The sequence below is a fragment of the Streptomyces sp. NPDC087859 genome, from assembly GCF_044742595.1.
Lineage (GTDB): Bacteria > Actinomycetota > Actinomycetes > Streptomycetales > Streptomycetaceae > Streptomyces > Streptomyces canus_F.
The window spans coordinates 330167-444716 of record NZ_JBIUUU010000003.1; the positions used below are offsets into that span (position 1 = coordinate 330167).

98 protein-coding genes, 3 tRNA genes and 1 pseudogene (2 of these 102 cut by a window edge) are annotated in these 114550 nt (G+C 70.8%); 57 read left to right on the forward strand and 45 right to left on the reverse strand.

Going from position 1 to position 114550, the window contains the following annotated elements; genetic code table 11:
• On the forward strand, window positions 1-691 hold the 3' portion of the coding sequence (locus tag ACIOHP_RS08910; protein ID WP_401884769.1) for a serine hydrolase domain-containing protein. It extends 461 nt beyond the left edge of the window; only the last 691 of its 1152 coding nucleotides appear in the window; the start codon falls outside the window, past its left edge; the stop codon is at window positions 689-691.
• 68 nt (window positions 692-759) lie between these two features.
• Here the strand turns inward: ACIOHP_RS08910 and ACIOHP_RS08915 are convergent, their stop codons facing one another.
• Together ACIOHP_RS08915 and ACIOHP_RS08920 are read right to left on the reverse strand one after the other, a co-directional pair.
• Window positions 760-1179: an organic hydroperoxide resistance protein gene (locus tag ACIOHP_RS08915; RefSeq protein ID WP_361540241.1), complete on the reverse strand. Its 420-nt coding sequence runs from the start codon at window positions 1177-1179 to the stop codon at window positions 760-762.
• 95 nt (window positions 1180-1274) lie between these two features.
• Window positions 1275-2273, reverse strand: coding sequence for an NADP-dependent oxidoreductase (locus tag ACIOHP_RS08920; RefSeq protein WP_401884771.1), 999 nt, complete (start codon window positions 2271-2273; stop codon window positions 1275-1277).
• 89 nt (window positions 2274-2362) lie between these two features.
• Between ACIOHP_RS08920 and ACIOHP_RS08925 the strand changes: the two genes are divergently transcribed.
• Entirely contained in the window at window positions 2363-2800 is a 438-nt protein-coding gene (locus ACIOHP_RS08925) for a MarR family winged helix-turn-helix transcriptional regulator (RefSeq protein ID WP_307031395.1), read from the forward strand.
• A 558-nt stretch (window positions 2801-3358) separates the two neighbouring features.
• Here the strand turns inward: ACIOHP_RS08925 and ACIOHP_RS08930 are convergent.
• The 6 genes from ACIOHP_RS08930 to ACIOHP_RS08955 form a co-directional block, all read right to left on the reverse strand.
• Window positions 3359-4264, reverse strand: a complete 906-nt coding sequence (locus ACIOHP_RS08930) for a hypothetical protein (protein ID WP_401884777.1) — start codon at window positions 4262-4264, stop codon at window positions 3359-3361.
• A 167-nt stretch (window positions 4265-4431) separates the two neighbouring features.
• Entirely contained in the window at window positions 4432-5454 is a 1023-nt protein-coding gene (yjfF, locus tag ACIOHP_RS08935) for a galactofuranose ABC transporter, permease protein YjfF (RefSeq protein WP_266892969.1), read from the reverse strand.
• On the reverse strand, window positions 5454-6539 hold the full coding sequence (locus ACIOHP_RS08940; RefSeq protein ID WP_361540256.1) for an ABC transporter permease: 1086 nt from the start codon (window positions 6537-6539) through the stop codon (window positions 5454-5456). The genes yjfF and ACIOHP_RS08940 overlap by 1 nt, the downstream gene beginning before the upstream one ends.
• Window positions 6536-8074 (reverse strand): sugar ABC transporter ATP-binding protein, encoded by a 1539-nt coding sequence (locus tag ACIOHP_RS08945; RefSeq protein ID WP_361540259.1) that lies wholly within the window; start codon window positions 8072-8074, stop codon window positions 6536-6538. The genes ACIOHP_RS08940 and ACIOHP_RS08945 overlap by 4 nt, the downstream gene beginning before the upstream one ends.
• 611 nt (window positions 8075-8685) lie before the next feature.
• Window positions 8686-9693 carry an ABC transporter substrate-binding protein gene (locus ACIOHP_RS08950; RefSeq protein WP_361540262.1) on the reverse strand — a complete coding sequence of 336 codons (1008 nt, stop codon included), beginning with the start codon at window positions 9691-9693 and terminating at the stop codon, window positions 8686-8688.
• 143 nt (window positions 9694-9836) lie between these two features.
• Window positions 9837-10856, reverse strand: coding sequence for a LacI family DNA-binding transcriptional regulator (locus ACIOHP_RS08955; RefSeq protein ID WP_401884786.1), 1020 nt, complete (start codon window positions 10854-10856; stop codon window positions 9837-9839).
• Between the two features lie 340 nt (window positions 10857-11196).
• Between ACIOHP_RS08955 and ACIOHP_RS08960 the strand changes: the two genes are divergently transcribed.
• The 8 genes from ACIOHP_RS08960 to ACIOHP_RS08995 all read left to right on the forward strand — a co-directional run bounded on the left by ACIOHP_RS08960 (window position 11197) and on the right by ACIOHP_RS08995 (window position 21383).
• The gene (locus ACIOHP_RS08960; RefSeq protein WP_361540266.1) at window positions 11197-12357 is read left to right on the forward strand and encodes a mandelate racemase/muconate lactonizing enzyme family protein; all 1161 of its coding nucleotides are present in this window, start codon (window positions 11197-11199) and stop codon (window positions 12355-12357) included.
• Window positions 12354-13358 (forward strand): zinc-binding dehydrogenase, encoded by a 1005-nt coding sequence (locus tag ACIOHP_RS08965; RefSeq protein WP_401884790.1) that lies wholly within the window; start codon window positions 12354-12356, stop codon window positions 13356-13358. Before ACIOHP_RS08960 ends, ACIOHP_RS08965 begins: the two co-directional genes overlap by 4 nt.
• Before the next feature lie 117 nt (window positions 13359-13475).
• A complete protein-coding gene (locus ACIOHP_RS08970) occupies window positions 13476-14444 on the forward strand; it encodes a hypothetical protein (RefSeq protein WP_361540272.1) in 969 nt (322 codons plus the stop codon).
• 141 nt (window positions 14445-14585) lie between these two features.
• Window positions 14586-15692 (forward strand): multiple monosaccharide ABC transporter substrate-binding protein, encoded by a 1107-nt coding sequence (chvE, locus tag ACIOHP_RS08975; RefSeq protein WP_327716891.1) that lies wholly within the window; start codon window positions 14586-14588, stop codon window positions 15690-15692.
• A gap of 44 nt (window positions 15693-15736) precedes the next feature.
• A complete protein-coding gene (mmsA, locus tag ACIOHP_RS08980) occupies window positions 15737-17287 on the forward strand; it encodes a multiple monosaccharide ABC transporter ATP-binding protein (RefSeq protein WP_361540275.1) in 1551 nt (516 codons plus the stop codon).
• The gene (mmsB, locus tag ACIOHP_RS08985) at window positions 17284-18528 is read left to right on the forward strand and encodes a multiple monosaccharide ABC transporter permease (RefSeq protein ID WP_327716893.1); all 1245 of its coding nucleotides are present in this window, start codon (window positions 17284-17286) and stop codon (window positions 18526-18528) included. Before mmsA ends, mmsB begins: the two co-directional genes overlap by 4 nt.
• A 66-nt stretch (window positions 18529-18594) precedes the next feature.
• Window positions 18595-19641 carry an aldose epimerase family protein gene (locus ACIOHP_RS08990; RefSeq protein ID WP_401884798.1) on the forward strand — a complete coding sequence of 349 codons (1047 nt, stop codon included), beginning with the start codon at window positions 18595-18597 and terminating at the stop codon, window positions 19639-19641.
• Window positions 19642-19820: 179 nt separating this feature from the next.
• Entirely contained in the window at window positions 19821-21383 is a 1563-nt protein-coding gene (locus tag ACIOHP_RS08995) for a pyridoxal phosphate-dependent aminotransferase (protein ID WP_401884800.1), read from the forward strand.
• A 31-nt stretch (window positions 21384-21414) separates the two neighbouring features.
• Here the strand turns inward: ACIOHP_RS08995 and ACIOHP_RS09000 are convergent, their stop codons facing one another.
• Both ACIOHP_RS09000 and ACIOHP_RS09005 read right to left on the reverse strand, forming a co-directional pair.
• Window positions 21415-22848, reverse strand: a complete 1434-nt coding sequence (locus ACIOHP_RS09000; RefSeq protein WP_401884803.1) for a family 43 glycosylhydrolase — start codon at window positions 22846-22848, stop codon at window positions 21415-21417.
• Entirely contained in the window at window positions 22830-23801 is a 972-nt protein-coding gene (locus ACIOHP_RS09005; RefSeq protein WP_401884807.1) for an arabinan endo-1,5-alpha-L-arabinosidase, read from the reverse strand. Before ACIOHP_RS09005 ends, ACIOHP_RS09000 begins: the two co-directional genes overlap by 19 nt.
• Before the next feature lie 235 nt (window positions 23802-24036).
• Here ACIOHP_RS09005 and ACIOHP_RS09010 point away from each other — a divergent pair, with 235 nt between their 5' ends.
• On the forward strand, window positions 24037-24447 hold the full coding sequence (locus ACIOHP_RS09010) for a hypothetical protein (RefSeq protein ID WP_361540285.1): 411 nt from the start codon (window positions 24037-24039) through the stop codon (window positions 24445-24447).
• Between the two features lie 57 nt (window positions 24448-24504).
• Here the strand turns inward: ACIOHP_RS09010 and ACIOHP_RS09015 are convergent, their stop codons facing one another.
• Window positions 24505-25857: a DUF3500 domain-containing protein gene (locus ACIOHP_RS09015; protein WP_401884813.1), complete on the reverse strand. Its 1353-nt coding sequence runs from the start codon at window positions 25855-25857 to the stop codon at window positions 24505-24507.
• Window positions 25858-26038: 181 nt separating this feature from the next.
• Here ACIOHP_RS09015 and ACIOHP_RS09020 point away from each other — a divergent pair, with 181 nt between their 5' ends.
• Entirely contained in the window at window positions 26039-26806 is a 768-nt protein-coding gene (locus tag ACIOHP_RS09020) for an intradiol ring-cleavage dioxygenase (protein WP_401884815.1), read from the forward strand.
• Between the two features lie 78 nt (window positions 26807-26884).
• Here ACIOHP_RS09020 and ACIOHP_RS09025 read toward each other — a convergent pair whose 3' ends face one another.
• The gene (locus ACIOHP_RS09025; RefSeq protein ID WP_351679430.1) at window positions 26885-27535 is read right to left on the reverse strand and encodes a DUF4360 domain-containing protein; all 651 of its coding nucleotides are present in this window, start codon (window positions 27533-27535) and stop codon (window positions 26885-26887) included.
• 297 nt (window positions 27536-27832) lie between these two features.
• Here ACIOHP_RS09025 and ACIOHP_RS09030 point away from each other — a divergent pair.
• Window positions 27833-28223, forward strand: a pseudogene (locus ACIOHP_RS09030) (protocatechuate dioxygenase); the annotation flags it as partial.
• A gap of 45 nt (window positions 28224-28268) precedes the next feature.
• Here the strand turns inward: ACIOHP_RS09030 and ACIOHP_RS09035 are convergent.
• Both ACIOHP_RS09035 and ACIOHP_RS09040 read right to left on the reverse strand, forming a co-directional pair.
• Window positions 28269-29177: a sulfite exporter TauE/SafE family protein gene (locus tag ACIOHP_RS09035; RefSeq protein ID WP_401884819.1), complete on the reverse strand. Its 909-nt coding sequence runs from the start codon at window positions 29175-29177 to the stop codon at window positions 28269-28271.
• A 128-nt stretch (window positions 29178-29305) separates the two neighbouring features.
• Window positions 29306-29764, reverse strand: coding sequence for an Rrf2 family transcriptional regulator (locus tag ACIOHP_RS09040; RefSeq protein ID WP_307031341.1), 459 nt, complete (start codon window positions 29762-29764; stop codon window positions 29306-29308).
• A gap of 93 nt (window positions 29765-29857) precedes the next feature.
• Between ACIOHP_RS09040 and ACIOHP_RS09045 the strand changes: the two genes are divergently transcribed.
• Window positions 29858-32806, forward strand: a complete 2949-nt coding sequence (locus tag ACIOHP_RS09045; RefSeq protein WP_401884824.1) for a beta-galactosidase — start codon at window positions 29858-29860, stop codon at window positions 32804-32806.
• Window positions 32807-32819: 13 nt separating this feature from the next.
• On the forward strand, window positions 32820-33950 hold the full coding sequence (locus ACIOHP_RS09050; RefSeq protein WP_401884826.1) for a hypothetical protein: 1131 nt from the start codon (window positions 32820-32822) through the stop codon (window positions 33948-33950).
• Window positions 33951-33954: 4 nt separating this feature from the next.
• Here ACIOHP_RS09050 and ACIOHP_RS09055 read toward each other — a convergent pair whose 3' ends face one another.
• The 5 genes from ACIOHP_RS09055 to ACIOHP_RS09075 all read right to left on the reverse strand — a co-directional run bounded on the left by ACIOHP_RS09055 (window position 33955) and on the right by ACIOHP_RS09075 (window position 39681).
• Window positions 33955-35469, reverse strand: coding sequence for an alpha-N-arabinofuranosidase (locus ACIOHP_RS09055; RefSeq protein WP_401884829.1), 1515 nt, complete (start codon window positions 35467-35469; stop codon window positions 33955-33957).
• Window positions 35470-35574: 105 nt separating this feature from the next.
• Window positions 35575-36546, reverse strand: coding sequence for an arabinan endo-1,5-alpha-L-arabinosidase (locus tag ACIOHP_RS09060; protein ID WP_401884831.1), 972 nt, complete (start codon window positions 36544-36546; stop codon window positions 35575-35577).
• Entirely contained in the window at window positions 36543-37400 is an 858-nt protein-coding gene (locus tag ACIOHP_RS09065) for a carbohydrate ABC transporter permease (RefSeq protein ID WP_361477783.1), read from the reverse strand. Before ACIOHP_RS09065 ends, ACIOHP_RS09060 begins: the two co-directional genes overlap by 4 nt.
• On the reverse strand, window positions 37397-38335 hold the full coding sequence (locus tag ACIOHP_RS09070) for a sugar ABC transporter permease (protein WP_361540310.1): 939 nt from the start codon (window positions 38333-38335) through the stop codon (window positions 37397-37399). The genes ACIOHP_RS09065 and ACIOHP_RS09070 overlap by 4 nt, the downstream gene beginning before the upstream one ends.
• Complete coding sequence (locus ACIOHP_RS09075; protein ID WP_401884836.1) at window positions 38332-39681, reverse strand: extracellular solute-binding protein; 1350 nt, start codon at window positions 39679-39681, stop codon at window positions 38332-38334. Before ACIOHP_RS09075 ends, ACIOHP_RS09070 begins: the two co-directional genes overlap by 4 nt.
• Window positions 39682-39917: 236 nt before the next feature.
• Here ACIOHP_RS09075 and ACIOHP_RS09080 point away from each other — a divergent pair, with 236 nt between their 5' ends.
• Genes ACIOHP_RS09080 through ACIOHP_RS09090 form a run of 3 tightly spaced genes read left to right on the forward strand, consistent with a single transcriptional unit; the run spans window position 39918 to window position 43130 of the window.
• Window positions 39918-40508 carry a toxin-antitoxin system, toxin component family protein gene (locus ACIOHP_RS09080; protein ID WP_401884838.1) on the forward strand — a complete coding sequence of 197 codons (591 nt, stop codon included), beginning with the start codon at window positions 39918-39920 and terminating at the stop codon, window positions 40506-40508.
• Between the two features lie 41 nt (window positions 40509-40549).
• Entirely contained in the window at window positions 40550-41734 is a 1185-nt protein-coding gene (locus tag ACIOHP_RS09085; RefSeq protein ID WP_401885250.1) for an MAB_1171c family putative transporter, read from the forward strand.
• A complete protein-coding gene (locus ACIOHP_RS09090; protein WP_401884840.1) occupies window positions 41727-43130 on the forward strand; it encodes an NAD(P)/FAD-dependent oxidoreductase in 1404 nt (467 codons plus the stop codon). Before ACIOHP_RS09085 ends, ACIOHP_RS09090 begins: the two co-directional genes overlap by 8 nt.
• Window positions 43131-43218: 88 nt before the next feature.
• Here ACIOHP_RS09090 and ACIOHP_RS09095 read toward each other — a convergent pair whose 3' ends face one another.
• Window positions 43219-44076, reverse strand: coding sequence for an SMP-30/gluconolactonase/LRE family protein (locus ACIOHP_RS09095; protein WP_401884843.1), 858 nt, complete (start codon window positions 44074-44076; stop codon window positions 43219-43221).
• Complete coding sequence (locus ACIOHP_RS09100) at window positions 44073-44846, reverse strand: IclR family transcriptional regulator (RefSeq protein WP_401884845.1); 774 nt, start codon at window positions 44844-44846, stop codon at window positions 44073-44075. Before ACIOHP_RS09100 ends, ACIOHP_RS09095 begins: the two co-directional genes overlap by 4 nt.
• A 251-nt stretch (window positions 44847-45097) precedes the next feature.
• Here ACIOHP_RS09100 and ACIOHP_RS09105 point away from each other — a divergent pair, with 251 nt between their 5' ends.
• Both ACIOHP_RS09105 and ACIOHP_RS09110 read left to right on the forward strand, forming a co-directional pair.
• Entirely contained in the window at window positions 45098-47158 is a 2061-nt protein-coding gene (locus ACIOHP_RS09105) for a TerD family protein (RefSeq protein ID WP_401884847.1), read from the forward strand.
• 83 nt (window positions 47159-47241) lie between these two features.
• Window positions 47242-48522 (forward strand): TerD family protein, encoded by a 1281-nt coding sequence (locus tag ACIOHP_RS09110; protein ID WP_401884851.1) that lies wholly within the window; start codon window positions 47242-47244, stop codon window positions 48520-48522.
• Here ACIOHP_RS09110 and ACIOHP_RS09115 read toward each other — a convergent pair.
• Window positions 48519-49736, reverse strand: coding sequence for a helix-turn-helix domain-containing protein (locus ACIOHP_RS09115; protein ID WP_401885256.1), 1218 nt, complete (start codon window positions 49734-49736; stop codon window positions 48519-48521). The genes ACIOHP_RS09110 and ACIOHP_RS09115 overlap by 4 nt on opposite strands.
• A gap of 12 nt (window positions 49737-49748) precedes the next feature.
• On the reverse strand, window positions 49749-49901 hold the full coding sequence (locus ACIOHP_RS09120) for a hypothetical protein (protein WP_199924585.1): 153 nt from the start codon (window positions 49899-49901) through the stop codon (window positions 49749-49751).
• 173 nt (window positions 49902-50074) lie between these two features.
• Here ACIOHP_RS09120 and ACIOHP_RS09125 point away from each other — a divergent pair, with 173 nt between their 5' ends.
• The 10 genes from ACIOHP_RS09125 (at window position 50075) to ACIOHP_RS09170 (ending at window position 62004) form a co-directional block, all read left to right on the forward strand.
• A complete protein-coding gene (locus ACIOHP_RS09125) occupies window positions 50075-51052 on the forward strand; it encodes a DUF3068 domain-containing protein (RefSeq protein ID WP_401884856.1) in 978 nt (325 codons plus the stop codon).
• 198 nt (window positions 51053-51250) lie between these two features.
• Complete coding sequence (locus ACIOHP_RS09130; RefSeq protein ID WP_401884858.1) at window positions 51251-52417, forward strand: glycosyltransferase family 4 protein; 1167 nt, start codon at window positions 51251-51253, stop codon at window positions 52415-52417.
• 91 nt (window positions 52418-52508) lie between these two features.
• Entirely contained in the window at window positions 52509-53234 is a 726-nt protein-coding gene (locus ACIOHP_RS09135) for a class I SAM-dependent methyltransferase (RefSeq protein ID WP_401884861.1), read from the forward strand.
• Window positions 53231-57433 (forward strand): alpha-(1->3)-arabinofuranosyltransferase family protein, encoded by a 4203-nt coding sequence (locus ACIOHP_RS09140; protein ID WP_401885259.1) that lies wholly within the window; start codon window positions 53231-53233, stop codon window positions 57431-57433. Before ACIOHP_RS09135 ends, ACIOHP_RS09140 begins: the two co-directional genes overlap by 4 nt.
• The gene (locus ACIOHP_RS09145; RefSeq protein ID WP_401884863.1) at window positions 57430-58776 is read left to right on the forward strand and encodes a condensation protein; all 1347 of its coding nucleotides are present in this window, start codon (window positions 57430-57432) and stop codon (window positions 58774-58776) included. The genes ACIOHP_RS09140 and ACIOHP_RS09145 overlap by 4 nt, the downstream gene beginning before the upstream one ends.
• Entirely contained in the window at window positions 58773-59537 is a 765-nt protein-coding gene (locus ACIOHP_RS09150; RefSeq protein ID WP_401884865.1) for a methyltransferase domain-containing protein, read from the forward strand. The genes ACIOHP_RS09145 and ACIOHP_RS09150 overlap by 4 nt, the downstream gene beginning before the upstream one ends.
• A 23-nt stretch (window positions 59538-59560) precedes the next feature.
• A complete protein-coding gene (locus ACIOHP_RS09155) occupies window positions 59561-60469 on the forward strand; it encodes a hypothetical protein (RefSeq protein ID WP_401885262.1) in 909 nt (302 codons plus the stop codon).
• Window positions 60466-60675, forward strand: coding sequence for a Trm112 family protein (locus tag ACIOHP_RS09160; protein ID WP_351679385.1), 210 nt, complete (start codon window positions 60466-60468; stop codon window positions 60673-60675). The genes ACIOHP_RS09155 and ACIOHP_RS09160 overlap by 4 nt, the downstream gene beginning before the upstream one ends.
• Window positions 60672-61460: an FkbM family methyltransferase gene (locus tag ACIOHP_RS09165; RefSeq protein ID WP_401884869.1), complete on the forward strand. Its 789-nt coding sequence runs from the start codon at window positions 60672-60674 to the stop codon at window positions 61458-61460. The genes ACIOHP_RS09160 and ACIOHP_RS09165 overlap by 4 nt, the downstream gene beginning before the upstream one ends.
• A complete protein-coding gene (locus tag ACIOHP_RS09170) occupies window positions 61441-62004 on the forward strand; it encodes a hypothetical protein (protein WP_401884871.1) in 564 nt (187 codons plus the stop codon). Before ACIOHP_RS09165 ends, ACIOHP_RS09170 begins: the two co-directional genes overlap by 20 nt.
• A gap of 5 nt (window positions 62005-62009) precedes the next feature.
• Here the strand turns inward: ACIOHP_RS09170 and ACIOHP_RS09175 are convergent, their stop codons facing one another.
• Window positions 62010-62903 carry a RimK family alpha-L-glutamate ligase gene (locus tag ACIOHP_RS09175; RefSeq protein WP_401884874.1) on the reverse strand — a complete coding sequence of 298 codons (894 nt, stop codon included), beginning with the start codon at window positions 62901-62903 and terminating at the stop codon, window positions 62010-62012.
• Window positions 62904-63035: 132 nt separating this feature from the next.
• Here ACIOHP_RS09175 and ACIOHP_RS09180 point away from each other — a divergent pair, with 132 nt between their 5' ends.
• The 3 genes from ACIOHP_RS09180 to ACIOHP_RS09190 all read left to right on the forward strand — a co-directional run bounded on the left by ACIOHP_RS09180 (window position 63036) and on the right by ACIOHP_RS09190 (window position 66176).
• The gene (locus ACIOHP_RS09180; protein WP_401884878.1) at window positions 63036-64088 is read left to right on the forward strand and encodes a MerR family transcriptional regulator; all 1053 of its coding nucleotides are present in this window, start codon (window positions 63036-63038) and stop codon (window positions 64086-64088) included.
• Window positions 64089-64160: 72 nt separating this feature from the next.
• Window positions 64161-65027 carry an effector binding domain-containing protein gene (locus ACIOHP_RS09185; protein WP_401884881.1) on the forward strand — a complete coding sequence of 289 codons (867 nt, stop codon included), beginning with the start codon at window positions 64161-64163 and terminating at the stop codon, window positions 65025-65027.
• 504 nt (window positions 65028-65531) lie between these two features.
• Window positions 65532-66176, forward strand: a complete 645-nt coding sequence (locus ACIOHP_RS09190) for a S1 RNA-binding domain-containing protein (RefSeq protein ID WP_401884883.1) — start codon at window positions 65532-65534, stop codon at window positions 66174-66176.
• A gap of 130 nt (window positions 66177-66306) precedes the next feature.
• Here the strand turns inward: ACIOHP_RS09190 and ACIOHP_RS09195 are convergent, their stop codons facing one another.
• Window positions 66307-67020: a FadR/GntR family transcriptional regulator gene (locus tag ACIOHP_RS09195; protein WP_361477845.1), complete on the reverse strand. Its 714-nt coding sequence runs from the start codon at window positions 67018-67020 to the stop codon at window positions 66307-66309.
• A gap of 297 nt (window positions 67021-67317) precedes the next feature.
• Between ACIOHP_RS09195 and ACIOHP_RS09200 the strand changes: the two genes are divergently transcribed.
• The 5 genes from ACIOHP_RS09200 to ACIOHP_RS09220 all read left to right on the forward strand — a co-directional run bounded on the left by ACIOHP_RS09200 (window position 67318) and on the right by ACIOHP_RS09220 (window position 74433).
• The gene (locus tag ACIOHP_RS09200; protein WP_401884886.1) at window positions 67318-68739 is read left to right on the forward strand and encodes an SLC13 family permease; all 1422 of its coding nucleotides are present in this window, start codon (window positions 67318-67320) and stop codon (window positions 68737-68739) included.
• A gap of 53 nt (window positions 68740-68792) precedes the next feature.
• A complete protein-coding gene (locus tag ACIOHP_RS09205) occupies window positions 68793-70244 on the forward strand; it encodes an acyl-CoA synthetase (RefSeq protein ID WP_401884888.1) in 1452 nt (483 codons plus the stop codon).
• Window positions 70237-71733 (forward strand): carboxyl transferase domain-containing protein, encoded by a 1497-nt coding sequence (locus tag ACIOHP_RS09210; RefSeq protein ID WP_401884890.1) that lies wholly within the window; start codon window positions 70237-70239, stop codon window positions 71731-71733. The genes ACIOHP_RS09205 and ACIOHP_RS09210 overlap by 8 nt, the downstream gene beginning before the upstream one ends.
• Before the next feature lie 169 nt (window positions 71734-71902).
• The gene (locus ACIOHP_RS09215; protein WP_046263702.1) at window positions 71903-72946 is read left to right on the forward strand and encodes a rod shape-determining protein; all 1044 of its coding nucleotides are present in this window, start codon (window positions 71903-71905) and stop codon (window positions 72944-72946) included.
• A 44-nt stretch (window positions 72947-72990) separates the two neighbouring features.
• The gene (locus tag ACIOHP_RS09220) at window positions 72991-74433 is read left to right on the forward strand and encodes a GAF domain-containing protein (protein ID WP_401884892.1); all 1443 of its coding nucleotides are present in this window, start codon (window positions 72991-72993) and stop codon (window positions 74431-74433) included.
• Between the two features lie 30 nt (window positions 74434-74463).
• Here the strand turns inward: ACIOHP_RS09220 and ACIOHP_RS09225 are convergent, their stop codons facing one another.
• Both ACIOHP_RS09225 and ACIOHP_RS09230 read right to left on the reverse strand, forming a co-directional pair.
• A complete protein-coding gene (locus ACIOHP_RS09225) occupies window positions 74464-75387 on the reverse strand; it encodes an anti-sigma factor RsbA family regulatory protein (RefSeq protein WP_401884894.1) in 924 nt (307 codons plus the stop codon).
• On the reverse strand, window positions 75384-75737 hold the full coding sequence (locus tag ACIOHP_RS09230) for an STAS domain-containing protein (protein WP_401884896.1): 354 nt from the start codon (window positions 75735-75737) through the stop codon (window positions 75384-75386). Before ACIOHP_RS09230 ends, ACIOHP_RS09225 begins: the two co-directional genes overlap by 4 nt.
• A gap of 237 nt (window positions 75738-75974) precedes the next feature.
• Between ACIOHP_RS09230 and ACIOHP_RS09235 the strand changes: the two genes are divergently transcribed.
• The 3 genes from ACIOHP_RS09235 to ACIOHP_RS09245 all read left to right on the forward strand — a co-directional run bounded on the left by ACIOHP_RS09235 (window position 75975) and on the right by ACIOHP_RS09245 (window position 80240).
• The gene (locus ACIOHP_RS09235) at window positions 75975-76661 is read left to right on the forward strand and encodes an ANTAR domain-containing protein (protein ID WP_361540387.1); all 687 of its coding nucleotides are present in this window, start codon (window positions 75975-75977) and stop codon (window positions 76659-76661) included.
• Between the two features lie 70 nt (window positions 76662-76731).
• Window positions 76732-77604 carry an LLM class flavin-dependent oxidoreductase gene (locus ACIOHP_RS09240; RefSeq protein WP_401884899.1) on the forward strand — a complete coding sequence of 291 codons (873 nt, stop codon included), beginning with the start codon at window positions 76732-76734 and terminating at the stop codon, window positions 77602-77604.
• A gap of 239 nt (window positions 77605-77843) precedes the next feature.
• Window positions 77844-80240, forward strand: a complete 2397-nt coding sequence (locus tag ACIOHP_RS09245; protein ID WP_401884902.1) for a M4 family metallopeptidase — start codon at window positions 77844-77846, stop codon at window positions 80238-80240.
• Between the two features lie 56 nt (window positions 80241-80296).
• On the opposite strand, the gene ACIOHP_RS09250 is transcribed toward ACIOHP_RS09245, so the two are convergent.
• Window positions 80297-80647: a MarR family transcriptional regulator gene (locus tag ACIOHP_RS09250; protein WP_361540396.1), complete on the reverse strand. Its 351-nt coding sequence runs from the start codon at window positions 80645-80647 to the stop codon at window positions 80297-80299.
• Between the two features lie 136 nt (window positions 80648-80783).
• Here ACIOHP_RS09250 and ACIOHP_RS09255 point away from each other — a divergent pair, with 136 nt between their 5' ends.
• Window positions 80784-81488, forward strand: a complete 705-nt coding sequence (locus ACIOHP_RS09255) for an ANTAR domain-containing protein (RefSeq protein WP_401884905.1) — start codon at window positions 80784-80786, stop codon at window positions 81486-81488.
• A 63-nt stretch (window positions 81489-81551) separates the two neighbouring features.
• On the opposite strand, the gene ACIOHP_RS09260 is transcribed toward ACIOHP_RS09255, so the two are convergent.
• On the reverse strand, window positions 81552-81893 hold the full coding sequence (locus ACIOHP_RS09260) for a hypothetical protein (protein ID WP_401884908.1): 342 nt from the start codon (window positions 81891-81893) through the stop codon (window positions 81552-81554).
• Between the two features lie 186 nt (window positions 81894-82079).
• Between ACIOHP_RS09260 and ACIOHP_RS09265 the strand changes: the two genes are divergently transcribed.
• Genes ACIOHP_RS09265 through ACIOHP_RS09275 form a run of 3 tightly spaced genes read left to right on the forward strand, consistent with a single transcriptional unit; the run spans window position 82080 to window position 84587 of the window.
• Window positions 82080-82985 (forward strand): NADP-dependent oxidoreductase, encoded by a 906-nt coding sequence (locus ACIOHP_RS09265; RefSeq protein WP_401884910.1) that lies wholly within the window; start codon window positions 82080-82082, stop codon window positions 82983-82985.
• 52 nt (window positions 82986-83037) lie between these two features.
• Window positions 83038-84099 (forward strand): alkene reductase, encoded by a 1062-nt coding sequence (locus ACIOHP_RS09270; RefSeq protein WP_401884912.1) that lies wholly within the window; start codon window positions 83038-83040, stop codon window positions 84097-84099.
• Window positions 84100-84110: 11 nt separating this feature from the next.
• Window positions 84111-84587 (forward strand): MarR family winged helix-turn-helix transcriptional regulator, encoded by a 477-nt coding sequence (locus ACIOHP_RS09275; RefSeq protein ID WP_401884914.1) that lies wholly within the window; start codon window positions 84111-84113, stop codon window positions 84585-84587.
• Window positions 84588-84672: 85 nt separating this feature from the next.
• Here ACIOHP_RS09275 and ACIOHP_RS09280 read toward each other — a convergent pair.
• The 3 genes from ACIOHP_RS09280 to ACIOHP_RS09290 form a co-directional block, all read right to left on the reverse strand.
• Window positions 84673-84746 (reverse strand) — tRNA-Ile (locus ACIOHP_RS09280).
• A gap of 180 nt (window positions 84747-84926) precedes the next feature.
• Window positions 84927-84999: transfer RNA gene (locus tag ACIOHP_RS09285), tRNA-Asn, on the reverse strand.
• Window positions 85000-85005: 6 nt separating this feature from the next.
• Window positions 85006-85078, reverse strand: a tRNA-Asn gene (locus ACIOHP_RS09290).
• A gap of 135 nt (window positions 85079-85213) precedes the next feature.
• Here ACIOHP_RS09290 and ACIOHP_RS09295 point away from each other — a divergent pair.
• The 4 genes from ACIOHP_RS09295 (at window position 85214) to ACIOHP_RS09310 (ending at window position 90899) form a co-directional block, all read left to right on the forward strand.
• Window positions 85214-85519: a YtxH domain-containing protein gene (locus ACIOHP_RS09295; RefSeq protein ID WP_307030964.1), complete on the forward strand. Its 306-nt coding sequence runs from the start codon at window positions 85214-85216 to the stop codon at window positions 85517-85519.
• Between the two features lie 117 nt (window positions 85520-85636).
• Window positions 85637-87076: an FGGY-family carbohydrate kinase gene (locus ACIOHP_RS09300; RefSeq protein ID WP_307030962.1), complete on the forward strand. Its 1440-nt coding sequence runs from the start codon at window positions 85637-85639 to the stop codon at window positions 87074-87076.
• A 161-nt stretch (window positions 87077-87237) separates the two neighbouring features.
• Window positions 87238-88971 (forward strand): ABC transporter ATP-binding protein, encoded by a 1734-nt coding sequence (locus ACIOHP_RS09305; RefSeq protein ID WP_361477930.1) that lies wholly within the window; start codon window positions 87238-87240, stop codon window positions 88969-88971.
• Window positions 88971-90899 carry an ABC transporter ATP-binding protein gene (locus ACIOHP_RS09310; protein ID WP_401884917.1) on the forward strand — a complete coding sequence of 643 codons (1929 nt, stop codon included), beginning with the start codon at window positions 88971-88973 and terminating at the stop codon, window positions 90897-90899. The genes ACIOHP_RS09305 and ACIOHP_RS09310 overlap by 1 nt, the downstream gene beginning before the upstream one ends.
• Window positions 90900-91021: 122 nt before the next feature.
• Here the strand turns inward: ACIOHP_RS09310 and ACIOHP_RS09315 are convergent, their stop codons facing one another.
• The 5 genes from ACIOHP_RS09315 to ACIOHP_RS09335 all read right to left on the reverse strand — a co-directional run bounded on the left by ACIOHP_RS09315 (window position 91022) and on the right by ACIOHP_RS09335 (window position 98016).
• Window positions 91022-92317 (reverse strand): RNA polymerase sigma factor, encoded by a 1296-nt coding sequence (locus ACIOHP_RS09315; protein WP_361540419.1) that lies wholly within the window; start codon window positions 92315-92317, stop codon window positions 91022-91024.
• Between the two features lie 104 nt (window positions 92318-92421).
• Entirely contained in the window at window positions 92422-94323 is a 1902-nt protein-coding gene (gene dnaG, locus ACIOHP_RS09320) for a DNA primase (RefSeq protein ID WP_401884922.1), read from the reverse strand.
• Between the two features lie 29 nt (window positions 94324-94352).
• On the reverse strand, window positions 94353-95618 hold the full coding sequence (locus ACIOHP_RS09325; protein WP_401884926.1) for an NAD(P)/FAD-dependent oxidoreductase: 1266 nt from the start codon (window positions 95616-95618) through the stop codon (window positions 94353-94355).
• A 177-nt stretch (window positions 95619-95795) separates the two neighbouring features.
• A complete protein-coding gene (locus ACIOHP_RS09330; protein WP_401884930.1) occupies window positions 95796-97049 on the reverse strand; it encodes a deoxyguanosinetriphosphate triphosphohydrolase in 1254 nt (417 codons plus the stop codon).
• A 61-nt stretch (window positions 97050-97110) separates the two neighbouring features.
• Entirely contained in the window at window positions 97111-98016 is a 906-nt protein-coding gene (locus tag ACIOHP_RS09335; protein WP_401884933.1) for a sirohydrochlorin chelatase, read from the reverse strand.
• Window positions 98017-98232: 216 nt separating this feature from the next.
• Between ACIOHP_RS09335 and ACIOHP_RS09340 the strand changes: the two genes are divergently transcribed.
• Window positions 98233-98913, forward strand: a complete 681-nt coding sequence (locus ACIOHP_RS09340; protein WP_401885267.1) for a vancomycin high temperature exclusion protein — start codon at window positions 98233-98235, stop codon at window positions 98911-98913.
• Here ACIOHP_RS09340 and ACIOHP_RS09345 read toward each other — a convergent pair.
• From ACIOHP_RS09345 to ACIOHP_RS09355, 3 genes are read right to left on the reverse strand one after another with little or no spacing between them, the layout of a single operon-like run.
• Window positions 98900-99667, reverse strand: coding sequence for an enoyl-CoA hydratase-related protein (locus tag ACIOHP_RS09345; RefSeq protein ID WP_401884935.1), 768 nt, complete (start codon window positions 99665-99667; stop codon window positions 98900-98902). The genes ACIOHP_RS09340 and ACIOHP_RS09345 overlap by 14 nt on opposite strands.
• A gap of 31 nt (window positions 99668-99698) precedes the next feature.
• Complete coding sequence (locus tag ACIOHP_RS09350; protein WP_401884937.1) at window positions 99699-100946, reverse strand: hypothetical protein; 1248 nt, start codon at window positions 100944-100946, stop codon at window positions 99699-99701.
• Complete coding sequence (locus ACIOHP_RS09355) at window positions 100943-102490, reverse strand: amino acid adenylation domain-containing protein (RefSeq protein WP_401884939.1); 1548 nt, start codon at window positions 102488-102490, stop codon at window positions 100943-100945. Before ACIOHP_RS09355 ends, ACIOHP_RS09350 begins: the two co-directional genes overlap by 4 nt.
• Window positions 102491-102804: 314 nt before the next feature.
• On the opposite strand from ACIOHP_RS09355, the gene ACIOHP_RS09360 reads away from it, so the two are divergent.
• The gene (locus ACIOHP_RS09360) at window positions 102805-104895 is read left to right on the forward strand and encodes a molybdopterin oxidoreductase family protein (RefSeq protein WP_401884943.1); all 2091 of its coding nucleotides are present in this window, start codon (window positions 102805-102807) and stop codon (window positions 104893-104895) included.
• Between the two features lie 373 nt (window positions 104896-105268).
• Here the strand turns inward: ACIOHP_RS09360 and ACIOHP_RS09365 are convergent, their stop codons facing one another.
• Window positions 105269-105682: a gamma-glutamylcyclotransferase family protein gene (locus tag ACIOHP_RS09365; RefSeq protein ID WP_401884945.1), complete on the reverse strand. Its 414-nt coding sequence runs from the start codon at window positions 105680-105682 to the stop codon at window positions 105269-105271.
• A 148-nt stretch (window positions 105683-105830) separates the two neighbouring features.
• Here ACIOHP_RS09365 and ACIOHP_RS09370 point away from each other — a divergent pair, with 148 nt between their 5' ends.
• The gene (locus tag ACIOHP_RS09370) at window positions 105831-107492 is read left to right on the forward strand and encodes a M4 family metallopeptidase (protein ID WP_401884947.1); all 1662 of its coding nucleotides are present in this window, start codon (window positions 105831-105833) and stop codon (window positions 107490-107492) included.
• Window positions 107493-107562: 70 nt separating this feature from the next.
• Here ACIOHP_RS09370 and ACIOHP_RS09375 read toward each other — a convergent pair whose 3' ends face one another.
• Window positions 107563-108147: an NAD(P)H-dependent oxidoreductase gene (locus ACIOHP_RS09375; RefSeq protein WP_361540449.1), complete on the reverse strand. Its 585-nt coding sequence runs from the start codon at window positions 108145-108147 to the stop codon at window positions 107563-107565.
• Window positions 108148-108424: 277 nt separating this feature from the next.
• Here ACIOHP_RS09375 and ACIOHP_RS09380 point away from each other — a divergent pair, with 277 nt between their 5' ends.
• Both ACIOHP_RS09380 and ACIOHP_RS09385 read left to right on the forward strand, forming a co-directional pair.
• A complete protein-coding gene (locus ACIOHP_RS09380; protein WP_401884951.1) occupies window positions 108425-108946 on the forward strand; it encodes a hypothetical protein in 522 nt (173 codons plus the stop codon).
• Window positions 108947-109061: 115 nt separating this feature from the next.
• Window positions 109062-109688, forward strand: coding sequence for a class F sortase (locus ACIOHP_RS09385; RefSeq protein ID WP_401884955.1), 627 nt, complete (start codon window positions 109062-109064; stop codon window positions 109686-109688).
• On the opposite strand, the gene ACIOHP_RS09390 is transcribed toward ACIOHP_RS09385, so the two are convergent.
• A complete protein-coding gene (locus tag ACIOHP_RS09390) occupies window positions 109626-110018 on the reverse strand; it encodes a helix-turn-helix domain-containing protein (RefSeq protein ID WP_327716959.1) in 393 nt (130 codons plus the stop codon). The two genes, ACIOHP_RS09385 and ACIOHP_RS09390, sit on opposite strands and share 63 nt — an antisense overlap.
• A gap of 99 nt (window positions 110019-110117) precedes the next feature.
• Here ACIOHP_RS09390 and ACIOHP_RS09395 point away from each other — a divergent pair, with 99 nt between their 5' ends.
• On the forward strand, window positions 110118-111014 hold the full coding sequence (locus ACIOHP_RS09395; RefSeq protein WP_401884957.1) for an NAD(P)-dependent oxidoreductase: 897 nt from the start codon (window positions 110118-110120) through the stop codon (window positions 111012-111014).
• Window positions 111015-111168: 154 nt separating this feature from the next.
• Here ACIOHP_RS09395 and cpt read toward each other — a convergent pair whose 3' ends face one another.
• On the reverse strand, window positions 111169-111690 hold the full coding sequence (cpt, locus tag ACIOHP_RS09400; RefSeq protein ID WP_401884960.1) for a chloramphenicol phosphotransferase CPT: 522 nt from the start codon (window positions 111688-111690) through the stop codon (window positions 111169-111171).
• 14 nt (window positions 111691-111704) lie between these two features.
• Entirely contained in the window at window positions 111705-112487 is a 783-nt protein-coding gene (locus ACIOHP_RS09405) for a sulfite exporter TauE/SafE family protein (protein ID WP_401884962.1), read from the reverse strand.
• Between the two features lie 231 nt (window positions 112488-112718).
• Here ACIOHP_RS09405 and ACIOHP_RS09410 point away from each other — a divergent pair, with 231 nt between their 5' ends.
• The gene (locus ACIOHP_RS09410) at window positions 112719-113930 is read left to right on the forward strand and encodes an NAD(P)/FAD-dependent oxidoreductase (RefSeq protein ID WP_401884964.1); all 1212 of its coding nucleotides are present in this window, start codon (window positions 112719-112721) and stop codon (window positions 113928-113930) included.
• Window positions 113930-114550, forward strand: partial view of a nitrite reductase large subunit NirB gene (nirB, locus tag ACIOHP_RS09415; protein WP_401884967.1) — the beginning only. The gene runs 1986 nt beyond the window's last position; 621 of the gene's 2607 nt are visible here — the first part of the coding sequence; it begins with the start codon at window positions 113930-113932; the stop codon falls past the right edge of the window. Before ACIOHP_RS09410 ends, nirB begins: the two co-directional genes overlap by 1 nt.

Sequence of the window (114550 nt, forward strand, 5' to 3'; positions counted from 1 at the left end):
CCTGGTGATCGGCGCCCTCACCGGCGAGGTCGTACGCCGGGCGACAGGCCGTTCGATCCAGGAGCTGTGGGAGGAGCGGATCCGGGCCCCGTACGGCCTGGACTTCCACCTGGGCCTGCCCGCGGCCCTGGAACCGCGGTACCGCTCCGCGCAGCCGATGATCCCCACGCCCGTCCAGCAGGCCGAGATCGATGCCACACCCACCGGCCCGCACACCCTGGCGTCGATCGCGTTCAACACACACGTGCCGAACCCGGGTGACCTGCTGGAGTACATCAACTCCCGTACCGTGCGCGCCAAGGGCCCGGCGTCCGCGGGCGGGGTGGCGGCCGCGCGCGGGCTCGCCGGAATGTACGCGGCGGCGATCAGCGAGATAGGCGACCGGCCACCACTCCTCAAGCCGGACACGATCGCCGAGGTAGGCCAGATCCACTCCACCGGTTACGACCTGGTGGCCCGCCAGCACCGCTCCTTCGGGCTGGGCTTCCAGGCGATCGCCGACAGCCGTCACCCGTTCCTGGGCGCCGGCACGTTCGGGCACAGCGGCGCGGGCGGCTCCCAGGCCTTCGCCGACCCGTGGAGCGGCCTCGCCTACGGCTACACCCGGCGCCGGCTCGCCTTCCCGGGCGGGGCGGCACCGGAGAACGACCGGCTGGTGAAGGCGGTGCACCGCGCGGCGCTGGCGAGCTGACCGACGACAACAGCGAAGGCCGCACCCCACGTCCAGGGGTGCGGCCTCCGTCGTACGCAACGAACGGGTCAGACCAGCGTCACGCTGATGTTGCCGCGGGTCGCCTTCGAATACGGGCAGACCTGGTGGGCCTTCTCGAGGAGGGTCCTGGCGGTGTCGGCGTCGACGTTCGGGATCCGGGCCGAGATCTCGACGATGATCCCGAAGCCGTCGTCGTTCTTGCCGATGCCGACCTTCGCGGTGACCGTCGAGCCGGAGATGTCGGCCTTCTCCAGGCGGGCGACGACGCCGAGGGCGCCCTGGAAGCAGGCGCTGTAGCCGGCGGCGAACAGCTGCTCCGGATTGGTGCCCTCGCCGCTGCCGCCCATCTCCTTGGGCGGGTTCACGACGACGTCGAGCCTGCCGTCCTCGGTGGCCACCCGGCCGTCACGACCGTTCTCGGCGGTCGCGACGGCGGTGTAGAGGACGTCGGTCTGCTGGATGGACATGCGGTGTCTTCCTCCTAGGTCCGCCGCGCTCGCGCCCACGATCGACGACGGGTTTCGGAAAGAAGTTACCGCATGCCGGAAACCGACAGAAGACGTCAGACCTTGACGATCATCTTTCCGGTGTTGTCGCCGCGCAGGACGCCGAGGAAGGCCTCCAGGTTGTTCTCGATGCCCTCGACGACGGTCTCGCGGTACTTCAGCGCGCCCGAGGCGACCCAGGGCCCGACCTCCTGGACGAACTGGGACTGGAGGTCGTAGTGGTCGCTGACCAGGAAGCCCTCGATGCGGCCGCGGGTCGCGATGAGGCGGGCGAGGTTCTTCGGGCCGGCGACGGGCTCGGTGCTGTTGTAGACGGAGATCATGCCGCAGACGGCGATGCGGCCGCCCTCGTTGAGGGAGCCGATGGCGGCCTCCAGGTGGTCACCGCCGACGTTGTCGAAGTAGACGTCGACGCCCTCGGGAGCGGCGGCGCGCAGCTGCTCGCCCACCGGGCCGTTCTTGTAATTGAAGGCGGCGTCGAAGCCGTACTCCTCGACGAGGAGCTTGACCTTCTCATCGGAACCGGCCGAGCCGATGACCCGCGAGGCGCCCTTGAGCTTGGCGATCTGACCGACCTGGCTGCCGACGGCACCGGCCGCGCCGGACACGAAGACGCTGTCGCCCTCCTTGAAGACGGCGGTGCGCAGCAGGCCGGCGTAGGCGGTGAGGCCGGTCATGCCGAGGACGCCGAGGTACGTCGACAGGGGCGCGGCGTCCGGGTCGACCTTCACGGCCTGCGCGGCGTCGAACGTGGCGTACTCGCGCCAGCCGCCGAAGTGCAGGACGTGGTCGCCGACGGCTATGCCCTCCGCCTCGGAGGCGACGACCTCGCCGACCGCGCCGCCCTGCATCACCTTGCCGAGCTCGAAGGGGGCGACGTAGGACTTCGCGGCGCTCATGCGGCCGCGCATGTACGGATCGACGGACAGGTACTTGTTCCGTACGAGGACCTGCCCCTCGGCGGGCTGCCGGATCTCCGCCTCGACCAGGGCGAAGTCCTCGGTCTTGGGCCAGCCGACGGGGCGGGAGAGGAGGTGCCACTCGCGGTTGATCATGACGGAACCTTTCAGATTTACTTCAGTACCTTAAACAACCATGCTCCTGAATATTTCAGGTTGTCAAGTAATGGGAGTACGCTGGGGCCATGGCCACACCACAGAAGACCGCTCGTCCCGATGCGCTGACCCTTGAGGTCGTCGAGCTGATCGGGGACGTCGTGGCCCGTTTCTACGCGGATTTCGAGGACGCGGCGGCGGAGCACGCGCTGACCGGGGCGCAGGCTCGGCTGGTGAGTCTGCTGGCGCTGGAGCCGTTGCCGATGCGGAAGCTGGCGCACAAGTTGCGGTGCGAGCCGTCCAATGTCACCGGGATCGTGGATCGGCTGGAGTCGCGGGGGCTGGTGGAGCGGCGGCCGGATCCTGCGGATCGGCGGGTGAAGCTGGCGGCGGTGACGGAGGAAGGGCGGGCGGTGGCTCGCAGCCTTCGGGAGTCGTTGCGGTTCGCCCGGGAGCCGTTGGCGGGGTTGTCCGATGCGGAGCGGACGGTTTTCCGGGATCTGTTGCGGCGGATGCTGGGGGTTTGAGGCGGGGGGTGCGCGCCGGGCTGTTTTCGCCCCCGCCGCCCTTACCCGTTCCCATCCCCAGGGGCTGCCGCCCCTTCGACCCCGCCCCCAGGGGGCTGCGCCCCCTGGACCCCCATCGGCCCTGAAGGGGCCTCGTCCTCAAACGCCGGACGGGCTGGAAGATGCGGACCGGCGTCGAGGGGCGCAGCCGCCTTCGGGTGGGTGGGGGATCGGGACGGCAGGCCTTCGTCCTCGGACGCCCGACGGGCCGAAAGACACGGACCGGCACCGAGGGGCGCAGGCACCTGCGGGTGGGTGACGGACCGGCATGCCCCTGGAGTCGTCTCCTGTGACCCCAGGCGGGGCACCACCCGCGCCGGCGCAACGGCGAGCAGGGGACGTACCGGGGGGTGTCCGCCCGCAGCGTCGGGCGACCAACCAAGAGCACAGCCCCAGCACACAGCACCGCCCGACCGAGGACGGACACCCCCCGGTGCGGCACCGACCCCCAACCGGACCGGCATGCGCGACGCACGCCCCCACCGAAGCCGCCACGGGCCGCCGCAGGCATCCACCCGCCTAGGTGCACCACCACAGGAAGCGTTCGCACGACTGGGTCGGGGACGGGGCTGCCGTCGGGTCCGAGGTCGTCGGGTTCGACGTGGGGGTCGCGGAGGACGCCGGGGTCGTTGCCGCCGGGGCGGATGTGGTGAGGTTCGGGGCGGAGGCTCCCGCGGACTGGGTGCCCTTGTCGGGGCCCTTGGACTCCGAGGCCGAGGCCGAGGCCGACGGGGACTTCGAGGCGTCCGGTGATACCGAGGGCGGCGGGGTGGTTCCGTTCTCGTCGGTCAGCGGCTCGGCCGGCTTGCTCGCCTCCGCCTCGGCCGCGCCCTCCGCCGACTCACCCCCCGCCGCAGCGGGCGTCGACGACGAGCCGGGAGCGTCCATGCCGAGCTCCGCCAGGCTCAGACCACCGGCGGCAAGCAGGAAGCCCGCCGCGATCAGCAGGGTCCGCCGGCGCCGACGACGGTGCGCCGCCGCTTTGCGGTCACGGCGACTCGTACCACCGACGGCACCGCCCTCGTCGTCGTCCTCGAACTCGTCGGAGTCGTCGTAGCCCTCGGGCTCCTCATCGACCTCGGCAGCCCTGCCACCCCGGCCCCGCGCACGTCTTCGCGCCGCCCGACCACCACCCGCGGGCACGCCCACGGTCTCAGCCGCCTCGGCCCGCTCGTCACTCTGGTCGCCGCTCTCCGCGTCACCGCTCTCCGCGGCACCACCGCCCTCGGCCCCGTCGCCGTACGCCTCATAGGCGTCAGCGTCCGCCCCCGTGCCCGCCTGCTGCTGCATATACAGCTGTTGCGGCTGGGCGGCGGGATGCGGCTCGGCCGCCGCGTACGCGTGGAGTTGTTGAGCTGGGGTGCCGCAGCCCGGGCAGGCGAGGGCTCCGTTGAGGTGCCTTCGGCACGGGAGGCAGTAGTCCATGACGCGGGAAGATTAAGTTCCTGAGCGGCGGCGTTCCTAGAGGCTGCTGTGAAGGTTGTGTGGGGAACCAGCCATTCCGGCGCGGCGAGTTGAGGATCTTCTGCCCTCAAACCACCTGATCGCATCGAAAGCGACATCGCGCCGCAGCGGACCGGTTCCCCCTCCGCTCACGTTTCCTTACGGGTCGTCATGACGCGCTGGATCAGGATGAACGCACACAGCAGCACACCCGTGGCGATCTTCGTCCACCAGGAGCTGAGCGTGCCCTCGAACTGGATGATGCTCTTGATCAGCCCCAGGACGAGGACGCCGAACAGCGTGCCCACGACATAACCCGAACCACCCGTCAGCAGCGTGCCGCCGATGACCACCGCGGCGATCGCGTCGAGCTCCATGCCCACGGCGTGCAGCGGGTCGCCGGACTGGATGTAGAGCATGAAGAGCAGGCCCGCCAGAGCCGAGCAGAAGCCGCTCATCGTGTAGACCGCGATCTTCGTGCCGCCCAGCGGCAGGCCCATCAGCAGGGCCGACTGCTCGTTGCCGCCGATGGCGTAGATCCGGCGTCCGAAGCGGGTGTAGTGGAGCAGGTAGAACGCCCCGGCCAGGACGAGCAGGGCCACGATGGCACCGATCGACAGGTCCCCCACGCCCAGCGACACCCGCGTCTCGGCCAGACTGCTCACGGCCGAGTCGGTGATGGCGATCGACTCCTTGCTGATGACCAGGCACAGGCCCCGGAAGAGGAAGAGGCCCGCCAGCGTCACGATGAACGGCTGGATCTCGAAGTTGTGGATCACATAGCCCATGAGGAAGCCGCCGAACGCTCCCACGCCCAGCGATATGGGGATGACGACCAGCAGCGGCAGGCCCACGTCCTGCACCAGCCACGCCGTGAGCATCGTCGTGAAGCCGATCACCGAGCCCACGGACAGGTCGATGCCGCCGGACATGATGACGAAGGTGGCGCCGACGGCGGCGACCAGGAGATAGCTGTTGTCGATGAACAGGTTGAGGAACACCTGCGAGTCGCCGAAGCCGTAGTTCACATAGCGGCTCAGTCCGCCGATGTACATCGCGAGGAACAACGCCGCCGTGACCAGGACGGGCAGCCGCCGGTCACCGAGCAGGCGCGCGGCCTTGGACGGCGTACGGGTCTGCGGCGTCGTGGGGGTCTTGGTGGTCGTACTCATCACGACACCTCCATCTTGGGAGCGGAGTCGGCGGGCTCGGCGACCACGGCGGGCGCCGCCGGGGCCGCGGCCTTCGCGCGGGCGCCGAAGACCTTGGCGCGGAACTTCGGGGACTGGAGGAGGCAGACGACGATGACGACGGCGGCCTTGAAGACCAGGTTGGTCTGGGTCGGGACGCCGATCGTGTAGATCGTGGTGGTCAGGGTCTGGATGACCAGGGCTCCGACCACCGTGCCGCCGATCGAGAACCGGCCGCCCAGCAGCGAGGTGCCGCCGATCACCACGGCGAGGATCGCGTCGAGCTCGATCCACAGGCCGGCGTTGTTGCCGTCCGCGGCCGAGGTGTTGGAGCTGATCATCAGGCCCGCGATGCCCGCGCACAGGGCGCAGAAGACGTACACCATGATCTTGATACGGCGGGAGCGGATGCCGACCAGGCGGCTGGCCTCGGCGTTGCCGCCGACGGACTCGACGAGCAGGCCGAGGGCCGTGCGGCGGGTCAGCGCCACCGTGACGGCCACGACCGCAGCGACCACGAAGATGGAGAAGGGCAGGGTCAGCCAGTAGCCGCCGCCGATCAGCTTGTACGGCTCGCTGTTGATGGTGATGATCTGGCCGTCGGTGATCAGCTGGGCCACGCCCCGGCCGGCGACCATGATGATCAGCGTCGCGATGATCGGCTGGATGCCCATACGGGCGACCAGGAAGCCGTTCCAGAGGCCGCAGACGACCGCCGCTATCAGGCCCACGCCCATCGCCAGCAGCACTCCGGCCAGGGCGTCCTGGTCGGACTGGTCGCTGATGTACGAGCACGTCAGCGCGCCCGTGATGGCGACGACCGCGCCGACCGAGAGGTCGATGCCGCCGGTCGCGATGACCAGGGTCATGCCGACGGCCACCAGGATGAGGGGCGAGCCGAACAGCACGATCGAGACGAGGCTGCCGTAGAGGTGGCCGTCCGTCATACGGATGGCGAAGAAGTCGGGTGTGAAGGGGACGTTGACGAGCAGCAGGGCCACCAGGACCACGATCGGCCAGAAGAGGTTGTGGCGCGTCAGTGCTCGCCAGCGGGAGGTGGTGGTCACTGCTGTTCTCCGCTCGCGATGGTCTCGAGGATCTTGCTGGTGGTGATCTCGGGCCCGTTGGTGAGCTGCGCGACCAGCTTGCGGTCGCGCAGGACGCCGATGGTGTGGCTGAGGCGGAGGACCTCCTCCAGCTCGGCCGCGATGTAGAGCACGGACATGCCGTCCTCGGAGAGGGAGACCACCAGCTTCTGGATCTCCGTCTTGGCACCGATGTCGATGCCGCGCGTCGGCTCGTCGAGGATCAGCAGCTTCGGCTGGGTGATCAGCCAGCGGGCGAGGAGCACCTTCTGCTGGTTGCCGCCGCTCAACTGGCCCACCCGGGCCTCCGGGTTGGCGGGGCGGATGTCCAGCGCCTTGATGTACTTGGCGACCAGTTCGTCGCGCTGGGCGGTGGGGATGGGGCGGGTCCAGCCGCGGGACGCCTGGAGGGCGAGGATGATGTTCTCGCGGACCGTCAGGTCGGGGACCAGGCCCTCGGCCTTGCGGTTCTCCGAGCAGAACGCGACCCCGGCGCCGATGGCGTCGTTCGGGGCGCTCATCGCCACCTGCTTGCCGCCGATGGTGACCTTGCCGCTGTCGGGCTGGTCGGCGCCGAAGAGCAGTCTGGCCAGTTCGGTGCGGCCGGAGCCCAGCAGGCCCGCGAGGCCCACGACTTCGCCCTTCTTGATGTCCAGGTCGAAGGGGGCGATACCGCCGCTCCGGCCGAGGCCTTCCGCCTTCAGCAGCGACTCGCCGACGTCCGCGTGGAGTTGGTGGTCGTGGAGCTCCTCCAGCTGGTCCAGGGCCTTGCCGATCATCAGCTCGATCAGCCCGACCTGGTCCAGGTCGCGCACCAGGTGCTCGCCGACCAGAGTGCCGTTGCGCAGGACGGTCATGCGGTCGCAGATCTCGTAGATCTGGTCGAGGAAGTGCGAGACGAAGAGGATCGCGACGCCCTCGTCCCGCAACTGCCGCATCAAGCGGAACAGTTCGAGGACCTCGTCGCGGTCGAGGCTGGAGGTCGGTTCGTCCAGGACCAGCACCTTGGTGCCGGAGCCCGAGCCGTCGCTGTCGCCGGTGCCCACCGACCGTACGATCGCGACCAGTTGCTGCACCGCGAGGGGGTACGAGGACAGGGGTGCGGTGACGTCGATGTCGAGGCCGAGCCGGTCGACGAGTTCCGCGGCCTCCTTGCGCATGCGCTTCCACTGGATGCGGCCGGCGCGGGTGGGTTCACGGCCGATGAAGATGTTCTCCGCCACCGACAGGTTGGGGCAGAGGTTGACCTCCTGGTAGACCGTGCTGATACCGGCGTGCTGCGCCTGCAGCGGGCTGCCGATCCGCACGGTCCTGCCGTCGAGGGTGATGGTGCCTCCGTCCAGGGAGTAGACCCCCGTCAGCACCTTGATCAGGGTGGACTTCCCGGCTCCGTTCTCGCCCATCAGGGCATGGATCTCGCCGGGGAAGAGCCGGAAGTCGACGCCCGACAGAGCCCTTACCCCCGGAAACTCCTTGACTATGCCCGTCATCTCCAGGACGGGCTGCGGCTCTGCCATGGCAGCGCTCCTCTTGAACTCGTGCAATCGGTTCAGGCCCGCGGGGAGCCTCCGTGAGCCGAACCGAGCCGCGCTCGGTTCGGCGGGAGGCTCCCTGCCGGTGGTGCGGTCGGTCATCCCCGCGATCGGTCAATACCGCGGCCGGCCACTCACTACAGCGATCGATCCGGCACCGCGACCGGTCAGCACCGCCGCTCGGTCGACGCCCCAACCAGCAGGCACCACCGCTCGGTCGGCTCCGCCGGTCGGTCGGCACCCCCGGTCGGCAAGCACCGCCACTCGGTCGGCACCCCCAATCGGTCGGCACCCCCAATCGGCAAGCACCGCCGCTCGGTCGGCACCCCCAATCGGCAGGCGCTCCCGATCGGTCAGTACCGCCGGTCGGCAAGCGCCGCCAGTGGGTCGGCACCCCCGGTCGGCAAGCGCCCCCCGGTCGGTCAGTACCGCCGGTCGGCAGGCACCGCCGCTCGGTCGGCTCCGCCAGTCGGCAAGCACCGCCACTCGGTCGGCACCCCCAATCGGCAGGCGCTCCCGATCGGTCAGTACCGCCACTCGGTCGGCAGGCACCGCCGCTCGGTCGGCACCGCCAGTCGGTCGGCTCCGCCAGTCGGTCAGTACTTGCGGTCGGGGAGCGCGGCCTTGGCCTGGTCCTGCATGAAGTCGCTCTCCTTGGTCTTGATCCAGCGCTCGACCGAGCCGCCTTCGTGGACCGTCTTGACGACCTCCATCAGCTGGGGGCCGAGCAGCGGGTTGCACTCGACGATGGCGTTGATCTTGCCCTCGGACATGGCGATGAAGCCGTCCTTCACGCCGTCGACCGTGACGATGAGGATGTCCTTGCCGGGCTTCTTGCCGGCCGCCTCGATGGCCTGGATGGCGCCGATGCCCATGTCGTCGTTGTGGGCGTAGAGGACGTTGATGTCCGGGTTGGACTGCAGGAAGGCCGCCATGACCTGCTTGCCGCCGGCGCGGGTGAAGTCACCGGTCTGGCTGACGACGATCTTCCAGTCGTCGGCGTGGTCGGCGTCCATGACCTCCTTGAAGCCCTTGGCGCGCTCGATGGCGGGGGCGGCACCGGTGGTGCCCTCCAGCTGGGCGATCTTCACGTCGCCCTTGAGGCCGGCCTTCTCGATGACCTTCTCGAGGATCTTGGCGGCGCGGCGGCCCTCGTCGGTGAAGTCGGAGCCGACCAGGGTGACGTACAGGGACTCGTCGGAGGTCTCGACCGAGCGGTCGGTGAGGACCACCGGGATCTTCGCGGCCTTGGCCTCCTTGAGCACCGCGTCCCAGCCGGTGACGACCACCGGGGAGAAGGCGATGACGTCGACCTTCTGCGAGATGTAGCTGCGGATGGCGGAGATCTGGTTCTCCTGCTTCTGCTGGGCGTCGGAGAACTGCAGCTTGTAGCCCGCCTCCTTGGCCGCCGACTTCACCGAGTCGCTGTTGGCCGTGCGCCAGCCGCTCTCGGAGCCGACCTGGGAGAAGCCGAGGGTGATCGTCTTGCTGCCGCCGCTGCCGGTGGAGTCGCCGGAGCTGTCGTCCTCCTTGGCGCAGGCGGCCAGGGTGCCTGCCGCCGCGACGCCGATGGCCGCGGTGAGGAAGTTCCTTCTGTTGAGCATGTTCTTCTCCTTTGAAGAGCCGGTCCGGGGAGGACCGCTGTTACTCGCGAGGACCGACTCACTGCGTCCAGCCTGTCGATCATTATTCGAAATATCGGTCACACTGGTGTACGAATTGTGACCGTTGGTGTCGTAGGGCCGTGTCAGTCGGGAGCGGTACTGGCCCGGACGACGAGGTGGGGTTCGATGGCGACTCCGGGCACCCCTGAGGGAGCCCGCCCCTCGATGAGATCCAGCAGCAGGGCGATGCTGTGCTTGCCCACCGTCGCGAAGTCCTGCCGGACGGTGGTGAGCGGCGGAGCGAAGAACTCCGATTCCGGGATGTCGTCGAAGCCGACCACCGCGACGTCCTGGGGAGTGCGCACGCCCGCCTCACGCAGCGCCCGCAACGCCCCCAGTGCCATCTGGTCGTTGGCGACGAAGACGGCGGTGAGTCCACGGCCCACCCAGCCGGCCAGTTCCTGGCCCGCACGGTAGCCCGAAAGCGGACTCCAGTCCCCCCGCAGCGGCGTAGGCGGCTCGATGCCCGCCGCTTCGAGGGTCGCCCGCCAGCCGGTCTCCCGGTCGGCCGCCTCCTGCCAGTCCTCGGGCCCGGCGAGATGCCAGACCGTCCGGTGGCCGGCGGCCAGCAGATGACCGGTGGCCAGGCGTGCGCCCAGTTGCTGGTCCACGTTGACGCTGGGGATCTCCGCGCCGGACCCGGTACCGACCGCCACCACCGGGAAGGGGTGGCGGAGTTCGGCGAGGGCCTCGACCGCGGAGCGCTGTGGAGCGAGGGCGATGACCCCCTCCACCCCGCCCTCGCTGAGATGGTCCAGGGCCTCGGAGAGCGTCTCCACCGCCAGCCTGCGCAGACTGACCGTCGAGACGGTGTACCCGGCGGCGCGCGCCGCGTCCTCCAGTGCGAACAGGGTGCTGGCCGGTCCGTAGAGCGTGGTGTTGGAGGCGACCACGCCCAGGGTCCGGGTGCGCCGGGTGACGAGTGCCCGGGCGGAGGAGTTGCGGCGGTAGCCCATCTCCTCGATCGCACGCAGCACTCTGGCCCGTGTCTCGTCCCGGACGTTGGGGTGGTCTCCCAGCACCCGGGACACGGTCTGGTGGGACACGCCGGCGAGGCGTGCCACGTCGGCCATGGTGGGCGGCCGGAGCTGCAAGTGGTTCACGGTCGCACCCCCCTGGCGATCACTGATGAAAGCACCACCGACACGATGCTCGTACCTCCTCGGATGCCGGCAGGCATCGATCGGTGAATGCGGAGGTCATTGTGAGCGCTAACAATTCACGGCGGTCAAGAGGGCTGCAGCAGGGAAGGTGTCACGGTTGAATAACGCGCCTGGCTGGGAGAGTTGAGATGCCGGACGGATGTGCACGTCACCAAAACCGTTACGCCGTTCGACCACCCGACCCATTGACACCCCGACCACGTCGTCCTTACGGTCGGGCCAGCATTTCGAACGTGAGCCGAAATTTCGAACAAGCTGGAAAGTCTAGGGAGTAGCTGACGTGCGCATCACGGGAATCAGCACGCACGTGGTCGGGACGCCATGGCGCAACCTGACCTACGTCCAGGTGCACACCGACGAGGGACTCACCGGAGTCGGCGAGACCCGCATGCTGGGCCACACCGACGCTCTGCTCGGCTATCTGCACGAGGCAGAGGCCAACCACATTCTCGGGTCGGACCCGTTCGCTGTCGAGGACCTCGTCAAGCGGATGAAGTACGGCGACTACGGGCGGGCCGGCGAGATCGTCATGTCCGGCATCGCCGTGATCGAGATGGCCTGCTGGGACATCAAGGGCAAGGCCCTGGGCGTCCCGGTCTGGCAGTTGCTCGGCGGCAAGGTCACCGACAAGGTCAAGGCGTACGCCAACGGCTGGTACACCACGGAGCGCACCCCGGAGGCCTACCACAAGGCCGCCCAGGGGGTCATGGAGCGCGGGTACAAGGCGCTCAAGATCGACCCCTTCGGCACCGGGCACTTCGAGCTCGACCACGAGCAGAGCATGTACGCCGTCTCCCTCATCGAGGCCGTCCGGGACGCCATCGGCCCCGAGGCCGAGCTGATGCTGGAGATGCACGGCCGGTTCTCCCCCGCCACCGCCGTGCGCCTGGCCCGGGACCTCGCCCCCTTCAAGCCCGCGTGGCTGGAGGAGCCGGTGCCGCCGGAGAACCTGAAGGCGCTGGAGAAGGTCGCCGCCAAGGTCGACATGCCGGTCGCCACCGGTGAGCGGATCCACGACCGTATCGAGTTCCGCGAGCTCTTCGAGAGCCAGGCCGTGGACATCATCCAGCCCGACGTCGGCCACATCGGCGGCATCTGGGAGACCCGGAAGCTGGCCGCGACCGCCGAGACCCACTACATGCTGGTCGCGCCCCACAACGTGGGCGGGCCGGTACTGACCGCCGCCTCGCTCCAGGTCGGTTTCACCGCGCCGAACTTCAAGATCCTCGAGCACTTCAACGATTTCGCCGACGCGGACATCAAGAAGGTCGTCAAGGGCGCCCCGCAGGTCGTGGACGGCTACTTCCACCTCTCCGACGCCCCCGGCCTCGGAGTCGAGCTGGACGTCGACGCCGCCGCCGAGTTCCCGCAGCAGCAGGCCCGCTTCGACCTGTGGGCCGACGGCTGGGAGCAGCGCAAGCCGAAGGGCACCGCGCAGTGAGCACCGCCGTCGTCGTCGCGGCGCCGGGCGAGCACGAGCTCGTCGAGCACACCCCTCGCGAGCCCGCTGCCGGGGAGGCCCTGGTCCGCGTCCACGCGGTCGGCATCTGCGGCAGCGACCGCGAGGTGTACCAGGGCAACCGGCCCGAGGGGTACGTCCGTTACCCGCTCACCCCCGGCCACGAGTGGTCGGGCACGGTCGAGGCGGTGGGCTCCGGGGTTCCGGCCTCGCTGGTCGGCCGCAAGGTGGTGGGCGAGGGCTTTCGCAACTGCCAGGTCTGCGACCGCTGCCACGCGGGCGAGACCACGCTGTGCACGGCGGGCTACGAGGAGACCGGGTTCACCCAGCCCGGTGCCATGGCCACCACGCTCACGCTGCCGGCCCGGCTGCTGCACGCCCTCCCGGACGACGCCGACCTGACGGCGGCGGCACTTCTGGAGCCCGCCGCGTGCATCGCGGCCGCCGCGCTCAAGGCGAACGCGCGGCCCGGTGAGCGGGTCGCCGTGGTGGGCACGGGCACGCTCGGGATGTTCGCCGTGCAGTTCCTGAAGGCGGGTTCGCCCTCGGAGCTGCTGGTGGTCGGTACCCGCCCGGACCGTGCGGAGTTGTCGAAGAAGTTCGGCGCCACCGACTTCCGCACCCGGGACCAGGAACTGCCCGACGACTTCGACGTCGTCATCGAGACCGCAGGGTCGGCCTCCGCCGCGAACACCGCGGCCGCGCTGCTCAGGCGCGGTGGCCGGCTCGTCCTCACGGGTATCCCGGCGCCGGGTGCCGACGGCCTCGACCCGACCGATCTCGTCGTACGGCAGCTGGAGGTGCACACCGTGTTCGGGGCACCGCCGGACGCCTGGGCGCACACCGTGCGGGTCTTCGGGGCCGGGCTGCTCGATCCGCTGCCGCTCGTCACGCACGAGCTGCCGCTGGATGAGTTCGCGCAGGCCATCGACTTGGTGGGGTCCGGCGACCCGAAGGTCGGCAAGGTCCTCCTGCGACCGTGACACACCTCTGAGCCGTACGCCGGTGCGGGGTACCTGACGACTTCGTACCGGCGTACACCCAAGGCCTTCCCCAGAGCCGCGACCCTCGTCCGAAATATCGAACCTGAAGGACAGCTTGTGACCGACACCACCGCCAGCGCGGCCCGACGACCCGGTGAGCAGGCGCTCGCTGCGCTCGGCCTGAACGCGCCCGCGCACGATCCCGCCGACGCCTCCCCGCACTCCTTCCCCGGAGGCGGACGCTGGCGCACCGAAGTGCCCTCCGTGGAAGGCCCCGAGGCCCTCGCCGTGGTCCTCAAGGAGACCTCGCGGCTCGATGTGCCGGTGCACCGGGTCAGCCAGGGCAGCGGCGTGTGGATGCTCACCGACGCCGAGATCACCGAGATGGTGGAGGCGACCGCCGAGCGCGACATCGAGCTCTGCCTGTTCACCGGCCCCCGCGGCACCTGGGACATCGGCGGCTCGACCCGGACCGACTCCCGGGGCGGCGGGCTGCGTGCCCGGGGGCACGACGCGGTCGCCGGGTGTGTCGAGGACGCTGTCCGCGCCACCGAGCTGGGTGTGCAGTGCCTCCTCGTCGCCGACGAGGGCGTGCTGTGGGCGCTGCACCGGGCGCGGGTCGCCGGGATCATCCCGGCCGACACGACCCTCAAGGTGTCGGCGCTGATCGGACCGGTGAACCCGGCCGCGTACGCCGTCTACGAGAACCTCGGCGGCGACTCGATCAACGTGCCCAGCGACCTGACACTGGATCACCTCACCGAGATCCGCCGGGTGTCGGGCGCTCCCATGGACATGTACATCGAGGCCCCCGACGATCTCGGCGGCTATGTGCGGATGTACGAGGTCGCCGAGCTGATCCGGCGCGGCGCACCGCTCTATCTGAAGTTCGGCCTGTCGAAGGCCCCGGGGATCTACCCGTACGGGCATCACATGCGCGAGCTCACGCTGTCCACCGCCAAGGAAAGAGTGCGGCGCGGACGGCTCGCCCTGGACCTGCTCGCACGGCATGGAGCGGACGGCGACATGGCGCCGCTCGGCTCGCGACTGCCGGGCGCGCTCAAGCGATTCGAAACGCCTGCATAACGTTCCGGACAACGCCCCTTCACAGAAGTCCACGGAGTCACACAGACTCCGACACAACTTCTCTCGGTCGACCCGCACCACCGACAGGCGCCCGCACCGCCGGATCGCCCCATGGCCTCTAGAACATCAAGGAAGATGATCATGCTGAACCGTAGAGCCGCCCTCTCCGCCATAGCCACCTCGGCCGTCCTCGCCCTCACCCTGTCCGCCTGCGGCCAGGACAGCGAAGGGGGCAGTGCGGAGGAATCGGGCAGCGCCAAGGGCGGCACCATCGGCATCTCGATGCCGACCAAGTCCTCCGAGCGCTGGATCGCCGACGGCAAGAACGTCGTGGCGGACCTGGAGGCCAAGGGCTACAAGACCAGCCTGGTCTACGGCGAGGACGACCCGGAGAACCAGGTCTCGCAGATCGAGAACCTGATCACCAAGGGCGTCAAGGCGATCATCGTCGCGGCGATCGACAACAAGTCCCTCAACGGCGTGCTCCAGCAGGCCAAGGACGCCAACATCCCGGTCATCGCCTACGACCGCCTCATCCTCGGCACGGCCAACGTCGACTACTACGCGTCCTTCGACAACACCAAGGTCGGCGAGCTCCAGGCCAACTACATCGTCGAGAAGCTCGGTCTGAAGGAGGGCAAGGGCCCCTTCAACATCGAGCTGTTCGCCGGCTCCAACGACGACAACAACACGAAGTACTTCTTCGGCGGCGCGATGAGCGTCCTGAAGCCGTACATCGACAGCAAGAAGCTGGTCGTCCAGTCCGGCCAGACCGGCCTCACCCAGGTCACCACGCTGCGCTGGGACGGCGCCACGGCGCAGAAGCGCATGGACGACATCCTCACCAAGTCGTACTCCAGCAAGAAGGTCGACGCGGTCCTCTCGCCGTACGACGGCATCTCGATCGGCATCCTGTCGGCGCTGAAGTCCGACGGCTACGGCACCAAGGCCAAGCCGCTCCCGGTCCTCACCGGCCAGGACGCCGAGCTCGCCTCGGTGAAGTCGATCATCGCGGGCCAGCAGACGCAGACCGTCTACAAGGACACCCGTGAGCTCGCCAAGGTCGCCGGCAGCATGGTCGACGCGGTCCTGAACGGCAAGAAGCCGGAGACCAACGACACCAAGACCTACGACAACGGCTCCAAGGTCGTCCCCGCCTTCCTCCTGAAGCCGGTGAGCGTCGACAAGAGCAACTACAAGCAGGTCCTGGTCGACGGCGGCTACTACACCGAGGGCGACCTCAAGTAGTCCTGCACCGCCTGTAGACAGAACAGAGATTGGAAGGCACGACCATGGCGGGACCCGTCCTGGAAATGCGCTCGATCGTCAAGACCTTTCCCGGTGTCAAAGCGCTCTCGGACGTCACACTGACCGTCCGGCAGGGCGAGGTCCACGCCATCTGCGGTGAGAACGGCGCCGGCAAGTCCACCTTGATGAAGGTGCTCTCCGGCGTCCATCCGCACGGCACGTACGAGGGCGAGATCCTCTTCGAGGGAGAGAGCTGCGCGTTCAAGGACATCCGCGCGAGCGAGGATCGCGGCATCGTGATCATCCACCAGGAACTCGCGCTGGTGCCCTACCTCTCCCTCGCGGAGAACATCTTCCTCGGCAACGAGCACGCCAAGGGCGGGCTCATCGACTGGCGCGAGACCCTGCGGCACGCCAGTGAGCTGCTGCGCCGGGTCGGTCTGAGTGACCACCCGGAGACCCGCGTCGCCGACATCGGCGTGGGCAAGCAGCAGCTCGTGGAGATCGCCAAGGCGCTCTCGAAGAAGGTGAAGCTGCTCATCCTCGACGAGCCGACCGCGGCTCTCAACGACGAGGACAGCGGCAAACTCCTGGATCTCATCCTGGAGTTGAAGAAGCAGGGCATCACCTCGATCATCATCTCCCACAAGCTCAACGAGATCCGCAAGGTCGCCGACTCGGTGACCATCCTGCGCGACGGGCAGACGATCGAGACGCTCGACGTGAAGGCCGAGAGCACCAGCGAGGACCGGATCATCTCCGGCATGGTCGGCCGCGACCTCGACCACCGCTTCCCCGAACGCACCGCGTACAAGGGCGAGTCGGAAGAGGCCCCGGCGCTCGAGATCCGGGACTGGACCGTGCACCACCCGATCGACCAGGCGCGCAAGGTGGTCGACGACGTGTCGATCAACGTCAAGCGCGGGGAGATCGTCGGCATCGCGGGCCTGATGGGTGCGGGACGTACCGAACTCGCCATGAGCGTCTTCGGCCGCTCCTACGGCCGGCACGCGGGCGGCACCGTCCTCAAGGACGGCACGGAGATCCGTACCAAGACCGTGTCCGAGGCGGTCGGACACGGCATCGCGTACGTCACCGAGGACCGCAAGCACTACGGCCTCAACCTCATCGACACCATCAACCGCAACATCTCGCTCAGCGCGCTGGGCAAGGTGGCCAAGCGGGGGATCGTCGACGAGCACGAGGAGCGGAAGGTCGCCGAGGGCTTCCGCAAGACCATGAACATCAAGGCGCCGACCGTCTTCGAGCCGGTGGGCAAGCTGTCCGGCGGCAACCAGCAGAAGGTCGTCCTCAGCAAGTGGATCTTCGCGGGTCCCGATGTGCTGATCCTGGACGAGCCCACGCGTGGCATCGACGTGGGCGCCAAGTTCGAGATCTACACCGTCATCGACCAGCTGGCCGCCCAGGGCAAGGCGGTCGTCTTCATCTCGTCCGAGCTGCCGGAACTGCTCGGCATGTGCGACCGCATCTACACGATGGCCGCCGGCCGGCTGACCGGCGAGTTCTCTCGGGAAGAGGCCTCGCAGGAATCGTTGATGCGCCAGATGACCAAGGACAAAGAGGTAACCCGATGAGCACCGACGTGACCAAGAGCCCGGCGGTGGTCCCGCCCGGCAAGAGCGGAGGACCGTCCTCCGACAGCGGGTTGCTGCAGCTGATGCTGGACGGCCTGCGCCGCAACATGCGCCAGTACGGCATGCTGATCGCCCTCGGCCTGATCGTCGCCCTCTTCGCCGTCTGGACCGACGGCGTCCTGCTGGAGCCGCGCAACGTCTCCAACCTGGTCCTCCAGAACGCCTACGTCCTGATCCTCGCGATCGGCATGATGCTGGTCATCATCTCGGGCCACATCGACCTGTCGGTCGGCTCGTTGACGGCGTTCGTGGGCGCGTTCGCGGCCGTGCTGACCGTGCAGCACAACGTGTCGTGGCCGGTCGCGGTGGCGCTGAGCCTGGTGGTCGGCGCGGTGGCGGGCGGCATCCAGGGCTTCTTCATCGCGTATCTCGGCATACCGTCGTTCATCGTCACCCTCGCCGGCATGCTGATCTTCCGTGGCTTCACCGAGATCCTGCTGGAAGGCCAGACTCTCAGCCCGTTCCCGAGCGGCCTGGAGAAGATGGGCAACGGCTTCCTGCCGGAGACGGGCCCGGACACCAACTACCACAACATCACGCTGCTGCTCGGCCTGGTCCTGATCGTCTTCGTGGTCCTCCAGGAGATCCGGGACCGCAAGCGCCAGCAGGAGTTCGCCCTGGACGTGGTGCCGCGCAACCTCTTCCTGCTGAAGCTCGTCTCGATCGTCGCCGCGGTCCTCGTCGTGACGATGCTGCTCGCCAGCTACAAGGGCGCGCCGATCATCCTCCTCATCCTGGGCGGGCTGGTCGTCGGCTACGGCTACCTCATGCGCAACGCCGTCTTCGGCCGTCACATCTACGCGATCGGCGGCAACCTGCCGGCGGCGAAGCTGTCGGGTGTGAAGGACAAGAAGGTCGTCTTCCTCGTCTTCCTGAACATGGGCGCGCTCGCGGCCCTGGCGGGTCTGGCGATCGCCGCGCGACTGAACGCGGCCTCCCCGAAGGCGGGTCTGAACTACGAACTCGAGGCCATCGCCTCGGCGTTCATCGGCGGCGCGTCCATGAGCGGCGGTGTCGGCACCGTCCTCGGCGCGATCATCGGCGGTCTCGTCCTCGGCGTCCTGAACAACGGCATGAACCTCCTCAGCGTCGGCTCCGACTGGCAGCAGGTCATCAAGGGCATGGCCCTGCTGGCCGCGGTCGGCTTCGACGTCTGGAACAAGCGCAAGTCCGGTTCGTAGACCGGATCGACCGGATCGGGCCCCGTCGCAAGGCGGGGCCCTTCCCATGGGAGGAGACAAGCACCGGTGAAGGAACTCTTCGGCGAGCTCGCCGACGGCACCGAGATCCACCGCTGGTCGCTGGAGAACGGCGGCACCCGTCTGAAGGTCCTGTCCTACGGCGGGATCGTGCAGTCCCTGGAGGTCCCCGACCGGCACGGCCGGTACGCCGACGTCTGTCTCGGCTTCGCCCGGATCCAGGAGTACGTCGCCGCCAGCCCGTACTTCGGGGCGCTGATCGGCCGCTACGGCAACCGCATCGGCAAGGGCCGCTACACCCTGGACGGCGAGACGTACCAACTGTCCGTCGACGACGGCGAGAACAGCCTGCACGGCGGCGCCGAGGGCTTCGACCGGCGAGTGTGGGACATCGAGCCGTTCACCGACGGCACCGACATCGGACTGCGCCTGTCCTACACCTCCGCCGACGGCGAGATGGGCCACCCGGGCACGCTCCGGGTGAAGGTGACGTACACCCTCACCGGGCACGGCGACTGGCGTATCGACTACGAGGCCTCCACCGACAGGGCCACCGTCGTCAACCTCACCAGCCACGTCTACTGGAACCTCGCCGGGGCGGGCAGCGGCACGATCGAGGACCACGAGCTCCGGCTCGCCGCGTCCCGCTACACACCCACCGACCCGGGTCTGATCCCGACCGGTGAAGTCGCACCGGTCGAGGGCACCCCCTTCGACTTCCGCGAGACCAAGCCGATCGGCCGGGACCTGCGCGCCGGGCACCCGCAACTGCTCGCCGCCAAGGGCTACGACCACAACTGGGTGCTGGACAAGGGCGTCACGGCCGGGCCGGAGCCCGTCGCGACCCTCCACGAACCGTCCTCCGGGCGCACTCTGAGGATCGCCACCAGCGAGCCGGGCCTGCAGTTCTACTCGGGCAACTTCCTCGACGGCACCCTGGTCGGACCGGGCGGACGCAGCTACCGTCAGGGCGATGCGCTGTGCCTGGAGACACAGCACTATCCTGACTCCCCGAACCATCCGTCGTTCCCCTCGACCGTGCTGCGACCGGGCGAGACGTACCGCACGACGACGATTCACTCGTTCCACGCGTGACACCGTGCCACCTGTGAAACTCCTTCACAGGTGGCACACAATTTCTTACCGGTTTCTCAGCGGTTGAACAGCGCCACCGCAGCCTTCGTATGTATGGGCGGCCCGTGCTCCCCCGCGCGGGCCACCTAAAGACGACGGTCCCGGTCGTCCCCACCGGGTCCGCCCCATACGGAGGTTCCATGGCCGAGAACGTCACCTCGCTGTTCCGAGCCACCGCGGCACACAGCCCGTCGATGGCGGCGCTGACGCGGGCGGCGGGCGACGGGGCGGGCCCGATCGACTTCTGTATTCCGGTCAATCCGTATTTCCCCACACCGGGGATGTGGGACGAGATGTCCAGCCGCCTCCGCGACATCATCACGTACTACCCGAGCAGCGCCGACACCATCACGTCCGAGCTCTGCAATCTGCTCCAACTGCCGCCGCAGGCCGTGGCGATGGGCAACGGCTCGACCGAACTCATCACCTGGATCGACCACCTGCTGGTCCGTGAGTCCCTCGCCATCCCCGTCCCCACCTTCGGCCGCTGGACCGACCAGCCGATGGAGACCGGCAAGCGGGTCGACATGTTCCCGCTCCAGGAGTCCAGCGGCTTCGCCCTGGACCTCGCCCAGTACGCCGAGTTCATCCGGGCCAGGGGGACCCGCGCGGCCGTCATCTGCAACCCGAACAACCCCGACGGCGGCTTCCTGCACAAGCACGCGATCGTGCAGTTCATGGACGCGATGGCGGATCTGGACCTGATCGTCATCGACGAGAGCTTCCTGGAGTTCGCCGACGCGGAGGCGGAGCCGTCGGTGGTGCAGGAGGCCATGCTGCGCCCGAACGTCATCGTCCTGCGCTCGCTCGGCAAGAACTTCGGTCTGCACGGCATCCGCTTCGGCTACATGGTCGCCAACCCGTCGCTCGCCGGCCGGGTCCGCTCGATGCTGCCGAAGTGGAACCTCAACGCCTTCGCCGAGTACGTGGTGTTCATGCTCAAGGAGCACGGCGCCGAGTACGCGCAGAGCCTTCAGCAGGTGTACCGGGACCGGCTGGACATGTCGAGCCAGCTCGCCTCGCTGCCCGGTCTCACCGTCTACCCCTCGCAGGGCAACTTCCTCTTCGTGCGCCTCCCCGTGGGCGCCGAAGGCACCGTGGTCCGGGACCGACTGCTCACCGAGCACCGGATCCTGGTCCGCGAGTGCGGAAACAAGATCGGCTCGTCCAGCCGCTTCCTGAGACTCGTGGTGCGCCCCCAGGTGGACGTCCGTCGCCTGGTGTCCGGCCTGGAACAGGTGCTCTACGGGACCAGGAGGGGAGCCGCCGTGCCCGAGCTGGCCAACGGGACCAGCTACAGCTCGGGTACGGCGGCCGTGGACCGGCTGGTCGGCTCCACGAACGGCGCGGGGGCGCCGCTCGCTCCGCAGGTTCAGCCGATGCCGGTCGCCGCGCCGATGCCGGCTGCCGCCGCCGCGTCCTACGACCAGTCGAACGGGTACGGCACGCCGATGCCCACACCCATGCCGATGCCCGCTCCCATGCCGGCCGCCGCGCAGATGCCGGTCGCACCGGCGGCCGCGGCTCCGTCGCCGTTCGCCGCGCCTCAGGGGCCCACCCCGCCCGGGGTTCCGGCACGGGGTGGGCTCACGGCGGCGCAGGTGCGGGGGACGAACGGGCTGACGCCCGCCCCCGCGTCGGGGTGGCCCAACGCTCAGGCTCAGAGTTGGCCCAACGCGGCGGGGATGGGGCAGACCGGCTGAGTCTCGTCCGCGGGCACGTGGGGGCTGGTCGCTAGACCGGGTTGAGTTTCCACTGTTGGCAGGTGTTGCTCAGCCACGTCCACTGGCGTACGTCCGCCGCGTCCGCCGTGGAGCAGTTCGCCACGTCCGCCACCTTGCCGGTGGCCTGGTTGACGATTCTCACCCAGCTGTTGTCCGTGGCGACGAAGCGGAAGCGCTGGCAGGTGTTGTTCAGCCAGCTCCACTGGCGCAGGTCGGCGCCGTCGGCGCTGGAACAGTCGGCGGTGTCCAGGACCTTGCCGGTGGCCACGTTGACGAGGCGGCTGGTGTCGTCGCCCTGGTCCTCGATGCGCCACTTCTGGTTGTTCCCGCCACCGCAGGTGTACTGCTGGACGTTGGCTCCGTCGGCCGCCGAACTCCCGGCGACATCAAGGCACTTGCCGCTGTTGCGGTTGGTGATGGTGTACGTCGTGGAGGTGGCCGAGGGTTCGCCCGAGGGACCGGTCAGGCTGGACCCCAGCGCGACCGGCGTGCCGAGGTTGGGCGTGCCGTCGGAGTTCCAGGTGAACTTCTGCGCGCGGGTCGTACGGCCGTTGTCGCAGCCGTCGGAGGCGGAGTCGTTGGCGTGGTAGACGATCCAGTTCTCGGTGCCGTCGGGCGAGGTGAAGAAGCCGTTGTGGCCCGGGCCGTAGACGCCCGCCGAGTCGTTGCGCTGGAAGACCGGTGTGGACTTCTTCGTCCAGGAGGAGGCCGCCAGCGGATCGGAGCCCGTCAAGGTCAGCTGGCCGAGCTTGTAGTCGGGGGTCCAGCAGCCGCTGCCGGAGTAGACGAGGAAGGTCCGGCCGTTGCGCTGGAGGATCTCGGGACCCTCGTTGACCGTGCCGTTGCGCTCCCAGTCGTACGTCGGCGTCGAGACGGTGGAGAAGCCGGTGGCCAGGGTGTACGGGTTGGACATCCGGGCCGCGACGATGTTCTGCGTGCCGCCGCCGCTCGCGCTGCCGAACAGATACAGCTGGCCGTTGACGGTCGCGACCGTCGGGTCCAGCATCCAGGCGGAGTTGAGCTGGTTCCTGTAGGTGTACGGGCCCGTCGGGTCCGACCCGGCGCTCTCCAGGACATGGGTGCGCTGGGTGGGGTTGTAGTCGGAGACGTTCTGCCCGGCGACGTAGTACAGGTACCACTTGCCGTTGATGAAGTGCATCTCCGGTGCCCAGATGTTGCAGCAGCGCGAGGCGGCGTCGCCCGTCCACACCTGGATGTTGGGCGCTGTGGCGAGGCCGGCCAGGGTGGCGGACTTCCGCATGGTGATGACGTTGGTCCAACTCGTCGTCAGCAGGTAGTAGTTGCCGTTGTAGTACGAGATCCAGGGGTCGGCGCCCTTCTGCGTCTTGACCGGGTTGGCGAACGAGGCCGCGCTCGCGGAGGACTGCCCGAGTGAGAGGGCGAGGACCAGCGCGGCCAGCAGGGTCAGTAGGCGACGGGCCATCCGCTGCTCCAGTTCAGAAGGTTGATGCCGAGTTTGGGGGTGCCGTTGTCGTTGCCGTCGTAGTAGTGGTAGACGATCAGGTCACCGTCGGAGTCGCTCATGACCGACTGTCCGCCGGGGCCGATGTACCGCCCGTGGGACTCGAGGACGGGTGTCCCGCCGTTGTTCATCATCGAGACGCCGTTCTTGTCGTAGTACGGCCCGGTGACGCTGGTGGCGCGGCCGACCTTGACCTTGTACGTGGAGCCGGTGCCGGCGCAGCAGGTGTCGTACGAGGCGAAGAGGTAGTAGTAGCCGTTGCGCTTGACGATGTACGGCGCTTCGACGGCCTTGGTCCCGGTGGGGCGGGACGCGAGGGAGTAGCGGGTGGTGTTGGAGGAGAGCTGCTTCCCGGTGCCGGGGTCGATCTGGATCATCTTCAGCCCGGTCCACCAACTGCCGAACGAGAGCCACCACTTGCCGTCGCCGTCGACGAAGAGGTTCGGGTCGATGGCGTTGTAGTCGCTGGAGGTGGTGGAGGTGTAGACCGTGCCGTAGTCGGTCCAGGAGCCGGGCAGGCCGGTGGTCGAAGCGGCGAGTCCGATGGCCGACTTGTTGGACCCGAAGGTCGAGACGGCGTAGTACATCAGGTACTTGCCGCCGTGGTACGAGATGTCGGGCGCCCACGCCTCCGTGGCGTACGACGACCACCAGCCCGGCTTGGCCGTGAAGGCGTCGCTCCCGGCCGAGAAGGCGATCCGGTCGGTCGAGGTCCTGTAACCGAGCCCGCCGCCGGTGCCGTAGAGCAGGTAGCGGCCCGCCGATGTGCGGATCATCGTCGGGTCGTGGACGACGGTGGCGCCGGTGACCGTCCCGGGGTTGGGGTACGCGGAGGCGCTGCTGGGGATCAGGGCCAGCAGTAGGGCTGCGGGGAGGGCGAGGAGGGTGGTTCGGACGCGCGAGGTGCGGCTCACACGGACCTCCTTGACGGAAGGGGGGAGATCGTCCGAAATCCCGGACGACGATCGTCAATTCGGACGGACCGTAGAATCGAATCCCTTGCGCGTCAACAGCCCTGACATTCACAGGAGTTCGCAACCAAAGAGATCTTGTACGGAGATCAACCATTGGGGCATAGTCCGTTCACAGCGTGAAGTTCGCGTGAAGACCCCTCGCGCCATCCGTCTTTGCCTGCAAGGAGACCACGGCATGCCCAAGCTCAGACACCTCGCCATGTCCGCCGCCGCGGCAGCGGCCCTCGTGGTCGGTGCGGCCGGTTCGTCCTACGCCATCGACACGGCCAGCTCCAGCAACTCCTGCGGAGCCGCGTACTTCTACCCCGACGGCGACACCTTCAGGATCCTTGACGTCTGTTCGGACGGCAAAGGCGTGCGCCTCCAGTACACGAACCCCACGACGGGCACCCCGTCCACCGGCAACACCAAGATCTCCGTGGACTACACCGGCGGATACACCGGGTGGAACCTGTCCAACGCCTACGTCTACGACACCGACATGAACGAGGCCGCCTGCTTCTACTTCCGCGTCGGCCACGTCGACGACGGCGCCTTCGTCAGCGGCTCCTACGGCGGCTGGAACCTGGCCTGCGCCGCGAACTGACACACGTCGCGCCCCCGGTCCGGAGTCGGAGCGGGGGCACGCGTGCCTGAATGACCGTCAGTGGTCGTTCTCCAGATGCAACTTCAGCAGATCCACGCCGTAGTCACCGCCGTTGGGCGTGCGCACGATGGTGTGGATGTGCTCCTGGGACGGCGTACCGCCGCCCATGCCCATACCGCCGCCCGGACCGCCGCCGTCGGAACTCGCGGAGGCGCTGGGGCTCGCGGACGTGGTGTCCCCCTTGTAGAAGAGCGGAGCCTGGGCGTCGTACTCGATGAGGACGACCGGACTGTGCACCCGGTAGTAGAACGCGGAGTCGTCCTCCGTCTCACCCATCCAGAAGAAGTACGTGTCGTCCAGATACTCCTCCACCTCGGACATCTTGACCTCGGCGTGGCCCTCGTCGAGGTAGCCGACGTACACGCCGACCAGGTCCAGCAGCTTCTTGCGCTGTGCGGAGCCGAGGCCGGAGCCGGGCACACCCTCGTAGGCGAGCTTGAGGTTGTCCTGGCCCGCGCCGGCCTTCATGTCCTCGTTGCCGTTCGACTGCGAGGAGACGGCCTTGGCGCGCTGTGCGGCGGTGAGAGAGCGCACCATGGCCAGGCCGGCCTTGGTCTCCGGCCGGAAGAGGGTGATCTTCTCGCCCTTGTAGGTGGCCGTCGTCGGCTCCGAGCCCATGAAGGTGGGTGTCATCACGACCTGGTCGCCCAGGACGAAGTAGTTGATGGCGACGTGGTGGCCCTCGTACTGGAAGCCCCACGGCTTGGTGGTCGACGGGGTGCCCATGAAGGTGAAGAAGTAGTGGCCCTCGGTGAGCGTCTTCTGGTTGCCGCCGTTGGAGTCGCCCAGGAACGCGTTGAGCTTCATGATGCCGCGCGTCCGGGCGAGACCGTCGGCCGAGAGCGCCCTGCCGAGCAGCGCGTAGCCGAGGTCGCGCTGCTTCTCGGTCAGGTCGCCCATGCGGACGCCCTTGCGGTCGTAGCCGTCGACATTGCTCCACGCCGTCCATTCGTCGGCGTCGATGTCGAACGTGCAGGATGTGCGCTCCTTCGTGGAGAGGCCGTCCAGGAACGCCTGCGCCGCCTTGACCAGCGCGTCCGTGGAGACGTCCGTGGAGTGGATCGAGTACAGGTCCTCGACGACCTCTCCGTCGGTGGTGACGCCCACGACGTCCGCGTACTTGGTCTGGGAGACGCCGGGGCCCATGCCACCGCCGCCCCCTCCCCCGGGTCCGCCGGAGGGCATGCCGCCGGGGGCGGCCGAGGAACCGGAGCTCGCGGTGTCGGAGGAGCTCGAGGAACATCCGGTCATGGTCGCCATCGCGGCGACTCCGCCGGCGAGCAGCGCCTTGTTCATGAACCAGCGGCGGCTGCGTTCGGTTTCGGGGGTGCGGGGTCGGTGTCCGTGCATGAGCCCAAACTCGGTGACCGACCTGAAGCGCCGATGGGAGAAGCCTGTGAGTTCCCCGTGGGCGCCCCGGTCTCCCGCACGAAGATGCCCCAAAGCCCCTGACCGACAAGCAACTTGACGTCTCGTCACTTTGCCGAACTGACAGCCCGCCGACAGCATCCCTTTCTACGGTGCCGTGTTCATGACAGACACTTCGGAAGCAACCCCCACCCCGATCGGGCGCCGCACCGTGCTGATCGCCACCGGAGCCACGGCAGCCGCTCTCGCCGTGACCACCGCCGCGCCCGAAGCCCCCACAGCCGACGCGGCCGACACCGCCCCCGTCGCCGCCGCGGCCGTCTGCACCCTGACGAAGGAGATGACCGAAGGTCCCTACTACCTGGACGGCGCGCTCGTCCGCGCCGACATCCGCGAGGACAAGACCGGCTTCCGGCTCAACCTCGCCCTCACCGTCGTCGACGACGACACCTGCGCCGTGATCCCCAGCGCCCTCGTGGAGATCTGGCACTGCGACGCCCTCGGCGAGTACTCCGGCTACGTCGGCAACAACGGCCACAACGAGCCCGACAACGGCACCTTCCTGCGCGGCGGCGTCCTCACCGACTCCAGCGGCGTCGCCACCATCACGACCGTCTACCCCGGTTGGTACCGCGGCCGGTGCGTCCACATCCACGTCAAGGTGCACACCGGCGTCACCCTCACCTCCGACGGCTCCTTCACCGGCGGCACCGAACTCCACACCGGACAGCTCTTCTTCGACGAGACGATCACCGCGAGAGTCGGCGCGCTCTCGCCGTACTCGGCGAACACGGTCACCCGCACCACCCTCGCCCAGGACTCCATCTACGACGAAGGAGGCGCCGCCTCCGGCCTCCTGACCCTCACCGCGCTGGGGAGTTCACCGTCGGCAGGCTATACCGGGGCCCTGACCCTCGGTATCGAGCGCTGACCCCACCCCCACACCGCCACACCTCCCCGGGTCCCGCCGCCGGCGGCGGGACCCGGGGAGAGCGCTGCATCCGCCGCGCTACGACTCCGGACACTCCTTCCACGCCATGTGGTACACCGTGCTGATGTCCCCGTCCGTCGAGTCCATCGTCATGAAGCTGACCTTGCTCGCGGAGCTCGTCCCCGCGTTGACCCGAAGCTCCGTGTTGATGTTGAAGTTGCGCTGAACCCCGCAGGGCGCCCAGACCAGTTGGGCCCAGTCGGTGGTGTCGGTCGCCTGCCAGTTGTCGTTGTACGGGCCGCTGAAGGGGTGCGTCCGGGACGCCGTGTTGGGTGAGCCCTGGAAGTAGTACGACGCCCTCTGTGTGGCGCTGGCCCCCGACTGGAGGGCGGCGAAGCCCCGGTAGTCGGCGCTGGCGATGGCGTACGTGAAGCCCTGCGGGACATGGACGATCAGGTTGAGCTGACAGTTCTTGCGGAAGGCCGTCGGGTCCGAGTTGCCGCCCGCCTGGGCGAGGTAGTCGCTGTACGTCACCGTGAAGGCGGTGTTGTCCTCGGAGACGGCGACCGCGGTCGTACCGGCCGGACAGCCGGAGCCGTTCACCGTGGCGACCTTGATGACGATCTTGTCCGGCGGCGGGTCCTCGAACCCGTCGGACGGGCCCTGTGCGGGCAGTGCGGTGGTGAGCAGAGCGGCGAGCGCGCCGCCCAGCAGGAGTCCACCAGCCATGGTCTCTCCCTGAAGGGTTGGGGGGTGGTTGGTTGCACCCCGGACCGTAGGGAGGGACACACCTCGCGGTCAGGTCGAACTCCGGCCATTCACAGGTGCGCTTTTCACAGTTTCTTCACAGCGTCTGAACTCTGCGAAAATAAGAGGCCGTTGACGAATCCGTCCCCAGCTCGTTCACAGCCGCACATCAAGGAATTCTTCAGCCGGCCCTCTGACTTCGCCCGGCATGACGGGAAACCACGAGCACGACGAGGAGCAGCAGTCCGGCCGGCACCACAGGGACAAGGGCCACCGGCCTTCACCGTCGTCGACGTGGTGAACGACTGCGCCCCGCTCGCCGACGCCCTGGTCGAGATCTGGCACCATCATCTCGATCTGGCCGGGGCACTACGTCTCGCGCGCCGTGCACGTCCCTATGCGGGTGCACACGGACGTCACGCTCACCGACGACTCGTTCACCGGCGGCGAGTTCATCCACACCGGTCAGCTCTTCTTCGACCAGGACATCAGCACCGAGGTCCAGGCGGCGTCGCCGTACAGCGCGAACACCACCCGGGAGACCCTGCTGGAGAACGACGGCATCTACGACGACGGCGCCTCCTCCGGTCTGCCGACCCTGACCGCGCTGGGCTCCGGCGTGTCCGACGGCTACCGGGCGACCCTCACCGTGGGCGTCGACGGCGACTGACGGTCGGTCGCCGAGGGGCGAGCGCCGACGGCCGGAAGCCGACCCTCAGGCGCCGACGGGCTGCCGCTCGGCGTGCTCGGTCCCCGCCGCCTTCTCCTGACGGTGGGCACGGATCGAGTACGTCAGGGCGGCGGCCCACACCGCGTAGAGGACGACGTACACCACGGCGCTCACCCAACCGCTCGCGCCGATCCAGTCGCTCCTGAGCAGCGTACGGACGTTGGTGACGATGATGACGCCACCCACCGCGGAGCCCAGGACCCGCGGCGGGACCAGCCGGACCAGCCAGGCGGCGACCGGCGCGGCGACCAGACCGCCGAGCAGGAAGGCGAGGACCCAGTACCGGTCGAGGCCCTGGGAGCCGAGGGAGAGGAGAAAGCCCAGGCTCGCCGCGACGGCGACCAGGAACTCGCTGGTGTCGATCGAGCCGATCACCTTGCGCGGCTCCATCCGCCCGCTCGCCAGCAGCGCGGGCGTACCGACCGGACCCCAGCCGCCGCCCCCGGTCGCGTCGAGGAACCCGGCGACCAGGCCCAGCGGGGACAGGAACCGCTTCCGCAGCGGCTTGCCGAGATTCTCGGCGGGCAGGCCCCGGAAGGTGAAGCGGGACATGACGTACAGACCGAGACCCAGCAGGATCAGGGACATCACCGGCTCGGCGACCTCGGTCGACAACGACGACAGGACCGTCGCGCCGAGGAACGAGCCGATCGCGCCCGGGACGCCGATCCTGGCGACGACCTTCCAGTCGACGTTGCCGAAGCGCCAGTGCGAGGCGCCGGACATCAGCGTCGTACCGATCTCGGCGAGATGGACCGTCGCGGAGGCCGCGGCCGGGCTGGTGCCCAGGGCGAGGAGCAGGGTGGTGGAGGTCACGCCGTAGGCCATGCCGAGGCTGCCGTCCACGAGCTGGGCGCCCAGGCCCGCGAGGGCGAGCAGTATCAGCGTGCGCATGGGGGGAGGTCCCGTCCGTCGTTTCCTGGCTTTCCCACCGGGGAGGCAGGGATGAACGGGACGCGACGGTAGGGCGTCAAACTGAGGACAGCCTGAGACCCGGATGAGCGCACTCACAGACAGGGGCGCTACGGGTTCTCCCAGGCCGCAGGCTCCGCCGCCAGCGCCTGCACCGGCCCCGGCAGGGCGTCCGCCGCGATGTCGGCGATGGTGACGCCCTCCAGGATGCGGCGCACATTGGCGCGCAGCGCGATCCACAGGGGCAGCAGCGGCTGGGCCGAACCGGTGTAGGCGAGTTCGGTGGGGCGTTCACCTCGGACGGAGACGATGGGGCCGTCCACGGTCCGGATCACATCCGCGACCGTGATCTTCGCCGCGTCACGGGCCAGCCGGTAACCGCCGTTGCCCCCGCGCCGGCTGTCGACGACACCACCGCGCCGCAGGTCACCGAGGATGCCCTCCAGGAATTTATGCGGAATGTCCTGGGTGACGGCGATGGCCTCCGCCTTCACCGGACCGTCGCCCTGTCGTACGGCGAGCTCGAGTACCGCTCGTACCGCGTAGTCCGCCCGTGCCGAGATCCTCATGAGGGCCATTGTGAGGCGTGCCCCGCCGGGCATGGAGAATGGTCCCTCCCTCGCGTCCCGGGAAACGCAGGCACAACAGGAGGCGACGCTCGCGTGGAGCTCAGCAGACGAACCTTCAGCGCCCTGGCCGGCACGACCGCGCTCGGCCTGGCGCTGACCGGCAGTGGCGGTGCGCTGCCGTCCTCCGCCCTGCCCGGACTCGCGCCCACGGGCCCTCCACCGAGCCCGCCCACCGCCGACGGCAGCGCGCACACCGTCGGCTTCGACCGCTATTCGCTGCTGGTCGACGGGCGGCGGCTGGTCCTGTGGTCGGGCGAGATGCATCCGTTCCGGCTGCCGAGCCCGTCGCTGTGGCGGGACGTGCTGCAGAAGATGCGCGCACACGGCTACAACGCGGTGAGCGTCTACGTCGCCTGGAACCACCACTCCCCCGCGCCCGGTGAGTACGACTTCACCGGCGTCCGCGACCTGGACCTGTTCCTGCGCACGGCCGCCGAGACCGGCCTGTACGTGATCCTGCGTCCGGGCCCGTACATCAACGCCGAGGTCGACGCGGGCGGCTTCCCGGGCTGGCTGACGGCGACCGAGGGCAGGGCCCGGACCGCCGACCCCACCTATCTGTCGTACGCCGACGAGTGGTTGACGCGGGTGAACGCGATCGCCGCCCGGCACCTCTACACCAGGGGCAAGGGCACGGTCCTGCTCTACCAGATCGAGAACGCGTACGACGTCACCGGCGCGGACGGCCGCGCCTACATGTCCCACCTGTACAAGAAGGTGCGGGCGGACGGGATCGACGTACCCCTCTTCCACAACGACAAGACCCGCCAGGGGCGTTGGGTGCCCGGGTCGTTCGACACCGGTGGGGAGAAGGGGAGCTGGCTGTACGGCTTCGACGGGTATCCGGAGCCGGACGAGATCCCGCAGGACTGGGGGCGCTTCGGCACGCAGCCGGCGCGGGCCGCGAAGGCCAGCCCGAAGACCCCGGGTTTCCTCCCGGAGTTCGGCGGCGGCCGGCCCGATCCATGGGGCGGGGCGGCGTTCGACGGCAAGGGGTACGAGGAGTCGCGGCGGACCCGGGACGCGGCGTACGAGCGGCGCTTCCATCTCACCAACGTCGCCAACGGGATCACGCTGCACAACGTCTACATGACGTTCGGCGGCACCTCGTGGGGCTGGCTGCCCGCACCGCAGGTCTACACGTCGTACGACTACGGGGCGGTCCTCGACGAGGGGCGCCGGCAGACGGCGAAGCTCGCCCCGATGCACCAGCTCGGTCATCTGCTGCGGCAGGTCCCGGACTTCGCGAAGCTGGACCGGGCGAGGGGCGTGCCGTCCCCCGACGACCGGCTGAAGGTGTACCACCTGACCAACCGCGACACGGGCTCCCATGTCTACGTCGTGCGCAACGACTCCGCCGAGGACGTCTCCGTACCCCTGCCGGACGCCGGCATCGAGGTGCCGATGACCGTTCCGGCCCATGACGCCCGGCTGATCACCACCGAACTGAAGCTCGGACGGCGGACGTTGAGGTACGCGACCGCCCAGCTCGCGATGTTCGTCGCCGCCGGGCGGCAGGACATCGCCGTCTTCTCCGGCCGACACGGCGACATGGCCCAGGTCGTCCTGGAGTGCCCGGACGAGCCGACGGCGACCCGCCTGGACGCGGAACCGGCGTGGATCTACGACCGCGGCCTGCTGCGGGTGACCGCCCCGCTCGGCGTGGGCCTGCTGGCCCGCGTGAAGGTGGAGAACGGCGGCTCCGGGCGCCCGCTGCTGATCTTCTTCGCCGACGACGAGACCGCGCTGCGGCTGTGGCCGTACGAGACCCCGTCCGGGACGGTGCTGGTGTACGGCCCGTCGCTGGTGCGGTCCGTCACCCTGGAGGGCTCCACCGTGCACCTCACCGGTGACACGACCGCGGTGACCGGCCTGGAGGTGTGGGGGCCGCGCGGTATCGGCCAGGTCACCTGGAACGGGCAGCCGGTACCGACCCGGGTCAGCGCCACCAACAGCCTCATCGCCCTGAAGCCCCTGCCCGGTGTGGGCGCGGTGTCGCTGCCCGCGCTGGACAGGGGCTGGCGGCGCCGCACCGAGAACCCCGAGTCCGCGCCGGACTTCGACGACTCGGCGTGGCGACAGGCCGACAAGGAGAGCTCGTTCAGCACCACCCCGGTGCCCGAGGGGCAGCCGGTGCTCTTCGCGGACGACTACGGCTTCCACTACGGCGACGTCTGGTACCGCGGCCGCGTCACCGGCGCCGAGGGCGCGAAGTCGGTCTCCCTCGCCTACAGCACCGGCACCCAGGGCCTCCTGATGGCCTGGCTGGACGGGGAACCGCTGGGCACCCACCGGATGCCGGTGCCGGACAAGAAGTCGGCCCGGAAGGGCACATGGACGGACACCGCGGACTTCGAGGTGCCGGAGAAGCTGAGGGAGCGGGACGAGCATGTGCTGTCGGTCCTCGTGCGGCGGATGCAGCACGACATGGACGGCGAGTCCCTCGACACGCACAAGGCGGCCCGCGGACTGACGTCCGTACGGTTCAAGGGTGCCTCGCCGAAGGTGAGTTGGCGGCTCCAGGGCGCGGCCGCGGCCGATCCGGTGCGCGGGCCGCTGAACAACGGCGGCCTGTTCGGGGAGCGGGAGGGCTGGCATCTGCCCGGCCACGACGACGGCGACTGGAAGCCGGTGCGGCTGCCGCGCGGGGAGCGGCGGCAGGGCGTCACCTGGTACCGCACGTCCTTCCGGCTGTCCGTCGACCCCGGCGTCGACGCCTCGATCGCCCTCACCCTCGACGACGACCGGAAGCGTGCCTACCGGGTGCAAATCTTCCTCAACGGCTGGAACATGGGCCAGTACATCAACGACGTCGGCCCCCAGCACACCTTCGTCCTCCCGAACGGCGTCCTGCGCACCAGGGGCGGCAACACCCTTGCCCTGGCGGTCATTTCGGACGGTACGACGGAGGCGGGTCCCAAGGACGTACGGCTGACACTGCTGGGCGCGACGGCGGGCGGAGTGACGGTGGAGAACGTCTGAGGAGGAGAACCTCGTGCGAAGACGGCGATTCATCAGCGGGTTGGTCGGGGCGGGGGCCGGGATCGGGCTGGTCTCGTCGAGCGGCGGCACGGCAACCGGGGCCCCCGAGGCCGCGGCGCCCCGGATCGTGGGCCCGCACGACTGGCAGGCCGTCCCGGCCCCCGCCTGCACCCCGGCCGCCCAGCTCCTCGGCGTGGCGGCCGCGGGACCGGACCTCGCGTGGGCCGTGGGCGAGGAGGGCCGCAACGGCGGCACGCGCGGGGTGCCGCTCGCCCTGGTCTGGGACGGCAGCGCGTGGACCCGTCTCGATCTCACCCACCTCGGGCTCACCGGCGGCTATCTGAGCTCGGTCGCCGCTTCGGCGAGCGCCGCCTGGGCCGTCGGCACCGACGCGGGCGGCGTCGCCCGGCTGCTGCGCTGGGACGGGGCAACCTGGCAGGAGTCCCTCTTCGCCGGGCGACTGGCGTTCGGGACGAGCCTGACCGGGGTGACGCTGGACGCCAAGGACCGCGTCTGGCTCTCCGGCCGCAACAGCGACGGCTGCGTACTGCTGCGCGGCGACGGCGGGGACGACGGCTGGACCTGGGTGACCCCGCCCCCGACGCCGCCCACGAGCGCCGCGGCCGGCGTGCGGGTGGCACCCGACGGCGACGTCTGGGTGTACGACGCCGCACTCGTCGCCCGCTGGGACGGCGAGACCTGGACCCAACTCCCCACGCCTGCCGGACTGCGCCCCTCCGTCACCGGACTGCTCCCGGTCACCGCCGACGACGTCTGGCTCACCGGCTACGACTACGGAGTCGGCGGCCCGCCCGGCAAGCCGCCGTCCGTCACCCTGCGCCACTGGGACGGCAGCGCGTGGACCTACGCCACCACCCCGTTCACCGTCGGCATGCTCACCGCGATCGTCGCCGACGCCCAGGGCGGCCCCGACCGCATCGCGGGCTGGGACTTCTGGGACCAGACCCGCGCGCACTACCTCCGGTGGGAGAACGGCGCGTGGGTGAGCGAGCGGGGCCCGCTGTCCACGACCCCCGTACTGCTCAGCGGACTCGCGCCCGTGCCCGGTACGGGCGGGTACTGGTCCGTCGGCACGAACTCCGCCTCGCCGTACCCGCCCGCGCAGGTGCGTGTCGAGCGATGAGTCCCTAGGCCAGCCGGATCACGTTCCACGACAGCGGTTCGAGTACGGCGGTCAGGGTGCCGTCGGTCAGCGCGGTGCCCTCGACCGTGTGCGGGGCGACCCGCTCGGGCTCGGCGAGGGTGTTCTTGGCGTCCGGGTCGGCGTCGGCGAGGGCACTGTGCTCCACCACGGACGACAGGTCCAGTGCGCCCAGGGCGACTTCGAGGGGAAGCGCCTCGGTCCGGCTGCGGTTGACCGCGAAGACGGTGACCGAGCCGTCCTCGCCGCGCACGGCGGTGGCATGCAGCAGGTCGGTCTCGCCGTACTTCTTCGTCTCGTACGTCGGGGAGTCGACCCGCACGTCCAGGACCTCGCCGCGGCCGTGCCTGGCGGCCTGGGCGAACGGGAAGAACGTCGTCTGCCGCCAGGCCGGGCCGCCCGGCTCGGTCATGATCGGCGCGATGACGTTGACCAGCTGGGCGAGGCAGGCCACGGTGACGCGGTCGGCGTGCCGGAGCAGGGCGATGAGCAGGGAGCCGAAGACGACGGCGTCGGTGACGCTGTAGTTGTCCTCCAGGAGGCGGGGGGCCTCGGGCCAGTCGTCCTGCTCGAAGGTCTTCGCCCTCGCCTCCCACTCGGGCAGGTACCAGACGTTCCACTCGTCGAAGGAGAGGTTGATCTTCTTCTTCGACTTCAGCCGGGCGCCCACGTGGTCGGCGGTGGCGACGACGTTCTCGATGAACGACTCCATGTCGACGGCGGAGGCGAGGAAGGAGTCGATGTCACCGTCCTCCGGCCAGTAGTAGGCGTGCAGCGAGATGTAGTCGACGAGGTCGTATGTCTCCTGGAGGACCGTCGCCTCCCACTCGGCGAACGTCGGCATGGACTGGCTGGAGGAGCCGCAGGCCACGAGTTCGACCTTCGGGTCCTGCTGACGCATCGCGCGGGCCGTCTCGGCGGCGATCCGGCCGTACTCCTCGGCCGTCTTGTGGCCGGTCTGCCAGGGGCCGTCCATCTCGTTGCCGAGGCACCACAGGCGGATGCCGAAGGGGTCCTTGTCGCCGTGGGCGATGCGCTGGTCGGCGAGTGCCGTGCCCTCGGCGTGGTTGGAGTACTCCTGGAGCTCCAGGGCTTCGGCCACGCCCCTCGTGCCGAGGTTGACGGCCATCATGGGCTCGGCCTGCGGGCCCACCTTGCGGAGGAAGCCGATGTACTCGGACAGGCCGAAGCGGTTCGTCTCCGTGGAGTGCCAGGCGAGGTCGAGGCGGCGGGGGCGGTCCTCGGCGGGGCCGACGCTGTCCTCCCACTTGTAGCCCGAGACGAAGTTGCCGCCGGGGTAGCGGATGGCGGTGGCGCCGAGTTCGCGGACGAGTTCCAGGACGTCGGTACGGAGGCCTTCGGCGTCTGCGGTGGGGTGGCCGGGTTCGTAGATGCCGGTGTAGACGCAGCGGCCGAGGTGCTCGACGAAGGAGCCGAAGATACGGGGGTTGACCTGGCCGACGGTGAAGGCCGGGTCGAGGGTGAAGCGGGCAGTGCTCATTTTTGCCTTCCCAAGAGGATGGTTCTGAATCGTTGGCGGCTGCGGGCCCGTCGTGGCTGGTCGCGCCCACGCGGCGGAGCCGCATATGGACACAGCCCCGCGCCCCTAGAGGACGACTGGCCAACCGTTCTTTTTCCAGCTCAGCCTGTTGAGGCCCAGCTTTGGCGTGCCCTCGTCCTCTGCGTCGTAGTAGTGGTACGCCAGCCAGTCTTGACCACGGTCCCGGAAGACCGACTGGCCGCCCGTGCCGACATACTTTCCGTGGCCCTCCAGCAGTAGGTCGCCGCCCCCCTCCAGCATCGGTTTGCCCGTGCTGTCGGCGTAGGGGCCTGTCACCGACGTCGACCTGCCCACCTTGATCTTGTACGTCGAGTTCACGCCGGAGCAGCACGCGTCGTAGGAGGCGAAGAGGTAGTAGTAGCGGCCGTGCTTGACGATGTACGGGCCCTCGACCGCGTAGGGGGCGTCCGGGCGGGTCGCCAGATGGTGGACGGTCGTGCCCGCCACGGCCTTGCCCGTCCTCGGGTTCAGCTCGACCATGCGGATGCCCGTCCAGTAGGAGCCGAACGACATCCACAGTCGGCCGTCGGCCTTGATCAGGGCGGGGTCGATGGCGTTCCAGGTGTCCGTGCGCTCGGAGGAGAAGACCTTGCCGTGGTCCTTCCAGGTACCGGGGAGACCGGATGGCGAGGTGGCGACGCCGATCGCGGAGTGGTTGGTGCCCCAGCTCGACACCGCGTAGTACAGCCAGTACCGGCCCGCCCGGTAGGAGATGTCCGGGGCCCACGGGTCGCCGGTGTCGTTGTACTCGTACCACCAACTCGGCGGCTCGGCGAAGGCGTTGCCGGAGTCGGCCCAGTGCTTACGGTCCTTGGACAGGCGGGCGCCGATGACGCCGCCGGTCGAATAGGCGACGTAGCCGCCGGACTTGAGGCGGATGACGGCGGGGTCGTGGATGATCTGCTGGCCGGTGACGGGCTGCGGGTCCGGGTACACCGGCTGTGCGTACGCCGTGTGGGGCAGGAGCGCCAGGAACAGCGTGGCGATCAGGGCCGTCAACGCTCTGGGCGCTCTCACTGTCCCGCCAATCCCGTGTGGGCGACGCCCGTCACGATCTGCCGCTGGAAGAAGACGAAGACGACGATCAGGGGCAGGCCCGCCATCAGACCGCCGGCCATGAGCTGGGCCCACTGGATGCCGTAGGAGTTCATGACGGTCGCGATGCCGTTCGGCATGGTCATCAGGTCGGGGTTGTTGGTGACCATGTACGGCCACAGGAAGTTGTTCCAGGAGGCGATGAAGGTGAAGATGCCCACCGCCGCCAGGGAGGGCCGGGCGAGCGGGACGACGATCGTGAAGAAGACGCGCCAGCGGCCGGCGCCGTCGATGAACGCGGCCTCCTCCAGTTCGCGCGGGATGCCCTGGAAGAACTTGTAGAGGATGTAGACCATCGCGGCGGGCGCGCACTGCGGCAGGATCATGCCCCAGTAGGTGTCGACCATCCCCATCTGCTGGACCGTGGTGAACAGCGGTACGCCCAGGACCGCGGGAGACACCATGAGGCCCGCCATCACCACGCCCATCAGGACGTTCTTGCCGCGGAACTCGGTGCGGGCGAAGCCGTATCCGGCCAGCGCGCTCACCGCCAGCACGATGGTCGTCACACACACCGAGACGACCAGGGAGTTGATGAACCAGTTGCCGATGTTGCCGGTCTCCCAGAGGGACTTCCAGGCCTGGACCGTCCACACCTCGGGCAGCCAGTGCGGCGGGATCTCGGCCGCCTCCGCCTCGGACTTGAGCGAGGTGAACAGGGCGGCGGCGATCGGGGCCACGAAGACGGCGGAGACGGCGACGCCGGTCAGCGTGAGGACGATCTGGCTGGGCGTCCAGGGCTTGCGGGACTTGAGCCGTGGCTGGGTGGTGCTCATCGGGACCCCTCCTCACGGTTGCGCAGCAGTGCCATCCGTCCGAGGGCGACGGCCGCGATGATCACGAAGAAGATGATGGACATCGCGGAGGCGTAGCCCACGCGGTAGCTGGTGAAGCCCTGTTCGAGGGTGTACTGGACGAAGGAGCGGGTGCTGAGCTCGGGTCCGGGGCTGAAGTCCATCATCACGACGGCCTGGTCGAAGAGCTGGAGCGAGGCGAGGATCTGGAGCGCGATCACCAGACCGGTGATGTGGCGCAGCATCGGCAGGGTGATGTGGACCATGCGGTGCCAGGCGTTGGCGCCGTCCAGCCTGGCGGCCTCGTAGAGGTGGCCGGGGATGCCCTGGAGCGCGGCGAGGTACAGCAGGAAGCTGAAGCCGACCGTCCACCACAGGGTCTGGATCACGATGGCGAGCATCGCGTACGACTTGTCGGTCAGCCAGGGTGTGTCGAGGCCGAAGGTCTCGTTGAACAGGCCGATGCCCTGGGTGAAGAGCCACTGCCACAGGTTGGCGGCGACCGTCGAGGGCAGCAGGAAGGGGACGAAGAAGCACAGCCGCCAAAGCCATGTGACGCGCTCGATGTGGTGGGCGAGCATCGCGAGCAGGAACGCCAGGATCGTGATCGACGGGACGACGAGGAGGGTGAACCAGGCGCTGTGGCCGAGCGCGTCCCACATCGCCTGGTCGTGGAGGGCTTCGCGGTAGTTGTCGAGGCCGACGAAGCTCGCGCCCTCGCCGGAGATGTTGGCGTCCGTGAAGCTGAGGTAGAGGCCGCGCAGCAGCGGCCAGACGACGAAGAGCGCGAACAGCGCCAGGAACGGGGCGATGAACCAGCCCCCGTGCTGGAAGCCCTGCTTGCGGCGGACGGTCGCGGTGGCGGTGGCGGTCCTCGCCCGCGCCGGTGCGACGACGGTCTGAGCGCTGGTCGTCATGCGGCCGTACCTCCCTGCGCGGCGGTCCTGCCGTCCATCGGGTTCTTCGAGGCGAGGAGCTTGGTGAGCCGGGACTTCATCCGCTGTGCGACGGCGGCCGGCTTGGCGGAGCCCATGGTCGAGGAGACGACGACGGGGCCGAGGTCCTGGGCGAGGACGCCGGTGGAGCCGGCGAACCACACCTTGGGCTCGGTGGCCTGGTGGTCCATGGCGCTCACGTACTCGTTCTGCGGTTCGAGCTTCTGGTACGCGGCCGTGGACAGCGTCGGCGTGTAGGCGGGGATGTGGCCGCCGGCCGCCCACTGCTGGGCGTGGGTGACGACGTACGCGGCGAGTTCGTGCGCGGCCTCGTTGGTGGCGCCGCCGCGGCCCGACTGGTGGGGCAGCACGAACGCGTGCGACTCGGCGTGGGTGGCGGGCTTGCCGAAGACGGGCGGCAGCGGGGTCGCGCCGTAGTCCAGTTTCGCGCCGGAGAAGACCGGCACCGACCAGTTGCCCTCCCAGGTGAAGGGGGCGCCGTTGATGAACTGTTCGCCGGTGGGTGCGCCGGGGATGACGTAGCCGTCGGTGACGTGTTGCCGGAGGAACTCCAGGACCTGGGTGGCCTTGTCGGCGTCGAAGAGGATCTCGGTGTTGCCGTCGTCGAACCAGCGGCCGCCGAGCTGGGTGTAGAAGGCGACGAAGAACCACCACTGGAAGTTCTGGTCGTTGGTCCACAGGCCGATGGTCTGCAGGCCCTTCTTCTGGACCCGCTTGGCCTTCTTCAGGACGTCGAACCACTCGTCGGTGGAGCCGACCGGGATCATCCGGCCGTCGTCGCCGAGCAGGTCCGCCTTCTTCAGGACGTCCTTGCGGTAGAAGCAGAGCTGGACGTGGATGTCGAGGGGGAGGGCGTAGAGCTTGCCGTCGATGACACCGCGGTTCCACAACGCCGGGTTGTAGTCCGCCTTGCGCACGCCGTACCGGGCGAGGAGTGCCTCGTCCCACGGGTCCAGGAGCCGTCCCGGCGAGAAGCCCGCGACGCGGCCCACGTGCATGACGCCGAGTTCGGGGGCGCGGTTGCCCGCGGCGGCCATGGCGAGCTTGGTGTAGAAGGGATTGCCCCACTGGAGGGTGGAGTCCTTGACCGCGATGTCGGGGTGCTCCTTCCGGAAGGAGTCCAGCATCGCGATCATGTTGGCGCCGTCGCCGCCGCTGAAGAGGTTCCAGTAGCGCACCCGGGTGTCCGCGTCGGAGGCGAGCGCGTCGGCGCCGGTGCCGAGCGCGGCGAAGCCGAAGCTGCCGGCCACGGCCAACCCGCCTGCGGCGGCGAGCAGTTGCCTGCGGTTCAGGTCAGGTCGTCCCATTGCCTGCCCTTACAGTCGGAGAGGAGATCCGGTCGGTTCGATATCTCGTTAGGTGCTCGTAACTTCGAACGGGACCGTAGATAGGAAGCGCTTTCTAGTCAATGGTCCGGACAGGATTTTCAGAACCGCGAACGGTAGTTCTCACTTGTACGAACGGTCACCGGATCGCATGACGTGGACAGTTCCGGCCGCGTACGCTCGGACGGGCTGCCGTACAGGGGCGAGAAGGGGGATCGATGGACATCGCGCGCACGAGGGCGGGGCGGGTCGCCGCGGCGCTGCGGCGTGCGAGAACCGGGCCCGCGATGCGCCGGCTCGCTGTCGAACTCGACGCCGCCCTGCGGGCCAGGCCCACTCCCCCGGCCGGCGTGCACGAGGTGTGCCGGGCGCTGTGCGAGGAGATGAGCGCGCGCCGCGGCGGGCGGCCCGTCGAGCTGCGCTTCGAACGGTTCCCCGACGAGATCGAGGTGACCGGCCTGTGCGTGGAGTTCCAGGACTTCGACCTGGTCATCGTCGAGGAGCGGGCCGAGGCGGTGCAGCAACTGGTCATCCTCGGCCATGAGTTGTGGCACCTCGACGCCGGGCACCGGCACGGCGTGGGCCCGGCCGCCGCCCGCGCGCTGGCCGGCGGCCCCGACTGGAAGGACGCCCTGGCCATCGCCGCACGCGACGGCTCCCGGCAGACCGACGAGGCGGAGGCGGACGACTTCGGCCACCGGCTGGCGGCGGCGTTCCGGCCCTACCTCTCGGGCCACGGCGGCAGAGCCTCCCTCAACGGGATGGAGCGGTCCATGGGATACCGCGGGCGCAGAGGCACGGAGCGGTGACACACGCCGGTCCGCTCGCCCAGGCCAACCTCCTCAGCGGGATGTACGTCTCCTTCTGGCTCCCCACCGTGGTGCTGACCGCGGCCCTGGTGATCAAACTGCCCAGCATCCTGAAGCTCTGGCGGGACCCGCTGCTGCGGGCCGTCGGCGGACTGCTGCTGTTCGCCTGCGCGGTGTTCGTCTTCGCCGCCCCCAGCACCATCTCCTGGACCAACCGGGTCACCGGTGTACCGAACATCGCGGCACCCTGGGTGTACTCGCTGCTCACCGCGCTCTGCGCGTCATGGCTGCTGCTGGTCGTCCACTGGCGCAACGGCCGCACCGAGCGCCACGCCCACACCCGCCGCGCGACCCGGTGGGTGGTCGCCGTCTACGCGGGTGTCGTGGTCGCCCTGTGGGTACTGTTCGCCCTCGCCGACGTGCCCGTGGAACAGATCCGGGACCTGGACACCTACTACGCCGGCACGCCGTTCATGCGGGAGGCGATCCTCCTCTACCTGTCCGCGCACATGGTGGCCAGCCTGGTCACGTCCCGGCTCGTGTGGAACTGGATCCGCACCGCGGGCCTCGACGGCTGGCTGCGCTGGGGGCTGAGGTTCCTCGGAGTCGGCTTCGCGACGAACCTGCTCTTCAGCGTCGCCAAGCTCACGGCCGTCGTCGCCCGCTGGACCGGACACGACCTGGACTGGCTGAACACCAACATCGCGCCGTCGGCCGCGTGCATCGCGGCGACCCTGGTCGCGATCGGCTTCATCGTGCCGCACGCCGGCCAGTACCTCCAGGAGCGGTGGCGGCTGCGGCGCCGGTATCGCGGCCTCAAGCCGCTGGCCCGGCTGATGCGGAGCGTCACGGGCGGCCGTGAGCCCTTCGCGCTGCGGGCGACCCTCGAGATGCGGCTGATCCGCCGCGAGACGCTCATCCGCGACGCGCTCCTGCACCTCTCCCGCCACCTCGACGACGAGCTGCGCGCCCGGGCCTACGACGCCGCCCTGGCCCTGGGCCTCGAACGCGGCCGGGCCCAGGCGCTGGCGGCGGCCGTGACGATCCTGGACGCCATGGAGCGCGCGCCGGGCTCCCCGGACGCCGCCGACGCGAGCGCCCCCGACACCACCTATCTGCTGCAGGAGATCCAGGCCGTGTCCGAGGCCCTGCGCAGCCCCGACGAGATCAAGGCGGTACGCATCCGTGCGGCCGTCCCGGCAGAGAGCATGTCCGCGCATGAGTGAGAGTCCCTCCCCCGCCAGAACCGCCGTGGTCCTGGGGGGATCCCATACCGGCATGCTCGCGGCACGGGCGCTCGCCGCCTTCGCCGACCGCGTCCTGGTCGTCGAGCGGGACGTACTGCCCGAGAGCCCCGAGCCGCGCAAGGGTCTGCCGCAGGCCCGGCACGCCCACATGCTCTGGTCGGGCGGTGTGCGGGCCATGGAGGAACTGCTGCCGGGCATCTCCGAGACGCTCCGGGAGGCGGGCGCGCGGCGGGCGCCGATCACCACGGACATCGTCGGCTACTCGGCGCAGGGCTGGTTCCGGCGCTGGCCCGAGTCCCACCATGTGATCCTGGCCGGGCGGGACCTGCTGGACGCGACGGTCCGCGCACAGGTCCTGGCCGGCGGGCGGGTCGACGTGCTCGGCGGCACCGAGGTGCTGGGCCTCGTGGGCACCCCGGAGGCGGTCACCGGGGTACGGGTGCGGGAGCACGACGGCCGTGAACGGACCATCGGGGCGGGCATGGTGGTCGACGCCACCGGCCGGGGCTCCGGGGCGCCCCGCTGGCTGACGGAACTCGGACTGCCCGCGCCGCGGGAGCGCAAGGTCGACTCCGGCCTCGCGTACGCCAGTCGGCTCTACCTCGCGCCCGAGCAGGCCCGCGGCGGCTTCCCCGTCATCCATGTGCAGCCCGACCCGCACGCCGGTGTCCCGGGCCGGGCGGGCTTTCTGCTGCCCATCGAGAACGGCCGCTGGATCGTCACGGTCAACGGCACGCGGGGCGGTGAACCCTCCGCCGCCGCCGACGACTTCGTCCGCTTCGCCCGCGAGGAGCTGCGGCACCCCCTCATCGGCGACCTGCTGCGGCAGGCCGAGCCGCTGTCCGAGGTGGCGGTCACCCGCGCCACGGTCAACCGCCGGTACTTCTACGAGCGGATGCCGGCCTGGCCCGACAACTTCACCGTGCTGGGCGATGCGTTGGCCGCGTACAACCCGGTCTACGGCCACGGGCTGGCGGTCGGTGCGCAGAGCGCGCTGCTCCTGCGGAAGCTGACCGCGCGTCATGGCTGGGGTGCGCCCGGGCTGTCCCGCCGGGTGCAGAAGGCGGTGGCCCGTCCGGTGGGGGCGGCGTGGGATCTGGCGACGGGGCAGGACGTGTTCTATCCGGGGGCGACGGAGGACGGGCCGACGCTGCGGGACCGGTTGCTCGCCGGGTATGTGGACCGGCTGATGCGCACGGCGACCGGGAACGGGCGGATCGCCCGCCGCGTGACGGATGTGACGTCGTTGGAGCGGCGGGCGGAGGTGCTGTTGGCGCCGTCGGTGTTGTTGGCTGCGGTGGTGGGGCCGTTGAAACCTGCGCTCACGGCTCCGCCTTTGACTGCCGAGGAGTTGAAGCGGGTGGGGCTTCAGTAGTGCGTCGGGCGCGGGGCGGTGGGGGCTGGTCGCGCCCACGCGGCGGAGCCGCACATCGATACAGCCCCGCGCCCCTGGGTGCGTGCGGTCACCCGGCGAAAATCGGTTGCTCCAGACCCTTCCCCGCGCCAGGCACCACCAGCAGCGAGCCCGCCACCGGGTGTGGGGACGTGAGGCCCACCGTCGCCGTCGTGATGTACAGGTCCGTCAGGTCGGCGCCGCCGAAGGCGCACGCCGTCACCCTCGGGGTGGGAAGGGTGATCACGCGGTCCAGCGCGCCCTCCGGTGTGTAGCGGCGTACCGCTCCGCCGTCCCACAGCGCCACCCACACGCAGCCGTCCGCGTCGACGGTGAGGCCGTCGGGGAAGCCGGCGCCCTCCTCGATCTCGACGAGAGGGCGGCGGTTCACGGGGCGCCCGGCCTCGAAGTCGAAGACGTCGACGCGGCGGGTCGGTGAGTCGATGTAGTACATCCGGCGGCCGTCGGGGCTCCAGCCGGTGCCGTTGCTGACCGCGACGTCGTCGAGGACGGTCTCGAAGGAGCCGTCGCCGGTGAGACGGGACAGGGTGCCGCCGCCCGGTGCCTCGTCGTAGCGCATGGTGCCCGCCCACAGCGAACCGTCGGGGGCGACGGCGGCGTCGTTGGCGCGGCGGCCGGGGACCGGCTCGTGGTGCAGCCAGCGGAAGGAGTCGTCCGGGTCCAGGAGGGCGACGCCGTCCCGCAGGTTGAGGACGAGCCCGCCGCCGGTGCGCGGTTTGGCGGCGCCGATGTGCTGGTCGGTGACGCGGACCGTGCGGTGGCCGGAGACGGGGTCGTAGGTGTTGATCCGGGCGCCGAGGATGTCGAGCCAGATCAGGCGGTTCCGCGCCGGGTCCCAGGTGGGGCCCTCGCCCAGGCTCGCCTGCGCGCGGACGGCCACCTCGTAGTCGTACGTCCTCGAGGTCATCCCACGCTCCGGTGACCGAGGCGCTCGGACAGCTCGGCGGCACCCTTCGCGGCGAGTTGCTCCAGCTCGTCGCGGCGCTCGTCGCTCCAGCGGATCATGGGCACGGAGATGGACAGCGCGGCCACCACCCGGCCGGTGCGGTCGCGGACCGGGGCGGCCACGCAGGACACGTCCGGGTTGGACTCACGGCTCTCCACGGCGACGCCGCGCTCGCGGATGTGGGCGAGGGCCTCGCGCAGGGCGCCCGGTTCGGTGATGCTGTTCGGAGTCATCCGGACCAGCTCGACGGAGTCCGGGATGCGGGAGCTCAGCTCCGACTCGGGGAGCGAGGCGAGCAGCATCTTGCCGACGGAGGTGCAATGGGCAGGGAGCCGGCGCCCGGCCGCGGACACCATCCGCACCGCGTGCGTCGAGTCCACCTTGGCGATGTAGATGACGTCGGTGCCCTCCAGGATCGCCACGTGCACCGTCTCGTCACAGGTCTCGGCGACGGACCGCGCGACCTGCTGCCCCTCGGCGGCGAGGTCGAGCTGCTCGGCGTAGCGGCTGCCGAGCTGGTACGGCCGCACCCCGAGCCGGTAACGTCCCGGCTGACCCGGCACCGGGACGATGTACGACCGCGCGGCGAGCGTGGTCACCAGTTCGTGCACGGTGGTGCGCGGCAACTGGAGCTTGCGCACTATGTCGGGGGCGGAGAGCGTGCCGTCCCCGTCGAGGAAGAGCTCGAGAATGTCGAGAGCCCGGGTCACGGCAGGTACAAGACGTCCCACGTCCAGCCCCCTCCCTTTGCATCTTAGGTATCTGTTCGAAATTTCAACAGACGATCGGCATGACGAACACAGGCTAGCCATACCGCGTTTCCCCGGGCAATGGGCCTGCAGACTACGCGCTGCGCGACCGTCCCGTTTCGGCAGGAAGCGTACGGGTGCGAGACACCGGCACTACCCTGTCCGTGTGTGACACGTCACACTGCGTGGCGTGTCTTGGGGGATGCGGTTCCTGGGGGGATCTCGTGCGTGAAATGACCAAAGGGTCGAACACTGCCCTGTCGGCCCTGAGTGAGAACACCGGCTCGGTGATCGTGAGCCTGGGCTGGAGCAGCCCGGGCGGTGACGGCGACGCGGACGTCTCCGTTCTGCTTCTGGGCCAGGACGGCAAGGTCCGCAGCGACGCCGACTTCTACTTCTACAACAACCCGGTGGCCCCCGACGGCAGCGTGCACCTGCTGGACAAGACGCCCACCGAGGACGGCAACGAGGACCGGATCAGCTTCGACCTGACCGTGGTGGCGCCCGAGGTCGACCGTGTCGTCGTGGCTGCGAGCCGCTACGGCGGCGCGCACTTCGGGGAACAGGACGACCTCCGCGTGACCCTGTCCGACGCGGTGGGCGAGAGCCTCCTCCGCTTCACCATCGGCGACCCGGGCCAGGTGAGCGCGATCATCTTCGGCGAGCTGTACCGCCGCGAAGGGGACTGGAAGTTCCGGGCCGTGGGGCAGGGGTACGACTCGGGGCTGGCAGGGCTGGCGACGGACTTCGGGGTCGACATCGACGACGACGCGGACTCCGCCGACGAAGACGGGGACGGGGACGGGGACGGTACGACGCTCGCGGCGACGCCGGAAACGGCCGGGACCGCCGAGCCGGCCGGCCTGTCGCCGGACCCGGCCCCCGAACCGGAACCGGCGGCCGCGCTGGATGCCGTACCGGCTCCCCGCCGATCCGTCGACGAGACGCGACCGCGCAAACCGGCCGCCCGGCCCCGCACCGCCAAGAAGAGGGCCGCCCCGCCCAGCGCGCCGCAGAAGTCACTGGCGGAGAACGACTCCTGGCGGCCCGCCCGGCTCTTTCCGCTCTCCGCGCTGAAGAGCGACCGGGACCGGGAGATGCGCGCCACCTCGGTGCTGTTGTCGGTGATGACCCAGGTACCGCGGTTCGGCAGACGGCTCACCGCCGCGTTCGGCGCGCCCTCCGGCCGTATGGAGACCTTCACCGAGGTCTCCCTGCCGCACGGCGACACGCCCCGGCGGCCCGACGGAGTCATCCGCATCGAGCGGGCCGGCAAGCTGTGGACGGCGCTCGTCGAGACCAAGACCAACGGCAACGCCCTCAAGGCCGACCAGGTGCAGGCCTACATGGACATCGCCGCCCGGCGCGGCTACGAGGCCGTGATCACGGTGTCGAACGACGTCGCGCTGGAGGGCAGTCCCCTGGTCGACGTCAGGATCGACCGCCGGCGCAAGCATCAGGTGGCGCTCTGGCATCTGTCCTGGGCCGAGGTGGCGCATCAGGCCCAGCTGCTGATCCGGCACGAGGGGGTCGGCAACGCGGCGCGCACCTGGCTGCTCCAGGAGCTGCTGCACTACCTCCAGCACGAGAACTCCGGCTGCCACGGCTTCCAGAACATGGGCTCCGCCTGGGTGCCGGTGCGCAACGGCATCAACGACGAGACCCTCTGCCAGGGCGATCCGCGGGCCCTCGAAGTGGTCGAGAGCTGGGAGCGGCTCATCCGTCAGGTGTGCCTCCGGCTCGGCGGCGAACTCGGGCAGAAGGTGCTGCCCGCCCAGCGCGTCCGACGCGGCACCGACCACGGGACCCGCCGGATGCAGCTGGCCGACCGGCTGTGCCTGGAAGGCCGGCTCCACGCGGAGCTCCGCGTCGAACAGGCCCCCGGCCTGCTCACCATCGGCGCGGATCTGCGCACCGGCAGGCTGCGCACCTCCGTCGAGGTCCCCGCGCCGGAGCAGGGCTATCCCCTGACCTGGGCCAAGCGGCTGATGCGCCGCCTCGGCGAGGCCCCGGCCGACCTGCACGTGGAGACCCTGGTCGAAGGCGACGCCGTCGGCCCGCGCGGCACCCTGGAACGGCTCCGACCGGAACCCGCGGACCTGCTTCCGAAGAACGGCACACAGATCACCGGCTTCCGGCTGTCCCTCCTCAAGGGCATGGGCAGCACCCGCGGCAACACCGAGTCCGGCTTCATCCGCAGCGTCGACGACGCCGTGCACCGCTTCTGCACGACGGTGGTGGTCCACCTGGACCAGCCGCTGCCCCGACGTGCCGCGCAGAAGGAACCCGTCTGACCGAAGGGCCCCCGACACCCCCTCCTCCCTTCCCGATCCGGTGTGGCAGGGTGACGTCACGTCGAAGGGTGGGGGGAGTCGCTGTGCCTGAGCTTCTCAAGGGCGGGAACACCGTGGTGGGCTCCGGGCCGCTGACCGCCGAGCTGCACACCGTGGGTGATCCGGTGGATCTCAGTGCGCTGCTGGTGGGGGCGGACGGGCGCGTGCGGTCCGACGGGGATCTGGTGTTCTACAACCAGCCCTCGGGTGAGGACGGGGCCGTGCGGCACGTCGGTGCCGATGGTTCCGGGCCCGAGCGGGTCGTCGTGGATCCGGCCGCGCTGCCCGCGGACGTGGACCGGGTCGTGCTGGTCGGCAGCTGCGATCCCGACAACACCGCCCGCACCTTCCGTGAGGTCGCCGAGGTCACCGTCCGGGCGCGTCAGGCCGAAGGGGACCCCGTCGTCTTCCGTGCCCCCGCGCTGACCGACGGCGAGCGCGCGGTGCTGCTCGTGGAGCTGTACCGGCGGGGCGACGGCTGGAAGCTGCGGGCCATCGGCCAGGGGTACGCCGAGGGACTGGCGGGGCTGGCCAGGGACTTCGGGATCGATGTGTCCGAGCCGGAACCGGAGCGGAAACCCCGGACCGAAGCGGCTCCCGTGCCGGCGCCGGCGGCTCCGGCCCCCGCCCACGCTCCCGCCGATCTCACCAAACCCCCACTCGGCAGGATCAGCCTCGACAAGGGCAGCCAGGTCTCCCTCAGCCTCGACAAGAAGGACCGCGAGCTCGTCGTCACCGTGGCCCTGGAGTGGGACGGCGGCAGTGACGACCGGCGTCGCCGGGGTGCGGACCTCGATCTGTACGCCCTGTTCGTGCCCGCCGCTCAGGCCCAGCGCGGGTCACAGGCGCCGGGCACGATCATCAAGACCGGGCGCGGGGAGAAGAAGGGCAAGGGCGGCGACGTCGTCTACTACAAGGACCTCGGCTCGTTGCGGCAGGCGCCGTACATCCAGCTCGACGGGGACGCCCGTGTCCCCGGCCGGGAGACCATCCGTATCGTGCGGCCCGAGGAGCAGGGGTACGTCCTGCTGTGCGCGTACTCGGCCGTCAGCAACGGGTTCGGTTCCTTCAAGAGCTTCGGTGCGCAGGTCGTGGTCGACGACGGGCGCGGCTCCCACATCACCGTGCCGCTGTACGAGAACACCAAGACCCGCTACTGGGTGGCCATCGCCCTGGTCGACTTCACCACCGCCGACGGCGCGGCGATCCAGCACATCGAGTCCTACAGCGGCCGCATGAACGAACGCCGGCCGGTGCTGCACCCGGACGGCACGATCGAGATGAACGCGGGCCCGGTGGAGTTCAAGCGACGGTCGGACTCCTAACCGGGCGACTCCCCCAGCACCCCCCTCAACCGCTGCGCCCTGAGCACCAGTTCCATCTCGAAGCGCCGGTCCGGGTCGTCGATCTCCGCGCCCCAGAGCTCCCGGATCTGACGGAGGCGGTAGCGGACCGTCTGGGGGTGGACGCCCAGCCGGGCGGCCACCTCCGGGGCGCCGCCACGGGTCTCCAGCCAGGCCAGTAACGTCTCGGCGAGGCGGCGGCCGTGGGTGGGGCCGCAGTGGGCCAGGGGGGCCAGGCAGCGCAGCGCGAGGTCGTCGATCAGTTCCTCCGGTTGCAGGAGCACCAGCGCCTCCGTGTGCTCCGTGCAGTGCAGGACCTCGCCCGACGGCAGCAGACGGCGTTCCATCAGCCGTACGGCGGCCTCGGCCCAGCGCAGCGACTTCGCCGCGTCGGCCAGCGGGACGGGGGGTCCTATCGCGCCGGACCAGCCGGTCAGGGCGCGGTGGAGGAGTTCGGGGCGGCCCGCCGCGTCCGGTTCGGGGACGACCATGCGGGGCAGTTCGTACTCCATGTCCAGGAGCACTCCCTGGCCGACCGCGGGCGGTACCGCCTCCCGTGCCGGGCGCAGCAGGACGCCGACGGCGACCCTCTCGGGGAGCGGCCAGCCGATGCGGGCGGCGCGTTCGGTGAGGGCCTCGGCGGGGTCGCCGTGCCGGTGGCGTTCGACCAACAGGAGTTCCATCAGGCGGCGTTGGAGCCTGAGCCGTTCGCCCGCCTGACGGGCCGCCGCCTCGGCGTAGCCGCGGACCGACTGGTCGACGAGGCCGTCGAGGTACTCGTAGCCCGCGTCGACGAGTTCGTACATCGCCGGCGGCGGGATCTCGACGCGCTGGCCGATCTCGGCGAAACGGCGCCAGGCCAGGCGTACGCCCATGCGGTAGATGGCCTGGAGGGAGTCCAGGCTGCGCCCGTTCAGCCCCTCGCCCCGGCCGAACTCCTGGAAGACGCCCGGGGGGACCGACGGGCGGCCCTGCGCGGTCTCCAGGTGCTGGACGAAGACCTCGATGGCGCGGCGGATGCCGACGAGGGCCATCGGCTCGCCCGACTCGTCGAGGACGACGGGCAGATGGGGGTACTCGCGGCGGATCTCTCGCAGGATCTCCTCGGCAAGCGCCGGTGCCTCCGCCATCGCGATCTCCGCGAAGCGGCGCACCTGGAGCCGGGGTACGTCGAGCCAGGCCGACCGTGAAGTCACCGCCGTCACTGCTCAACTCCCCTGACCTGCTTGCTCGTACGTGATCAAGGGCGTGTTCGGCTGGTCGGGCGTCGCTTCGAGCAGCGCGACGATGCCGAACGCGGCGCCCACGGCGAGCGCGGCGGCTGCCACGACGGTGAGTGCGGCGGCGAGCAGTCTGGACATCGCAGGGTCAGCCTTTCAGTGGCTCTTTCCGGCGGTCGTCCCCACCCCGGCAACCCACCCTGCCTGTCCGCCCCAGTGTCAGCAAGACATTGACACTCCGTCAAGGGGCGCCTACGGTCCTCGGCCCATAGAGCGGCCCGAACTCCGTACCCTCACGCCCCAGGAGTGCCCGGATGCGCCGTACAGCCTCTCCTTTCTCTCTGATTCTGCTGGGACTCGGCACGTTTTTGCTGGTCCTGGCGCCCATGCTGGCGTGGTACGTGACCCCGCGGGCCGCAGTGAACCCGATCGACATCGACCAGACCGCCGTCTACAAAGGCACCGGCAGCGTCTTCGACACCGACAAGGTCGAGACCGTGGACGGCCAGACCATCACCGTCACCCAGCGGGTGCGCGGCAACGTCGAGGACAGCGAGCGCAGCGGTGACGCGGTCTGGGACGTGACGACCACGGTCGACACCGACAAGACCCTGCCGGCCGCGGATCCGCACGACGCGCTGGACTTCGTACCGCACCGCTGGGTCATGGACCGCAGGACCACCAAGCCCGTCCACTGCTGCGGCGAGAAGCCGTACATCGAGGGCGAGGCGTATCTGAAGTTCCCCTTCGACGTGCAAAAACGCGCCTACCAGTGGTGGGACAACACCCTCGGCAACACCGTCGTGCTGACCTACCGGGATACCAGGAAGGTCCAGGGGTACACGGGTTACCGGTTCACCGGCACGGTCGCCCCGACGAAGGTCGGCACCCGGATGGTGCCGGGCAGCCTCGTCGGCCGGCCGGACAGCCCGCAGGTGCTGGCCGAGGAGTGGTACTCCAACCACGGTTTCGAGCTGGTCGTCGACCAGCGCACCGGCCGCGTGATCTACGCGCAGACCGGCCCGAAGCGGACCCTGCGGGCGCCGGGCGCCAAGAAGGACGCGGTGGTGCTGCTGGACAGCGAGAAGATCGCCTTCACGGACGCGACGCAGAAGGACGCGGTGAAGAAGGCCGAGCAGGACAGCGGTCAGCTGAAGGCGATCGGCGAGACGGTGCCGATCGGCGCGGCTGTGCTGGGGTTCGTCCTGGTGGTGGCCGGTTCCGTTTTGGTGGTACGCGGGAGGCGACATCCCGGTTCATCCGATACGCCCGATTCCCCGCTCACGATGTGACTGGACGTCAGCTCTAATAAGGCCGGAAATTGTCACCTCGGTGAGTAGCCACGGCGAACGGGTGGGCGAAAACTGTCCACCCCCACCCGAGCACAGCCCACCCACATGACCCTCGCAGGAAGCACTCGAACCCCCCACAGGAACGCAAAGCTGTCCCCACGCTCAAAGTTCCGCACCCTGAGACGAGTTGGAGCGCACATGCCCCAGCACGTGCCACCCACGCTGCATGCCGCATCGCCCCGGGCGTCGCAGCACCCCTCGGCGCTCCCCCCACCCCCGCGCCGAATCGTTTTCCTTGCCCATCGTGATCTGAGCAACCCGTCCGCCGGGGGCTCCGAGCTCCTGGTCGACCGGCTCGCCGACGGCCTCACCGGGCTCGGCCACCAGGTAACCCTGCTGTGCGGCGGTCCCGCGTCGTACCGCGACTACCGGGTCGTCTCCGCGGGCGGCGAACTCGGTCACTTCCTCCGTGCCCGTTCGGCCTTCTCCCGCCAGGTCGGCGACTGCGATCTGCTGGTCGAGGTCTGCAACGGGATGCCGTACTTCGCGCCCGTCTGGCACCGCGGTCCCACGCTGTGCCTGGTCAACCATGTGCACACCGATCTGTGGAAGATGCGGTTCGGCGGGCCGATGGCCCCCGCCGCGCGCCTCGGCCGAAGACTCGAGCACTGGGCGCTGACCGGTGCGCAGCACCGGAGTCTGCTGGTGGCCGTGTCCCCCTCGACGGCCCACGCACTGCGCGGGATCGGCGTCGAGCGGGACCGTATCCGTGTCGTGCACAACGGAGTGGAGGAGCCGGGCCCGCGCGCGGACCGCTCCCCCGAGCCGCTGTTCGTGGCGGTCGGCCGGCTCGTCGAGTACAAGCGCATCGATCTGCTGCTGCGGCTGTGGGAGCGGGTACGGCCCGTGACCGGCGGCCGGCTGCTGATCGTCGGTGACGGTCCCGAACGGGAACGTCTCGAGCAACTCGCCGGTCCCGGCGTGGAGTTCACCGGCCATGTGTCCGAGGCGGAGAAGCACCGGCTGCTCTGTGCGGCGTGGCTGCTGCTGCATCCGTCGGCGGTCGAGGGCTGGGGTCTGGTCGTCACGGAGGCCGCGGCTCGTGAGACGCCGACGATCGCCTTCGACGTGCCCGGTCTGCGGGATTCCGTCGTGGACGGGGAGACGGGTGTGCTGGCGCACGGCGAGTCCACGTTCGCGGCGGCCTGGTGCACGTTGGCGCTGTCGGGTCATCGCCGTGAACTGATGGGCAAGACGGCCCGTGATCACGCTGCGCGTTATCGCTGGGATCGGACGGTGAGACAGTTCCGTGCGGTCGCCGCCGAGGCGGTGAGGGGGGAGACCGGCCATGCGCCGTCGTGGTGATGCCGGTTCGCGGCTGCGGGCGCGTCGTGACGTGTCGCGCACACGCGGCGGCAGCCGCACATCAGACACAGCCCCGCGCCCCTCAACCGGCATGAAGGACCCTTCGTTTCGACGATCCGTCACCCTTTTCCGAGCTTTCCTCCGCGAGCAGGACGACCCCGCCGCCTGCTACGAACTCCTCGCCCGCGACTCCGTCGACCAGGTCGAGGCCTACGACGGTCCCGTCGCCGGCCGTACGGTCGTGGACGTCGGTGGGGGCAGCGGGTCTTTCACCGAGGAGTTCCGCAGACGGGGTGCGCACGCATACCTCTTCGAACCCGACCTGCGGGAGCTCGGTCCCAAGCCGACCGACGGGGCCGTGATCGCCGACGGATACCTGCTGCCGCTGTACGACGGAGTCGCGGACGTCACCTTCTCCTCCAACGTCCTGGAGCACGTCGCCGATCCGCAGACCTTCGTCAGTGAGCTCGTCCGGGTCACGCGGCCCGGTGGGCTGATCTATCTGTCGTTCACCAACTGGCTGTCCCCCTGGGGCGGCCACGAGTGGGCGCCCTGGCACTACCTGGGTGCCGAGCGGGCGCGGGCCCGCTACCGGCGCCGTACCGGAAAGGCCGCCAAGCACACCCTCGGCGAGAACCTGTTCGCCGTGCACATCGGCCCGACCCTGCGGCAGGTGCGCGCCCGCGACGACGTGCGGGTGGTCTCGGCGCGCTCCCGCTACTGGCCGTTCCTCGCGGAGACCGTCGTCAAGGCGCCGGGCATCCGCGAGGTCGCCACCTGGAACCTCCTCCTCATCCTCCGGCGGTGTCCACGATGACGACGTCCACGGTCCAGGCCCCTCCCCCGGCGGCCGTACCCTCCACCGCGCGCATGTCGGGCCCGCCGGAGGGCCCGCGGTCGCGGCGCTGGCTGCTGGGGTTCTGGGCCGTGGTGTTCGTGCTGTTCCTGGCGGTGCACCCGGGGCGGCAGACCTTCGACACCAAGCTCGGTGTCACCGTCGACCCGGGCCGGTTCTTCTCCGACCTGGGCCAGCTGTGGCAGGACCAGGGCGGTTTCGGCGGGATCTCCGACCAGTACACCGGCTATCTGTGGCCGATGCTGCCGTTCTACTGGCTGGCCGACGCCGTACGGCTGCCGGTGTGGCTGGCCGAACGGCTGTGGATGTCGCTCATCGTGTCGGTCGCCTTCTGGGGCGCCCTGCGACTGGCCGAGCGGCTGCGCATCGGCAGCGGCGCCTCACGGCTGCTCGCCGCCGTCGCCTACGCGCTGTGGCCGGTGTTCACCATCGTCATCGGCTCGACGTCGGCGGCCGCGCTGCCCGGCGCGGTCCTGCCGTGGGTGCTGCTGCCGCTGGTCGACGAGCGGTACAGCGCCCGGGTCGCCGCCCTGCGCTCGGCGGTGATCATCCCGTTCATGGGTGGCGTGAACGCGGCCTCGACGCTCGCGTCCCTCCTCCCGGTCGGGCTCTATCTGCTGTCCCGCCCGCCCGGGCCACGGCAGCGCAAGCTGATCGCCTGGTGGGTGCCGGGGCTGGTGCTGGCGACGGCCTGGTGGTGGATACCGCTGCTGCTGCTCGGCTTCTACGGCGAGAACTTCCTTCCGTACGTGGAGAGTTCACAGACCACGACGGAGACCATGGCGGCGACCGAGGCACTGCGCGGCGCCGGCAACTGGGTCGCGTATCTGCACTTCGGCGAGGCCTGGCTCCCGGCCGGCTGGACCGTGGCGGCCTCGGTGGTCGTCATCATCTGCTCGGCACTCGCGGCCGGCCTCGGCCTCGCGGGGCTGGCCCGGCGGGACATGCCGGAGCGGCGCTGGCTGACGCTCACCGTGATCGTGATCGCGCCGATCCTGCTCGCCGGGTACGGCGGCGCGTTCGGGGCGCCCTTCGACGGGGTGGTGCAGGACTGGCTGAACGGCGGGCTCGTGCCGTTCCGCAACATCTACAAGTTCCAGACGGGGCTGGCCCTGGCACTGGTGCTGGGCCTCGCCCATCTGGCGGGGGTGGCGGCCGACACCCGGGGCGCCCGACCGGTACGGGGGCGCCGGTTCGCGCCGCTGATCGCGGCGGTGCTGATCCTGCCCGGTCTGATGTGGCCGTACCTCAACGGCTCCATCCTCAACCCGGGTTCCTTCCAGGAGATCCCCAAGTACTGGAAGGCCACCGCCGCCTGGCTGAAGGACGCCTCGCCCGACTCCCGCGCCCTGGTCGTCCCGGCGACCGCGCACGGCATCTACACCTGGGGCTCGACCATCGACCAGCCGCTCGACGTGGTCGCCGAGTCCCGCTGGGCGCAGCGCGACTACGTCCCCTTCGGCACCGCGGGCAACCGGCGCGCGATGGACGCCGTCGAGCAGGCCCTCATGTCCGGTGGCGAAGTCCCGGGGCTGGCCGACTACTTGAGCCGCTCCGGCATCTACTACATCGTCGTCCGCAACGACCTCGACCCGGACCAGATCGGCTATGTGCCGACGACGACGGTGAAGCGGACCCTGGAGGAGTCCGGCTACCAGCGCATGAAGGGCCTCGGCCCGGTCATGACCGGCGGCCGGATCATCCAGGACGCCCCCCTCGCGATCGAGGGCCTGTATCCGAGGCAGCGGGCGGTGGAGATCTACGCTCCCGCCGAGGCCGTACCGCGCCCCGGGCACGCCGGGCTGCTGCCGGTCGCCGACACCGCCGTCGTCTCCGGCGGCCCCGAGTCCCTGCTGCCGCTCGCGACCGAGCTGCGGGGCCGGCCGACCGTGCTGACCGGCGACAACCACCCCGGCGTCGGGACCCCGCCACTCCAGGTGGTCGGCGACGGACTGCGCCGCGCGGACACCCGGTTCGGCCTGGTCAACGCCAACACCTCGTACACGTACACCAGCGACGAACGCAACGCGCCCGACGCGGCGGAGGACCCGGGCGAGAAACCGCGCCAGATCCTGCCCGCGAAGGGCCTCGACCATCAGACGGTGGCCCAACTGCGGGGCGCCCGCTCGGTGTCGGCGTCCTCGTACGGCAACTGGCTGTTCCACCTCCCGCAGTACGACCCGGTCAACGCCTTCGACGGCAACCCGGACACCGCCTGGGCGGAGGGTTCGCTGGGCTCGGCGGACGGACAGTGGCTGCGGATCGCGTTCCCGGACGACGCGTACGACATGCCGTCGTCGTTCAAGGTGTCACCCCTGCCGCAGGACAGTGTGCGGTCGGCGGCGACGAAGGTGCGGGTGGAGACCGAGAAGGGGTCCAGGACCACGATCCTGCGCTCCGACGGCAGCACCCAGTCCGTCAAGTCGCCGCCCGGAGCGACGGGTTGGATGAAGCTGACGATCCTCGACTCGGTGGAACGCCGCACCGGGCTGCTGGGCGCCGGATTCTCCGAGATCGCCCTGCCGGACGTCCAGGTGACCCGGCTGCTGCGACTGCCGACCGACGCCGAGGACACCGACGCCGGCGCCGAGCTGATCTCCCTGCACCGCACGGCCAACCCCACGGGCCTGTCCGCCACGGGTATGGAGGCGGGCCTGCACCGGCGCTTCTCGACGGCCACGGGAGGGACGTACACGATCCGGGCGAGCGCGGTCCCGGTGCCGGGCGAGCAACTCGACCGGCTGCTCTACGAGATCGCGCCCGAGGGCCAGGACCAGCGCGTGATCGCCACCGCCGACTCCACGGCGGCCCTCGGCGTCGGACTGTCCGCGCGCAACCTCACCGACGGCGACCTGACGACGGCGTGGATCGCGGGCGACCGGCCGACGATCCATCTGCGCTGGGACGGCAAACAGCCCGTCAGCGAACTGGTACTGGCCCCCGCGGGCGGCCTGTCCACGCGTCCGACCGAGGTGAACATCAGCTCCCCGGACGGCGCGACCATCGCCGGCGTCGACGAGAACGGCTGGGTCCGCTTCCCCGCGATCACCACCGACCGTCTCGACATCACGATCACCGGAACGGCACCGCTGACCCTCTACAACCCGATGGTCGACGAGGATCTGCGGCTGCCGGTGGGCCTGACCGAGGCGTACATCCCGTCGCTGGAGACGCCCCAGGGCTCCGCTCGCACGCCCCAGCCGGACAGCGACCGGAAGTTCTCGCTGCCCTGCGGCGACGGGCCGGTGGTGTCGGTGGACCGCGAGCTCTACCAGACCGGCGTGAAGGGGACCGTGGGAGACCTCACCGAGCGCCGGCCCGTCGAGGTGACCGTCTGCCAGGAGGGGCGCTCGGACGCCGAGCTGGACCTCGGCTCAGGTACGCACCAGGTCGAGGCGGGCGACGCCGGGCCCCTGACGCTGACCGACGTCACCCTGACCCGCGGGACGGTCGCCGAACCCACCGCCACCGGACGTGACCTTCGGATACGGGACTGGCTGGGCGACCGCCGCGAGGTGAGCGTCGGCTCCGGTGCGGCGATGTACCTGACGACGTACGAGAACTACAACGACGGCTGGAAGGCCACGCTGGACGGCAGGGAACTGTCGTCGGTACGGCTCGACGGCTGGCAGCAGGCCTGGCGGGTCCCGGCCGGGGCGGGCGGCGACGTCAAGCTGTCGTACGAACCGGCGACGACCTACGACGGCGCGCTGATCGGCAGCGGTGTGGCGCTGCTGGCCCTGGTGGGCCTGGTGCTGTGGCGCCGGCGCTCGCCCAACCCCGACGAGCCGCAGGTCCTTCCGCCGCCGCCGGGTCTCTGGCTGGGCACGGTCGCGCTCACCGTGGTGGGGGTGCTGATCGCCGGGTGGTTCGCCCTGCTGGTGCCGGCGCTGGCGCTGCTGGCGTACCGGCGGCACGAGTGGCTCGTACCGATCGCGTTCGTGGCGCTGGCGGGAGCGGGGATCGCGGCCGCGACCGGGGCGGGCGAGCCGGTGGCGGCCGAGCACGGGGCCTTTGGTCATACGGCCCAACTGCTGGCGCTGATCGGCTTGTTCGCGGCGGTGGTGAGCGTCCGGGAACCCGAGGCGGAGAGAACGCCACCCGGCTCGGAGGCACCGACGCGACACCTGCCCAAAGTCGAAGGGGGCGAACCCGCATGACCACCGCACCCGCGCGCATCCCGTTCCCGGTGGTGGACGAGGTCTCCCGGCACTGCCTCCAGGAGGAGGAGCCGGAGACGGTCCACATCGAGGTGCATCTGCCCGGGCGCCTCGACCCGGCGGGGATGCGAAAGGCATTCCACGAGGCGCTGCTGCGGCATCCGCGGATCCTGATGAGGGAGGCGCGCGGGGCGTGGTACCGGCGCCGGTACGAGTGGGAGCTGACCGAGCGCCCGGACGTGGAGGTGGTCACCTTCCCCGCTCCGGGGAAGGACGCGTTGCGTGACGCGCGGACCCGGGCGCTGTCGACTGCGCCGCCGCTGACGGACTCGCCGCCGATCCGGCTGGAGGTGGTGGAGGGGGCGGGACGGGCGGAGGGAAGCGAGGCGACGGACGTCGTGGGATGGGGCAGGGCGCCGGACCGGCGGCCGGGTTCCCGGCTGAGCGACTCCACCGTCCTCTTCCTCACCATCAACCACACCGCCCTGGACGGCCCCGCCTGCCTCCGGGTCCTCGCCACCGCCGCCGAGCTCTACGGCGGCCGCGACAACAGCCCCGCCGCACCTCCCGTGCGCACCACCGAGATCCGCCAGGACCCCGCGGAGACCCCCTCCAACTGGTCTCCGCCCGCACGAGTGGCGCCCGGTGCCCCCGAACCCTCCCCCGGCAACGGCATGCTCGTCACCGAACTCCCCCTCCCGCACCGCCCCAAGGGCGCCCCCTACACCGTGAACGACCAGCTCATGGTCGCCACGGCCCTCACCATCGCCCACTGGAACCGCGAACACGGCACCTCACCCCGCCCCCTGCGCATCACCATGCCGGTGGACGACCGCCCCCGCGACACGAGCATGCCGATCGGCAACGGCACCCGGCTCGTCGAAGTCCCCTTCTCACCGGCGGAGTTGACGACCACCGACCTGCCCGGCCTGCTGGAGCGCACAGCGACCCGTACCCGCGCCCTCAAGTCCCTCCCGCGCCCCCAACTCGGCCGCGGCGCCTCCCTGCTCACCGCCCCGGTCACCCCCGTGGCCTGGCGGGCCGCCCTGACCCGGGGTCTGCGCAGAGCGGCCGGGCCGTGGACGTCCACCACGCTCCTCAGCAACATCGGCCGCATCCCGTACCCGCTGGACTTCGGCGAGGAGGCGGGCCGGGCGCACGCCGTGTGGTTCTCGGCGCCCGCCCGGATGCCCCGCGGCCTCACGGTCACCACCGCCTCGACGGCCGGCCGTCTCCACCTCGCCCTGCGCTGGTCGCGCGCCCTGCTCAGCCACGGCGACGGCGCCCATCTGCGGGACCTGTTCGAGCACTACCTGCACACGACGGACATGGACCAGCGATGACGACCGCCAAGACCTCCCAGGCTTCCCAGACCTCCCGGACCGCCCCCGCCAGGCCGCCCGAGCTGCGCGACTTCTACGAGGACCCCGCCGTCCCCGTCGCCTCCGGCACCCCGCGCAGTCTCCGCCAGGCCCGCATGCTGGCCGAGGCACTGACGGTGGAGCGCGCGCACACCATCCTCGACATCGGCTGCGGCGACGGCACCGCCGCCGCGGTCGCCGCCCCCCTGCTCCCGGGCCACCGCCTCGTCGGCGTCGACTGGTCCCAGGACGCCCTGCGCCGCGCCAGCACCCGGCTGCCGTACACGGTCCGGGGCGAACTCGGGGACGGCGGGCTGCCGTTCGGCACCGAGTCCGTCGACGCCGTGCTGTTCAGCGAGGTGATCGAGCATCTCGTCGACCCGGATGCGGCGCTGGACGAGATCCGGCGGATCCTGCGCCCGGGAGGCCATCTCATGCTGTCCACCCCGAACCTGGCCGCCTGGTACAACCGTGCCCTGCTGCTGGCCGGGGTGCAGCCGGTGTTCTCCGAGGTCAGTCTGCGTGCCATCCACGGCCGCCCGGGCCGGGAGGTGGTGGGGCATCTGCGGCTCTACACCGCCCGTGCGCTGCGGGAGTTCGTCGCCGCGGCCGGCTTCACGGTCGTACGACTGGAAGGGGCGCCCTTCCACGGCGTACCGCGCCCCATGCGGCCGCTCGACCGGCTGGCGTGCCGCAGACCGTCCCTCGCCTCGATCCTGCTGTTGCACGCGCGGAAGACCTAGGGGGCCTGGCCATGTGGTGGGGAGTGGCGGCGGCTCTGTTGGCGAACACCCTGTACAGCATCGGTTTCGTCCTGGAGAAACGGGCGCTCGGCTCCCTGCCCGAGGTGTCGATCCGGCAACCCGCCCGGCTGCTGCGGCTGGTGCTCGGCAGCCCGCTGTGGATCGGGGGGTCGCTCGCGCTGTTCGCCGGGTTCGGGGCCCAGCTGATCGTCTACCGCACGCTGCCGATCGCCGCCGCGCAGGGCATCTTCGTCTCCGGTCTCGTGCTGCTGGTCCTGTTGTCGGCGCGACTGCTGGGCGAGGAGACGACCGGGCGGGAGCGGTACGCCCTCGGGGCGATTCTCGCCGCTCTGCTGATGGTCGTCCTGTCGCTGGACGAGCGCGCGGACACCGTCAGCCAGGCCGCCCCGTACCCGCTGATCCTGCTGGTGTGCGTGCCGTCGCTGGCGGCGGGCGTGTGGCTGTACGGTTCCGCCGAGCGCCGCGCCCGCCACCGTCACCGGATGCCGACGACCGGTGTCGAGTACGGCGTGGCGGTGGGTCTGCTGTACGGCGTGAGCTCCCTCGCGATCAAGGGTGTGTCGAGCTATCTGACCTCGAGCGGCCTCGGCGGAGCGGTCATCGACCTCCTCCGCTCCCCCTATCCGTATCTCCTCCTGTTCACCGGCGCGTTCGGGCTCGTCATGTCGCAGGCCGCGCTGCAGCGCTGCCGGGCCTCGCTGATCGTCCCCGTGTGCACGACGGTGACCTGTCTGTTCACGGCGGTGCTTGGCACGCTGTCGTTCGGCGAGGCGCTGCCGCACGACCCGCTGCGGCTCGCGCTGCGGCTGGCCGGCACCGCGCTCGCCGTCTCCGTACTGCTGTCCATGCCCAGGCACGACCAGAACGCCACCCAACCCCCCATCGGCGCCAAGGAGTTGACACCCCCATGAAACCCGACGATCCGCTGCTGCAGATACTGGCGTGCCCGCTCGACAAGGGCCCGCTGCACCTCGTCGAACCGGACGAGGTCCTCTACAACCCGCGCCTGCACCGCCGTTACCCCGTGGTGGACGGCATCCCGCAGCTGCTGCCGTCCTCCGGGGAGCAGGTCTCGGACGACGAACACGAGGACCTGCTCAAGCGGATGAGCCCATGACCCTGGCCGCGCGAGTCGCCCCGCTGCTGCCCACCCGGCTGGTCGCCGCCGTCGCCCGGGCCGTGTACCCGCGCTTCGAACCGGAGTTGGCGCGACTCGGCGAGCTGTGCCCCGCGGGCTGCGGCACCGCCGTGGACGTCGGCGGCTGGTACGGCCCGTGGACACGCCGGCTGTCGAGGCGGGCCCGCCGGGTGGTGACCGTGGAGCCGGTCCCCCATCTGGCCCGGCTGCTCGCGGCGACCGCCCCGCCGAACGTCCGGGTCGTCCAGGCCGCCGCGGCCGAACGCCCCGGTCAGGCCCGCCTGTGGCTGCCGGCGCGCGACGCGGGCGACCGGGGCGTGTCCTCCCTGGTCCGCCGCGACATCCACGCCCAGGCCCTCTCGGTCGGCTGCGTCACCCTCGACGAACTCGGCCTGAAGGACGTCGGTTTCGTCAAGGTCGACGTCGACGGCAGCGAGCTCGCGGTCCTCCGCGGTGCGACCGGCATCCTGACGCGCGACCGTCCGGCCCTCTTCGTCGAGCTGGAGTCCCGTATCCAGCCGATCGCCCCGGTGGTGACGTATCTGTCCCTGCTCGGCTACGAGGGCTGGGTGCTGCCGGGCCGCGACTGGGTGCGGTTGAGCACCTTCCCGCTGGAGGCCCACCAGGCGGAGGCCTCCTACGTCGTCAGCCACGGCCTGCTCCGCCGCGTCCTGCCCCTGCGGGGCCCCCGGTACGTCAATTCGGTGCTCTTCCTGCCCGACGCCCGCCGCCCGGTGGGCCACGATGGATCACATGTCCCTTGATTTCCAGCTGGTGCTGCTCCGTCGCATGGCCGACCACAACCCGGACCTCGTCGAGGACGCCCGCCGCGAGCTGGGCGCCTCCCTGGCCGACATGCGCGAGGCCAACAAGCGCTGGCAGGCGATGATCCGCTCCCCCCGCGCACGTGCCGCCGCGTCCCGCTACCGCTCGGTGCTGGGAACCCCGGAGACGGTACTCACCCGCAAGGTCGGCGACCTGGACTGCGAGGCCTGGCTGTGGCCCCTGCCTCTCTGGCCGGACCTGCGCTTCGAGGTACTGCTGGCACCGAACGGCGCGGTGTGGAACGAGTGGCTGGTCCGGGCGCCGGGAGCTTCCGCACCGGAGCCACGGACCCTGGAAGACCTCACCCCTTGGTCCTGCACGGTCGACGAGGTGGCGCGGGCCTTCCCCCCGGCCCGCCCCTTGGAAGGCACGGCTCCCACGAGGTGGGGGCTCGCGTTCACGGCCCCGGACCGGGAGGGCGTACGACATGAGTGCGCGGCGGAGTTCACCTGGGGCCTGCTGCAACGGCTGGCGGTGCGCTGACCCTTTCAGGGGTGCGCGGTCGCGCCCGGCCCCTGGGCCGCCCTCAGGATCGCCGCCACGACGAGCGGCAGGGACCGTGGATGCAGGTCGAGGAAGAGATTCGGCTCGACCAGCTCCAGCTCCATCACCCACGGCCGGGCGTCGTCCCCGTCGACGAGGTCCACGCGCGCGTACAGCAGCTCCGGAGCATCCGGTACGGCGGCCAGGGCGCGCTCGGCGACGGCCAGTTCGGCCGGGGTCGCCGTCCACGGCTCCAGGCCCGGGTGCGCGACCTTGGCCGCGTCGAAGGCCGTACCGGGCGCGAGGACCGCCCGCTTGCGGCTGGCGTGCAGGAACCGGCCCCCGAAGAACAGCAGCGCCCGCTCACCGCCGGCGTCGATGCCCTTCATGTACGGCTGCACCATCGCGGTGAGCCCCTCCTCGTGCATCCGCGCGAGCTGCCGTACGGCGGTCCCGTGCTGCTCCGGCGTGTACCGCGCGGCATAGCGGGCGCCCGCCCCGGAGGTCGGCTTGACGACGTACTCCCGGTCGTCCGGCAGGTCGACGGCGTCACCGGGCGCGAGATACCGCGTGGGCACGGTGGGCACCCCCGCCGCCGCCAGCTCCCCCAGATACCGCTTGTCGGTGTTCCACCGCACGACCTCGGCCGGATTCGCGAGCCGGGTGGCCTCGGCGCACCGCTCGGCCCACGCCACGAACTCCGCCGCCCGCCAGCTGTAGTCCCAGGTGGACCGGATGAGGGCGAGGTCGTAGCGGCCCCAGTCGGCCTCGGCGTCGTCCCAGAACACGGCGTCCGCCTCGGCACCGGCCGCGCGCAGGGCGTCCAGGAGTACGGGCAGATCGCGGTCGCGGCTGGGCTCCGGCCGGGGGTCGTAGGTGACGAGGGCGACTCGGGGCACGACGGGGTCCCTTCTCCTGTGACTGGTACATCGGCAGGCTAGACACGGCCCCCGCAACCGCGGCAACCCGTTTGACCTTCCCCCTCGGTGAAGCCCCAGCATCGGAGGCGGACCCTGACGGGGAGGACGTACATGCTGACGATCGGTGCCTTCGCGAAGGCGTGCCGGCTGTCGCCCAAGGCCCTGCGGCTCTACGACGAGCTGGACCTGCTGCGTCCCGCGCAGGTCGACCCGGACACCGGATACCGGTACTACGCGGTCGAGCAGCTGGAGCGGGCACGGCTGGTGGCGTGGCTGCGGCGGATCGGGATGCCGCTGGCCCGGATCCGCGAGGTGTGCGCCCTCGATGCCGCGGCGGCCGCCCGGGAGGTCCGTGCGTACTGGGCGCGGGTCGAGGCGGAGACCGCGCAGCGGCGTGACCTGGCCGGGTTCCTGGCCGACCATCTGACGTCCGTCGCGCGAAGGGACCCGCCCGTGCTGGAACTCCGCTACGCCGCCCGCTCGGACCCCGGCCGGGTGCGCCCCGCCAACCAGGACACGGCCTACGCGGGCACCCGGCTGCTCGCGGTCGCCGACGGCTACGGCCCCGCGGGCCTGCCGGCGAGCAGCGCGGCCGTGGCGGCACTGAAATGCCTGGACGCCGAGGACGTGTCGGCGGGCGACGTGCTCAATCTGCTGGAGGAGGCGGTGCGGGGCGCGACGGAGGCCGTCGCGGACGCGGCCGGGTCGGGCACGACCCTGACGGCGCTGCTGTGGACGGGCTCCCGGCTGGCCCTGGTGCACATCGGCGACTCCCGCGCGTATCTGCTCCGCGAGGGCGGCCTGTTCCGCATCACCCACGACCACACACTCGTCCAGTCGCTGATCGACGAGGGCCGTCTGACACCGGAGGAGGCGAGGTCCCACCCGCAGCGCGCCCTGCTCCTCAAAGCCCTCGGCACCACGGCCCCCGACCTCCGCCTCCACGAGGCCCGCCCCGGCGACCGCTACCTCCTGTGCTCCGACGGCCTGTCCTCGGTCGTCCCGGAGGACGACATCCGCCGCACGCTCGCCTCGGCCGCCGCCCCGGACGCGGCCGCCCGCACCCTGATCGCCGCGGCGAACAGCGCGGGCGGCCCGGACAACATCAGCTGCGCGGTCGCGGACCTGGTGACGACGGACGGCCACCCGCCGCACCCGACCTGATCGGGCACAGGATGTCGGGTCGGGCAGGGTGGGTCCTTCCTAACGTGGTGATCACAAGGGAAGGAGGCCGGGGTGCTGGAGCGGCTGAACCAGGCCATGGAGTACATCGAGGACCGCCTCGATCAGCGGATCGAGGCGGCCGACGTGGCACGGACCGCGCTGACCTCGGAGTACCACCTGCGGCGGATGTTCTCCGCGCTGGCGGGGATGCCGCTGTCGGAGTACATCCGGCGCAGACGGCTCACGATCGCCGGCGCCGAGGTGCTGGCCGGGGACCGGACGCTGCTGGAGATCGCGGTGCGCTACGGCTACACCTCGGGAGAGGCGTTCGCGCGCGCGTTCCGCGCGATGCACGGCGTCGGTCCCGGCGAGGCCAGGCGGACCGGCGCGGCTCTGGAGTCCCAGCCACGGCTGTCCTTCCGTCTCACCGTCGAAGGGAGTGGCAGTATGCGATACCGGATCGTGGAGAAGGACGAGTTCCGGGTGGTCGGCAGGAAGGTGCGCGTCCCCCTCGTGCACGAGGGGATGAACCCCGCCATCGTCGACTTCATCCGGGGCCTCGGCCAGGAGACACTGCGGCGCATCGAGGATCTGTCCGACCAGGAGCCGCAGGGCGTTCTGGGCGTGAGCGACAACCTGGACCCGAGCCGGGCGGAGGGCACCGAACTCGACTACTACCACGGGGTGGTGAGCGCGGCGGCCGTGCCCGACGACATGGAGGCGCTCACCGTACCGGCCGGGACCTGGGCCGTCTTCGAGAACTCCGGGCCGTTCCCGCAGGCACTCCAGTACCTGTGGCGGGACGTGTTCACGCAGTGGTTCCCGTCCAACCCGTACCGCAGCCGCCCGGGCCCCGAACTGCTGCGGACCCGGCTGACACCGGACGCGGCACAGGCGGACGCGGAGCTGTGGATCCCGGTGGAGCGGGACCCCGCCTGAGCACCGCGGGAAAGCGGGGGCGCCGGGCGGGGGCGCCCCGGCACAATCACCGCATGTCGATCTCCGGAACGGACGCCTACACCACGGAAACCCATCTCCCCCCGCTGGTCGAGCGTGCCCTCGCCGCCGCCCGCGCCCACGCCTTCCCGCACTCCGTCCGCCCCGAGCAGGGCCGTCTGCTGCACGCCCTGGCAGGGGGTGCGGCGGGGGCCGTCGGGGAGACGGGCGCGGGCTGCGGGGTGGGCCTGGCGTGGCTGGCCTCGGGGGCCCGGGAGGGCGTACGGATCGTCGGCGTGGAGCGCGACCCGGACCGCGCCCGCGTCTGCGCCGAGGTCTTCGCCGACCGGCCCGAGGTGGAGATCCTCCACGGCGACTGGCGGCGGATCGGGGAGCGGGGAGCGGGGACCGTACGACCTTCTCGTCCTCGACGGCGGCGGCACCGGCAAGTCCCCGGACGACGACCCCGCCGACCCGGCCCGGCTGCTCACTCCGGACGGCACGGTCGTGATCGACGACTTCACCCCGGCGACCGACGAACCGCCAATGCACGACGGGAAGGTGGACCGGCCCCGGCTCTTCTGGCTGCGCCACCCCGCCCTGAACACCCTCGAACTCCCCCTGGCACCCGACCTGGCCACCCTCGTCGGGACCCGGCGCCGGCTCGCCGGGACGGAGACGACCTGGCGCGGGTTCGCGTACGGGCAGATCGTGCGGGGCGTCGTCACCCGCATCGAGCGCTTCGGAGTGTTCGTGGACCTCGACGGCAGCGAGGGCTTCATCACCGCCCCGGAGCTCACCCGGCGCCACTTCGACTCCTACGACGAGGTCGTCCACGTCGGCCAGGAGGTGACCGCGGAGGTCCTCGCCTTCGAACTGTTCCGGCCGCAGGTCAGGATCTCCATGGCGGCCCTGGAACCCGACCCGCTGGGCGAGTTCGCCCGGGGCGCGTTCGACCGCCCCCTGGTGGGGCCGGTCACCGAAGTCGTCCCGTTCGGGGTGTTCGTCCGGGTCGCCGAGGGCATCGAGGGCCTCGTGCACCGCGACGACCTCGCGGGCCCGGCCCTGCCGGACGTCGGTACCGAGCTCATGGTCGAGGTCACCGACATCAATCTCGTGCTGCGCCGGGTCCGTCTGCGTCCGGCGCGCTGACCGCTAAGCGGGCCGGGCGAAGTCCGCTGCGGTTCGGCAGCGCCCCGAAGGGGCGCGGGGAACTGCGCGACCAGCCACGACGGCGCCGCAGACAAACAACAACGCGTCCACTGCACTTCCAGCGGAGCGCTTAGCGGTCGTCGTCGTCCTCCGGCTCCCAGTCCAGCAACCGCACTTTGGCGACCGTACGGACATGGCGGCGCATCGCCGTGGCCGCCTGGCCGGGGCGCTGGAGAACGATCGCCTCCAGGATGGCGCGGTGCTGGGCCAACGAGCGGTCGGGACGGCCCGGTTGACGAAGGGACTCGGTGCGGCTCTCGGCGATCTGGTCGGCGATGGAGCGCATGAACTCGGCGAGCAGGCTGCTGTGCGCGGCCGCCGTCACCGCCGCGTGGAAGAGGCGGTCGCCCTCGATGCCGTGACCGCCGTCCTCGATCTCCCCCGCCATCCGGGCCAGCGCCGTCCGCATCGCGCCCAGGTCCTCGTCCGTACGGCGCTCCGCGGCCAGTTCGGCGAGCTTCGTCTCCAGGGCCTCGCGGGCCTCGAGGACATCGGGGAGCCGGCGCCGGCGCTCGACCATCCGCTCGACGGGTTCCACATCGAGGCTGTCCCGGACGAGATACGTCCCGCCGCCGTGCCGCGCCTCCACCAGTCCCTGGACCTCCAGGACCACGATCGCCTGTTTCACGGAGGCCCGGCTGACACCAAGGCGTTGGGCCAGATCGCGTTCGGGCGGGAGACGGTCACCGGCTCGCAGGCCGGTCTCGGCGACGTACTGGCGCAGCCGGTCGAGCACCTGCTCATAGAGGCGCTGCTTGGTCATGGGGCGCAGGGCGTCGGTCATGGAGTCCCCCCTCTCTGGTCGGGAGGCTAACACCGGGTGGGGCGGCGGGCGGGCGGGCTGTGGAGGAGTGGCTGGGTGGGTGATCGGCCGAGTGACTGAGAGGCCGACTGGCCAAGTGGCTCAGCCAATTTTGACGTGCCCCCTTGACGCCCCGCCAGACCGCAACCACGCTTACGAGCCATCCCCAAGTGGCCGAGTGGCTGAACCACTTAGCCAACCGCACGGCCTAAGTGGCTCAGCCACTCGGCCACTTGACCTTCCATCCAGCCGCTCCGGGACCCAGAGACGGGAGCCCGTATGTCCCCCGAACTCATCTCGATCCTCGTCCTCGTCGTGGTGTTCGTCATCGCGACCACCCGCTCCGTGAACATGGGCGCGCTCGCCTTCGCCGCCGCCTTCGCGGTGGGTGAACTCGTCGCCGACCTCGACGCGGACGGCATCTTCGCCGGCTTCCCCGGCGATCTGTTCGTCGTCCTCGTCGGCGTCACGTATCTCTTCGCGATCGCTCGCGCCAACGGCACCACCGACTGGCTGGTGCACGCCGCGATCCGGCTCGTGCGGGGGCGGGTGGCGCTGATCCCCTGGGTGATGTTCTTCCTCACCGGCGCGCTCACGGCGATCGGCGCGGTCAGCCCGGCCGCGGTCGCGATCGTCGCACCGATCGCGCTGAGCTTCGCCGCCCGCTACGGGATCAGCCCGTTGCTGATGGGCGCGATGGTGGTGCACGGCGCCCAGGGCGGCGGCTTCTCACCGATCAGCATCTACGGCACGATCGTCAACGGCATCGTGGAGCGCGAGAAGCTCCCCGGCAACGAGCTCTTCCTCTTCCTCGCCTCCCTCACCGTCAACCTCATCATCGCGGCCGTCGTCTTCCTGCTGTTCGGGGGACGGAAGCTGTGGGCGATGGGGGCGGTGGAGGAGGACCCGGGCAGCACACCGGCCCCGTCCGAAGGCACCACCGGCACCACCCCTGCCCCGACCCCCGCCGCAGGCACCGGCACCGGATCCGCCCCCGACACCGGATCCGCCACGCCCACCCCCGCCGCGGCCCCCGCCCCATCCCCCGCCACGACCGGCACCACCACCCTGGCCCCTCCCTCCGACGCCCCCGCCGCCGCCCGTCTCACCCCGGCCCGTATCGCCACGCTCACCGCCCTGGTCGCCCTGGTCGTGGCCGTGCTGGCCTTCGACCTGGACGCCGGACTGACCGCGATCACGCTCGCCGTGGTCCTGAGCACCCTGTGGCCGGAGGACAGCCGCAAGGCGGTCGGCCAGATCGCCTGGTCGACGGTGCTGCTGATCTGCGGGGTCCTCACCTACGTCGGCGTTCTGGACGAGATGGGCACCATCACCTGGGCCGGCGAGGGCGTCGGCGACATCGGCGTCCCCCTGCTGGCGGCGGTGCTGCTCTGCTACATCGGCGCGATCATCTCGGCGTTCGCCTCCTCCGTGGGGATCATGGGAGCGTTGATCCCGTTGGCGGTGCCGTTCCTTGCACAGGGCGAGATCGGGGCGGTCGGCATGGTGGCGGCGCTGGCGGTGTCGGCGACGGTGGTGGATGTGAGCCCGTTCTCGACGAACGGCGCACTCGTCCTGGCGGCGGCACCGGACGTCGACCGCGAGCGTTTCTTCCGGCAGTTGATGGTCTACGGAGGGATCGTGGTGGCGGTGGTGCCCGCGGCGGTGTGGCTGGTGCTGGTCGTGCCCGGCATCGGGTGACCACCTTCGGCAACCGCCCCGGCGAACCCGGCAACAGCTAAGGAGTACGACGCGTGACCTCTCTCTTCCCGGCCCTGACGGACGCCCCGGCGGACCGCCCCGCCCTGCGGTTCGGCGACCGGTCCCTGACGTACGCGGAGCTCGCCACCGCGACCGGTCTGCTGGCCGGCAGCCTCGGGGACGCCGGCCGCGTCGCCGTATGGGCGACCCCGACGCTGGAGACCGCCGTCGCCGTCGTGGCCGCACTGCGGGCCGGTGTGCCCGCGGTGCCGCTGAACCCGAAGTCCGGGGAGAAGGAGCTCGGGCACATCCTGTCGGACAGTGCGCCGTCACTGGTCCTGGCCGCACCGGGAGATGAACTGCCCGCTGCCATAAGGGACTTGCCACGCATCGACGTGACCCCCGACACGACCACCGCGGCCACCCCCACCAAGGAGACGGCCACCGACGACGACCCCGCCCTCGTCGTCTACACCTCCGGCACCACCGGCCCCCCGAAGGGCGCCGTCATCCCGCGCCGGGCGATCGCCTCGACCCTGGACGCGCTGGCCGACGCCTGGCAGTGGACCGGCGAGGACGTGCTGGTGCACGGCCTGCCGCTGTTCCATGTGCACGGCCTGGTCCTGGGCATCCTCGGACCGCTGCGGCGCGGCGGATCGGTGCGCCATCTGGGCCGGTTCTCGACGCAGGGCGTCACGCGGGAGCTGTCCGACGGCGCGACGATGCTGTTCGGGGTGCCGACGATGTACCACCGGATCGCCCAGTCCCTTTCCGGGGAACCGGAGTTGGCGAAGGCGCTGGGGCGGGCACGGCTGCTCGTCTCCGGGTCGGCCGCGCTGCCGGTGCACGACCACGAGCGGATCACGGCGGCGACAGGACGGCGGGTGATCGAGCGGTACGGCATGACGGAGACCCTGATGAACACCAGCGTCCGTGCGGACGGCGAGGCCCGGGCGGGGACCGTGGGGGTGCCGCTGCCGGGGGTGGAGCTGCGACTGGTGGAGGAGGACGGGGCGCCGATCACCTCGTACGACGGGGAGACGGTGGGCGAGATCCAGGTGCGCGGCCCGAACCTGTTCACCGAGTACCTCAACCGGCCCGACGCGACGGCGGCCGCGTTCACGGCCGACGGCTGGTTCCGTACGGGGGACATGGCGGTGCGCGAGTCCGACGGCTATGTCCGGATCGTGGGCCGGAAGGCCACCGACCTGATCAAGAGCGGGGGTTACAAGATCGGGGCGGGCGAGATCGAGAACGCGCTCCTCGAACACCCGGGGGTGCGGGAGGCGGCGGTCACCGGGGAGCCGGACGCCGATCTGGGTGAACGGATCGTGGCGTGGATCGTGCCGGCGGATCCGGGGGGTCCGCCCGGACTGGAAGAGCTGGCGGAGCACGTGGCGAGCCGCCTCGCCCCCCACAAGCGACCCCGCGTCGTTCACCACCTCTCCTCCCTCCCCCGCAACGACATGGGGAAGATCATGAAGCGGTCGCTGGCCCATGACTGACCGTCTCTCCGCCCGCGAGTTCCTCGCCCTCCTCACGGACGACTTCACCGAACTCCCCGCCCCCGCACGGGAGTGGACGCCCGACGGCCCGCTCGGCTGGCAGGGCTACGACGCCGCACGCCTCCGCGCGACCGAGCGCACCGGCGAGGACGAGTCCGTCGTGTGCGGAACGGGACAGGTCGAGGGAGCCCGAGCAGTGCTGCTCGCCTTCGAGTTCGGCTACCTCGGCGGCTCCCTGGGCGTACGCACCGGCGACCGGCTGGAGGCGGCGTACGCCTATGCCCGCGCCCACCGTCTCCCGGTCGTCCCCCTGGTCGCCACGGGCGGCAGCCGTATGCAGGAGGGCATGCTCGCTCTGACCCAACTCCAGCGCGTGGCCCGCCAGTCGGCCCTCACCCGCGAGGCGGGCCTGCCCCAGATCGCGGTGCTGCGGGACCCGACCACGGGCGGCGGCTGGGCCACCCTGGGCGCGGGCGCCGACATCGTCCTCGCCCTCCCCGGCGCCCAGATCGGCTTCGCGGGCTCCCGGGTCCGCCCGCCGGACGCGGACCCGAGCGCGTACACGGCCGAGGCGCAGGTGGCGGCGGGGGCGGTGGACGCGGTCGTACGCCCGGAGGAGCTGAGGGAGACGCTGGGCCGCTGGCTGCGGCTGCTGACGGGATCGTCGACGCGGGCGGCACCGGTGCCACGGACGCCGGCGCCGGGCCACTCGGCCGTGGCCGACACAGCCGGGCCCCCGACGGCCGACGCCGCACCGGGAACACCCGCCTCCGACGACACCGCCCCACGCCCCGACGCCCCCGCGGACGCCGACGGCGCCGGAGAAGCCCGCGGCCCCGGCGCACCCGGCTCCGGCGGGACCGCCGCACACCTCCCGCTCACCGGCTGGGAAGCCGTCCAGCGCGCCCGCTCCCCCCGACGCCCGCGCGCCGAGCGCTACTTGGACGACTACTTCACCCACCGCGTGACCATCTCCGGCGACCGCTGCGGCGGCACGGACCCGGGCATGCTCTGCGGCTTCGGCGAGCACGCGGGGCGGACGGTCGCGTACGCCGCGCAGGCCGGCACCGCCACGCGCCCCGCCGGCTATCGCACCGCCGCCCGGCTGATCCGGCTCGCGGACCGGCTCGGCATCCCGGTGCTGACGCTGGTGGACACCCCGGGTGCCGCCAACGACGCGGAGGCGGAGCGGCAGGGGGCGGGGGCGGCGATCGCGGAGGTGTTCGGCGCGGTGGCCTCCGCCCGGACCCCGGTCACCACGCTCCTCATCGGCGAGGGCGGCTCCGGCGGAGCCCTGGCCCTGGCCGCGCCCGGCAACACCTGGGCCACCCCGGACAGCTACTTCTCCGTCATCGCACCCGAGTCGGCGGCGGCCATCCTCAAGCGCCCCCCGGAGGAGACGGAGGCGACGGCGGACCAACTCCGCATCCGGCCGCAGGACCTGGTGGAGCTGGGGGTGGTCCGGGCAGGGGGCCCATTGCCCTCGTAAAGTAGGTATTTACATCTTCCATACATCGGGCATAAGCCGCAAAACCCCCCATTCAGCCTCCCCCCACCCGGCCCCCCACAAAAGGCGCCCCACTCCCGCCCCCCACACGATGCCAATGAGCCCCGCCACCCGGCGCGGCCACGGTCTGTGTTCTCGGGAGGACCTGCCCATGACCGCCACCGCCAGTCTGGAGCAGCTGCGTCGCTGCCACTTCGCCGTCGATCTGGGTGCGGCGAGGACGCGGGTGTACGTGAAGGGCGCCGGGCTCGTCGTCGACCAGCCGTCCGTCGCCGCCGTGAACACCCGGACCGGCGCGTTGATCGCGGTGGGCGAGTTCGCGGAGAAGATGACGGGCCGTACCCCCGACTACATTCGTGTCGTCCGCCCCGTCTCCGGCGGCACCGTCGTCGACATCGAGATGGCCCAGCGCATGCTGCGCCACCTGCTCGGCGACAAGATCCGCCGCTCGCTGCGCCGCAAGCCGATCCTGCGCGCCGCCGCCTGCACCCCGCACGACGCGGACCCCCTGGCCCAGCGCGCCTGCATCGAGACCATGGTCGGGCTGGGAGCCCGCCGCGTCGAACTCGTGGACACGCTCATCGCCGCCGCCGTCGGCTGCGGACTGCCGGTGGAGCGTCCCGAGGCGACGATGGTGCTGGTGTGCGGGGCCGCGGCCACCCAGGTCGCCGTGCTCTCCCTCGGCTCGATCGTCAACGCCGTACGCATCCCCGTCGGCGGCGAGGCCGTGGACCACGCGATCGTGCAGCACCTGCGCCACCAGCACGAGCTGATGCTGCCGAGCCAGTCCGTACGACCGCTCCAGCTCGCCCTGTCCGGCAACGGCCTCACCGCCTCGGGCCCCGCCTCCACCGAGATCCACGGACGGGACGTCGCCACCGGGCTCGCCCGCTCCGTCCAGGTCGACACCGCCGCCGTCCGCGACGCGATCCAGACCCCGCTCACCGCCGTGCTCGACGGCATCGGCAAGGTGCTGCGGGACTGCCCGCCCGACCTGGTGGCCGACCTCGCCGACCGCGGGATCATGATGGTCGGCGGCAGCGCGCTGCTCCCCGGCTTCGACCAGATGCTGCGGCACGCGACCGGCATGCCGGTGCACATCGCCGAGCGGCCCGAGGTGTGCGCGGTGGAGGGTCTCGGCGCGATGCTGGAGGGCCGTATCGAGCCGCTGGCACTGGACCCGCTGGCCGACTGACGCCGGCACCGAGACCGACACCGACACCGGTATCCATCGACCGTATGGCCGACGATCCCCTCCCCCCGCTCCTGGAAGCCGTCCTCAGCGTCGGCACCGATCTCGAACTGCGCACCACCCTCCAGCACATCGTGGACGCCGCCGCCGACCTCACCGGCGCCCGGTACGCCGCGCTGGGGACGGCCGACCCGGGCCAGGACGGACTCATCGAGCTCCTCCCCCAGACTTCGTCCGGGGGGACCCCCATCTCGCTTCGCTCGCCGGGCACCGCCCCGCGCACGGCGGTCTCGCTCACCGTGCCGATCCGGGTGCAGGACGAGGAGTTCGGCACGCTGCACCTCGCGGACAAGGGCAAGGACCCCTTCACCGCTGAGGACGAGCAGCTCCTGCACGTCCTCGCCGCGCAGGCCGGTATCGCCATCGGCAACGCCCGGCTGTACGAGGCGGCCCGGCAGCGCGAGCGCTGGATCGAGGGCGCGGCGGCCGTGACGACCGCGCTGCTCGGCGAGGGGTCCGCGACCGACGCGCTCACGACGGTCGCCGAACGCGCCCGCCTGCTCGCCGACGCCTCCGCGGGCGTCATCCTCCAGCCCACCGAGGAGGGCGGGATGGAGATCGTGACCGCCTCGACGTACGACGATCCCGGCGACATCGTCGGCACGACGATCGCCCCCGGCAGTCCGGTGCTGGAGCAACTCCTCGGCGGTGAACCGGTGTTCGTCGACGACTCGGCGACCGACCCGCGGATGACGACCCCGGTACGGCACCGGTTCGGGCCCAGCATGATGCTGCCGCTCCAGGCCGGCGGCCGGCTGATCGGGACCCTCGCCCTGCCGCGCCGGCGAGGCGACCGCCCGTACACCTCCGTGGAACGCCTGCTCGCGGTGCAGTTCGCCTCGCAGGCCGCGCTCGCCCTGGTCCTCGCCGACGCCCAGCACAGCCGCGAGCTCCTCGCCGTCTTCGAGGACCGCGACCGTATCGCCCGCGATCTGCACGACCTCGTCGTGCAGCGGCTGTTCGCCACCGGCATGATGCTGGAGTCCGCCCAGCGCCGCAGCGGGGCGGGCGACGTGCACGAGACGCTGGGGAAGGCGGTCGACGAGCTCCGGTCGACCGTCCAGGAGGTCCGTACGACGATCTTCGCGTTGCAGCAGCCGCCCGCGGACGCCCCGACGACGTTCCGGGGCAGGGTGCTCCGGGAGACGGCGGGGGCGGCGGCCGTGCTGGGTTTCGCGCCGTCCGCGCAGTTCACCGGCGCGGTCGAGAGCCGTGTCCCCGAGCGGACGGCCGGCCATCTCCTCACCGCCCTGCGCCGCGCCCTCGCCGCCGCGTCCCGTCGCTCCGGCGTCGCGCGCATCGAGGTCAGGGTCGACGCGACGGCGGTCCTGCCGGACGGCAGGGAGGGCGTACGGCTGACGGTGTACGACGACGGGACGGCCGACGACGGGGGCACGGGGACGACCGTGACGTGGCAGGCGCCGCTGTGAGGTCAGGGGGCCGAAGGGTTCGACGCGGTGTCAGCGGGCGAACCAGCAGCGCACCGTCGTCCCCTCCTCGCCGGTGTGGGTGCGGACGAGGTCGGCGATCAGGTTGACCAGCAGCAGGCCCCGCCCGCCGCGCTGGTCGCGGGACGCGGGCCGGCGTCCCGCCAGGGGATCGGCGAGCCGTCCCTTGTCCCGCACCTCGCACACCGTGTACCCGTCCTCGCCCCACACCCGCAGGGTCCCCGAACCGCCGCCGTGGACCACGCTGTTGGTGGTCAGCTCGGCCGCCGCCAGGGTGAGGTTCTCCAGTGCGACCCCGGTCAGCCCGAGCCGGGCGCCCTCGGCGGTCGCGAGATGGCGGACCTCGGGCAGCGATCCGGCGTCGAAGCAGAGGGCGAGCACGTCCGCGACGACGGGCAGCGGCTCGTTGTAGCGGGCCACGACGTCGTCGGGGGCGTATCGGCCGCTCTTCTGTTCCGGTCCGCCGCCGGAGGGGATGACCGTGGGGTGGGTGGCGTAGGCGTCGGCGAGCACCCGCTCGTCGAGGCGTCGGACGTCGTAGGGGCACAGGATGGTCGCGAACCGGCCCGCGAAGGCCGCGTTGATGAGTGCCTCGTGCTGGACGCACGCGGGGTACTCGCCGGCGGTGCGGCCGGCCCAGATCGGTTCGCCGATGATCCGCACCCGGCGGCCGGCCGGCTGGGCGTCGGCGAAGGCGCGCAGCACGCCGGGGATGATCCGGCCGGGGTTGCGGCCGGCCTCCCGCATGTCCAGGAGCCGTACGGTGTCGGCGGCGTCGCCGAGGGCGTCGCGGATCAGCCGGAGGTTGTCGCCCGGTACGGCCACGGCGACCGGTTCGCCCGCCGCGAGGCCCTCGTGGACGAAGGGGATCGTGCCGGCGAGGTAGTCCTGGGCGTCCCGGTAGAAGAGGGCGGGGTGCAGGAAGGCGGCGGTCACGACAGCGTCATCTCGATTCCCGACAGGCCCGGCCAGAACATGTCCAGCGTCCGGCCCAGTGTGGGCGGCGGGCGGTGCAGCTGCAACAGCCGGCCCTCCTCCAGCCGCCGCGCGGCGGACGCGAGGGCGTCGGCGCCCGCGACGTCGACGAAGGTCACCTCCGACATCTCCAGCCGGTACACGTCCGTACGCGCGCCCAGTGCCTGCTCCAATGCGCGCTCCCAGATCTCGTGCGTGCCGTGGCCCACCTCGCCCACGGCGCGCAGACCGCTGCGCCCGCGCAACGCGGACACCATGAGGCGCGGTGCCGCGCCCGCGGACCGCAGAGGTGTTCGCTGGTGAAGATGCACGCCCTCTCCCACTGCTCGTGCGCATTCTCCCGTTCCTCGTGGACGAAACGCGCTTACCCCGGCGCCGGTCTGTCAATCCCCGCCTCGCGGGTGTAGCCCGCGACGGGTCGGGCAGGCGCACGATCAGCACCGCCGGATTCCGGGCGGAGCCGGCTGCCCGGCTCCGCCCGGAATCCGGTGGGCCACGAGGGAGGCACATCAGCGCGACGACGGGTCGGGGACCGACGAGGCGGGGACATGATCTCAGCAGCACACACATCTCTCACGGGGCGGCTGAACACCCTGGTCATCGATGGCCGTACGGAAGCGGGACGGGCGGAGCTGCGGCCGCGCGGCGAGCTCGTGCACGGTTGCGCGAAGGTCCTGGACGAGACCCTGACGGCGCTGCCGGACGGAGTCCGCCGGGTCGAACTGGACATGGCCGCCGTGGTGTTCATGGACACCGCCGGGCTCCAGTTCCTGGAAGTCCTCGACAGCTACGGCCATCGGCGGCGCATCCCGGTGTCCGCCACTCGCTGGACCGGCCAGCCGCGCCGGATCCTGGAGCTCGCCGGCCTGGACACCGCCGACCCGCTGCGGACGGCGCCGCGCCCGACCGGCCCCGAGCCCGCTCTCCCGGCCTCCTCCGCGGTGGCCCTGGAGCGCGCGGAGCAGCTTCGTCTGCTGCGCGCGGAGGTCGAGCAGCTCCGCCAGGCGATCGCCTCCCGGCCCGTGATCGACCAGGCCCGCGGCATCCTCATGGCCGCGCACTCGTGTACGCCCGAGGAGGCCTGGGCCATCCTGCGCAAGACCTCCCAGCTCTCCAACATCAAGCTGCGCACGATCGCCGCGGCCCTCACGGCCGGCGCGGGGTCCGACGGCCCGCCGCCGCCCGAGGAGGTGCGCACGGCGTTGCGTACGGCGGTCGGGGTCTGTCTGAACTGAGGCGGTCCTGTGGGATCTTGGCGCTGAAGCCCGTTGATCGATTCCTCGGCCGGACCGTAGGTTCCGTCGTATGACGAATCTCCGGATCGGTGTGATGTACGACCGCGACTGGGCCCCCGAGGGGCTGCCCGACTTCGCGCGGCGGGCCGAGGCGCTCGGCGCGGACGACCTGTGGGTGGTGGAGGATCTCCGCTGGAACGGCGGGGTGTCGGCGGCGGCCGTGGCTCTGGGCGCGACGGGGCGGTTGCGGGTGGGCATCGGGATCACACCGGCGCCGTTGCGCAGTCCGGCGCTGCTGGCGATGGAACTGGCCACGCTGGCACGGGTGTTCCCGGGCCGGCTGGTGGCCGGGATCGGTCATGGCGTACGGGAGTGGATGGAGCAGGTCGGTGTCGCGCCGCGTTCTCCGCTGGCCCTGCTGGAGGAGACGATCACCTCCGTTCGGGCGCTGCTCCACGGGGAGCGGGTCACGTCGCAGGGGCGGGAGGTGCGGATCGACGACGTCCGGCTCGTCCACCCGCCCGCCGAGCCGCCGCCGCTGGTCGCCGGTGTGGTGCGGCCCCGCTCCCTGGAGCTGTCGGGTCGGGTCGCGGACGGCACCCTGATCGCGGAGGGGCACGGGCCGCGGGATCTGGAGAACATCCGGGCGCTGCTCGCGAAGGGCGGCGCGGGCGAGGACCACACGCTCAGCGTCTTCGCCTTCTGCGCCGTGGGTGACGACCCCGAGGCGGTGGCCCGGACCCTGCATCCGCACACCGAGGGCCACGGTGCCTGGCTTGGCCGTCCGCAGGAGGAGGTCTTCACCGTCTCCGGCAGCGCGGCACAGGCCGCCGGGGCGATCGGCGCGCTGCGGGCGTCCGGCGCCGACACCGTCGTCCTCCGCTTCGTCGGCCCCGAGCCGCTGCGGCAGTTGGAAGCCGTCCTGGAGGCCGCCGAGCGCTGAGCCGCTCCACAGCAAACACACAGGTCAGCGGGGTCGTAGAGGGATAACCCTCGAATGACACCCGACTCAATGACATGCCACGGTCAAATCTGCCACTCTTCCTCCACCCTGCGCACGTGCCGCACACGCCGAGCGCGGAGGTTCCCGCACGGCCCTGCTCAGCTCGACCCGGACAGCACATCCCGTCTGCCCGGTCTGTCACCGGCCGTCGACGCGCGGCCGTCGCAGTAGGAGCAAGAGTGAGACGTACCCCCCGCCCCGCGACCGCAGCCGGAGCCCTGGCTGCCACCGCCGCACTGCTGGCCCTCGGCATACAGACGGTCCCCGCGGCCGCCGAGACCTCCCCCCACCCGAGTCCCCTGCGCACCGGCGGCCTCCAGGCCGAACTCACCCCGGCCCAGCACGCGGCGCTGCTGAAGAAGGCATCCCGGCAGACCGCGGCGACGGCCGACACACTCGGCCTGGGCACGAAGGAGAAGCTGGTCGTCAAGGACGTCGTCAAGGACAACGACGGCACCCTGCACACCCGTTACGAGCGCACCTACGCCGGTCTGCCGGTCCTCGGCGGCGACCTCGTCGTGCACACCCCGCCGACCGCCGAGGCCACCGGCACGGTGAGCACCACCTTCAACACCAAGCGGACCATCAAGGTCGCCTCCACCACCGCCGCCTTCGCCAAGTCCGCCGCCGAGACCAAGGCGCTCAAGGCCGCCCAGGCCCTCGACGCCGAGAAACCCACCACCGACAGCGCCCGCAAGGTGATCTGGGCGGGCGGCGGAACGCCGAAGCTCGCCTGGGAGACGGTGGTCGGCGGCCTCCAGGACGACGGCACACCCAGCCAGCTGCACGTCATCACCGACGCGGCCACGGGATCGGAGCTCTACCGGTACCAGGCCGTCAAGACCGGCACGGGCAACAGCCAGTACAGCGGGACCGTCACCATCGGCACCACGCTGTCCGGTTCGACGTACCAGCTGAACGACACCACGCGCGGCACCCACAAGACGTACAGCCTCAACAACGGCACGTCCGGCACCGGCACACTGATGACCGACTCGGACGACGTGTGGGGCACCGGCTCCGGCTCGAACACGCAGACCGCCGGTGTGGACGCCCACTACGGCGCCCAGACCACCTGGGACTTCTACAAGAACACCTTCGGCCGCAGCGGCATCAAGAACGACGGCGTGGCCGCCTACTCGCGCGTCCACTACAGCACGGCGTACGTCAACGCCTTCTGGGACGACGACTGCTTCTGCATGACCTACGGCGACGGCACCAGCAGCACCCACGCGCTGACCTCCCTCGACGTGGCCGGCCACGAGATGACCCACGGCGTCACCTCCAACACCGCGAACCTCAACTACAGCGGTGAATCGGGCGGGTTGAACGAGGCGACCTCCGATATCTTCGGCACCGGCGTGGAGTTCTACGCGGCCAACTCGACCGATGTCGGCGACTACCTCATCGGCGAGAAGATCGACATCAACGGCGACGGCACGCCGCTGCGTTACATGGACGAGCCCGACAAGGACGGCGGGTCCGCGGACAGTTGGTACTCCGGCGTCGGCAACCTCGACGTCCACTACTCCTCGGGCCCGGCGAACCACATGTTCTACCTGCTCTCCGAGGGCAGCGGCAGCAAGACCATCAACGGCGTCACCTACAACAGCCCGACCTCCGACGGCGTCGCGGTCGCCGGCATCGGCCGGGCCGCGGCCCTGCAGATCTGGTACCGGGCGCTGACGACGTACATGACGTCCAGCACCTCGTACGCGGGCGCCCGCACCGCCGCCCTGAGCGCGGCCGCCGACCTGTACGGAACCAGCTCGACCCAGTACGCCGGAGTCGGCAACGCCTTCGCCGGCATCAACGTCGGCAGCCACATCACGGTCCCGACGACCGGCGTCACGGTCACCAACCCGGGCAGCCAGTCCTCGACCGTCGGCACCGCGGTGAGCCTTCAGATCAGCGCGAGCAGCACCAACGGCGGCTCACTGACCTATGCGGCGACCGGCCTGCCGACCGGCCTGTCGATCAGCGGCTCCACCGGCGCCGTCTCCGGCACCCCGACGACCGCGGGCACGTACAGCACGACGGTCACGGTGACCGACAGCACGGGCGCGACCGGTACCGCCTCCTTCACCTGGACGGTGAGCTCCAGCGGTGGCGGCGGCACCTGCACCTCGACCCAACTCCTGGGCAACCAGGGCTTCGAGTCGGGCAACACCACCTGGACCGCCAGCAGCGGCGTCATCACCAGCTCCAGCAGCCAGGCGGCCCGCACCGGCTCCTACAAGGCCTGGCTGGACGGCTACGGCTCCACCCACACCGACACGCTCTCCCAGTCGGTGACCGTCCCGAGCGGCTGCACGGGCACGACATTCACCTTCTACCTGCACATCGACACGGCCGAGACCACCACCAGCACCCAGTACGACAAGCTGACGGTCACCGCCGGATCGACCACCCTGGCCACCTACTCCAACCTGAACGCGGCTACCGGCTACGTCCAGAAGTCCTTCAGCCTGTCCGCCTTCGCGGGAACCACCGTCACGCTGAAGTTCTCCGGTGTCGAGGACTCCTCGCTCCAGACCAGCTTCGTGGTGGACGACACGGCCGTGACGACCGGCTGACACTCCCCGCACACAGCGACGCGGGTCCCGTCCGGGGCCCGCGTCGCCGCGCGTGCTCACACCTCTTCGACCGCCATCGCACCGGCGCGGGGCGCGTCTTCGCGGTGCCCGTCCACCTGGACGAGCAGCCCGAGCAGCGAGGCGACGGTGAGCCCGGCCTCGGCGGGGTGGCGCAGGATCTTCCCCTGCGCGATCCGGTAGGTGTTGCTGCGTCCCTCACGCGTGTGGGACAGGTATCCGCTCTGCTCCAGATCGGAAATGATCTTCTGGACAGCGCGCTCCGTGAGTCGGCAATGGGCGGCGATGTCGCGCACCCGAGCGCTCTGATTCTCGGCAATGGCCGCCAGTACCCGCGCATGGTTGGTGATGAACGTCCACCCCGCGTGCGGCTCCGTCGCTCCACTCATGAAGGCATCGTACGCCTAGGGATTCAGGTAAGAAAATACACGAAGCGAATTTCATGTATCCCTTGACGTGAGTTAGCGTTCGGGTGAACCTGGTGACGTCGGAACGGTGGGTGTTCCCAGCCCTGGGGAGAGGACCATGTCCAAGTCGGCACCCTGCTGTGCCGGGCCGGTCAACGGATGCACGAGGCTCGCCGGTCACGGAGGCGAGACACGGCTGACGGTCTGCGCCCGGCCCGACGGCGACCGCACGGCGGTCACCGTGCGCGGCGACCTCGACCTCGCCGCGGACCAGCAGCTCCAGCAGACCCTGCGCTCGGCGCTCATGGACTCCGGCAAGGGCATCGACCTGGACCTCGACGGCGTCGAGTTCTGCGACTGCTCCGGACTGAACACCCTGCTGGGGATCCGGCAGCAGGCCCTCGACCAGTGCAAGACGGTCACGATCCACGCCATCAGCCCGGCCGCCGAACGAGTGTTCACCCTCACCAACACCCTGCCCCTGTTCGCCCCGGAGGGCGAGATGGTCCAGGAGGACGACACCTCGCACTCCTCGACGGACCCACGGGTCGAGGTCGTACAGCTGCGGCGGGCGATGCAGACCCGGGGGCTCATCGATCTGGCCCGCGGCATCCTCATGGCCACCTTCTCCCTCAGCGCGGAGGAGGCCTGGAGCGTCCTGGTGATGACCTCGCAGAACACCAACACCAAACTCCACCGCGCGGCACAGCAACTGGTGGACTCCGTCCGGGGCGAACCCCCGCCCGAGGACGCCCGCAAGCAGCTGACCGCCGCCGTCACCCACGTCACCGCCGTACGCGAGAGGGCACAGGGGGCGGAGTAGGCAACGCACGCGGGACGGCGCCAGCCGGTCGGTGGATCCGGGGCCCTGCCCAGCGGCCGTGGCTCAGCCGCGCGGTCCCGCGCCGTGCAGGAGTGTGCCGATGACCAGGGTGGCCTGCGCGTCCGGGTCCTGATCCGCGCCGGGCCTGCTGAGGGCTTCACCGAGGAGGGCGCAGTACACCTGCCGCGTCCACTCCAGGTCCGCGTCCGGGGCGAGGAGTCCCTCCTGCTGTGCCCGGTCCAGGAGTTGGACGGTCTGGGCGTCGATCTCCGCCCGGAGTGCGGCCGATGCGGCGGTAGGTGACCCCGTCAGGCGCCCGGGACGGTTTCCGACGACACGACCGATGTCCGGGTTCGGAACGTGTCGATCATGCGGGAGTTCCTTCCCTGCGGCACCGCCCCCCACCTGCGGGCCAAGGTCGCCAACGGCGTCACCTACCAGTACCGCCGCTCGCCCGGACCACGCCGGCCTCATCAACCAGCGGGCATAGGCACCCAGCGCGACAGCAAATACTTGGCTAGCCACACTTTTGCTGTTAGGTTGATTATGTGTCCAGCCACCTAAATGGGTGGCGGCACGAGAGGAGTCGTCGTGAAAGCCATCCTGTTCGACCGTTTCGGAGGCACGGAAGTGCTGCACGAGGCGGACATCGAGGTCCCGCAGCCCGGCCCCGGCCAGATCCGCGTCCGCGTCAGGGCGGCCGGACTGAACGCGCTGGACGGCAAGATCCGCTCCGGGGCGATGGAGGCCGCGTTCCCCACGCCGCTCCCCGCCGTCCCCGGCGCCGAGCTCGCCGGCGTGGTGGACGCCCTGGGTGAGGGCGTGCGGGACGTGCGGGTGGGCGACGAGGTGCTGGGCTGGTCGGACACCGGCTCGTACGCCGAGTACGCCCTGGCCACCACCGTGGCCCCCAAGCCCGCCGGCCTCGACTGGGAGCACGCGGTCGCGCTGCCGGTCGCGGGCGAGACGACCGAGCGGGTCCTGAACCTGCTCGGCGTCGTTGCCGGGGAGACCGTACTGATGCACGGCGCGGCCGGAGCGGTCGGCACCCTGGCGGTCCAGCTCGCCACGGCCCGCGGAGCGCATGTCATCGCCACCGCCGGCCCCGCCAACCAGGACTACCTCACCTCACTCGGCGCCACCGCCACCCTCTACGGCGAGGGCCTGGTCGAGCGGGTCCGGGCGCTCGCCCCCGACGGCGTGGACGCGGTCTTCGACCTGGCCGGCAAGGGAGCCCTCGAGGATTCCATCACCCTGCGCGGCGGCACCGAGCGCATCGTCACCATCGCCGACTTCCGCGCGCACCAGCTCGGCGTCACCTTCTCCACCGGTGGCCAGGAGCGCTCGGCCGCCCGCCTGGCCGCGCTGGCGCAGGACGCCGCGACCGGCAAGCTCGTCACCACCGTCAACGCCTACCCGCTCGACCAGGCCGCCAAGGCCCAGCAGGTCAGCGGCGCCGGGCACGTCCGGGGCAAGCTCGTCCTCACCGTCGACTGATCACGCCCGCCTTTCCCCCTGTTCCGACCCTCACCGCACCGAAGGACCCCTCATGCTGAACGCCCTGTGGACACCGACCACCGTCGGCGACATCCCCCTCCCGCACCGCCTGGTCATGGCCCCCATGACCCGCGACCGCTCCACACCCGAAGGCGTCCCCACCGAGCTGAACGCCGAGTACTACGCCCAGCGGGCCTCGCACGCGCTCATCATCACCGAGGGCACCCAGCCCTCCACCGACGGCCAGGGCTACCTCCTCACCCCCGGCATCCACAATGACGAGCAGATCGCCGGGTGGCGCAAGGTCACCGACGCCGTGCACGAGGCCGACGGCCGGATCGTCATCCAGCTGATGCACACCGGACGTATCGCCCACCCCGACAACACTCCGCACGGCCGTCAGCCCGTCGCTCCTTCGGCGGTCCGGCCGCAGGGCGTCATGTTCACCGTGTCCGGGCCCCAGGAGATGCCGGAGCCCCGCGCGCTGTCGACGCAGGAGGTCGCGGAGACCGTCGACGACTTCCGCCGCGCCGCGGCGGCCGCCATCGCGGCAGGCGCCGACGGCGTGGAGATCCACGGCGCCAACGGCTACCTGGTGCACCAGTTCCTGTCCGACAACACCAACCGGCGCACCGACCGTTACGGCGGTTCCCTCGACAACCGCATCCGCTTCGCCGTCGAGGTGGCCGCCGCCGTGGCCGACGAGATCGGCGCCGACCGCACCGGCCTGCGCATCTCCCCCGGCAACCCCTACAACGACATCGCCGAGTCCGACACCGCCGAGCTGTATCCGGCGCTCCTGCGCGCCCTGAGCCCGCTCGGCCTCGCCTACCTCCACGTGATGCACGCGGGCGACGAGGAACTGCTGGGCACCCTGCGCACGCTGTGGCCGACCACGCTGGTCCTGAACCGGGCCGGCACCGACATCGTCACCCGCGCCAAGGACGTCGACAACGGCACGGCCGACCTCGTCTCGGTCGGCGCCCTGGCTCTCGCCAACCCCGACCTGGTCGAGCGGCTACGCTCTGACGCGCCGCTCAACACCCCCGACCCGACGACGTTCTACGGCGGCGGAGTGGCCGGCTACACCGACTACCCCACCCACACCGTCTGAGGAACCGCATCATGCCCGCCACACACCGCACCCCGTCCACGGCCAGCGAGGGGCCGATGAGCTACGCGATCTTCCAGCTCGCCCGCGCTCATCGCGCCCGCGCCGGCGTCATGCTCCGTGAGATGGACCTGCACCCCGGACAGGAACTGCTGCTGATGCAGCTCCTCGACCGCGACGGCCAGACCCAGTCCGAACTGCTCGAAAGCGTCGGCCTGGACCACTCCACCGTCTCCAAGTCGCTGCGCCGCATGCAGGAGGCGGGCCTGCTCGTACGTGAGCCGGCCGCACACGACCGGCGGGTCATGGTCGTCCACCTCACGGACAAGGGGCGGGCGATGCGGGAGCCCATCGCGGCCATGTGGCGGGCCCTGGAGGAGACCTCCACGCTGAACCTGTCGGCGCAGCAGGCGGAGTCCTTCGTCAGCACCGCCTACGCCATCGCCGACGCGATCAACAGCCGCGCTGTCCCACAGGCCGATTCCGAGTGACTCCCGGACGCAGTCCGTCCAGGCGGAGTTGACGCCCCGCCACCCGAATAAATGAACGTTTCCGCAGGTCACGGACCTGCGCAGGTGGGGCGGGTGGGACTCGAACCCACGGCCGACGGATTATGAGTCCGCTGCTCTAACCGGCTGAGCTACCGCCCCATAGCGGCGTGTCGCGTACATGTGTGCGCGCCGTCTGCCGCAGCATAGCCGCTCATACGATCTCCTGCTTCGTATGGTCGACTTCGCATGCCCTCAAGGACTCCGCTGTGACCTGCACGGTTCCCGGGGCAAGGGTGATCACATGAAAAAGGACCCCTTCGGGGGTCCTTTTTCAACGTGCTCTCCCGACTGGACTCGAACCAGTAACCTGCCGGTTAACAGCCGGCTGCTCTGCCAATTGAGCTACGGAAGATCGAAGCTCCCCCGACTGGACTCGAACCAGTAACCTGCCGGTTAACAGCCGGCTGCTCTGCCAATTGAGCTACGGAGGAATGCCTCGTTTGCATCGAACGTAGCTCCCTGGGTATTCGCCAGGGGGCGGGCGTTCGCTGCGACACATACATTAGCGCAAGCAGGGGGGTGCTCCGCCAATCGGTACTTCTGCACGACGGAAGGGTGGCTCCGCGATGCGCTACAAGCTCACGTTCGTCACCGGGCTGGCACTGGGTTACGTGCTGGGCACCCGGGCCGGACGGGAACGCTACGAACAGTTGAAGAAGTCGGCACGTCAGGTGTCCCAGAACCCCGCGGTCCGCAACACCGCAGAGTCGGCCGCCCAGCAGGGCCGCCAGTTCGCGGGCAAGGCGTACCACGTGGTCAGCGAGAAGGTGGGCGAGCGGGTTCCCGAGTCGGTGACTCAGAGGGTGCGCTCCCTGCGGGACAGGAACACGAACGGTGCGGCACAGGACGACTGGGGCACCAGCAACACCTAGCCAGGCGTCGCCGACGGCAGACCTGGGGGCGCGGGGAGCGGCGCGAACGACCGCGTCGCACCCGCGCCCGACAGCGCCCGCGCACCCCCGCGGCGCGTGGCCCATAGAATTTCCGCCATGGGGATAGTCGCCGGGCTGGACAGTTCGCCCGATTTCACTCGCATCGTCGTCTGCGACGCGGACACCGGTGCCGTGCTCAAACAGGGGTATGCCCCGCATCCGGTGGAAGGCCGCCCCTCCGACGTCGATCCCCAGGCCTGGCTCCTCTCCCTCGGCGAGGCGGCCGGCGGCGGACTCCTCGAGGGCGTGCAGGCCATCGGCGTGTCGTCCCAGCAGAACGCGGTCGTGCCGCTGGACTCCCAGGGCAACACCGTGCGCCCCGCGCTCGTCGGCGGCGACAAGCGCGCCCAGGTCGCGGCGGCCGATCTGGTCGACGCGCTCGGCGGGCGCGAGGCGTGGGCGCAGGCGGTGGGATGCGTACCGCAGGCCGCCCAGCCCATCACCAAGCTCCGCTGGCTGGTCAAGAACGAGCCCGACGCGGCCGCCCGTACCGCCGTCCTCCTCCAGGCCCACGACTGGCTGGTGTGGCAGCTCCTCGGCAGGCCGGTCCGCCGGACCACCGACCGCGGGGGCGCCTCCGGCACCGGCTACTGGTCCGCCGCCACCGGCGGCTACCGCACCGACCTCGTCGAGCTGGCGCTCGGTCACCAGGCCATGCTGCCCGAGGTGATCGGCCCCTCCGACGCGGCCGGTACGACTCCGGAGGGGCTGCTGATCTCCGCCGGCACCGGCGAGACCATGGCCGCCGCCTTCGGGCTGGGGATCGGGCTCGGCGACGCCGTCGTCTCGCTCGGGGCCTCCGGCTCCGTCATGGCCGTGCACCCCGAGGCGCTCGTCGACAACACCGGGATGATCACGTCCCTGGCCGACGCCACCGGCATGCATCTGCCGGTCGTCACCACGCTGAACGCCGTACGCACCCTGCGCGGCACCTCCGAGCTGCTCGGGCTGCCCGACCTGGAGAGCCTGTCCGAGCTGGCGATGAAGTCGACGCCGGGCGCCCACGGCCTCGTCCTGCTGCCGTATCTGGAGGGCGAGCGGACGCCGAGCCTGCCGCACACCGCCGGGACGCTCGCCGGACTGCGGCGGGAGTCGATGAAGGCGGAGCATCTCGCGCGGGCCGCGTTCGAGGGCATGCTGTGCGGGCTCGCCGACGCGCTCGACGTGCTGCGCGGACGCGGTGTGGAGGTACGGCGGGTCTTTCTGCTGGGGGCGGCGGCCGAGCTGGCGGCCGTGCAGGCGGCGGCGCCGTCGATCTTCGGGGCGCAGGTCGTCGTACCGCAGCCCGCGGACTACGCGGCGCGCGGTGCCGCCCGGCAGGCCGCCTGGGCGCTCGGCGTGTCGCAGGGCACGCTCGACCCGCGGAACCCGCCGGCCTGGCAGGGGGCGGCCGCGCAGATCCTGGAGCCCGGCGAGGACCTGGCGGTGGGACAGGCGGTGCGGCAGCAGTTCGTGTCGGTGCGGGAGCAGACGCATCCGGGGGCGTTCCGGTCGTAGCGGAAGGTAAGAGACCGGTAGGAAACCAGCGCTTCTGTACCCGGAAGGCCCTACGAAGCACTGCTGTCGGCTTAATCGGTTGAGGTAACGCGGGGGGAGTGTCCGACGATAGGGGCCAGGGGCAACCACCCTGCTCCTACCGCCGACTCCGAGAGACAAGCGTGCTCATACGACTTCTGCGGACCTATCTCAGGCCCTACCGGAAACCCATCGCCCTCCTGGTGGTGCTGCAGTTCCTGCAGACCTGCGCCACCCTCTATCTGCCCACGCTGAACGCGGACATCATCGACAGCGGCGTCGTGAAGGGCGACACCGGGTACATCCTGTCCTTCGGCGCCCTGATGATCGGTATCTCGCTGATCCAGGTCGTGTGCAACATCGGTGCCGTGTACTACGGCGCGCGGACGGCCGCGGCGCTGGGCCGGGACGTGCGGGCCGCCGTGTTCGACCGGGTGCAGTCGTTCTCCGCCCGCGAGGTGGGCCACTTCGGGGCGCCCTCGCTGATCACCCGGACGACGAACGACGTGCAGCAGGTCCAGATGCTGGCCCTGATGACGTTCACGCTGATGGTGTCCGCGCCGATCATGTGTGTGGGCGGGATCGTGCTGGCGCTCGGTCTGGACGTGCCGCTGTCCGCGGTCCTCGTCGCGGTCGTCCCCGTGCTGGGTGTCTGCGTGACCTTGATCGTGCGGCGGCTGCGCCCGCTGTTCCGGGCCATGCAGGTGCGCCTCGACACCGTGAACCAGGTGCTGCGCGAGCAGATCACCGGCAACCGGGTGATCCGCGCCTTCGTGCGCGACGACTACGAGAAGGACCGCTTCCGGCGCGCGAACGCCGAGCTCACCGAGATGTCGCTGGGCACCGGCAAGTACCTCGCGCTGATGTTCCCGATGGTCATGACGGTGGTGAACGTGTCGTCGATCGCGGTGGTGTGGTTCGGCGCCCACCGGATCGACGACGGGCAGATGCAGATCGGTGATCTGACGGCGTTCCTCGCCTATCTGATGCAGATCGTCATGTCCGTGATGATGGCCACCTTCATGTTCATGATGGTGCCGCGCGCGGAGGTGTGCGCCGAGCGGATCCAGGAAGTGCTGGACACCTCGTCGAGCGTGGTTCCGCCGAAGGCTCCGGTGCTGGAGCTGCGGCGCCACGGCCATCTGGAGATCCGCGGGGCGGGCTTCCGCTACCCGGGTGCCGAGGAGCCGGTGCTCAAGGGCGTCGATCTCGTCGCCCGGCCCGGTGAGGTGACCGCCGTCATCGGGTCGACCGGCAGCGGCAAGTCCACGCTGCTGGGGCTCGTGCCCCGGCTGTTCGACGCCACCGACGGCGAGGTGCTGGTCGACGGGGAGAGCGTGGCGGGCATCGAGCCCGAGCTGCTGGCGCGGACCGTCGGCATGGTGCCGCAGCGGCCGTATCTGTTCGCGGGGACCGTGGCGAGCAATCTGCGCTACGGCAATCCGGACGCCACGGACGAGGAGCTGTGGCACGCGCTGGAGGTGGCGCAGGCCAAGGACTTCGTGGAGCGGCTGGAGAACGGGCTCGACTCCCCCGTCGCCCAGGGCGGCACCAATGTCTCGGGTGGTCAGCGGCAGCGGCTCGCCATCGCCCGTACGCTCGTGCAGCGCCCGGAGATCTACCTCTTCGACGACTCCTTCTCCGCCCTCGACTACGCCACCGACGCGGCCCTGCGCGCGGCCCTGTCCCGGGAGACCGCCGAGGCGACCGTCGTGATCGTCGCCCAGCGGGTGGCGACCATCCGGGACGCCGACCGGATCGTCGTACTCGACGAAGGACGGGTCGTCGGCACCGGCCGGCATCACGAACTGATGGCGGACAACGAGACCTACCGGGAGATCGTGCTCTCCCAGCTCACGGAAGCGGAGGCTGCCTGATGGCCGGGCCCATGGGGCGCATGATGGCCGGGACCGGCCCCGATCACCGGTCGATGGACTTCAAGGTGTCGGGGCGGCGGCTCGTCTCCCATTTCCGGCCGGAGCGGTTCACGGTCTACGTACTGGTGTTCTGCGTGTTCGTCAGCGTGGGTCTGTCGGTCGTCGGGCCGAAGATCCTCGGCGAGGCCACCGACCTGGTCTTCGCGGGCATCGTCGGACGGCAGATGGAGCCCGGCGCCTCGAAGGAGCAGGTGCTTCAGGCGATGCGGGAGCGCGGGGACGGCCAGGTCGCCGACATGCTCCGCAGCACCGACTTCACCCCGGGCGAGGGCATCGACTTCGGTGCCGTCGGCAACGTCCTGCTGATCGCGCTCATCGTGTTCGTGGCCGCAGGGCTGCTGATGCTGGTGGCGACGCGGCTAGTGAACCGGGTCGTCAACCGGACCATGTTCCGGATGCGGGAGGACGTACAGACGAAGCTGTCGCGGCTGCCGTTGTCGTACTTCGACAAGCGGCAGCGCGGTGAGGTGCTGTCCCGGGCGACGAACGACATCGACAACATCGGGCAGACCCTCAACCAGTCGATGGGCCAGCTCATCAACTCGATCCTGACCATCATCGGGGTGCTCGCGATGATGTTCTGGGTGTCGTGGCTGCTGGCGCTGGTCGCGCTCGTCACCGTGCCGCTGTCGTTCGTGATCGCGACGAGGGTCGGCAAGCGGTCGCAGCCGCACTTCGTGCAGCAGTGGCGCTCGACCGGCAAGCTCAACGCGCATGTCGAGGAGATGTACACCGGGCACACCCTGGTGAAGGTGTTCGGGCGGCAGGAGGAGTCGGCGCAGCAGTTCGCCGAGCAGAACGAGGCGCTGTACGAGGCCGGGTTCAAGGCGCAGTTCAACAGCGGGGTCATGCAGCCGCTGATGATGTTCGTGTCGAACCTGAACTATGTGCTGGTCGCGGTGGTGGGTGGTCTGCGGGTCGCCTCCGGCACGCTGTCCATCGGTGATGTGCAGGCCTTCATCCAGTACTCGCGGCAGTTCTCGATGCCGCTGACGCAGGTCGCGTCGATGGCCAACCTGGTGCAGTCCGGGGTCGCCTCGGCCGAGCGGATCTTCGAGCTGCTCGACGCGGAGGAGCAGGAGGCCGACCCGATGCCGGGCGAGCGGCCGGCCGAGCTGCGGGGGCGGGTGGCGCTGGAGGGCGTGTCCTTCCGGTACGACCCCGAGAAGCCGCTCATCGAGGATCTGTCGCTCAAGGTGGAGCCGGGGCACACGGTCGCGATCGTGGGGCCGACGGGCGCGGGCAAGACCACGCTGGTCAATCTGCTGATGCGGTTCTACGACGTCTCCGGCGGGCGCATCACTCTCGACGGGGTCGACATCGCGCGGATGTCCCGGGACGAACTGCGGGCCGGGATCGGCATGGTGCTGCAGGACACCTGGCTGTTCGGCGGCACGATCGCGGAGAACATCGCGTACGGGGCCTCGCGGGAGGTCACCCGGGGCGAGATCGAGGAGGCCGCGCGGGCCGCGCACGCGGACCGGTTCGTCCGGACGCTGCCGGACGGGTACGACACCGTGATCGACGACGAGGGCTCGGGGGTCAGCGCCGGTGAGAAGCAGCTCATCACCATCGCGCGGGCGTTCCTGTCCGACCCGGTGATCCTGGTCCTCGACGAGGCGACGTCGTCCGTCGACACCCGGACCGAGGTGCTGATCCAGAAGGCGATGGCGAAACTGGCGCACGGGCGGACGTCGTTCGTGATCGCGCACCGGCTGTCGACGATCCGGGACGCGGACACGATTCTGGTGATGGAGAACGGGTCGATCGTGGAACAGGGAGCGCACGGGGACCTGTTGGCCGCCGACGGCGCGTATGCGCGGCTGTACAAGGCACAGTTCGCGCAGGCGGTGGCAGAGGTGGACTGAGGGGTGCGGGTGTGTGGGGGCTGGTCGCGCAGTTCCCCGCGCCCCTCAAAGGTGGGTCCAGTGCACGTACCTCAGGGGCGCGGGGAACTGCGCGACCGGCCACAACTCACCCGCACCCGGCGTCAGTCCAGATAGCCCCGAAGCTGATCCGCGAAAGCGTGGTCCCTCAGCTTGTTCAGCGTCTTGGACTCGATCTGCCTGATCCGTTCCCGCGTCACGCCGAAGATCCTGCCGATCTCCTCCAGCGTGCGCGGGCGGCCGTCCGCCAGGCCGTACCTGAGCTGTACGACCTTCCGCTCACGCTCGCCCAAAGTAGACAGCACCGCCTCCAGGTGCTCCCTGAGCAGCAGGAACGCCGCCGACTCGACCGGCGACGTCGCGTCGCCGTCCTCGATGAGGTCGCCGAGGGCGACGTCGTCCTCCTCGCCCACCGGGGCGTGCAGGGAGACCGGTTCCTGGGCCAGGCGCAGGACCTCGCTGACGCGTTCCGGGGCGAGGTCGAGGTGGGCGGCCACCTCTTCCGGGGTCGGTTCGTAGCCGCGTTCCTGCAGCATGCGGCGCTGCACGCGGACGACCCGGTTGATCAACTCCACGACGTGCACCGGGACCCGGATGGTCCGGGCCTGGTCGGCGAGAGCCCGGGACATGGCCTGGCGGATCCACCAGGTCGCGTAGGTCGAGAACTTGTAGCCGCGGGCGTAGTCGAACTTCTCGACGGCCCTGATCAGGCCCAGGTTTCCCTCCTGGACCAGGTCGAGCATGGTCAGGCCGCGGCCGACGTACCTCTTGGCCACCGACACCACGAGCCGCAGATTCGCCTCGATGAGCCGGCGTTTGGCCATCCGGCCCAGGACGACCAGGCGGTCCAGGTCGATCGCCAACTGGCTTTCCAGGTCAGGCGTGTTGAGGAGCTTCTCCTCGGCGAACAGGCCGGCCTCGACGCGCCGGGCCAGATCGACCTCCTCGGCTGCCGTGAGCAGGGGGATACGGCCGATCTCGCGGAGGTACTGACGGAAGAGATCGGAGGAGGGACCGCTGGTGTCGGCGACGCGAGTGCGGCTCTTCGGCTCGGGAGCCTCGACCGGCTCGGCGGGTTCCACTGTCTCCAGGGCGTCGGCCGGCGGCTCGTCCGGCTCCGCCTCGGGGTGGTGCGCGACACGGCTCTGCGGAGGGACCGCGGTGAGAACGTCGGTCTCCGTATCCGGCTCCGCGCCGTCCGTACTGGCGTCGGTCTTGTTGAGGGTCTGGGTCTGCACGGGGGCGACCTCCAGGATGATCGCTGCAGAAGTGAGCGGCAGCGCTGTTTCGGGGGCGGAGTCGACGGCCTCGCCGCTGTCCGTCCCGTACGCGATGAGCGGAACCGCGGGGGTCTGGGACCCGCTGGGGACGGATCGGCCGCGCTCCGAGGACTCAGGCACCGGAACCCAGTGTGGAGTACGACACATCGCCGCCACGAGGGGCGTGCGGTGACTTTTTGAGTCCGGTCCGTGACCGGGTGGTTACCCTGACGGAGGCGAACCCCTCAGAGAGCTGCGGCTCCGTGCCCGCGCAGCGCCTGGTCGTACTGCTGGAGTACCCACAATTCGTTCTGTACCGCGGCCAGTTGCGCCGGGTCTCCGTGTGTTCCCAGACGGGTCAGCGTGGACTGGATGTCGATGATGCGGCGCTCGACGGCGCGGCGGCGGACCGCCACCAGCTGTACACCCGCGTAGATCTCGTCGACGGTCTTGCGCATGATCGCCTCGACGGCCAGCTCCGTGACCATCGCGCGGACCGTGTCGTCGGGCGCGGCCTCGCGGACTCTCACGAGGTAGTCCTGGGAGTCCTGCACGCCGTACTCGGCGCCGCCGGCCTCCATGATCGCCTGGCGTACGGCGGCGTAGGGCGCGGCGGTGAACTCGTCGATGCCGTACGCATCGAAGGCCGGGGAGACCAGCTCGGGGCGCTGGAGGGCGAGTTTGAGGAGCTCGCGTTCGGTGGCGTAGACGGGGTTGCGGAGGTTGAGGGCCGGTCCTGAGGCCTGGGGCCGGGGCGCGGAGTCGTACTGCTGCTGCCCGCGGGCGGCCGGCGCCGGGCCCTTGCCGCCGCGGTCGCGGGCCCAGCGGGCCAGCTGGGCCACCCGCTTGACCACGAACTGGGTGTCGAGGATGCCGAGCATGCCGGCGAGCTGGACGGCGACCTCGTGCTGGGCGCCGCTGTTCTTGATGCGGGCGACGATCGGGGCGGCCTCGTCCAGGGCTGCCGCCCGGCCCGCCGGGGTGTCCAGGTCGTAGCGGACGACGATCTGGCGGAGCGCGAACTCGAAGAGCGGGGTGCGGGGTTCGGCCAGCTCGGCCACCGCCTCGTCGCCCTTCGCGAGGCGCAGCTCGCAGGGGTCCATGCCGTCGGGGGCGATCGCGATGTACGTCTCGGCGGCGAACTTCTGGTCGTCCTCGAAGGCGCGCAGGGCCGCCTTCTGGCCGGCCGCGTCGCCGTCGAAGGTGAAGATCACGCGGGCCGAGCCGTTGTCCATCAGGAGCCGGCGGAGGATCTTGATGTGGTCGCTGCCGAAGGCGGTGCCGCAGGTGGCGATGGCGGTCGTGACGCCCGCGAGGTGGCAGGCCATGACGTCGGTGTAGCCCTCGACGACGACCGCGCGGGACGCCTTGGCGATGTCCTTCTTCGCCAGGTCGATGCCGTAGAGGACCTGGGACTTCCGGTAGATCGGCGTGTCGGGCGTGTTGAGGTACTTGGGGCCGGTGTCCGCCTCGTAGAGCTTGCGGGCGCCGAAGCCGACGACCTCGCCGCCGATGTCGCGGATCGGCCACATCAGACGGCCGCGGAAGCGGTCGATGGGGCCGCGGCGGCCCTCCTGGGAGAGGCCGGAGAGCAGGAGCTCCTTGTCGGTGAAGCCCTTGCCGCGCAGGAAGCGGGTGAGGTGGTCCCAGCCCTGGGGGCTGTAGCCGACGGAGAAGTGCTCGGCGGCGGACTGGTCGAAGCCGCGCTCGGCGAGGAACTTACGGCCGGTGTCGGCCTCCGGGCTGGTGGCGAGCTGTTCGACGTACCAGTCGGCGGCGATCTTGTGGGCCTCGACCAGGCGGATCCGTTCACCGCGCTGGTGGGAGGGGTTGTAGCCGCCCTCCTCGTAGCGCAGCGTGATGCCGGCCTGTCCGGCGAGGCGCTCGACCGCCTCGGAGAAGGAGAGGTGGTCGACCTTCATCACGAACGTGATGGTGTCGCCGCCCTCCTGGCAGCCGAAGCAGTGGAAGAGACCCTTGCTGGGGCTGACCTGGAAGGACGGCGACTTCTCGTCATGGAAGGGGCACAGGCCCTTGAGGTTGCCTCCGCCCGCGTTGCGCAGCTGGAGGTACTCGGACACCACGGCGTCGATCGGGACCGCGTCCCGTACCGCCTTCACGTCCTCGTCGTTGATCCGTCCTGCCACGAGGTGAGTCTACGGGGCTGGACGGACATCTAAGGGACGAGGTTTTCGAGCGGAACGTGCGGGTCCGCCAGCGCCTCGGTGTCCACCTGTGTCTTCGAGCGAATCAGCTGTTGGACGGGCTCTGTGACGTCCCACACGTTCACGTTCATCCCGGCGAGCACGCGACGCTCCTTCACCCAGAACGCGATGAACTCACGCTTTCCTGCGTCCCCTCGAATCACCACTTCGTCGTACGACCCCGGGGGCGCCCAGCCGCTGTACTCCATCCCCAAGTCGTACTGATCGGAGAAGAAATAGGGCACGCGGTCGTAGGCGAGGTCACCGCCGAGCATCGCGCGGGCCGCCGAGGGGCCGCCGTTGAGGGCGTTGGCCCAGTGCTCGACGCGCAGCCGGGTGCCGAAGAGGGCGTGGTGGAAGGAGGCCACGTCGCCGGCGGCGTAGATGTCGGGGTCGGAGGTGCGCAGCCGCTCGTCGACCATGATCCCGCCGCCGTAGGCGCGCTCGGCGATCTCCAGTCCCGCGGCCTCGGCGAGGGCGATGCGCGGGGCGGCGCCGATCGCGGCGAGGACGTCGTGCGCCGGGTGCTCCTCGCCGTCGTCGGTGCGGGCGGCCAGCACCATGCCGTCCTGGCCGACGATCTCGGTCAGTCTCGCGCCGAAGTGGAAGCGGACGCCGCGCTCCCGGTGCAGGTCGGCGAAGAGAGAGCCGAGCTCGGGGCCCAGCACGGAGTGCAGGGGGGTCGGTTCGGGCTCCACGACGGTGACCTCGGCGCCGTACTCGCGGGCCGCCGCCGCGACCTCCAGGCCGATCCAGCCGGCGCCGGCGATCACGATGTGGCCGTTGTCCCGGCCGAGGGCGGCCAGCACTCCCTTGAGCCGTTCCGCGTGGGCGAGGCGGCGCAGATGGTGGACGCCCGCGAGGTCCGTGCCCGGGATGTCGAGGCGGCGGGGCTCGGCACCGGTGGCGATGAGGAGCTTGTCGTAGTGCACGAGCGTGCCGTCGTCACCGAAGCGGACCGTCTTCGCAGTGCGGTCGATCGCGTCGACGGTCTGGCCGAGGTGCAGCTCGATGTCGTTGCGCGCGTACCAGGCCGGCTCGTGCACGAAGACGCTGTCGCGCTCCTCCTTGCCGAGCAGATAGCCCTTGGACAGGGGCGGGCGCTCGTAGGGGTGATCGCGTTCGTCGCAGATCAGTATCACGCGGCCCGTGAAGCCCTCCGCGCGGAGCGTCTCGGCCGCCTTGGCGCCGGCGAGACCGCCTCCGACAATGACGAATGTCTGATCCGCGTCGACCACTTGATGCCTCCTCGTAAGGGTGCCGCCACATGGGAGCGTCCCGCACGGAGTGTGATGGGGGAAGGGGGAGTGGCCCGATCAGGCCACGGAGGGTCACATTCGGGCGCGTTTGGCGTCATCCTTGGCACATATGTCGCACGAGTACCCGGTCGGGAACACGTGCACACGGCACCGCTCTCACGCGTGACCCGTCAGCCGTGCGTGCAGTGAGCGGGCCGAGGCGTCGGTGAGGGAGGCGACCTGGTCGACGATCACGCGTTTGCGGGCGCGGTCGTCGGGGGCCTGGTCGAAGACCGCCCGGAACTGCGGCTCCAGGCCGTCCGGGGCACGGCGGGTGAGCGCCTCGGCGAGTTCGGCGACCACGATCCGCTGGTCCGCGCGGAGCCGCTCCTGCTCGGCGCGCTGCATGACGTACCGGTCGGCGACCGCCTTGAGGACCGCGCACTCCAGCCGGGTCTCGTGGGGTACGACGAGTTCGGCGGTGTAGCGGGTCAGGCGCCCGGTGCCGTACCGCGCACGTGTGGCGGCCTCCGCGGCGAGGCAGAAGTGGCCGATGAGCTGGCTGGTGGCGTCCTTCAGCCGGGCCTGGGCCACGGCCGAGCCGTCGTAGCCGTGCGGCCACCAGGGCTGGTCCTGGAGCCGGTCGAGGGCCGCCGCGAGTTCCGCCGGATCGGTGTCCTGCGGAACGTACCGGCCGAGGGCCACCGCGAAGACCGCCTCGCGCTCGGGTTCCGCGTGCAGGTAGTTGGGGTCGATGTGGCCGGCGTGCAGTCCGTCCTCGACGTCGTGGACCGAGTACGCCACGTCGTCGGACCAGTCCATGACCTGGGCCTCGAAGGTGGTGCGGGTGCCGGGGGCGGCCTTGCGGACCCAGTCGAAGACGGGGCGGTCGTCGTCGTACACACCGAACTTGGGGCTCTTGGGGTCCGTGGGGTGGGCGCCTCTGGGCCAGGGGTACTTGGTGGCCGCGTCGAGGGCGGCCCGGGTGAGGTTGAGGCCGACGGAGCCCTCGGGCGTGAAGCGTTTGGGTTCGATGCGGGTGAGGAGTCTGAGGGACTGGGCGTTGCCCTCGAAGCCGCCGCAGTCCTCGGCGAATTCGTTCAGCGCCTGTTCGCCGTTGTGACCGAAGGGCGGGTGGCCGAGGTCGTGGGCGAGGCAGGCGGCTTCCACCAGGTCCGGGTCACAGCCGAGGGCCGCGCCCAGCTCGCGGCCCACCTGGGCGCATTCCAGGGAGTGCGTGAGGCGGGTGCGGGGGCTGGCGTCCCAGGCCTGGCTGCGGGTTCCGGGGGTGACGACCTGGGTTTTGCCGGCCAGGCGGCGGAGGGCCGATGAGTGGAGGATGCGGGCGCGATCGCGTTGGAAGGCGGTGCGGCCGGGGCGTTTGTCCGGTTCCGGGGCCCAGCGTTCGGTTGACTCCAGGTCGTACGACATGTCTCGACAGTAAGGGCAGGGACTGACAAACGGAGTGCGCCTTCGCGTCTGCCTGGTCCTGCTATCCGGCGAGTGCGGCCGGTGTGTGGTTGGTCGCGCCCCTGAGGCCGGTCATCTGGTCGTACCGGTGCAGGAGGAGCCTCGCCATCGCCGGGTGGGTGCCCAGGGGGGCCGAGGCGATCCATGGGGCCGCCTCCGCGCACTCCGTGGCGAAGCGGCCGGGGGCCGTGAAGTAGGAGGCGATGGCGATCCTCGTGCGGCCGCTCGCCGCGAGGGCCTCGATGGCGTCCGGGACCCGGGGAGCCGCCGTCGTCGCGTAGGCGGGGACGACCGGGACGCCGAGGCGGTCGGCGAGGAGCTGGGCCGTGCGGCCGGTGTCGACCTTGGACTCCGGGTCGCGGGAGCCCGCCGCCGCCAGGATCACCGCGCTGCGGCCGCGCGTCGTGTCGTCCATGCCGGTGCGCCAGCCGGCCTCGACGAGGCGGGAGTACAGGGTCTCCACCAGGAGGGGGTGCGGGCCGAGCGGGGCGGCCACGCGGGCGCGTACCCGGGTCGCGGCGGCCATCTCGGGGATGTCGCGCTTGACGTGGTAGCCGCGGCTGAGCAGGAGCGGGACGAGGATCGCCTCGCGGTCGCCGAGGGCGGCGAGGGTGTCGGGCAGCAAGGGCTCGTTCAGCTCGATGTGGCCGAGGTGGACGGACAGGCCGGGGCGCAGGGCGCGGACCTTGTCGAGGAGGGTGCGTACGGTGCTCAGGGCACGCGGGTCGCGGCTGCCGTGGGCGACGACGACGAGCGCGGGCGGTTCGGGGCGCCGCCTGCCGTCGAGCGACACGAGGCTGAGCTGGCTGGCGAGCTGGCTGCTGATCCGGTTCATGAGGTGCGCCGTACTGTCGAGGTCGGCCCCCGGGAGCAGCAGGGCGCCGGGGCTGGCGGTGGGCTCGTCGCGCGGAGGGTTCGACGGCGTCATGAACAGATGGTCGCGGTGGGAGGTTGCCACCCCGTTGCGCGAAGATAACGGGGATTTTCCGTGGGTTCACGGTGGGGTGGGTAGCCGCTGTGAGCCGTTCTGACCTGCGGTTTCGTCGGCGCTGGTGAGGCTGCTCACGTGCCGTTCGGTGAACCGTCGGGGCTTGCGTCACGTCCCTGACTGTCGAAGGACGACCAGGGAGGGACCTCCGTGAGACTGCGCAGGCCGCACAGGCCACGTATCCCCCGCACCCGTACCGGGCAGCGGCGGCTGGTGCAGGCCGTGATGCTCGGGTGCGTGCTGGCGCTGCTGCCGGCGACGTGGATGTACGTCGTGACGGGCGACCGGCTGCGCACGGCCGCGGACGTGCCGCACACCGAGGTCGCCGTCGTCTTCGGCGCGGGGCTGTGGAACGACGAGCCGTCCCCGTACCTCGCCCACCGGCTGGACGCGGCGGCGAAGCTGTACCGCGAGGGCCGGATCGAGGTCGTCCTCGTCACCGGCGACAACAGCCGTGAGGACTACGACGAGCCCGACGCCATGCGCGCCTATCTGACCGAGCACGGCGTTCCCGACCGGCGCATCGTCAGCGACTACGCCGGGTTCGACACCTGGGACTCCTGCGTCCGCGCCAAGAAGATCTTCGGTGTCGACCGGGCGGTCCTGATCAGCCAGGGCTTCCACATCCGGCGGGCCGTCGCGCTGTGCGAGCAGGCCGGTGTGACGTCGTACGGCATCGGGGTCGAGGCCAAGCACGACGTCACCTGGTACTACGGCGGGGCGCGGGAGGTCGTCGCGGCCGGCAAGGCGGTCCTGGACGCGGTCTTCGAGCCGGATCCCCGGTTCCTCGGCCCGGAGGAACCGGGGGTCGGGCAGGCGCTCGCTAGCGCCCGGTGAAGCGTGGGGCGCGTTTCTCGAGGAAGGCGGTCATGCCCTCTTTCTGGTCGTGGGTCGCGAACAGGGCGTGGAACACGCGGCGTTCGTAGCGGATGCCGTCGCGCAGGCCCGTCTCCAGGGATCGGTCGACGCAGTCGCGGGCGGCTCTGACCGCCGTACGGCCGTACGAGGCGATCGTCTCCGCGGCCTCCAGGGCCTCCGTGAGGACCCGTTCGTCGGGGACGACCCGGGAGACCAGGCCGGCGCTCTCCGCCTCCCTCGCGTCCATCGTGCGGCCGGTGAGGACCAGGTCCATGGCCTTGGCCCGGCCGATGATGCGGGTCAGACGCTGGGTGCCGCCGATGCCGGGGATGACGCCGAGCTTGATCTCGGGCTGGCCGAACACCGCCGACTCCCCCGCGATCACGAGGTCGCACATCATCGCCAGTTCGCAACCGCCGCCCAGGGCATGGCCGTTGACGGCGGCGATCTTCGGGGTGCGGAGGTCCGCGAACTTCTCCCACGCGCCGAAGTAGTCCTCCGCGGCCATGTCCACGGCCGTCCTCGCGGCCATCTCCCTGATGTCGGCGCCCGCCGCGAAGACCTTCTCCGAGCCGGTGACGACGAAGCAGCCGGCCTCGGGGTCCGCGTCCAACGGGCGCAGGGTGTCGAGGAGTTCGGCCAGGAGCTCGCCGCTCAGCGCGTTGCGGACGTGGGGGCGGTGCAGGCGTACGGCCACGACACGGCCGTGACGCTCGATCTTCAGCGTGTTCATTTCTCCTCCGTGGAATGACGAGTCCGTGGATTCACGAGTCCCAGATCGCGCCGTACGCCGGAATCCCCCGCTGTTCCAGGCCGTGGACCACCTGCCAGGTCAGCTTCTTGTTGCTGATGCAGATCACCGCCTCGGCGCCGAAGTCGCGGTAGGCGGCGTACGCGAGGCGCACCATGTCGGGTTTGCCGTCGCGGGAGGTGTCCCAGATCAGGGCGTGCGGCTGGACGGCGAGGATCTCGTCGACGAGGGCGTCGCCGTAGGTGGTGCGGGGGTCGCGGGTCGCCCAGACCAGGCGGGAGGGGACCTCGGCGGCCAGGAGGTGCGGGAGGCAGGGGCCGATGCCGCTGCCGGTCGCCACGTAGACCACCTTCGTGAAGAGGGTCTCGATGTTGGCGACTCCGGCCGTGGTGATGCCCTTCACCCAGATCCGGTCCGGCAGGTCGTCGATGAAGGCGCCCGTCCAGTCACCGGCCCGGGAGATCGTCAGCCGGAAGCCGGGCTCGCCGGGGGCCGGGACGTTGGCGAAGGAGTGCCATTCCTTCAGCGGGCTGCGGCTGATGGCCGTGGAGGAGCCCGCGAAGGGGGTCTCGCCGTGGTCGAAGCGGGCCAGCACCACGTGCGGGGAGGGGCGTTCGACGCGTACGTCGACCTTGCGCAGCCGCAGCCACGGCAGGGCGACGCTGAAGGTGACGACCGACAGGACCGCCACCTCCACCGGACCCGGGGCCGCCAGGAGCGTGTGCGTCCAGAAGAGGGCGAGGGCCGTCCAGCCGCCGAAGCGGTGGATCTTCTCGAAGTGGTCGTGGTGGCGGGAGCGGAAGGGCGGCAGGGCCGTGGCGATGATCAGTGCGAGGAGGGCCGTCAGGGTCCAGCCCACCGCCCTGAGCTGGGCGTCGGTCGTGGTGACGGTGAGCGCCAGGAACCAGCTCGCCCCCGCCAGCGCCCCGCCCACGTGCAGTCCGCCGAAGTGGTACACCTTCCCCAGCGTCCAGCGGATCTTCAGCGGCCAGCTCGTCGGCGCCCGGGTGGCGAGTTTGAAGAGGAGGTTGATGACGTACTGCTGGCGGACGAGGATCGCGAGGGCCAGGTCGGCGAGGGCCGCCTGGCCCATGGTGCGTGCCGACGGGGTCCAGCTCAGGTAGAGGAAGACCAGGTTGGCCGTGAGGACCAGTGCCGCCAGGCGGTTGTAGTGCATGAGGCGCGGGTGCTTCAGCAGCCGACGCGGGGCCGGGGTCCGCGGGGGCAGTTCCACCGACTGGCGCTCGAGTGAGGTCGTCATCGGGACACCGCCGTGCGCTCCTCGGCCAGCCGCAGCAGCGCCGCTTTGTCGATCTTGCCGCGGTCCGTCTCCGGCAGGTGTGTCAGGGCCATGACACTCTCGGGCACGCAGTAGTACGGCAGCGCGTCCGCCACCGCGCGCCGGGCCGTGTCGGGGTCGACGTCGGCCGGGGTGACGAAGGAGACCAGGGTGCGGGCGTCCCGCTTCAGGGTCACCGCGCGCCGGCAGCCCTCGACCGACTCCAGCACCGAGGAGACGGAGTCGAGTTCGACGCGGAAGCCGCGCACCTTGACCTGGTCGTCGGTGCGGCCGAGGTGCTCCAGTTCGCCGTCGGGCGTCCAGCGGCCGAGGTCCCGGGTACGGAACATGCGGTGGCCGGCGCCGAGGAAGGGGTCGGGGGCGTAGCGCTCGGCGTTGAGCCGGTCGTTGTCCAGGTAGCCCGCCGAGACGCAGGCGCCGCCCGCCCACATCTCGCCGACCTCGCCGATGGGGAGCGGGCGCAGGTCCGGGTCGAGGACGTAGACCGTGTTGTTGGGGGTGGGACGGCCGATGGTGAGGGTCTGGGACGACACCTCGTGGCGGCGCATCGTGTTGACGATGGTCGTCTCCGTCGGACCGCAGCAGTTGTAGAACGTCGCCTGGCGGGCCCAGCGGTCGGCGAGCGGGCGCGGGCAGGGCTCCCCCGCCACCGCCACGGTGCGCACGCGCGGGCAGCTCGCCGGGTCGACGCCGGACAGGACGGTCGGGGTGGCGATGACGACGTCCGCGCCGCGGGCCGCCGCCGCAATGTCCTTGCCGCGGATGACGAGGGTGGCGCCGTGGGCGAGGCAGCCGAGGATCTCCCAGGCGGCCATGTCGAAGGCGATGTTGAGGAGCTGGGCGACCCGGTCTCCGGGGCGGATGCCGAGGTCGCCGGGGGCGGTGAGGAGGATGTTGGAGACGTTGCGGTGGGTGACCTTCACCCCGTTGGGGCGGCCGGTGGTGCCGGAGGTGAACAGGACGTAGCAGCCGTCGTCGGGGTGCACCCGGACGTCCGGTCCCGGTCCGGGGGCGGCGGTGCGGGGGCCCGGGACGTACGGCAGCGGCTCGTCGAGGGCGATCAGACGGTGGCCCGGCGGCAGCGGGATGCGGTGGGCGTGCTCGGCGACGGTGATCACGACGCGGGTGCGGGCGGCGCGGATCACATGGGCGAGCTGGGAGGCGGGGGCGAGGCCGACGTCCTGGGGGACGTAGGCGGCGCCCGCCTTCAGGATGCCGAGGAGGCCGACGAGCATCGGCACGGAGCGGCGGACGAAGAGACCGACGTGGTCGCCGGGGCGCACACCCTGGCGGATCAGACGGGCGGCGAGGGCGTCGGCGTGGCGGTCGAGCTCGCCGTAGGTGATCCGGGTGCCGAGGTGTTCGGCGGCGACGGCATGCGGGGCGGCGGCCGCCTGTCGCTCGACGGCGTGGTGGATCAGCGGATCCGGGACGGGGACGGCCGGGCCGAAGCCGTACCGGTGGAAGAGGTGCTGGTCGCGGGGGGTTAAATGGCGCAGGGGCATGCTGGGGAAACCTCCTGGCTGGCTTTTCGCGTGAGAGATTGCCTGGCGCCAAGCTGGATCCGCGCTCGACTGTAGCTCCGGTTTTTCAACGCTCAACAACGCGTCCTCGGCCAACGACGAGACGGAACGAGCCACATGTGACGTCTTTCACAGCAGAGGCAACTTTCGTCACGGTCGGCGGCGACTCTCGGTGGGCACCTGTGCGCCCGGACGGGCGGCCTCACCGCGCCCGGCGTCCGGCGGGGAGGTCGCCGTCCCGCTCGCGTAACAGGGAGCCGTCGCGCACGTAACACGGCGGAAGCACGCTGAGGAGCATGCAGAACTCCGCGACGCCCACCCACTGCCCCTACTGCGCCCTGCAGTGCGGGATGAATCTCACGCCCGTCCCGGACGGGGGCGTGGAGGTCACCGAGCGCGCGGACTTTCCGGTGAACCGGGGTGCGCTGTGCGGCAAGGGCCGCACGGCTCACCAGGTGCTCTCCTCCCGGGTGCGCCTGACCTCCCCGTTGGTGCGCTCCGAGGGCAAGCTGGTGCCCGCCACCTGGGAAGAGGCGCTGGAACGGATCGCCGGGGAACTGCGGCGTACGCGTGCGGAGCATGGTCCGGACGCGTGCGGGGTGTTCGGCGGGGGCGGCCTGACGAACGAGAAGGCGTACACGCTGGGCAAGTTCGCCCGGGTCGTCCTCGGCACCTCGCAGATCGACTACAACGGCCGCTTCTGCATGTCCTCCGCGGCGGCCGGCGGCATCAAGGCGTTCGGCCTGGACCGCGGGCTGCCCTTCCCGCTGGAGGACATCCCGAAGACGGGCTGTGTGATCCTCGTCGGCTCCAACCTCGCCGAGACCATGCCGCCGTCGCTGCGCTTCTTCAACGAGCTGCGCGAGAACGGCGGCACGCTCATCGTCATCGACCCGCGCCGCACCAAGACCGCCGAGCAGGCGGATCTGCATCTGATGCCCCGCCCGGGCACCGACCTCGCGCTGGCGCTGGGCCTGCTGCACCTCGTCGTCGCCGAGGGGCGGGTCGACGAGGCGTACGTCGACGAGCGCACGGCAGGCTGGGAGGAGGCCCGCGCCGCGGCGATGGCCCACTGGCCGGAGTACGTGGAGCGGATCACCGGCGTTCCGGTGCCCCAACTCCGCGAGACCGTGCGGATGTTCTGCGAGCCCGAGGCCGCGATGGTGCTGACCGCGCGCGGGCCGGAGCAGCAGTCCAAGGGCACGGACACCGTGGGCGCCTGGATCAACCTGTGCCTGGCGACGGGCCGGGCGGGGAAGCCGTTCTCCGGGTACGGCTGTCTGACCGGGCAGGGCAACGGGCAGGGCGGGCGCGAACACGGCCAGAAGGCCGACCAGTTGCCCGGCTACCGCAAGCTGGACGACCCGGCGGCGCGGCGGCATGTGGCCGAGGTGTGGGGAGTCGAGCCCGACTCGCTGCCCGGCCCCGGACGCAGCGCCTACGAGTTGCTGGACGCCCTGGGTGTCGACATCAGGTCGCTGCTGCTGATGGGCTCCAACCCGGTGGTGTCCGCGCCGCGTGCCGCGCACATCGAGGAGCGCATCAAGTCCCTTGATTTCCTTGCCGTCTGTGACGTCGTGCTGTCGGAGACGGCGGAACTCGCCGACGTCGTCCTGCCGGTCACGCAGTGGGCGGAGGAGACGGGCACGACGACCAACCTGGAAGGCCGGGTGCTGCTGCGCCGCCAGGCGATCACCCCGCCCGAGGGCGTGCGCAGCGACCTGGAGGTCATGCACGAACTCGCCGACCGGCTCGGTGTGGAGAAGGGCTTCCCGACCGACCCCGAGGAGGTCTTCGAGGAGCTGCGGCGGGCGAGCGCGGGCGGGCCCGCGGACTACTCGGGAATCACCTACCGGCGACTGGCCGAGGAGAACGGGGTGTTCTGGCCGTGTCCCACGGCCGACGCCGACGCGGAAGCGGGACATCCCGGCACGCCCCGTCTCTTCCTCGACCGCTTCGCCACGCCCGACGGCCGCGCCCGCTTCGTCCCCGTCTCGCACCGGGCCTCCGCCGAGGAGCCGGACGAGGAGTACCCGGTGCTGCTGACGACCGGCCGGGTCGTCGCCCAGTACCAGTCCGGCGCCCAGACCCGGCGCGTGGACGAGCTGAACGCCGCCGCGCCGGGCCCGTTCGTGGAGCTGCACCCACGGCTCGCGGCCCGGCTGGGAGCGGCCGAGGGTGACCCGGTGGCGGTCGTGTCGCGGCGGGGCCGGGCCGTGGCACCGGCCCGCATCACCACCGGCATCCGCCCCGACACCGTCTTCATGCCCTTCCACTGGCCGGGCGAGGGCCGCGCGAACACCCTCACCAACCCGGCGCTCGACCCGACCTCGCGGATGCCGGAGTTCAAGGCGTGCGCGGTGCGGCTGGAGACGGTGCAGCAGTAGGGGCGGGACCGGCCCCCGCAACCGGTGACGCCGCCGGCGCGGCTTGTGTTCTCGACGGCACCGGCCCTCGGCACCGGGGAGTCGGTGGGCGGCCGGGGCGGGGCGCCGCCGTTGCCGGGAGGCGGGATGCCGCCGTCTCCGCCGCCCGCGCCGGTGCTCGCCCTGTCGGGTCGATGCCGACGGTCGGTCCTTCCCGCCGTTCATGGCGAGGGCGGGCAGCACCCCCACGCCGAACGGGGTCCCGCACGGGCCGGTCGCCCACGCCCCTCGGTTGACGCGAGGGAGGGCGCGAGGGCGTGTCAGCAGCGGCGCGAGCTCTCGCCGTACTCGCGTCGCCGGTGGCCGGGTTCGAGCGTCACGGCCCGCAGCTTCCTCAGCCGCGGACCAGCCAGTCGCCGCTGTCGATCGGCTTGCCGCGCGCACGCAGTGCGGCGGCCACGGCGGGGGCGGCGACGTACACCCACGCCCGCACGGACACGCCGTCGGCGTCCCGTACGACGTCGCACTCGATCCGCTCGTAGAGGTTGCCGGGATCGCCGGGGGCGTACTCCTCGAGCCGGTCGAGGGCGACCAGGAGGTCGTCGTACGCCTCGGGGAGGGCGGTGACGAGCTCCCCGTGGACGGTGCCCCCGGGCTCCTCGACGGCGTACGGATAGCCGGGACCGTCGTACAGCACCACGCCGTCGAGCCACCCCGGCTGCTCCGAGCCGGTGCGGCCGCGCAGGAAGTGGTCGTGGTTGACCTCTCCGGGTCGAAGGGTGCCGTAGACGAAGAACGGGAGTCTCACAGAAACGATTCTCTCTCCTCACACACGAGTGCCGGACGTGCACAGACGCCCTCTGGACACGACATGTCATGGCCCCTTAAATCTCAGGCAGCACTCGCGCCTCCTCCTTCCCCCCCACGCGCCCCAAGGCGCCCTTTCAAGGAGACAGATGAGCCGGATACGTCCCGTTCGCCCTGTCCACACCCTCCTGGGGTCCCGTCTCGCCACGGTCGGTATGGCCGCCACCGCCGCGACCCTCCTGGCCACCGCGCTCTCCCCGACCGCCGGCGCGGCCGACAGGCCGACCCGGGCCACCGCGATCGACAACGCGGCGGACGTGCTCGTGGCGCGGGCCGCGAAGCTGGGCCTCACCGCCGCGCAGGACACGAAGGTCCGGGACGTGGTGGTCGACAAGGACGGCGGGCAGCACGTCCGCTACGACCGCACGTACCGCGGAATCCCGGTACTGGGCGGCGACTTCGTGGTCCACCTGAACGCGAACGGCACATACCGCGGCACCGACAGGGCCACCCGCCGGTCCATCGCACCGCCCTCGGTCACCCCTGCCCTCGCCGCCCCGAAGGCCGCCGACCTCGCGGCGAACGCACTGCGCGCGGCCAACCTCGGCGAGACCCTCAAGAAGCTGACGGCCAAGCCACAGCTGGTCGTCGACGCCCTGCACGGCGCCCCGAAGCTGGCCTGGCAGACGAACGTCGTCGCCCAGGACGCGCTCGGCAACCCGCTCGGGCGCACGGTGCTGACCGACGCGAGCACGGGCGCGCAGATCGACGCGTGGGACTCGATCGAGACGGCGACGGGAGACGGGAAGTCGCTCTACGGCGGGACGGTGCCGCTGGAGACGACGCTGTCGGGATCGGCGTACCAGCTCAAGGACGCGACGCGCGGAAACACGTACACGGGCGACGCGGCGAACAAGACGGACCTCTGCATCCTGGGCATCTGCATCAGCCGCGCCCCGGCGACGCTCTTCACGGACGCGGACAACCACTGGGGAACGGGGGCGACTTCGGACCGCGCGACGGCGGCCGTGGACGCCCAGTACGGCACCGACGTCACCTGGGACTACTACAAGAACGTCCACGGGCGCAGCGGTATCGCCGGCGACGGCAAGGGCTCGTTCAACCGCGTCCACTACGGCAACAACTACAACAACGCCTTCTGGGACGACAGTTGCTTCTGCATGACCTACGGCGACGGTGACGGGACGCAGCTCGGCCCGCTCGTGTCGCTGGACGTGGCGGGCCACGAGATGTCGCACGGTGTGACGTCGAAGACGGCGGCGCTGACGTACTCGGGTGAGTCGGGCGGCCTGAACGAGGCCACCTCGGACATCTTCGGAACGCTGGTCGAGTTCTACGCGGGGAACTCCGCGGACGGCGGGGACTACCTGATCGGCGAGAAGATCGTCCGCTCCGGCTTCGGCCGGGACGCGCTGCGCTACATGGACAAGCCGTCGAAGGACGGGAACTCGGCGGACTGCTGGAGTTCGACGGTCAAGGACCTGGACGTGCACTACTCGTCCGGCGTCGCGAACCACTTCGCGTTCCTCCTGGCGGAGGGCAGCGGCGCCCGCACGGTCAACGGCGTCAGCTACAACTCCCCCACCTGCAACACGTCTTCGGTGTCGGGCATCGGCCGGGACAAGGTGGGCGCGATCTGGTACCGGGCGCTCACGGTCTACATGACGTCCTCGACGAACTACGCGGGGGCGCGCACGGCGACGCTGAACGCGGCGAAGGATCTCTACGGGGCCGGGAGCACGGAGTACAACGCGGTGGCGGCGGCGTGGAGTGCGGTGAACGTGAGCTGAGGCGCGGCAGCCGGTGACGCGACGGCAGTGCGGCGGCGGGCGCGACCAGGCTCACCGCCGCACTGCGGGGCTACGCCCCGTACGGCCTCAGCTCCCTCGCCTCCCTCAACCCCCTCCCCCACCACACCAGCTGATCCAGCATCGTCTTCGCCGCCGCATCCGGTCCCGCCGGGTCCTTCAGCCTCCCCTCGTCGTCGAACGACGCCCCCGCGTTGTGGAAGGACACCGTGTCCCGGACCGTCACCGCGTGCAGTTCCGCGAAGACCTGCCGGAGGTGTTCCACCGCGCGCAGGCCACCGGACATGCCGCCGTACGAGACGAGCGCGACGGGCTTGGTCTGCCACTCGGTGTAGTGCCAGTCGATGAGGTTCTTGAGGCCGGCGGGGTAGGAGTGGTTGTACTCGGGGGTGAGGACGACGAAGGCGTCCGCGGTGGCCAGTTTCGGGGAGATCCCGGAGAGGGCCGCCGTCGCCTCCTGGGTGCGGGCGAAGGACATGGGGAGGTCCGTCTGCGCGACGTCCACGACCTCGGGGAGCAGGTCCTTTCGGTCGCGCATCAGGTCGAGGAGCCAGTCCGCGACGACGGGGCCGAAGCGGCCGTGGCGGTTGCTGCCGACGACGAGGGTGACCTTCAAAGGGGCGTCTGTGATCTGCATGAGGAACAGCCTGATACCTCGACAAAGGTTGAGGTCAAGCCCCGGCCGCCGACCCCGGGTCACCCGGTCGCACCCCCGCTCTGCGCCCTTCGGGTTCTCTTCCGCGATACGTCCGCCCTACGCCGGTGACCTGCCCAAACACCGTCACCATGGCCCGGCCGCACTCCGATCTGACACCCATTCACCCCATTTCTGACACTCCCTCAGGAAGCGCGCTCGGCGCGCTGCCACTTACCTCGGAAGGGCAGGGAAGACCGAAGAGCTCGAGGGAGCACCGATGCGCCGTACCGCCCGCATGCTGACCGGCACCGCGCTCGCCGTCGCGGCGGCGGGGCTGGTCGCGGCACCGGTGCACGCCGCGGACGCCGAGAACCTGGAGGTGTACCCGTCCTCGGTCGTGCCCGGTGGACAGGTCACGGTGAACACGGCGGCGTGCGAGGACGGCGACACCGCGGCGGGCGACGCGAGTGCGGTGGGCGCCGGCCCGTTCACGCTCGCGCCGAGCACCCATGAGCAGGACGCGATCGGACAGTTCCAGGTGCCGGAGAGCGCGCAGCCGGGGACGTACGAGATCGTCGCGACGTGCGCGGAGGGCGACCGGCGGGTCACGGGCGACCTGGTCGTCACGCTCACCGCTCCCCGTCAGCAGGTGTATCCCCGAGGAAGTGTGAAGACGGGGGTCGGTGGCGCGCTTGGCCCCGATCCCGTGCAGACCGCGGCCGGTGTGGCGGCTCTCGCCGTCGCCGCCGCGGGCGGTACCTGGCTCCTGCATCGCCGGGCGAGAGGCGACGGGATCTGACGGACACCCTCCGCTGTCCGTCCGCCGGTACCGCATGTCCCCTCCCCCTCCGGGTCCGACGCCCCTCGCGGCCCGGAGGGGGACAGGGGCAGGCTCAGCGAAAAGGAGGCTCGGCATGCGCGGACACCGCGGCGCCGGCAACTTCGTCATAGCGGCCGTCACCGTCGTCGCCCTGTGCTGCGGCGCCTGGCTGCTGCGCAGCGGCGCCTCGACCCACGCACCGCCGCAGCCGTCCGCCGCCGAGGCCCGCGCCGACCGCACCGACGCCCGCTCCGCGCCCGCGCTGCCGCCCTCCCCGCCGGACCGCATCCGCATCCCGTCGATCCGCGTGAACGCCCCTTTGACGGGCCTCGGACTCACCCCGGCCGGCAGCCTCGACGTCCCGCCCGCCGAGAAGGAGAACCTCGCCGGCTGGTACGAGGCCGGCACCACCCCCGGTGAGACGGGCACCGCGATCGTCGCCGGACATGTCGACAACGCCGACGGTCCCGCCGTCTTCTACCGCCTCGGCGCCCTGAAGAAGGGCAGCACCATCGAGGTGGCCCGGCGCGACGGCACCGCGGCCGTCTTCTCGGTCGACGCCGTCGAGGTGTACGACGCGAAGGGCTTCCCCGACGAGAAGGTGTACGGCGCGGCGCACCGGCCCGAACTGCGGGTGATCACCTGCGGCGGGGGCTACTCACGGGCGACCGGCTATCAGGGCAACGTCGTCGTCTTCGCGCATCTGACCGGCAGCCGCTGACACACCACCGAGCATGTTCTCCTTGCCCCAGTCCCCCAGCGGCCCCAGCGCCTCGTTGAGCGTCTCGCCCCGCTCGGTCAGGGAGTACTCGACCCTCGGCGGCACCTCGTCGTACGCCTCCCGGTGCACGATCCCGTCCTCCTCCAGCTCCCGCAGATGAGCCGCGAGCACCTTCTCCGTCACCCCCGGCAGCTCCCGGCGCAGTTCGCCGAAGCGGCACGGCTTCTCGTGCAGCGCCCAGAGGATGAGCACCTTCCACTTGCCGCCGATCACATCCATCGCCGCGTCGATCCCGCAGACGTACGACCCCGGCCGCCGTGCCCTCGCCATGCCGCCCCCTCTTCCTGCCTGGACTCTTTCCCGGCGGTAACCACCCACTCTCAAGTGCGTACTTGAGCAGGCGCTTCCCCACGAACAACCCTAAGCGGCATGACTGACAACGCCCTCACCACCAAGACCCCGCTCACCCTCCTCGGCGCCGGTGCCATGGGCACCGCCCTCGCCCGCACCTGGCTCGCCGCCGGCCATCCCGTGACCGTCTGGAACCGCACCCCCGCCCGTGCCGAGGCCCTGGCCGCCGAGGGCGCGACGGTCGCCGCGAGCGCCGCCGAGGCGGTGGCCGCGAACCGGCTGGTGATCGCCTGCCTGCTGGACGACGCGTCGGTCGGCGAGGCGCTCGGGACGGCCGATCTCCAAGGCAGGGACCTGGTGAACCTCACCACCGGGACGCCGGGGCAGGGGCGGGACCGGGCCGCCTGGGCACAGGCCCGCGGCGCCCGTTTCCTGGACGCCGGGATCATGGGCACACCGCCGATGATCGAGGCGCCGGACTCCGGTGCGTACGTCTTCTACAGCGGTTCCGCCGCCCTCTTCGAGGAGCACCGCACCACCCTCGCCGTGCCGGCCGCGACCACGTACGTCGGCGCGGACCCGGGGTTCGCCGCGCTGCACGACGTGGCGCTGCTGAGCGCGATGGACGGCATGTTCGCGGGCATCACCCACGCCTTCGCGCTGATCCACTCCGAGGACATCGCGCCGAAGGACTTCGCCCAGCTGCTCGCGGAGTGGCTGACCGCGATGACGTTCATGGTGCACAAGGCCGCCGACCAGGTGGCGAGCGGAGACTACGGCAAGGACGTGGTCTCCAACCTGGCCATGCAGTCCGCCGCCAACGCCACGCTGCTGCGCACGGCCGAGGAGCAGGGGGTGAGCACCGAGCTGCTGACGCCGTACGCGGCCCTGATGGCGCGGCGGGTCGCGGACGGGCACGGGGACGAGGACATCACGGGGGTGCTCGAGCTGCTCATGCGGAAGAAGACGTCCTGACGGTCTCAGCAGGTCGGGTGAAGTCGACTACGGTTCGGCAGCACCCTGAAGGGGCGCGGGCTGTGGCGATATGCGGCTCCGCCGCGTGCGCGCGACCGGCCACGACGGCGCCGCAGGCGAACCGCAGCCCATCGCGGCACTTCCAGCGGAGCGCTCAGCCCACGTGCGCGGCGATCGTCCGCGCACACTCCAGGGACTCGGTCCCGGCGGTGTCCACCTCCACGTCGTACACCACCCCCTGGTGGACGATCTCCGCCTGCTTCTCCGCCATTCCGCGCACCCGGTCGCCGCGGGCGATCTCCCGGCCCGCGGCGACCGAAGCCTCGCAGCGGACACCGACCCAGAGCACGTCCAGGCCGTCGAGGACGCGGCGCCAGCGGTCCTGGGTCGATGTTCCGCCGAGGAAGACGTCGTCGATGATGACGCGGGCGCCCGCGTGGACCATGGCCGCGATGCCCTTGGCCCAGGCCGCTTCCAGGGTCATGTACTCCGGGCCGACGTGGACCGCGCCGTCCGGGGCGAACTCGATGCCCGAGCCCTGGCCCGGCATCGCCTCGATCAGCGAGTCGACCCCGAAGGCCAGCCACGGGTCCGGCAGCACCGCCTGCAGACACCGCACGATCCCGGACTTGCCGGAGCTGGAGCCGCCGTTGACCACGATCACCTGGGTCGCCATGGGGTCACCGTAGGTCAGGCGAGCCACTGCTCGTACGCCATTTTCGTCACCAGCGCGAACACCACCGTCAGCAGCACGACCCGGACGAAACCGCTCCCCTGCTTCAGGGCCGTGTGCGCGCCGAGCATGCCGCCCGCCAGGTTGAACACCGCCATCAGCCCCGCCAGCTGCCACAGGACCGTGCCCTGCCAGGCGAAGGTGGCCAGCGCGCCGGCGTTGGTGCAGCAGTTGACGATCTTCGCGGTGGCGGAGGCGGTGACCAGGTCGAGGTGGAGGACGGCGGTGAGCGTGAGGACCAGGAAGGTGCCGGTGCCGGGGCCGATCAGACCGTCGTAGAAACCGATGCCGAGGCCCGCCAGGCCGATCGCGGCCAGGACGCGGCGGCGGCCGGCCGGGCCGGTGGCGGGGGCGGTGCCGAAGGAAGGGCGCAGGATGACGAAGGCGGCGACGGCCAGGAGCACCACCATGATCACGGGCTTCAGCACGTCCGTGCTCATCCCCGCCGCGAAGAACGCCCCCGCCGAGGAGCCCACGAGGGCCGCGAGGCCGATGCGGACCGCGAGACGTACGTCGACCGGGGCCTTGCGGGCGTAGGTCACCGCCGCGCCGGACGTGCCGACGATGGCGACCGCCTTGTTGGTACCGAGGGCGTACGCGGCCGGGGTGCTCGACGGCAGGCCGAGCAGCAGGGCCGGGAGCAGGAGCAGACCCCCGCCGCCGACCACGGCGTCGATCCAGCCGGCGGCCAGAGCCGCGAGGCACAGGACGACGAGGGTGGTCAGCGATATGTCGGGCATGATCGGGACCCTAGACAGGAGATAGGTGTCCAGTCCATCGAGATGAGCTTCCGCTGAGCCTCGTAGACGATGTCACCTGCACGGATTCCGCTGGATTCGCCACCTCACAGCCCGTCCCCGGCGCACTCGGGGAACCCTCACACCCGCCCACCGCCCCTGCTGAGGGCAGCGTTCCTCGCGGGAAACAGAGGTGATGCGGTCGGGTAACACCGGCAACGCACGCTCCTGGACATGACCTCGAATACGCGTGTGGTGGTGATCGGCGCCGGGCTCGCGGGCGTCCGTCTCGCCCGGCGGCTCGGCGAACTCGGCACGCCCGTGACGCTGATCGGCGAGGAGGAGCACCGCCCGTACAACCGGGTGCTGCTCGCCGATGTGCTGGCCGGACGGTACAGCCCCGACGTGATCGCGCTGCCGACCCCCGCGGAGCTCACCCGCGCCCGGGTCACCGGCATCGACCGGGAGGCGCGGACCGTCGAGTGCGCCGACGGTTCGAAGATCGCATACGACCGGCTGGTCCTGGCCACCGGCTCGAACCCGGTACTGCCGCCCCTGCGCGGTCTGTTCACCCCCGACCACGTCCTGCCGGAGGGCGTCCACGCCTTCCGCACGATGGACGACTGCCTGGGCCTGTCCAAGGCGGTCCGGCCGGGTGCGAAGGCGGTCGTCATCGGCGGTGGACTCCTCGGGGTCTCCGCCGCCCGGGCGCTCGCCCAGCGCGGCGCGCAGGTGATCCTCGCCCAGCAGTCCGAGCGGCTCATGGAGCGCCAGCTCGACCCGAACGCCTCCCAGCTCGTCCGGCGCCATCTGAGCGAGCTCGGCGTCGAGGTCCACACCGATCTGCGGGTGCGTGACGTGCGCTGCGTCAACGGCGCGGTCCGCTCGGTCGAGATGGCCGACGGATACGCCCTCGACGCCGACCTGGTGGTCCTGGCCTGCGGGGTCCGCCCGCGCGCGGGCCTCGCCTGGGGCGCCGGCATCGAGGTCCGCAAGGGCATCGTCGTGGACGACGAACTGCGCACCTCCGACCCGTACATCCACGCCATCGGCGACTGCGCCCAGCACGACGGAAACGTGTACGGGCTCGCCACTCCGGCCCTCGAACAGGCCGAAGTGCTCGCCGAGCTGCTGGCCGGGCGGGCGACCGCCCGCTACACCGGCACCCGTTCGCTGACCCGGCTCACTCTGCCCGGTCAGACCGCTTTCGACCTCGCCGCGTTCGGCGAGACGGAGGCACTTCCCGGCGACGACGTCGTCCAGCTCGCCGATGCCACCCGAGGCACCTACCGCAAGGTCGTCGTCCGCGACGACCGCCTGGTCGGCGGGGTCCTCGTCGGCGAACTCGGCACCGTCGGCGCGCTCGCGCGCGCCTGGGAGGGAGCAGAGCCGCTCCCCGACGACGGTCCTCTGCTCCACCTGCTCACCAACGATGGAGGCTCCTGATGACCGCCAACAGGGAGACCACTCCCACGATCGTGCTCGTCGGCCACGGCATGGTCGGCCAGCGCTTCCTCGAAGCGCTCGCCGAGCGCGGCCTGACCGCCACGCACCGCGTGGTCGTGCTCTGTGAGGAGCCGCGCCCGGCCTACGACCGCGTAGCGCTCACCTCGTACTTCTCGGGCAAGACGCCCGAGGACCTCTCGATGACGGACATGGAGTTCATCGAGAAGGAGGGCATCGAGCTCTACGTCGGCGACCCGGCGGAGACCGTCGACCGCGAGGCCCGCAGGGTGACCGCCCGGTCCGGCCAGGTCTTCGACTACGACATCCTCGTCCTCGCGACCGGCTCGTACCCCTTCGTGCCGCCGGTCCCCCACAAGGACGCCAAGGGCTGCTTCGTCTACCGCACCATCGAGGACCTCCTCGCCATCGAGGAGTACGCCAAGACGCGCACCACCGGTGCCGTGGTCGGCGGCGGTCTGCTCGGCCTGGAGGCCGCGGGCGCGCTGAAGGGCCTCGGACTCACCTCCCACATCGTGGAGTTCGCGCCGCGGCTGATGCCGGTGCAGGTCGACGAGGGCGGTGGCGCGGCGCTGCTGCGCACCATCGAGGAGATGGGGCTG

Bases quoted from the DNA above. Each gene is read 5' to 3' on its own strand.
- ACIOHP_RS09160 (WP_351679385.1), top strand. From the start codon at position 60,466: ATGAAACCCGACGATCCGCTGCTGCAGATACTGGCGTGCCCGCTCGAC.
- ACIOHP_RS08925 (WP_307031395.1), top strand. From the start codon at position 2,363: ATGGCCACACCACAGAAGACCGCTCGTCCCGATGCGCTGACCCTTGAG.
- ACIOHP_RS09180 (WP_401884878.1), top strand. From the start codon at position 63,036: ATGCTGACGATCGGTGCCTTCGCGAAGGCGTGCCGGCTGTCGCCCAAG.
- ACIOHP_RS09075 (WP_401884836.1), bottom strand. From the start codon at position 39,681: ATGGGACGACCTGACCTGAACCGCAGGCAACTGCTCGCCGCCGCAGGC.
- ACIOHP_RS09000 (WP_401884803.1), bottom strand. From the start codon at position 22,848: ATGGCCCGTCGCCTACTGACCCTGCTGGCCGCGCTGGTCCTCGCCCTC.
- ACIOHP_RS09020 (WP_401884815.1), top strand. From the start codon at position 26,039: ATGACAGACACTTCGGAAGCAACCCCCACCCCGATCGGGCGCCGCACC.
- ACIOHP_RS09065 (WP_361477783.1), bottom strand. From the start codon at position 37,400: ATGAGCACCACCCAGCCACGGCTCAAGTCCCGCAAGCCCTGGACGCCC.
- ACIOHP_RS09335 (WP_401884933.1), bottom strand. From the start codon at position 98,016: ATGACGCCGTCGAACCCTCCGCGCGACGAGCCCACCGCCAGCCCCGGC.
- ACIOHP_RS09255 (WP_401884905.1), top strand. From the start codon at position 80,784: ATGTCCAAGTCGGCACCCTGCTGTGCCGGGCCGGTCAACGGATGCACG.
- ACIOHP_RS09350 (WP_401884937.1), bottom strand. From the start codon at position 100,946: ATGACGACCTCACTCGAGCGCCAGTCGGTGGAACTGCCCCCGCGGACC.
- ACIOHP_RS09085 (WP_401885250.1), top strand. From the start codon at position 40,550: ATGTACGTCTCCTTCTGGCTCCCCACCGTGGTGCTGACCGCGGCCCTG.
- ACIOHP_RS09105 (WP_401884847.1), top strand. From the start codon at position 45,098: ATGACCAAAGGGTCGAACACTGCCCTGTCGGCCCTGAGTGAGAACACC.
- ACIOHP_RS09275 (WP_401884914.1), top strand. From the start codon at position 84,111: ATGCCCGCCACACACCGCACCCCGTCCACGGCCAGCGAGGGGCCGATG.
- ACIOHP_RS09300 (WP_307030962.1), top strand. From the start codon at position 85,637: ATGGGGATAGTCGCCGGGCTGGACAGTTCGCCCGATTTCACTCGCATC.
- ACIOHP_RS09150 (WP_401884865.1), top strand. From the start codon at position 58,773: ATGACGACCGCCAAGACCTCCCAGGCTTCCCAGACCTCCCGGACCGCC.
- ACIOHP_RS09210 (WP_401884890.1), top strand. From the start codon at position 70,237: ATGACTGACCGTCTCTCCGCCCGCGAGTTCCTCGCCCTCCTCACGGAC.
- chvE (WP_327716891.1), top strand. From the start codon at position 14,586: ATGCTGAACCGTAGAGCCGCCCTCTCCGCCATAGCCACCTCGGCCGTC.
- mmsA (WP_361540275.1), top strand. From the start codon at position 15,737: ATGGCGGGACCCGTCCTGGAAATGCGCTCGATCGTCAAGACCTTTCCC.
- ACIOHP_RS09295 (WP_307030964.1), top strand. From the start codon at position 85,214: ATGCGCTACAAGCTCACGTTCGTCACCGGGCTGGCACTGGGTTACGTG.
- ACIOHP_RS09330 (WP_401884930.1), bottom strand. From the start codon at position 97,049: ATGTCGTACGACCTGGAGTCAACCGAACGCTGGGCCCCGGAACCGGAC.
- ACIOHP_RS09140 (WP_401885259.1), top strand. From the start codon at position 53,231: ATGACGACGTCCACGGTCCAGGCCCCTCCCCCGGCGGCCGTACCCTCC.
- ACIOHP_RS09395 (WP_401884957.1), top strand. From the start codon at position 110,118: ATGACTGACAACGCCCTCACCACCAAGACCCCGCTCACCCTCCTCGGC.
- ACIOHP_RS09310 (WP_401884917.1), top strand. From the start codon at position 88,971: ATGGCCGGGCCCATGGGGCGCATGATGGCCGGGACCGGCCCCGATCAC.
- ACIOHP_RS09380 (WP_401884951.1), top strand. From the start codon at position 108,425: ATGCGCCGTACCGCCCGCATGCTGACCGGCACCGCGCTCGCCGTCGCG.
- ACIOHP_RS09130 (WP_401884858.1), top strand. From the start codon at position 51,251: ATGCCCCAGCACGTGCCACCCACGCTGCATGCCGCATCGCCCCGGGCG.
- ACIOHP_RS09070 (WP_361540310.1), bottom strand. From the start codon at position 38,335: ATGACGACCAGCGCTCAGACCGTCGTCGCACCGGCGCGGGCGAGGACC.
- ACIOHP_RS08920 (WP_401884771.1), bottom strand. From the start codon at position 2,273: ATGATCAACCGCGAGTGGCACCTCCTCTCCCGCCCCGTCGGCTGGCCC.
- ACIOHP_RS09250 (WP_361540396.1), bottom strand. From the start codon at position 80,647: ATGAGTGGAGCGACGGAGCCGCACGCGGGGTGGACGTTCATCACCAAC.
- ACIOHP_RS09390 (WP_327716959.1), bottom strand. From the start codon at position 110,018: ATGGCGAGGGCACGGCGGCCGGGGTCGTACGTCTGCGGGATCGACGCG.
- ACIOHP_RS09405 (WP_401884962.1), bottom strand. From the start codon at position 112,487: ATGCCCGACATATCGCTGACCACCCTCGTCGTCCTGTGCCTCGCGGCT.
- ACIOHP_RS08995 (WP_401884800.1), top strand. From the start codon at position 19,821: ATGGCCGAGAACGTCACCTCGCTGTTCCGAGCCACCGCGGCACACAGC.
- ACIOHP_RS08915 (WP_361540241.1), bottom strand. From the start codon at position 1,179: ATGTCCATCCAGCAGACCGACGTCCTCTACACCGCCGTCGCGACCGCC.
- ACIOHP_RS09240 (WP_401884899.1), top strand. From the start codon at position 76,732: ATGACGAATCTCCGGATCGGTGTGATGTACGACCGCGACTGGGCCCCC.
- ACIOHP_RS09270 (WP_401884912.1), top strand. From the start codon at position 83,038: ATGCTGAACGCCCTGTGGACACCGACCACCGTCGGCGACATCCCCCTC.
- ACIOHP_RS09010 (WP_361540285.1), top strand. From the start codon at position 24,037: ATGCCCAAGCTCAGACACCTCGCCATGTCCGCCGCCGCGGCAGCGGCC.
- ACIOHP_RS09170 (WP_401884871.1), top strand. From the start codon at position 61,441: ATGGATCACATGTCCCTTGATTTCCAGCTGGTGCTGCTCCGTCGCATG.
- cpt (WP_401884960.1), bottom strand. From the start codon at position 111,690: ATGGCGACCCAGGTGATCGTGGTCAACGGCGGCTCCAGCTCCGGCAAG.
- ACIOHP_RS09345 (WP_401884935.1), bottom strand. From the start codon at position 99,667: ATGAACACGCTGAAGATCGAGCGTCACGGCCGTGTCGTGGCCGTACGC.
- ACIOHP_RS09145 (WP_401884863.1), top strand. From the start codon at position 57,430: ATGACCACCGCACCCGCGCGCATCCCGTTCCCGGTGGTGGACGAGGTC.
- ACIOHP_RS09080 (WP_401884838.1), top strand. From the start codon at position 39,918: ATGGACATCGCGCGCACGAGGGCGGGGCGGGTCGCCGCGGCGCTGCGG.
- ACIOHP_RS09015 (WP_401884813.1), bottom strand. From the start codon at position 25,857: ATGCACGGACACCGACCCCGCACCCCCGAAACCGAACGCAGCCGCCGC.
- ACIOHP_RS09040 (WP_307031341.1), bottom strand. From the start codon at position 29,764: ATGAGGATCTCGGCACGGGCGGACTACGCGGTACGAGCGGTACTCGAG.
- ACIOHP_RS09385 (WP_401884955.1), top strand. From the start codon at position 109,062: ATGCGCGGACACCGCGGCGCCGGCAACTTCGTCATAGCGGCCGTCACC.
- ACIOHP_RS09235 (WP_361540387.1), top strand. From the start codon at position 75,975: ATGATCTCAGCAGCACACACATCTCTCACGGGGCGGCTGAACACCCTG.
- ACIOHP_RS09215 (WP_046263702.1), top strand. From the start codon at position 71,903: ATGACCGCCACCGCCAGTCTGGAGCAGCTGCGTCGCTGCCACTTCGCC.
- ACIOHP_RS09135 (WP_401884861.1), top strand. From the start codon at position 52,509: ATGAAGGACCCTTCGTTTCGACGATCCGTCACCCTTTTCCGAGCTTTC.
- ACIOHP_RS09035 (WP_401884819.1), bottom strand. From the start codon at position 29,177: ATGCGCACGCTGATACTGCTCGCCCTCGCGGGCCTGGGCGCCCAGCTC.
- ACIOHP_RS09095 (WP_401884843.1), bottom strand. From the start codon at position 44,076: ATGACCTCGAGGACGTACGACTACGAGGTGGCCGTCCGCGCGCAGGCG.
- ACIOHP_RS09055 (WP_401884829.1), bottom strand. From the start codon at position 35,469: ATGAGCACTGCCCGCTTCACCCTCGACCCGGCCTTCACCGTCGGCCAG.
- ACIOHP_RS09165 (WP_401884869.1), top strand. From the start codon at position 60,672: ATGACCCTGGCCGCGCGAGTCGCCCCGCTGCTGCCCACCCGGCTGGTC.
- ACIOHP_RS08930 (WP_401884777.1), bottom strand. From the start codon at position 4,264: ATGGACTACTGCCTCCCGTGCCGAAGGCACCTCAACGGAGCCCTCGCC.
- yjfF (WP_266892969.1), bottom strand. From the start codon at position 5,454: ATGAGTACGACCACCAAGACCCCCACGACGCCGCAGACCCGTACGCCG.
- ACIOHP_RS09195 (WP_361477845.1), bottom strand. From the start codon at position 67,020: ATGACCGACGCCCTGCGCCCCATGACCAAGCAGCGCCTCTATGAGCAG.
- ACIOHP_RS09220 (WP_401884892.1), top strand. From the start codon at position 72,991: ATGGCCGACGATCCCCTCCCCCCGCTCCTGGAAGCCGTCCTCAGCGTC.
- ACIOHP_RS09120 (WP_199924585.1), bottom strand. From the start codon at position 49,901: ATGTCCAGACTGCTCGCCGCCGCACTCACCGTCGTGGCAGCCGCCGCG.
- ACIOHP_RS08945 (WP_361540259.1), bottom strand. From the start codon at position 8,074: ATGGCAGAGCCGCAGCCCGTCCTGGAGATGACGGGCATAGTCAAGGAG.
- mmsB (WP_327716893.1), top strand. From the start codon at position 17,284: ATGAGCACCGACGTGACCAAGAGCCCGGCGGTGGTCCCGCCCGGCAAG.
- ACIOHP_RS09025 (WP_351679430.1), bottom strand. From the start codon at position 27,535: ATGGCTGGTGGACTCCTGCTGGGCGGCGCGCTCGCCGCTCTGCTCACC.
- ACIOHP_RS09090 (WP_401884840.1), top strand. From the start codon at position 41,727: ATGAGTGAGAGTCCCTCCCCCGCCAGAACCGCCGTGGTCCTGGGGGGA.
- ACIOHP_RS09370 (WP_401884947.1), top strand. From the start codon at position 105,831: ATGAGCCGGATACGTCCCGTTCGCCCTGTCCACACCCTCCTGGGGTCC.
- ACIOHP_RS09200 (WP_401884886.1), top strand. From the start codon at position 67,318: ATGTCCCCCGAACTCATCTCGATCCTCGTCCTCGTCGTGGTGTTCGTC.
- ACIOHP_RS09355 (WP_401884939.1), bottom strand. From the start codon at position 102,490: ATGCCCCTGCGCCATTTAACCCCCCGCGACCAGCACCTCTTCCACCGG.
- ACIOHP_RS09375 (WP_361540449.1), bottom strand. From the start codon at position 108,147: ATGCAGATCACAGACGCCCCTTTGAAGGTCACCCTCGTCGTCGGCAGC.
- ACIOHP_RS09360 (WP_401884943.1), top strand. From the start codon at position 102,805: ATGCAGAACTCCGCGACGCCCACCCACTGCCCCTACTGCGCCCTGCAG.
- ACIOHP_RS09410 (WP_401884964.1), top strand. From the start codon at position 112,719: ATGACCTCGAATACGCGTGTGGTGGTGATCGGCGCCGGGCTCGCGGGC.
- ACIOHP_RS08950 (WP_361540262.1), bottom strand. From the start codon at position 9,693: ATGCTCAACAGAAGGAACTTCCTCACCGCGGCCATCGGCGTCGCGGCG.
- ACIOHP_RS09125 (WP_401884856.1), top strand. From the start codon at position 50,075: ATGCGCCGTACAGCCTCTCCTTTCTCTCTGATTCTGCTGGGACTCGGC.